At 50.9% G+C, this 115,343-nt stretch carries 107 protein-coding genes, 1 tRNA gene, 3 pseudogenes and 2 riboswitches (1 of these 113 cut by a window edge); of the genes and pseudogenes, 88 read left to right on the top strand and 23 right to left on the bottom strand.

Annotated features, from left to right (window positions below; all coding sequences use genetic code 11):
• Positions 1 to 55 precede the first annotated feature (55 nt).
• The 3 genes from CBW42_RS11700 to CBW42_RS11690 all read right to left on the bottom strand — a co-directional run bounded on the left by CBW42_RS11700 (position 56) and on the right by CBW42_RS11690 (position 2,972).
• A complete protein-coding gene (locus tag CBW42_RS11700; protein WP_087021716.1) occupies positions 56 to 814 on the bottom strand; it encodes an EFR1 family ferrodoxin in 759 nt (252 codons plus the stop codon).
• Positions 815 to 914: 100 nt separating this feature from the next.
• Complete coding sequence (locus tag CBW42_RS15260) at positions 915 to 1,724, bottom strand: (deoxy)nucleoside triphosphate pyrophosphohydrolase (RefSeq protein ID WP_087021715.1); 810 nt, start codon at positions 1,722 to 1,724, stop codon at positions 915 to 917.
• Between the two features lie 3 nt (positions 1,725 to 1,727).
• Positions 1,728 to 2,972: an NYN domain-containing protein gene (locus CBW42_RS11690; protein ID WP_242969871.1), complete on the bottom strand. Its 1,245-nt coding sequence runs from the start codon at positions 2,970 to 2,972 to the stop codon at positions 1,728 to 1,730.
• A gap of 577 nt (positions 2,973 to 3,549) precedes the next feature.
• Between CBW42_RS11690 and CBW42_RS11685 the strand changes: the two genes are divergently transcribed.
• From CBW42_RS11685 to mnmA, 4 genes are all read left to right on the top strand, one after another.
• Complete coding sequence (locus CBW42_RS11685; RefSeq protein ID WP_087021713.1) at positions 3,550 to 4,473, top strand: calcium/sodium antiporter; 924 nt, start codon at positions 3,550 to 3,552, stop codon at positions 4,471 to 4,473.
• A gap of 257 nt (positions 4,474 to 4,730) precedes the next feature.
• On the top strand, positions 4,731 to 6,212 hold the full coding sequence (gene abc-f, locus CBW42_RS11680; RefSeq protein ID WP_087021712.1) for a ribosomal protection-like ABC-F family protein: 1,482 nt from the start codon (positions 4,731 to 4,733) through the stop codon (positions 6,210 to 6,212).
• Between the two features lie 166 nt (positions 6,213 to 6,378).
• The gene (gene nadA, locus CBW42_RS11675; RefSeq protein WP_087021711.1) at positions 6,379 to 7,290 is read left to right on the top strand and encodes a quinolinate synthase NadA; all 912 of its coding nucleotides are present in this window, start codon (positions 6,379 to 6,381) and stop codon (positions 7,288 to 7,290) included.
• A gap of 70 nt (positions 7,291 to 7,360) precedes the next feature.
• On the top strand, positions 7,361 to 8,434 hold the full coding sequence (gene mnmA, locus CBW42_RS11670) for a tRNA 2-thiouridine(34) synthase MnmA (protein WP_242969870.1): 1,074 nt from the start codon (positions 7,361 to 7,363) through the stop codon (positions 8,432 to 8,434).
• A gap of 107 nt (positions 8,435 to 8,541) precedes the next feature.
• On the opposite strand, the gene CBW42_RS11665 is transcribed toward mnmA, so the two are convergent.
• Positions 8,542 to 8,787, bottom strand: coding sequence for a heavy-metal-associated domain-containing protein (locus tag CBW42_RS11665; protein ID WP_087021710.1), 246 nt, complete (start codon positions 8,785 to 8,787; stop codon positions 8,542 to 8,544).
• 151 nt (positions 8,788 to 8,938) lie between these two features.
• Here CBW42_RS11665 and CBW42_RS11660 point away from each other — a divergent pair, with 151 nt between their 5' ends.
• From CBW42_RS11660 to CBW42_RS11650, 3 genes are read left to right on the top strand one after another with little or no spacing between them, the layout of a single operon-like run.
• Positions 8,939 to 10,057 (top strand): YibE/F family protein, encoded by a 1,119-nt coding sequence (locus CBW42_RS11660; RefSeq protein WP_087021708.1) that lies wholly within the window; start codon positions 8,939 to 8,941, stop codon positions 10,055 to 10,057.
• Positions 10,050 to 10,832, top strand: a complete 783-nt coding sequence (locus CBW42_RS11655) for a YibE/F family protein (RefSeq protein ID WP_087021705.1) — start codon at positions 10,050 to 10,052, stop codon at positions 10,830 to 10,832. Before CBW42_RS11660 ends, CBW42_RS11655 begins: the two co-directional genes overlap by 8 nt.
• Positions 10,810 to 11,511, top strand: coding sequence for a M48 family metallopeptidase (locus CBW42_RS11650; protein WP_087021702.1), 702 nt, complete (start codon positions 10,810 to 10,812; stop codon positions 11,509 to 11,511). Before CBW42_RS11655 ends, CBW42_RS11650 begins: the two co-directional genes overlap by 23 nt.
• A 58-nt stretch (positions 11,512 to 11,569) precedes the next feature.
• Here the strand turns inward: CBW42_RS11650 and CBW42_RS11645 are convergent.
• Positions 11,570 to 12,726, bottom strand: a protein-coding gene (locus CBW42_RS11645; RefSeq protein WP_087021700.1) for an IS3 family transposase whose coding sequence is annotated in 2 segments (ribosomal slippage) — positions 11,570 to 12,462 and positions 12,462 to 12,726 — 1,158 coding nt in all. Because the reading frame shifts where the segments join, the coding sequence is not laid out codon by codon here.
• A 111-nt stretch (positions 12,727 to 12,837) separates the two neighbouring features.
• Here CBW42_RS11645 and CBW42_RS11640 point away from each other — a divergent pair.
• Positions 12,838 to 13,161 (top strand): annotated as a pseudogene (locus CBW42_RS11640) (transposase); the annotation flags it as partial.
• A gap of 101 nt (positions 13,162 to 13,262) precedes the next feature.
• Here the strand turns inward: CBW42_RS11640 and CBW42_RS11635 are convergent.
• Entirely contained in the window at positions 13,263 to 13,874 is a 612-nt protein-coding gene (locus tag CBW42_RS11635) for a cytidylate kinase-like family protein (protein WP_087021694.1), read from the bottom strand.
• A gap of 183 nt (positions 13,875 to 14,057) precedes the next feature.
• Here CBW42_RS11635 and CBW42_RS11630 point away from each other — a divergent pair, with 183 nt between their 5' ends.
• From CBW42_RS11630 to CBW42_RS11600, 7 genes are all read left to right on the top strand, one after another.
• The gene (locus tag CBW42_RS11630) at positions 14,058 to 15,005 is read left to right on the top strand and encodes an AraC family transcriptional regulator (protein WP_087021691.1); all 948 of its coding nucleotides are present in this window, start codon (positions 14,058 to 14,060) and stop codon (positions 15,003 to 15,005) included.
• A gap of 192 nt (positions 15,006 to 15,197) precedes the next feature.
• Entirely contained in the window at positions 15,198 to 16,139 is a 942-nt protein-coding gene (locus CBW42_RS11625; RefSeq protein WP_165761167.1) for an AraC family transcriptional regulator, read from the top strand.
• Positions 16,140 to 16,490: 351 nt separating this feature from the next.
• Positions 16,491 to 18,152, top strand: coding sequence for a solute:sodium symporter family transporter (locus CBW42_RS11620; protein WP_087021686.1), 1,662 nt, complete (start codon positions 16,491 to 16,493; stop codon positions 18,150 to 18,152).
• A gap of 409 nt (positions 18,153 to 18,561) precedes the next feature.
• Positions 18,562 to 19,719, top strand: a complete 1,158-nt coding sequence (locus CBW42_RS11615; protein ID WP_087021683.1) for a Gfo/Idh/MocA family protein — start codon at positions 18,562 to 18,564, stop codon at positions 19,717 to 19,719.
• Between the two features lie 93 nt (positions 19,720 to 19,812).
• Complete coding sequence (locus tag CBW42_RS11610) at positions 19,813 to 20,811, top strand: sugar phosphate isomerase/epimerase family protein (protein ID WP_242969869.1); 999 nt, start codon at positions 19,813 to 19,815, stop codon at positions 20,809 to 20,811.
• A gap of 62 nt (positions 20,812 to 20,873) precedes the next feature.
• Positions 20,874 to 21,809: a sugar phosphate isomerase/epimerase family protein gene (locus CBW42_RS11605; RefSeq protein WP_087021680.1), complete on the top strand. Its 936-nt coding sequence runs from the start codon at positions 20,874 to 20,876 to the stop codon at positions 21,807 to 21,809.
• A gap of 337 nt (positions 21,810 to 22,146) precedes the next feature.
• Positions 22,147 to 23,187, top strand: coding sequence for a sugar ABC transporter substrate-binding protein (locus CBW42_RS11600; protein WP_165761166.1), 1,041 nt, complete (start codon positions 22,147 to 22,149; stop codon positions 23,185 to 23,187).
• Positions 23,188 to 23,336: 149 nt separating this feature from the next.
• Here the strand turns inward: CBW42_RS11600 and CBW42_RS11595 are convergent, their stop codons facing one another.
• A complete protein-coding gene (locus tag CBW42_RS11595) occupies positions 23,337 to 24,206 on the bottom strand; it encodes an alpha/beta hydrolase (protein WP_087021674.1) in 870 nt (289 codons plus the stop codon).
• Between the two features lie 253 nt (positions 24,207 to 24,459).
• Here CBW42_RS11595 and CBW42_RS11590 point away from each other — a divergent pair, with 253 nt between their 5' ends.
• Positions 24,460 to 25,956 (top strand): DUF1846 domain-containing protein, encoded by a 1,497-nt coding sequence (locus tag CBW42_RS11590; protein WP_087021671.1) that lies wholly within the window; start codon positions 24,460 to 24,462, stop codon positions 25,954 to 25,956.
• A gap of 81 nt (positions 25,957 to 26,037) precedes the next feature.
• Here the strand turns inward: CBW42_RS11590 and CBW42_RS11585 are convergent, their stop codons facing one another.
• The gene (locus tag CBW42_RS11585; RefSeq protein ID WP_087021668.1) at positions 26,038 to 27,699 is read right to left on the bottom strand and encodes a Na+/H+ antiporter NhaC family protein; all 1,662 of its coding nucleotides are present in this window, start codon (positions 27,697 to 27,699) and stop codon (positions 26,038 to 26,040) included.
• Between the two features lie 310 nt (positions 27,700 to 28,009).
• Here CBW42_RS11585 and CBW42_RS11580 point away from each other — a divergent pair, with 310 nt between their 5' ends.
• The 6 genes from CBW42_RS11580 (at position 28,010) to uvrA (ending at position 37,468) form a co-directional block, all read left to right on the top strand.
• Positions 28,010 to 29,254, top strand: coding sequence for an IS110 family RNA-guided transposase (locus CBW42_RS11580; protein WP_087021665.1), 1,245 nt, complete (start codon positions 28,010 to 28,012; stop codon positions 29,252 to 29,254).
• Positions 29,255 to 29,738: 484 nt separating this feature from the next.
• A complete protein-coding gene (locus CBW42_RS11575) occupies positions 29,739 to 30,362 on the top strand; it encodes a GNAT family N-acetyltransferase (protein WP_087021663.1) in 624 nt (207 codons plus the stop codon).
• A complete protein-coding gene (gene pdxR, locus CBW42_RS11570; RefSeq protein ID WP_165761165.1) occupies positions 30,355 to 31,704 on the top strand; it encodes a MocR-like pyridoxine biosynthesis transcription factor PdxR in 1,350 nt (449 codons plus the stop codon). Before CBW42_RS11575 ends, pdxR begins: the two co-directional genes overlap by 8 nt.
• 51 nt (positions 31,705 to 31,755) lie before the next feature.
• Positions 31,756 to 32,436 carry a JAB domain-containing protein gene (locus tag CBW42_RS11565; RefSeq protein ID WP_087021657.1) on the top strand — a complete coding sequence of 227 codons (681 nt, stop codon included), beginning with the start codon at positions 31,756 to 31,758 and terminating at the stop codon, positions 32,434 to 32,436.
• Positions 32,437 to 32,511: 75 nt separating this feature from the next.
• Positions 32,512 to 34,476, top strand: a complete 1,965-nt coding sequence (uvrB, locus tag CBW42_RS11560; protein ID WP_087021654.1) for an excinuclease ABC subunit UvrB — start codon at positions 32,512 to 32,514, stop codon at positions 34,474 to 34,476.
• Between the two features lie 172 nt (positions 34,477 to 34,648).
• Positions 34,649 to 37,468, top strand: a complete 2,820-nt coding sequence (gene uvrA / locus CBW42_RS11555; protein WP_087021651.1) for an excinuclease ABC subunit UvrA — start codon at positions 34,649 to 34,651, stop codon at positions 37,466 to 37,468.
• 135 nt (positions 37,469 to 37,603) lie between these two features.
• Here uvrA and CBW42_RS11550 read toward each other — a convergent pair whose 3' ends face one another.
• On the bottom strand, positions 37,604 to 38,626 hold the full coding sequence (locus tag CBW42_RS11550; protein ID WP_087021648.1) for a tyrosine recombinase XerC: 1,023 nt from the start codon (positions 38,624 to 38,626) through the stop codon (positions 37,604 to 37,606).
• 409 nt (positions 38,627 to 39,035) lie between these two features.
• Here CBW42_RS11550 and nusB point away from each other — a divergent pair, with 409 nt between their 5' ends.
• From nusB to CBW42_RS11445, 23 genes and pseudogenes are all read left to right on the top strand, one after another.
• Positions 39,036 to 39,485 (top strand): transcription antitermination factor NusB, encoded by a 450-nt coding sequence (gene nusB / locus CBW42_RS11545; protein ID WP_165761164.1) that lies wholly within the window; start codon positions 39,036 to 39,038, stop codon positions 39,483 to 39,485.
• Complete coding sequence (locus CBW42_RS11540; protein WP_087021642.1) at positions 39,485 to 40,423, top strand: tRNA (adenosine(37)-N6)-threonylcarbamoyltransferase complex transferase subunit TsaD; 939 nt, start codon at positions 39,485 to 39,487, stop codon at positions 40,421 to 40,423. Before nusB ends, CBW42_RS11540 begins: the two co-directional genes overlap by 1 nt.
• Entirely contained in the window at positions 40,420 to 41,628 is a 1,209-nt protein-coding gene (xseA, locus tag CBW42_RS11535; RefSeq protein WP_087021639.1) for an exodeoxyribonuclease VII large subunit, read from the top strand. The genes CBW42_RS11540 and xseA overlap by 4 nt, the downstream gene beginning before the upstream one ends.
• Before the next feature lie 10 nt (positions 41,629 to 41,638).
• Positions 41,639 to 41,869: an exodeoxyribonuclease VII small subunit gene (gene xseB / locus CBW42_RS11530; RefSeq protein WP_330395860.1), complete on the top strand. Its 231-nt coding sequence runs from the start codon at positions 41,639 to 41,641 to the stop codon at positions 41,867 to 41,869.
• A gap of 3 nt (positions 41,870 to 41,872) precedes the next feature.
• The gene (locus tag CBW42_RS11525) at positions 41,873 to 42,763 is read left to right on the top strand and encodes a polyprenyl synthetase family protein (protein ID WP_087021633.1); all 891 of its coding nucleotides are present in this window, start codon (positions 41,873 to 41,875) and stop codon (positions 42,761 to 42,763) included.
• Positions 42,764 to 43,834: 1,071 nt separating this feature from the next.
• Positions 43,835 to 44,209: a hypothetical protein gene (locus CBW42_RS14735; protein ID WP_165761163.1), complete on the top strand. Its 375-nt coding sequence runs from the start codon at positions 43,835 to 43,837 to the stop codon at positions 44,207 to 44,209.
• Positions 44,148 to 44,852, top strand: a complete 705-nt coding sequence (locus CBW42_RS11520; RefSeq protein WP_165761162.1) for a sugar ABC transporter substrate-binding protein — start codon at positions 44,148 to 44,150, stop codon at positions 44,850 to 44,852. The genes CBW42_RS14735 and CBW42_RS11520 overlap by 62 nt, the downstream gene beginning before the upstream one ends.
• On the top strand, positions 44,849 to 46,066 hold the full coding sequence (locus CBW42_RS11515; RefSeq protein ID WP_087021628.1) for a histidine kinase: 1,218 nt from the start codon (positions 44,849 to 44,851) through the stop codon (positions 46,064 to 46,066). Before CBW42_RS11520 ends, CBW42_RS11515 begins: the two co-directional genes overlap by 4 nt.
• Positions 46,020 to 46,358 carry a sensor histidine kinase gene (locus tag CBW42_RS11510; protein WP_165761161.1) on the top strand — a complete coding sequence of 113 codons (339 nt, stop codon included), beginning with the start codon at positions 46,020 to 46,022 and terminating at the stop codon, positions 46,356 to 46,358. The genes CBW42_RS11515 and CBW42_RS11510 overlap by 47 nt, the downstream gene beginning before the upstream one ends.
• Positions 46,333 to 46,710 (top strand): response regulator, encoded by a 378-nt coding sequence (locus tag CBW42_RS11505; RefSeq protein ID WP_087021622.1) that lies wholly within the window; start codon positions 46,333 to 46,335, stop codon positions 46,708 to 46,710. The genes CBW42_RS11510 and CBW42_RS11505 overlap by 26 nt, the downstream gene beginning before the upstream one ends.
• The gene (locus CBW42_RS11500) at positions 46,685 to 47,242 is read left to right on the top strand and encodes a hypothetical protein (RefSeq protein ID WP_087021618.1); all 558 of its coding nucleotides are present in this window, start codon (positions 46,685 to 46,687) and stop codon (positions 47,240 to 47,242) included. The genes CBW42_RS11505 and CBW42_RS11500 overlap by 26 nt, the downstream gene beginning before the upstream one ends.
• Positions 47,243 to 47,365: 123 nt before the next feature.
• A complete protein-coding gene (locus tag CBW42_RS11495; RefSeq protein WP_165761160.1) occupies positions 47,366 to 47,905 on the top strand; it encodes a helix-turn-helix transcriptional regulator in 540 nt (179 codons plus the stop codon).
• 27 nt (positions 47,906 to 47,932) lie between these two features.
• The gene (locus tag CBW42_RS11490; RefSeq protein ID WP_087021613.1) at positions 47,933 to 48,382 is read left to right on the top strand and encodes a substrate-binding domain-containing protein; all 450 of its coding nucleotides are present in this window, start codon (positions 47,933 to 47,935) and stop codon (positions 48,380 to 48,382) included.
• A gap of 200 nt (positions 48,383 to 48,582) precedes the next feature.
• The gene (locus tag CBW42_RS11485; protein ID WP_087021610.1) at positions 48,583 to 49,728 is read left to right on the top strand and encodes a substrate-binding domain-containing protein; all 1,146 of its coding nucleotides are present in this window, start codon (positions 48,583 to 48,585) and stop codon (positions 49,726 to 49,728) included.
• A 130-nt stretch (positions 49,729 to 49,858) separates the two neighbouring features.
• The gene (locus CBW42_RS11480) at positions 49,859 to 51,376 is read left to right on the top strand and encodes a sugar ABC transporter ATP-binding protein (protein WP_087021607.1); all 1,518 of its coding nucleotides are present in this window, start codon (positions 49,859 to 49,861) and stop codon (positions 51,374 to 51,376) included.
• Between the two features lie 18 nt (positions 51,377 to 51,394).
• Positions 51,395 to 51,820 (top strand): annotated as a pseudogene (locus CBW42_RS15030) (ABC transporter permease subunit); the annotation flags it as partial.
• Positions 51,821 to 51,883: 63 nt separating this feature from the next.
• The gene (locus CBW42_RS11475; RefSeq protein ID WP_242969872.1) at positions 51,884 to 53,356 is read left to right on the top strand and encodes an L-fucose/L-arabinose isomerase family protein; all 1,473 of its coding nucleotides are present in this window, start codon (positions 51,884 to 51,886) and stop codon (positions 53,354 to 53,356) included.
• 97 nt (positions 53,357 to 53,453) lie between these two features.
• Entirely contained in the window at positions 53,454 to 53,714 is a 261-nt protein-coding gene (locus tag CBW42_RS11470; protein WP_087021604.1) for a hypothetical protein, read from the top strand.
• A complete protein-coding gene (locus tag CBW42_RS11465) occupies positions 53,711 to 54,589 on the top strand; it encodes an aldose epimerase family protein (protein ID WP_087021601.1) in 879 nt (292 codons plus the stop codon). Before CBW42_RS11470 ends, CBW42_RS11465 begins: the two co-directional genes overlap by 4 nt.
• A gap of 429 nt (positions 54,590 to 55,018) precedes the next feature.
• Positions 55,019 to 55,234, top strand: coding sequence for a sodium/proton-translocating pyrophosphatase (locus CBW42_RS11460; RefSeq protein ID WP_087021599.1), 216 nt, complete (start codon positions 55,019 to 55,021; stop codon positions 55,232 to 55,234).
• 29 nt (positions 55,235 to 55,263) lie between these two features.
• Positions 55,264 to 55,746 (top strand): sodium/proton-translocating pyrophosphatase, encoded by a 483-nt coding sequence (locus CBW42_RS11455; protein ID WP_242969867.1) that lies wholly within the window; start codon positions 55,264 to 55,266, stop codon positions 55,744 to 55,746.
• A gap of 60 nt (positions 55,747 to 55,806) precedes the next feature.
• Positions 55,807 to 56,580, top strand: a complete 774-nt coding sequence (gene udp / locus CBW42_RS11450) for a uridine phosphorylase (RefSeq protein WP_407922970.1) — start codon at positions 55,807 to 55,809, stop codon at positions 56,578 to 56,580.
• A gap of 105 nt (positions 56,581 to 56,685) precedes the next feature.
• Positions 56,686 to 57,966, top strand: coding sequence for an amidohydrolase family protein (locus CBW42_RS11445; RefSeq protein ID WP_087021587.1), 1,281 nt, complete (start codon positions 56,686 to 56,688; stop codon positions 57,964 to 57,966).
• Between the two features lie 110 nt (positions 57,967 to 58,076).
• On the opposite strand, the gene CBW42_RS11440 is transcribed toward CBW42_RS11445, so the two are convergent.
• The 5 genes from CBW42_RS11440 to CBW42_RS11420 all read right to left on the bottom strand — a co-directional run bounded on the left by CBW42_RS11440 (position 58,077) and on the right by CBW42_RS11420 (position 63,381).
• A complete protein-coding gene (locus CBW42_RS11440; protein ID WP_087021585.1) occupies positions 58,077 to 59,204 on the bottom strand; it encodes an ABC transporter ATP-binding protein in 1,128 nt (375 codons plus the stop codon).
• Between the two features lie 7 nt (positions 59,205 to 59,211).
• Positions 59,212 to 60,231 (bottom strand): FecCD family ABC transporter permease, encoded by a 1,020-nt coding sequence (locus CBW42_RS11435; RefSeq protein WP_087021582.1) that lies wholly within the window; start codon positions 60,229 to 60,231, stop codon positions 59,212 to 59,214.
• 13 nt (positions 60,232 to 60,244) lie between these two features.
• Positions 60,245 to 61,270: an ABC transporter substrate-binding protein gene (locus CBW42_RS11430; protein WP_242969866.1), complete on the bottom strand. Its 1,026-nt coding sequence runs from the start codon at positions 61,268 to 61,270 to the stop codon at positions 60,245 to 60,247.
• A 131-nt stretch (positions 61,271 to 61,401) separates the two neighbouring features.
• The gene (locus CBW42_RS11425) at positions 61,402 to 62,301 is read right to left on the bottom strand and encodes a hypothetical protein (RefSeq protein ID WP_087021576.1); all 900 of its coding nucleotides are present in this window, start codon (positions 62,299 to 62,301) and stop codon (positions 61,402 to 61,404) included.
• 69 nt (positions 62,302 to 62,370) lie between these two features.
• The gene (locus tag CBW42_RS11420) at positions 62,371 to 63,381 is read right to left on the bottom strand and encodes a sirohydrochlorin cobaltochelatase (protein ID WP_087021573.1); all 1,011 of its coding nucleotides are present in this window, start codon (positions 63,379 to 63,381) and stop codon (positions 62,371 to 62,373) included.
• A 192-nt stretch (positions 63,382 to 63,573) separates the two neighbouring features.
• Positions 63,574 to 63,775: riboswitch (cobalamin riboswitch) on the bottom strand.
• A 317-nt stretch (positions 63,776 to 64,092) separates the two neighbouring features.
• On the opposite strand from CBW42_RS11420, the gene CBW42_RS11415 reads away from it, so the two are divergent.
• The 32 genes and pseudogenes from CBW42_RS11415 (at position 64,093) to CBW42_RS11260 (ending at position 97,043) form a co-directional block, all read left to right on the top strand.
• Positions 64,093 to 64,671, top strand: a complete 579-nt coding sequence (locus CBW42_RS11415; RefSeq protein ID WP_242969865.1) for a hypothetical protein — start codon at positions 64,093 to 64,095, stop codon at positions 64,669 to 64,671.
• A gap of 37 nt (positions 64,672 to 64,708) precedes the next feature.
• Complete coding sequence (gene dxs, locus CBW42_RS11410; protein ID WP_087021570.1) at positions 64,709 to 66,613, top strand: 1-deoxy-D-xylulose-5-phosphate synthase; 1,905 nt, start codon at positions 64,709 to 64,711, stop codon at positions 66,611 to 66,613.
• Complete coding sequence (locus tag CBW42_RS11405; RefSeq protein WP_087021567.1) at positions 66,582 to 67,388, top strand: TlyA family RNA methyltransferase; 807 nt, start codon at positions 66,582 to 66,584, stop codon at positions 67,386 to 67,388. The genes dxs and CBW42_RS11405 overlap by 32 nt, the downstream gene beginning before the upstream one ends.
• Entirely contained in the window at positions 67,378 to 68,271 is an 894-nt protein-coding gene (locus tag CBW42_RS11400) for an NAD(+)/NADH kinase (RefSeq protein WP_165761158.1), read from the top strand. The genes CBW42_RS11405 and CBW42_RS11400 overlap by 11 nt, the downstream gene beginning before the upstream one ends.
• A 19-nt stretch (positions 68,272 to 68,290) precedes the next feature.
• Positions 68,291 to 68,743, top strand: a complete 453-nt coding sequence (gene argR, locus CBW42_RS11395; RefSeq protein ID WP_087021562.1) for an arginine repressor — start codon at positions 68,291 to 68,293, stop codon at positions 68,741 to 68,743.
• A gap of 23 nt (positions 68,744 to 68,766) precedes the next feature.
• Entirely contained in the window at positions 68,767 to 70,452 is a 1,686-nt protein-coding gene (recN, locus tag CBW42_RS11390; protein ID WP_087021559.1) for a DNA repair protein RecN, read from the top strand.
• A 60-nt stretch (positions 70,453 to 70,512) separates the two neighbouring features.
• On the top strand, positions 70,513 to 71,742 hold the full coding sequence (tyrS, locus tag CBW42_RS11385; protein WP_087021556.1) for a tyrosine--tRNA ligase: 1,230 nt from the start codon (positions 70,513 to 70,515) through the stop codon (positions 71,740 to 71,742).
• A 155-nt stretch (positions 71,743 to 71,897) separates the two neighbouring features.
• On the top strand, positions 71,898 to 72,632 hold the full coding sequence (locus CBW42_RS11380; RefSeq protein ID WP_087021553.1) for a WecB/TagA/CpsF family glycosyltransferase: 735 nt from the start codon (positions 71,898 to 71,900) through the stop codon (positions 72,630 to 72,632).
• Positions 72,629 to 73,405: an FAD-dependent thymidylate synthase gene (gene thyX, locus CBW42_RS11375; RefSeq protein WP_087021550.1), complete on the top strand. Its 777-nt coding sequence runs from the start codon at positions 72,629 to 72,631 to the stop codon at positions 73,403 to 73,405. Before CBW42_RS11380 ends, thyX begins: the two co-directional genes overlap by 4 nt.
• Positions 73,402 to 74,061, top strand: coding sequence for a dTMP kinase (locus CBW42_RS11370; protein WP_087021547.1), 660 nt, complete (start codon positions 73,402 to 73,404; stop codon positions 74,059 to 74,061). The genes thyX and CBW42_RS11370 overlap by 4 nt, the downstream gene beginning before the upstream one ends.
• Positions 74,062 to 74,081: 20 nt before the next feature.
• Positions 74,082 to 74,987 (top strand): DUF2156 domain-containing protein, encoded by a 906-nt coding sequence (locus CBW42_RS11365; protein WP_087021544.1) that lies wholly within the window; start codon positions 74,082 to 74,084, stop codon positions 74,985 to 74,987.
• The gene (locus tag CBW42_RS11360) at positions 74,984 to 75,802 is read left to right on the top strand and encodes a GNAT family N-acetyltransferase (protein ID WP_087021542.1); all 819 of its coding nucleotides are present in this window, start codon (positions 74,984 to 74,986) and stop codon (positions 75,800 to 75,802) included. Before CBW42_RS11365 ends, CBW42_RS11360 begins: the two co-directional genes overlap by 4 nt.
• Before the next feature lie 193 nt (positions 75,803 to 75,995).
• A complete protein-coding gene (locus CBW42_RS11355; protein ID WP_087021539.1) occupies positions 75,996 to 76,535 on the top strand; it encodes a DJ-1/PfpI family protein in 540 nt (179 codons plus the stop codon).
• Positions 76,513 to 77,091, top strand: a complete 579-nt coding sequence (locus CBW42_RS11350) for a 5-formyltetrahydrofolate cyclo-ligase (RefSeq protein WP_087021536.1) — start codon at positions 76,513 to 76,515, stop codon at positions 77,089 to 77,091. The genes CBW42_RS11355 and CBW42_RS11350 overlap by 23 nt, the downstream gene beginning before the upstream one ends.
• Positions 77,081 to 77,971 carry a CPBP family intramembrane glutamic endopeptidase gene (locus tag CBW42_RS11345; protein WP_087021534.1) on the top strand — a complete coding sequence of 297 codons (891 nt, stop codon included), beginning with the start codon at positions 77,081 to 77,083 and terminating at the stop codon, positions 77,969 to 77,971. Before CBW42_RS11350 ends, CBW42_RS11345 begins: the two co-directional genes overlap by 11 nt.
• A gap of 54 nt (positions 77,972 to 78,025) precedes the next feature.
• A complete protein-coding gene (gene mltG, locus CBW42_RS11340) occupies positions 78,026 to 79,147 on the top strand; it encodes an endolytic transglycosylase MltG (protein ID WP_087021531.1) in 1,122 nt (373 codons plus the stop codon).
• Positions 79,148 to 79,160: 13 nt separating this feature from the next.
• A complete protein-coding gene (locus CBW42_RS11335; protein WP_087021528.1) occupies positions 79,161 to 80,405 on the top strand; it encodes a peptidase U32 family protein in 1,245 nt (414 codons plus the stop codon).
• A gap of 309 nt (positions 80,406 to 80,714) precedes the next feature.
• A complete protein-coding gene (gene alaS, locus CBW42_RS11330; protein WP_087021525.1) occupies positions 80,715 to 83,357 on the top strand; it encodes an alanine--tRNA ligase in 2,643 nt (880 codons plus the stop codon).
• A gap of 37 nt (positions 83,358 to 83,394) precedes the next feature.
• Positions 83,395 to 83,733 (top strand): histidine triad nucleotide-binding protein, encoded by a 339-nt coding sequence (locus tag CBW42_RS11325; protein ID WP_087021522.1) that lies wholly within the window; start codon positions 83,395 to 83,397, stop codon positions 83,731 to 83,733.
• Between the two features lie 90 nt (positions 83,734 to 83,823).
• Positions 83,824 to 86,046: a ComEC/Rec2 family competence protein gene (locus CBW42_RS11320; RefSeq protein ID WP_087021519.1), complete on the top strand. Its 2,223-nt coding sequence runs from the start codon at positions 83,824 to 83,826 to the stop codon at positions 86,044 to 86,046.
• A gap of 24 nt (positions 86,047 to 86,070) precedes the next feature.
• Positions 86,071 to 87,129 carry a DNA polymerase III subunit delta gene (gene holA / locus CBW42_RS11315; protein ID WP_087021517.1) on the top strand — a complete coding sequence of 353 codons (1,059 nt, stop codon included), beginning with the start codon at positions 86,071 to 86,073 and terminating at the stop codon, positions 87,127 to 87,129.
• Entirely contained in the window at positions 87,126 to 87,716 is a 591-nt protein-coding gene (locus CBW42_RS11310; RefSeq protein WP_087021514.1) for a toprim domain-containing protein, read from the top strand. Before holA ends, CBW42_RS11310 begins: the two co-directional genes overlap by 4 nt.
• Before the next feature lie 118 nt (positions 87,717 to 87,834).
• Complete coding sequence (locus tag CBW42_RS11305; RefSeq protein WP_087021511.1) at positions 87,835 to 88,113, top strand: hypothetical protein; 279 nt, start codon at positions 87,835 to 87,837, stop codon at positions 88,111 to 88,113.
• A gap of 37 nt (positions 88,114 to 88,150) precedes the next feature.
• Positions 88,151 to 88,705 (top strand): hypothetical protein, encoded by a 555-nt coding sequence (locus CBW42_RS11300; RefSeq protein ID WP_087021508.1) that lies wholly within the window; start codon positions 88,151 to 88,153, stop codon positions 88,703 to 88,705.
• Positions 88,706 to 89,007: 302 nt separating this feature from the next.
• Positions 89,008 to 90,021 (top strand): LacI family DNA-binding transcriptional regulator, encoded by a 1,014-nt coding sequence (locus CBW42_RS11295; protein ID WP_242969864.1) that lies wholly within the window; start codon positions 89,008 to 89,010, stop codon positions 90,019 to 90,021.
• A 394-nt stretch (positions 90,022 to 90,415) separates the two neighbouring features.
• Positions 90,416 to 90,547 (top strand): annotated as a pseudogene (locus CBW42_RS15425) (LacI family DNA-binding transcriptional regulator); the annotation flags it as partial.
• Positions 90,548 to 90,679: 132 nt separating this feature from the next.
• Positions 90,680 to 91,444, top strand: a complete 765-nt coding sequence (locus tag CBW42_RS11285; RefSeq protein WP_242969863.1) for a substrate-binding domain-containing protein — start codon at positions 90,680 to 90,682, stop codon at positions 91,442 to 91,444.
• Between the two features lie 71 nt (positions 91,445 to 91,515).
• A complete protein-coding gene (gene iolG / locus CBW42_RS11280; RefSeq protein ID WP_087021499.1) occupies positions 91,516 to 92,526 on the top strand; it encodes an inositol 2-dehydrogenase in 1,011 nt (336 codons plus the stop codon).
• A gap of 1 nt (position 92,527) precedes the next feature.
• Entirely contained in the window at positions 92,528 to 93,316 is a 789-nt protein-coding gene (locus CBW42_RS11275) for a TIM barrel protein (protein WP_087020295.1), read from the top strand.
• A gap of 86 nt (positions 93,317 to 93,402) precedes the next feature.
• Positions 93,403 to 94,422 carry a sugar ABC transporter substrate-binding protein gene (locus CBW42_RS11270; protein WP_087021496.1) on the top strand — a complete coding sequence of 340 codons (1,020 nt, stop codon included), beginning with the start codon at positions 93,403 to 93,405 and terminating at the stop codon, positions 94,420 to 94,422.
• A 136-nt stretch (positions 94,423 to 94,558) separates the two neighbouring features.
• Positions 94,559 to 96,064 (top strand): sugar ABC transporter ATP-binding protein, encoded by a 1,506-nt coding sequence (locus CBW42_RS11265; RefSeq protein ID WP_087021493.1) that lies wholly within the window; start codon positions 94,559 to 94,561, stop codon positions 96,062 to 96,064.
• A complete protein-coding gene (locus CBW42_RS11260) occupies positions 96,057 to 97,043 on the top strand; it encodes an ABC transporter permease (RefSeq protein WP_087021491.1) in 987 nt (328 codons plus the stop codon). Before CBW42_RS11265 ends, CBW42_RS11260 begins: the two co-directional genes overlap by 8 nt.
• A 278-nt stretch (positions 97,044 to 97,321) precedes the next feature.
• On the opposite strand, the gene nspC is transcribed toward CBW42_RS11260, so the two are convergent.
• Genes nspC through CBW42_RS11235 form a run of 5 tightly spaced genes read right to left on the bottom strand, consistent with a single transcriptional unit; the run spans position 97,322 to position 103,009 of the window.
• A complete protein-coding gene (gene nspC / locus CBW42_RS11255; RefSeq protein WP_087021488.1) occupies positions 97,322 to 98,524 on the bottom strand; it encodes a carboxynorspermidine decarboxylase in 1,203 nt (400 codons plus the stop codon).
• A complete protein-coding gene (locus CBW42_RS11250; protein WP_087021485.1) occupies positions 98,524 to 99,783 on the bottom strand; it encodes a saccharopine dehydrogenase family protein in 1,260 nt (419 codons plus the stop codon). Before CBW42_RS11250 ends, nspC begins: the two co-directional genes overlap by 1 nt.
• A 33-nt stretch (positions 99,784 to 99,816) precedes the next feature.
• Complete coding sequence (speB, locus tag CBW42_RS11245) at positions 99,817 to 100,686, bottom strand: agmatinase (protein WP_087021482.1); 870 nt, start codon at positions 100,684 to 100,686, stop codon at positions 99,817 to 99,819.
• On the bottom strand, positions 100,686 to 101,537 hold the full coding sequence (gene speE / locus CBW42_RS11240) for a polyamine aminopropyltransferase (RefSeq protein ID WP_087021479.1): 852 nt from the start codon (positions 101,535 to 101,537) through the stop codon (positions 100,686 to 100,688). The genes speB and speE overlap by 1 nt, the downstream gene beginning before the upstream one ends.
• Positions 101,538 to 101,548: 11 nt before the next feature.
• Positions 101,549 to 103,009, bottom strand: a complete 1,461-nt coding sequence (locus tag CBW42_RS11235; protein WP_087021474.1) for an aminotransferase class I/II-fold pyridoxal phosphate-dependent enzyme — start codon at positions 103,007 to 103,009, stop codon at positions 101,549 to 101,551.
• Between the two features lie 660 nt (positions 103,010 to 103,669).
• Here CBW42_RS11235 and CBW42_RS11230 point away from each other — a divergent pair.
• From CBW42_RS11230 to CBW42_RS15175, 5 genes are all read left to right on the top strand, one after another.
• Positions 103,670 to 105,070, top strand: a complete 1,401-nt coding sequence (locus CBW42_RS11230; RefSeq protein WP_087021471.1) for an alanine/glycine:cation symporter family protein — start codon at positions 103,670 to 103,672, stop codon at positions 105,068 to 105,070.
• Positions 105,071 to 105,246: 176 nt separating this feature from the next.
• Entirely contained in the window at positions 105,247 to 105,849 is a 603-nt protein-coding gene (locus CBW42_RS11225) for a helix-turn-helix domain-containing protein (RefSeq protein ID WP_087021467.1), read from the top strand.
• Between the two features lie 15 nt (positions 105,850 to 105,864).
• Positions 105,865 to 106,473: a GNAT family N-acetyltransferase gene (locus tag CBW42_RS11220; RefSeq protein ID WP_087021464.1), complete on the top strand. Its 609-nt coding sequence runs from the start codon at positions 105,865 to 105,867 to the stop codon at positions 106,471 to 106,473.
• A 73-nt stretch (positions 106,474 to 106,546) separates the two neighbouring features.
• Positions 106,547 to 106,630: riboswitch (NiCo riboswitch) on the top strand.
• 97 nt (positions 106,631 to 106,727) lie between these two features.
• Positions 106,728 to 107,687: a cation diffusion facilitator family transporter gene (locus CBW42_RS11215; protein WP_087021462.1), complete on the top strand. Its 960-nt coding sequence runs from the start codon at positions 106,728 to 106,730 to the stop codon at positions 107,685 to 107,687.
• 189 nt (positions 107,688 to 107,876) lie between these two features.
• Positions 107,877 to 108,005: a hypothetical protein gene (locus CBW42_RS15175; RefSeq protein WP_273348988.1), complete on the top strand. Its 129-nt coding sequence runs from the start codon at positions 107,877 to 107,879 to the stop codon at positions 108,003 to 108,005.
• A gap of 119 nt (positions 108,006 to 108,124) precedes the next feature.
• Here the strand turns inward: CBW42_RS15175 and CBW42_RS11210 are convergent.
• The 4 genes from CBW42_RS11210 to CBW42_RS11195 all read right to left on the bottom strand — a co-directional run bounded on the left by CBW42_RS11210 (position 108,125) and on the right by CBW42_RS11195 (position 110,050).
• Positions 108,125 to 108,211, bottom strand: a tRNA-Leu gene (locus CBW42_RS11210).
• Positions 108,212 to 108,318: 107 nt separating this feature from the next.
• Complete coding sequence (locus CBW42_RS11205; protein WP_087021459.1) at positions 108,319 to 108,651, bottom strand: hypothetical protein; 333 nt, start codon at positions 108,649 to 108,651, stop codon at positions 108,319 to 108,321.
• On the bottom strand, positions 108,648 to 109,352 hold the full coding sequence (locus CBW42_RS11200) for a 3'-5' exonuclease (RefSeq protein ID WP_087021456.1): 705 nt from the start codon (positions 109,350 to 109,352) through the stop codon (positions 108,648 to 108,650). The genes CBW42_RS11205 and CBW42_RS11200 overlap by 4 nt, the downstream gene beginning before the upstream one ends.
• Complete coding sequence (locus tag CBW42_RS11195; protein ID WP_165761157.1) at positions 109,349 to 110,050, bottom strand: DUF2461 domain-containing protein; 702 nt, start codon at positions 110,048 to 110,050, stop codon at positions 109,349 to 109,351. The genes CBW42_RS11200 and CBW42_RS11195 overlap by 4 nt, the downstream gene beginning before the upstream one ends.
• 474 nt (positions 110,051 to 110,524) lie before the next feature.
• Here CBW42_RS11195 and CBW42_RS11190 point away from each other — a divergent pair, with 474 nt between their 5' ends.
• The 6 genes from CBW42_RS11190 to CBW42_RS11170 all read left to right on the top strand — a co-directional run.
• Positions 110,525 to 111,364, top strand: a complete 840-nt coding sequence (locus tag CBW42_RS11190; protein ID WP_087021450.1) for a helix-turn-helix domain-containing protein — start codon at positions 110,525 to 110,527, stop codon at positions 111,362 to 111,364.
• A gap of 309 nt (positions 111,365 to 111,673) precedes the next feature.
• Positions 111,674 to 112,684, top strand: a complete 1,011-nt coding sequence (locus tag CBW42_RS11185; protein ID WP_087021789.1) for a sugar ABC transporter substrate-binding protein — start codon at positions 111,674 to 111,676, stop codon at positions 112,682 to 112,684.
• A gap of 184 nt (positions 112,685 to 112,868) precedes the next feature.
• Positions 112,869 to 113,408: an ATP-binding cassette domain-containing protein gene (locus CBW42_RS11180; RefSeq protein ID WP_087021448.1), complete on the top strand. Its 540-nt coding sequence runs from the start codon at positions 112,869 to 112,871 to the stop codon at positions 113,406 to 113,408.
• A 70-nt stretch (positions 113,409 to 113,478) separates the two neighbouring features.
• Positions 113,479 to 113,955, top strand: coding sequence for a transposase (locus CBW42_RS15025; RefSeq protein WP_242969862.1), 477 nt, complete (start codon positions 113,479 to 113,481; stop codon positions 113,953 to 113,955).
• Positions 113,888 to 114,544: an IS3 family transposase gene (locus CBW42_RS15020; protein ID WP_242969861.1), complete on the top strand. Its 657-nt coding sequence runs from the start codon at positions 113,888 to 113,890 to the stop codon at positions 114,542 to 114,544. The genes CBW42_RS15025 and CBW42_RS15020 overlap by 68 nt, the downstream gene beginning before the upstream one ends.
• Positions 114,545 to 115,099: 555 nt before the next feature.
• Positions 115,100 to 115,343, top strand: the beginning of a protein-coding gene (locus CBW42_RS11170) for an IS256 family transposase (RefSeq protein WP_087021444.1). The gene runs 977 nt beyond the window's last position; 244 of the gene's 1,221 nt are visible here — the first part of the coding sequence; it begins with the start codon at positions 115,100 to 115,102; the stop codon falls past the right edge of the window.

The raw sequence follows: 115,343 nt of genomic DNA, 5'->3' as shown, positions 1-115,343 counted from the left end.
AAAAACGATAAAAAGATCCGGGCTGTCAGCGGCGAAGCCGACGGCCCGGATTTTGTTATGTATGCGGGTTGAGATACTGCCCGTGTTTTTGCGTGTTTTTTCCGTACTGGATCGCAAAGTGTGGACAGCGGTGCAGGCAGCCGAGGCACATGGCACACCTGTCTGTTGTCCAGACCGGCGTTCCGTTTTCGAGTCGGATTGCGTCTGCCGGACAGTTCTGTTCGCACAGGCCACAACCAATACAGGACGATTCTACGGTAAAATGGCTGGTTTTTCGCATATAATCGTAGTATTTTTCAAAAATTGGAATGAGAAACCGCGGTACTCTGGATTTTAAATAATTTCCACCGGTATAATGCCGGGCTCTCTGGATGATGCGGTCAATCTGTGGCTCTGCGCGGTCATTGATCTGCTGCACCTTTTCTTTGTCTGACAGGTCAAACATCGGTGTCCAGGTATCCGGCATCTTCACGCCGAAACGGGCGTCAAATTTTCGACCCGTGCGCGCGTACAGCTGCTGGTTTGCTGTATAGCCGATGGTACCCGGTGTCGTACCAAACGTCGCAACAAAGTAAAAATATGCACTTCCGTTTGTATGCAGCTCCATGCGCTGCATAAATTCCTGGGCTACAGACGGAAGTCCCCATGCATATGTGGGAAATACAAATCCAACCCGTTCGTCTGTCTGGATTTCAAATGAAAGCCTGCCATTTTTCAGACAGTCGACAATGGAAACGATTTCACTGTCCAGTGCACGTGCGAGTCGATTTGCGACATATTTTGAGTTTCCGGTTGCCGAAAAATAAAAGATCACGTAAATTCCCTTCCTTCGTTCAGCGAGTGATAGCCGGACATTCGCTGTCTGCAAAAATCATACACCATGCGCTGCTGTTTTGTAAAGACAGGAAGTTGCTTTACAGATATTCCTGTCGGATCCGTTCCAATATGGCGACATCTGCCGGGCAGAATGGATACCGGTCGATTTCCTGCGGCGTGATCCACTGAAGCGCGTTGTGTTCCAGCAGCTGCGGTGTGCCTGCGGCAATGCGCGCATGGAACAGCGTCAGGTGTACCGTGAGGTCGGGATACTGATGTGTGACGTCCATAAAGACATCGCCGACGGAAACGGTGATGCCGAGTTCTTCGCGGCATTCGCGCACCAGTGCCTGCTGCCCGGTTTCACCAGGCTCGATCTTTCCGCCGACAAATTCCCACAGCAGACCGCGCGCCTTGTGCGGCGGGCGCTGGCAGATCAGGAACCGATCTGCATCCCAGAGGAGCGCCGCGACCACTTCAGTCGTTTTCAGAATCTGAATGGCCTGCCGGTATGTTTCGACTCGTTGTCGATCCTGCCCGGTGATGTGTTCGAGCCGAGACAGATCACTGTTGTGTGCGAGATCAGCAAGCTTTACAGCGACTGCAATGGGATTGTCACGCAGCGTGCGAATGTAGTCCAGATAGGCAACAGAAGGGTCGTGCGTCAGCTGGCGCACGGCTTCAATGGCTTCCGGCAGGAAGCCGTTTTCCCTCAGGTCATCCAGCGTGAGCGGGGTATCCTCCACGGTGTCATGCAGCAGAGCGGCCACTGTGGACACCTCATCGGTCATCTGTTCCGCGACATGGAGAACATGGTGGATATAGGGCAGGCCACTCCGATCTGTTTGTTCATGATGTGCGGTATAGGCGAGCTTCATCGCCCGTCTGGTTTGTTCTGTGTAAATCATGGCTTATTTCCCTTTGATCTGAATGGAAACCATTCCGTCGTTGTCGATGGCGAGGGAAAGAGATTTGATATATTTTTCATAGAACTGGTGCTTTTCCGTTTCCGACATGACAGCACGGGTGGAGCGGTACATTTCGTCCATCATCTGGTTGACATTCAGGTCGATATGTGCGGCAAGGTAGCATTTCATTTCGGTCAGCAGAGCGGTCAGCTTGATATCCTTGCCCATGCCGGAATAGAAATCGTCGATATAACAGTAGAAAATGCCGTTTTCATCCAGCGCTTCTTTGAGCTTTTCACTGCACTTTTCATGTTCCACCATGACGAGATAGCGCGCTTCCGGTAAGGTGGAAATCAGACTCCAGTAATCTGAATCGCTTGCGACCAACACAAATGAGTCGACATGGTTGGCATAAAACTCACGGCAGACGCCGACGGTCAGATGCGTATCGACCAGCGATTTGTCATCCTTGAGGCGCTTAACCTCAATGCGTTCAATCGGGATTTCTGTGTGTTCTGCGAGCACCTGCCAGGCAGTGGAGGTATGCACATCGTCAAACAGCATGATTTTGCTGATCTTATCGCGCAGCTCATCTTCCAGATTGTTCAGTGTTGCACACAGATCATATGGATCTGAATTTTCGCAGTCGACAGCAATGACTGTGTTCTGACTTTCCTCAAGAAAACGGAAAATATTGGTTTTAACTGAATGATCGACGTTGGAAACACGGTTGAAATCGGTGAATTCGTCTTCGTGCCATTTGTACAGCAGCGATGTGAATTTTTTGTCGTTAAACAGGATATTACCATCACCCGGAAAGAACACCCAGTTGAGATAGACCTGATACGGATAATTGCCTTTTTCAGCGTAATACAGGTCGGAAGCTGCCTTCGTCCCGTCTTCTTTCAGTCCATTGGGCATGATAAAAATATCGCGCACATAATTCCAGTCGAGCCAGAGCGGAAATAGATTTTTACAGTTATTGATTCGATCAGAAATATTTTTATTGATGTCTACAATATATTGCGCGAGCCGTGCGTTTTTCTTTAAAATATGGATGCCGCAGGCGCTCAGCTCGGTCAGACAGGACATGGGAATGTATTCATCCAGCGAAGTCAACAGGCGGAAATTATGGTACATTTCGTGATTGATCTTTTTAAAATTGCGGATAATTGCTGTGCGCAGCATGCATAAATTACGAATAATACAGGCGTTTTTATTATATTTCAGTTTGTCATATATTTCCAATTGCGGCGGCTCATGCTCATTTTCAAAGGTATGCTGCGGGACGCCAATTAAAAAAGCTATGGTAGAAATGAGTGTATAGGTATTGGTTGTGCTTTTTGTACAGAAATAAGTTGGTCTTTCCTCTTCAGGATGGATTGGAACGGGTGTCGTGGTCATTGATTTCATCCTTTCTGTTTTTCGGTATCCATAGTAGTTCTATTGTATCGTGGCCAGAGAAAAATTTCAATCATATTTGAACGAATAGCACGATTTTCCACGTCTCAAGGGGGGATCAAACCCCTTCACACAGCGCGGACAGACGAGATAATCCGAAGAAACGGATTGTTTGCCTGACTGTGTCAGATTGATATCTTTTCCGGTTCTTTTTGTTCTCTGCCGTTGACAAGCCGACAAAATCTGATTATAATAACGTAAAAAGGGAGTAGCTGGCGTCCGGTGCGGACGTTTACTTTTCGTCAATACGGTCTTTTGAGGCCCGGAGAGTGACTAAACGGCGAGACTTTTGTTGTATTCACAGCAGAGGTCTCGATTTTTTTATCCTCTGCTGCCATCTGCTATCTGGAAGGAGAAAAGAAATATGTTAAATTTTGTGCTGCTCGTTGTCGGATTTGTTATGCTGGTAAAGGGCGCTGACTGGTTTGTAGAGGGTGCTGCATCGCTTGCGGCAAAATTCGGTATTCCACAGCTCGTTATCGGTCTTACTATTGTGGCGATGGGAACCAGCATGCCGGAAGCTGCGGTCAGTATTACGGCTGCTCTGAAGGGCAATGCGGGTATTACAGTCGGCAATGTCGTCGGCAGTAATATCATGAATGTACTGGTCATTCTCGGCGTTACGGCGGTGATTACCAATGTCGCAATTCAGAAATCGACGCTCAAGGTTGAAATCCCGTATATGTTGTTTGTCACGGTTGTGATGATTGCCATGGGCTTAACCGGCAATGAGATCACATTGATTGAGGGCGTAATGCTGTGGGTGCTGTTTCTCATTTATCTGGCATATCTGTTCTATCTGTCTAAGAAGGGCGTGGCAGAGGATGAGCCTGCACATGCGCCGATGCGCATCGCAAAATGTCTGCTTTTTATTGTTGTTGGCGGTGTGATTGTTGTGCTGGGCAGTGATTTTGCTGTCGATGGCGCCACCGGCATTGCACGTATGATCGGTTTGAGCGAACGCTTTATCGGTTTGACCATTGTCGCCCTTGGAACTTCGCTGCCGGAGCTGGTCACCTCGGTGACGGCGGCACGCCGAGGCAATGCGGGCATCGCAATCGGCAACATTGTCGGCAGCAACCTCTTCAATATGCTGTTTGTCATTGGCACTACTGCACTGATTACACCGGTTGTATTTGCGTCTGCGTTTGTCATTGATGCGCTTGTGGCAATTGCAGCCGGCGTTCTGCTGTGGCTGGGAACCTTCCGCACCAAAGAGCTGCGCAGGCCGGTCGGTGTCCTCATGCTGCTGGGCTATGCCGCATATTTCGTGTATCTGCTGGCATGACGGCTTGACAGGAGAAAACCGATCTGTTACAATCAGAACCGATAAAATCTGGATGGGAGTGAATACCATTGCGTCATTTTTCCTGCTAATGAAAATACGGCACTGTGAACCGACAGGGTTTGTCTCTGCCGGGTGTGTTTGTCGTGCCGCTGCGGGAATGTGACAGCTTGTATTTGCTCTGCTTGATGGCATACGTGCGTTTGGGCTACAGGATACCATTCCTGTAGCCCATTTTTGATGTATGGAGGAAGAAATACATGTCATTGATTCAAACAGATCATCTTACCTTTACACATGAAGGAAATGCAGAGCCTGTTTTTGATGGATTGAGCATGCAGCTAGATACTGATTGGAAAACAGGTGTGATCGGAAGAAACGGGCGCGGAAAGACGACCTTTCTGCGTCTGCTGCACGGGGATTTTGCATACAGCGGTGGTATCTATATGAATGTCGCGTGCGATTATTTTCCATTTCCGGTAGACAATCCAGGGAGACCGACTGCGCAGCTGATACAGACATTCGTTCCGGCGGGAGAGGAATGGCAGTTGGAGCGTGAACTCAATTTGCTTGAGGTATCTCCGGATGTACTGGAACGCCCGTTTGCCGCACTGTCTGGCGGCGAACAGACAAAGGTTTTGCTTGCGGCACTGTTCCTGCGCGAGGATCATTTTCTGCTGATTGATGAGCCGACCAACCATCTGGACCGCCATGCCCGTGAGGTTGTCAGCCGATATTTGCGGCGCAAGCACGGTTTCCTGCTGGTTTCACATGACCGCGCGTTTCTGGATGGATGTGTCGACCATATTCTGTCATTTGAGCGCACCGGAGTGAAAATTCAGCGCGGAAATTATTCGTCATGGAATGAAAATCGGCAAAGGCAGGAACAGTTTGAGCGCTCGCAGGACAGAAAACTGCGGAAGGATATCAGTCGGCTGGAAGCTGCCGCCGCGCGCACCTCGAACTGGTCGGACAAAATGGAAAAAACCAAGCGTGGCACGCGCAATTCCGGTTTGCGGCCGGATACCGGATATATCGGGCACAGATCGGCCAAAATGATGAAACGCTCCAAAGCAATTGAGGCGCGGCAGCAGGCAGCGATTGATGAAAAATCCCAGCTGCTGCACAATATGGAACAGGCGCCCCCGCTCCGGCTGTCGCCGTTGCGGTATTGTGTGGAAACGCTTGCGGAGCTGAAACAGGTGAGCATTCGATACGACGGTCGGGATATCTGTTGTCCGGTCGACCTCACCATTTCGCGCGGCGACTGCGTCGCGCTGGTCGGAAAAAATGGTGCCGGGAAGAGCAGTCTGCTGAAGCTGCTGTGTGGTGCGCCGGTTGATTATTCCGGCAGGCTGTACATCGGCAGCGGGCTGCGCATTTCTTATGTTCCGCAGGATACCTCGTTCCTGACCGGCGGGCTGGAGTCGTTTGCCTGTCAGCGCGGCATTGACCGCAGCCTGTTTTATACCATTCTGCGCAAGCTGGATTTTTCCCGTACCCTGTTTGAACAAGATATGCGCACTTACAGTGCGGGTCAGAAGAAGAAGGTTCTGCTTGCTGCCAGCTTGTGTGAGCAGGCACATCTGTATTTATGGGATGAACCGCTCAATTATATTGATATCGATTCCCGCATTCAGATCGAAGAGCTGTTGAAACAATATCGCCCGACGATGCTGCTTGTCGAGCATGACCGCGCCTTTTGCGATGCGGTCGCTGCACGGACTGTCGAGCTGGTGTGAAAAATGACCTCCCACCGCGAGTGGGAGGTCGGTTTTTGATAAAATTATGTCGGAGCGCTTGACAGGAGACCGCAAACATGGTATTCTTTTGGCTGATAAACATATTAAACCGATAGGAATAATAAATTCTTTGAATTTATCTGTACAGCAGGAGTATGACACAATTATGATTAGAGAAATTCAGGACGAGATTCTGCGCTTAAAGAAGGAGCAGGACGTTTGTATTCTGGCACACAGCTATCAGGCGAGAGAAATTGCGGAGGTCGCCGACTTCGTCGGCGATTCTTATCAGCTGAGCGTCAAGGCAACCACTGCACCGCAGAAAACCGTTATTATGTGCGGCGTGCGCTTTATGGCGGAGACGGTAAAAATCCTTTCACCGGAGAAGACCGTTTATCTTGCCAATCCCATCGCCGGATGTCCGATGGCGGAGCAGATGGATCGCGATTTGATCTCCATGTGGAAACGCGCCAATCCGGATTACACGGTGGTCGCGTACATCAATACCACCGCAGAACTGAAGACCATCTGTGATGTCTGTGTGACTTCGTCTTCTGCGGTCAAGATTGTCAAAAAGCTCGAGAGTGATAAAATTGTCTTTATCCCGGACTGCAATCTCGGTCAGTATGTCGCGGATCAGGTGCCGGAAAAGGAAATCAAGCTGTTGCAGGGTGGCTGCCCGATTCATGCCGCAGTCACGGCGAAGGATGTTGAGAAGGCGCGTGCGCAGCACCCGGATGCGCTGCTGCTTGTCCACCCGGAATGTGTCCCGGCTGTTGTGAATCAGGCGGATTTCGTCGGTTCGACCTCTGCTATTATGGAATATGCAAAGGCATCCGATGCGAAGGAATTCATTATTGGCACGGAGATTAGCATCGCTGAGCATTTGCAGTATGACTGTCCGAAAAAGGAATTCTATCCGTTGAGCAAAAAACTCATCTGTCCCAATATGAAGTCCACCACGCTGGTCGATGTACTGCATGTGCTTCAGGGTCGCGCAGGTGAGGAAATCCGGATGGACGAGGAAACCCGTCTTGCGGCAAAGCGCTGCATCGATGAAATGATTCGTCTCGGCTAAATTTGAAAGATATGCGACAGCTCTGCTTTTTTGACAAAGGCAGGGCTGTTTCTCTGAGGGAGTGTGCAAATTGAAGGAAAAAATACTCGCTGCCATGAGCGGCGGTGTGGATAGCTCGGCAAGCGCGCTGTTGCTGCTGGAACAGGGCTATGATGTCGCGGGTGTGACAATGGCGCTGTACGATCAGGGCGATTTGGGAAAATCCACGCGCTCATGCTGTTCTGCGGACGATATTTCGGACGCGCGCAGCGTGTGCAGCCGACTGGGCATTGAGCACTATGTATTCAATATGGGAGATACGTTCCACCGGCAGGTCATTGATCGGTTCATTGCGGGATATGCCTGTGGCCAGACGCCAAATCCGTGCATCGACTGCAATCGATATGTCAAATTCGATGCGCTTCTGCGCCGTGCGGGGGATGTTGGCTGTTGGCGCATTGCAACCGGGCATTATGCGCGCATCGAATACGATCACGCATGCGAACGCATCCTGCTCAAAACGGCATGCGACCAGCATAAGGATCAGAGCTATGTGCTGTACAGTATGACACAGCAGCAGCTGGCGCGCGTCAAATTTCCGCTGGGTGAACTGACGAAGCAGCAGACACGCGCGCTGGCAGAACGCGCCTCGCTGCGCAATGCCGACAAGCCGGACAGTCAGGATATCTGCTTTGTGCCGGATGGCGATTATGCTGCATTTATTCAGCGTACGACAGGAAATCCCCCTGAGCCGGGTGCGTTTCTCGATGCGGAGGGGAACTGCATCGGTACGCACCGCGGGCTGGTGCATTATACGGTCGGACAGCGCAAGGGACTGGGCTTTGCCTTTCCTGAGCCACATTATGTCTGCGCCAAGGATGCGGCACACAATACTGTGACCATCGGCACAAAGGAGGCACTGTTTTCCCGCCGCCTGACAGCGGAGGATTGCAACTGGATTGCTGTGGAGCAGTTGACCAGACCAATGCGTGTACAGGCAAAAATTCGCTATGGTCAGGAGGGACAGCCTGCCATGCTGTTCCCGAGTGAGACTGGACGGGTTATAGTAGAATTTGACCAGCCACAGCGTGCCATTTCGCCGGGACAGGCGACTGTATGGTATGACGGCGATGTTGTCATCGGCGGCGGAACAATTGCATTTTAACGCGAAAGAGAAAGAAACTGTCCCCTGTGCCGGGCGCATGCGGCAACAGGGGACAGCTGGTTCAGCCGGGCAATGACTCGGCTTTCTTTTTGCCGTCTGTCCTGCCCTTATTGCATCGAATGGTATTCGATGCGTGCACCGGTGACATGCATTCCCATATTGGTCAGACAGTCGCGCAGCTTCTGTGGGGTTACGCCGGTGTCATCGAAATCAATCGTAACCACATTGCGGTCGAGACCGACGGCAACAGAAAGAACACCATCGCATGTCCGGTCGATCTCCTGCCGGATGCGCTTCAGGTCATGCATTCCGTTCAGGGAGGAAACGGAGAAATAGGCACTGTTTTTTGACATCTGAAATCACCTCACGGAAAGTATGAACGGCAGGATATTGTTTTATACCGGCAGGACATGCCTTGACATTTGATAGGGAAGACCATAGAATAAAAACAGATTAACACTGATTTGAGGAGGAATTGTTACGAAAATTCCGGGCAGCCGGGCGTTGGCGCGGCCAAATGCGTCGGCTTCGCAGCGCAGACAGGCGATCCTGCTGACAATCCTTTTTCTGTGCGCTGTGGCCGGCTATGTTGTTGTCGATCACGACGATGCATGGTATACCAGTACCATTGCGGTCATTACAGAAATCCAGACCGAACACACCGAGACACAGAGCGGCGTGAGCATCGGAAATGAAAACTATTATGTACAGACGATTGCCGCGCGGCTCACAAATGGCACACGGGCAGGGGAAACCATCCGGCTGTCTAACCAGTACACCGATTCCGGCGTGCGTGATGAATGCTATCGGGTTGGCGATAAACTGTTTGTCGAACCGGGCGGCAATGGGGAAATCGGAAAAATCATTGGTCAGAAGCGTGACACGCTGATTTATCTGCTTGCGGCGGCATTGCTGCTCGGCATGCTTGCGGTCGCGGGTGCCTCCGGTCTGCTCGCAACCCTGTCTTTGCTGTTTAATATCGCGCTGCTGACCATCGCGTTGCGCTGCTATCTGGATGGCTGGAATATTTTTGCACTGACAGGCGTCCTCATTTTGTTGTTCACCATACTTTCCCTGCTTATCGCAAACGGCTGGAACCGGCGCTCAGTGCTCGCCATTGCGGTCACGCTGCTGTCGATTGCTGCCACAGCAGGGATTTTTCTGGTTGTTCGCGCCTACACACCTGCACTGCAATATCAGATGCTGGAATATGCTGTTGTACCGGATGACCTGAGCGCGCTGTTCTTCTGCGAAATCATGGTCGGTGGTTTGGGCGCGGTCATGGATGTCGCCATTTCGCTGATTTCCACAGCAGATGAGCTGTTGATGCACAATCCGGATCTTTCCTATGAACAGCTGCGCGATTCGGTGCGTGCGGTATCCGACGATATCATGGGCACGATGGTCAATGTCCTGTTTTTCACCTATATTTGTGGTGGACTGCCGGAAATGCTGCTTATGCTGCGCAACAATCTGACCGTATCTTTCGTCTGGGAATATGTGCTGTCATTTGAGCTGGTGCGTTTTCTGGTCGGTTCCATCGGTCTGGTGCTTGCTGTGCCGATTTCCCAGCTGGTGCTGAAGCTCTGGACAAATCGACGGAAGGGGGCGCAGCATGGTTAAGATATTGGGCATTATCCTGTTGGCGCTTATGTTTCTCATTGGGCATGACCGCGGTTTGCAGGCATTTTTGACCATTCTGATGAATATGGCTGTCTTAGCGGGAGTTGTCCTCGCTATTGTATATGGTGCGAATCCATTGGCGGTCAGTGCGGCGGCGGGTATTCTGCTGACTGTTCTGATTTTGTTCTATCAAAATGGGAACAATCTGAAAACGCGTGTCTCGTTTCTGGTCATTCTCGTAGTTTTGCTGGTGACATTTGTCACTGGCTTGCTGCTGTGCCGCGCAGGACATGCGGGCGGCTACAGCGAAGTGAAGATTAACCTCGATGACGGCCTGTTCCTTGACGGAAATGTCAGCCTGTCCATGTATCAGGTTGAAATTGGCGTGATCCTGCTCGGACTGCTGGGCGCGGTAAAGGATGCCGCTGTCGCGGTGACGTCGGCCGTCTATGAGGTGCATCGAAACAATCCGACGTTGCTGTCGTCACAGCTGTTTGCCTCCGGGCTCAACATCGGCAGGGAAATCCTATCCACTACAATCAATACGTTGTTTTTCTCCTGTGTGGGAGAATCGCTGCTGTTGTTTCACATCGTGTGCTACTGGGGCTATTCTTTCGGGTATTTTCTCAACTCCAAGGCGTTGTATCAGGTTTTCCTGTTTTCCGGTGTGGCAGGACTGGGCTGCATTGCGGCAATTCCGCTTGCAGCGTTTGCCATGACGGTGGAACTCAAACGGAAGGAAGGCAGGTTGGATGACAAAGCAAATGGAAATTGACGGGATTTCCGTCACGGTTGTCCGCAAGAACATCAAATCATTGAACCTGTATGTCAAGGCGCCGGACGGGCGCGTGCATCTGTCTGTTCCGGCACATACCAGTGACCGGGCGGTGCGCGTATTTGTACACGCACACATGGATTGGATTGTCAGACAACAACGCCTTGTGCGTGCGCGGCATGTCCCGCGCCGGTATGAGACCGGCGAACAGATATTTGTATTCGGGGAGCCCTGCTCACTGGAGGTGCACGAGACGGAAACACGACGGGATTGCGGTGTGCGGCGAACAGGGAATTGCCTTGTGCTGACGGCATCCGTCAAAAGCACCTGTGAACAGCGCGAACAGCTGGTTTGGCGCTGGCAGCGGGAACAATTGCGCGAGGTGGCGGGCGATTTGCTCGCACACTGGGCGCCGGTGATGCACGTACAGGTGAGAGAATGGCACATCAAACGTATGAAAACCAGATGGGGCACCTGTAATTACAGCGCGCACCGCATCTGGCTGAATCTCGCGTTGGCAGAGCGGCCGCTGGAATGCGTGGAATATGTCGTGGTGCATGAGCTGTGCCATCTGCTGGAGGCGAGCCACAGTGAACGGTTTTGGAAGCTCATGACGAAATTCCTACCGGACTGGCCGGAGCGCCGGGCGCGCCTAAATCAAAAAGAAAAAGCAGAATGACGTGTGTTGTGGTCAAGCTTTTTTGTAACACTTTGACCTGATTTTTACTGCATAGGTTTTACGCCCCGTAGCGTGCCTCGAAAGGCGTTTTGTAATTATTATAAGAATGCGGTCGTTCATGGTTATAATGGACATACGCAAATTCTTCGATGGATGTATATAATTCTTTCTCAGAATGATAGTAATGATGATTTATCAATTCATTCTTGAGAGTGTTGTAATATCGCTCCATAGGGGCATTATCGTATGGATATCCAGCCTTGCTCATACTTTGCGTTATACCAACTGATTCGCAGTATTCTGTGAATTCCTTTGAGGTATACTGGCTTCCCTGATCCGAGTGAAGAATCAGGCAGCTGGGATCTAAGCCCGGCTGGGAATCAATTGCTTTCTGCAGGGTCCTTTTTGCAAGCTCTGCGGTTATGTGTTTGTCGGTAATGCTGGCAATAACGCTTCTGTCATATAGATCAATAATCGTGCAATTATAACGTTTGCTGCCATTCGTTAAAAATAAACAGGTAAAATCAGTGCACCATTTCTGGTTAATGGATTCTGCCTTAAAATCCTGATGGAGCTTATTCTCAAACACTTTATGAGGTGCACCGTATTCATAGTCCGGCTTGCGTTTCCTTACAATTGAGAATAACTGAAGCTCTGTATTCATGTATTTATGGACAGTTATGCGACTGATGTTATATCCTCTGCGAAGGAGATAAGCATGCATGGTTCTGTAACCATCTGTGCCGTTGTGAGAGTGGTATATATTCACAATTTCACGCTTGATTTTGTCCTTATGCTTATGATAATCACATTTTCTGTTTTTCAGAAAATTATAATAAGCATTTGGTAAGATATTCAGTCTTTTCAACAACCAACGGACACCATATTTGTGCCCATACTGCTGAATAAATCGATAAGCCGCTAATCGATTTCCTTCGCAAAGAATGCCGCCGTTTTTTTTAGGAAGTCATTTTCCTTCTGAAGTTCTGCCAACTGCTTTTTCAATTGCAGATTCTCCTTCATGTAATCATAATCAGCTTTGGCTTCTCCATTTGTTTGGCATTCTTTGCGGAACTGCTTGATCCAGATAGATATACTTGCCTTGGATACACCATATTCGGCAGCAAGCCCTTTGAGGGTTCTTCCCTCCTCAAGATGAAGACGAACTATCTTCTTCTTGAATTCTGGTTCATAGTGTTTACTCATTTGTGACATACCTCGTTTCCTCCTAAGATTATATCCTATTAGGTCGAGGTGTTACAACTATATTATATCACAACACCTTCTGCAAAGAATGTAATGGATGCTTTAGAAAAATGCATAGAAATCACTTCTGATTGTCCGTACAGAAGAACCTTTCATTCTGATCAAGGTTGGGCTTACCAGATGAAGGCATATTCACACAGATTAAAATCAGAACGAATATTTCAGAGTATGTCTAGAAAAGGAAATTGTCTTGATAACTCTGTAATGGAAAACTTCTTTGGATTGCTTAAACAAGAGATATACTATGGTGTTGTTTACTATAGCTTTGATGAATTAAAATTTGAAATAGAACGATTTATAAAATATTACAATGAGCGAAGAATCAAAGAAAAGTTAGGATGGAGGAGTCCTGTCCAATATAGGCTCCATCTTTTAGCTGCATAAAAAACGAGACGGCCAAAGCCGTCTCGAAAAAAGTCTAACTTTGAGGGGTCACCTCAACGGTTTTATTTCGCCATCATTCCGCTTTTTAGATACATATGAAGCTATCTGTCCTGTACGGCACGGACAAAAGAAAGCATCTGCTGCACGGTTCCTTCGGTGCCCAACAGGCTGCTGTCAATCGAGAGGTGATAGGTTTGTGCCTCTGCCCATTTGTTGTCTGTGCGTTCTGTATAATAGGATGCACGCTTTTTGTCCATCTGCTGTGTCAGGCTCTTTGCCTTGGATTCACTCAGATGATATTGCTGCGCCACACGCACTGCCCGCCACTGTAGCGGTGCATGAATGAAAAAGCTGATGCGTCCAGGGTCATCGACAAAAACTGCATCAGCGGCGCGCCCAATAAACACGCACGGTCCTTCCTTTGCCAGATTGCGCATGGTTTCCTCTTCCGCAAGGCCGACCTGCTGTTCAAATGACAACCCATGCTGTCCGAGTGGATACATATTTGCTGCGATAGAAAACAGCAGGCTGTTGGTAGGGGAGGGGCGTTCTTCGCTCATAATGCGTGCATAAATGCCATAATCCCTCATGGCCTGTGCAATTGCGTCTTTGTCGAACAGTGGCAGCTCCAGCTCTTTGGCCAGCAGTCCACCGATTTCACGTCCACCGCTTCCAAATTGTCGGCTGATGGTGATAAGCATTCGATTCTTCATAGCAGCACCTTCTTTCTTTTTTATTATACTATAAAATGTGCTACACTGGCGTTAGATTTAACATTTATTCCTTTCTTATTCAGATTCAGGCAGTAGGCTCCGGCGATGGACAAAAGATGCGGTGCGGTGTTATAATAGATGGCATAATTTGAAGCGGCCTGTTGTTTAAATTGGAGTGGAACTATGAAAAAAGAATCGGCGGAATATCCTTATTTTGACATGTATTCCAGGGATGGCTCAAATATTGCGTTTGAATGCTGGACAGACTGCCGGTCTGTGGGCATGCATCAGCATGGATATTATGAGCTGCTCTTTGTCGGACGCGGCTCGTGCCGCCACATGTACAACGGGACAGAGACGTTGCTGATTCAGGGCGACGCAGTCATTGTGACGGAGCACCAGCCACATGGATTCTCACTGCATGGGGAGACTGTGATTTATAACTGTCAATTCCAGCTGGATGCACTGGAAGCGAAGGTTGCAGAAGAGCTGCGGGCGGGCGAACCATTTTTACATGTGCCGGATCTTTCTCTCCATGAAGATGTCCGCACCTGGCAGGATCGACTGAACGAACGGGAAAGATTTTATCAGGACAGCCAGCTTCATGTCGGCTATGAGCTGAACAACAGCAAGCAGGGCGTGATTCACCTGAGTCCGATGGAATTTTCCTTTGTCAATCTGGTTTTACAGCATGGCATTGAGGAGCAGGAAAATCCTGACGGACTGGGTGTGCTGATGAAGCAGAAATATCTGGAGGTTATTTTGCTCGAGCTGAAAAAAGCAATGGCGCGTCAGAATGAGAAATATCATGTGTGCTCGAAGTCCAATCAAAAGGCAATCGCAGAGGTTCTGATGTACATGGAGGAGCATCTGGATGAAGCACTGGATTTCAATGAGGTCGCGCAGAACTATTGTTTCAGCCCGAATCATTTCCGGAAAATATTCAAGGAAATCACAGGGTTGTCACCGGTTTCCTATCTCAACCGCCTGCGCATCCTGCGCGCCTGCGAATACATGCAGAAGGATAAAATGACCATCCGCGAGGCGGCGGAGCAGGTCGGGATTTACGATTTTAATTACTTTTCCCGACTGTTTAAAAAGATCATGGGATGCTCACCGAGCAGGATATAATACGACCGTAGCCGGAGGACGAAACCGCCTCCGGCATTTTTTGTGCCTGAAAGTGTAAAAAAATACGCAAATATCATAATTCTGTGCTAAAAGCGGAATGTTTTGTTCTCGATGATACAATGAAAACCACGCTATAATAGAAAAAAGATGTATAGACCATCGGATCATAGAACCGAAATGGATGGAAAGAAAATGGATAAAAGCGTATATCCGTATTTCGACATGTATTCCAGAGACGGCTCCAATATTTCATTCGAGCGCTGGACAGACTCCCGTTCTGTCGATATGCACCGGCATGAATATTATGAGCTTTTATTCGTCGGACAGGGTTCATGCCGACATATGTACAACAGCACAGAGACGTTATTGATACAGGGTGATGTCGTGATTGTCGCGGCGCACCGCGTACATGGCTTTTCCCTGAGTGGGCAGACGTTAATTTACAACTGTCAGTTTCTGCTGGAATCGCTGGATGAACGTGTGGTACACGCATTGCGGGGGTATGAGGCATTTGCAGAGGACACCGGATTGGAAGAAGACGCAAATTCCTGCGAGGAAAAGACACTTCTGACCGAACGGGAGACATACTACCATCATGGACAACTGCGCATTGGCTATGAGCTGAACAGCAGCAAACAGGGAGTTGTGCATCTGAACCCGATGGAGATCCCATTTGTCAAGTCGGTTTTGCAGCATGGCGTCGACGCACAGGAATCCACGGAGCACATCAGTCTGCTGATGAAACAGAAATATCTGGAGGTTTTCCTGCTGGAGGTGACGAAGGCGATGGGACGCCAGAACCAGATGTATGCGGTGTGCTCGAAGTCCAACCAGAAAGCTGTGGCAGATGTTCTGATGCTGATTGAAGAGCATCTGGACGAAACGTTGGATTTCAATGAAATCGCACGGGAGTATTCCTTCAGCCCCAACTATTTCCGAAAGATCTTCAAGGACATCACGGGATTTTCTCCGATCACCTATGTCAACCGCCTGCGCATTGTCCGTGCCTGTGAGTACATACAGAGGGATAACATGCCGATCCGCGAAGCGGCGGAACGCGTCGGCATCTATGACCTCAACTATTTTTCGCGGCTGTTCAAAAAGATCATGGGCTGCGCGCCGAGCAAAATGTAACCCCATCGAATGTAACCTGCCGGGAGGAAAAAACCTCTCGGCAGGTTTTTTGTGCTAGGATTCATAATATCAGCATGGTTTTGTGCGAAATCCGAATAGATGGGCGGAGATGCGGTTGATTTTAGCAATATATACAAAATAATTGCTGTAAAAACGTCGTTTTGACAAAAAAGGCGAGGATCTGAAATTTGTGCTAAATTTAAGATATTCTGTTCTCGATGTTACAAAACAAAATGAATATAATAAACTCACAAAGCAAACGAACCGGCCGAATGCATGCGCTTTGCAATATCATTCGCGTGCCTGTGCCATACAGGGCATGCGATATACTGATGAAAAAGGAGAGATACCATGAGCTTTTTCAATTCCATGATCTGGGTTGTCATTACCTTCCTGTTTTTCACCGCTTTGGTTGCCGTTATTTCAGCAGTCAAAACACGCGGAGATCAGCTGGATACCAATGACGGCTACTTCCTTGCAGGACGCGGCCTTCCGGGTTTGGTCATTGCCGGATCACTGTTGTTAACCAACCTGTCAGCAGAACAGCTAGTCGGCACCAATGGCCAGGGATGGGCGACCAATATGAGCCCGATGGCATTCGAGGTCGGTTCTCTGTTCACGCTGCTCGCACTGGCATACTTTTTCCTGCCGACGTATCTGAAATACGGCGTTACGACCATGCCGGAGCTGATGGAGGCCCGATTTGATCGAACCACCCGGTTGATTTTCTCGGTACTTACCGTTATTATGTACTCCATTCTGAATCTGCCGGTTATCCTGTATTCCGGTGCAGTAGCCTTTGAGAGAATCTTCGACTTTTCCGGTGCGCTCAACATCAGCCGGTTTGCATCGGTTGCTATCCTCTGCGTTATCATTGGTGTCATCGGTGCCTGCTATGCAATTTTCGGAGGTCTGAAGGCAGTTGCCGTATCCGACACCATCAACGGCATTGGCCTGCTGATTGGCGGTCTGTTGGTTCCGTTCCTCGGACTGGCCATGCTGGCCAAAGAGACCGGCGGAAGCGGTATTATCGATGGATTTATGTATATGGTTCATACCGAACCGGCCAAGCTGAATGCCTGGGCATCCTGGGATGCGTCGCAGCCGGCTCTCCCGTGGCCGCTGATCTTCACCGGCATGTTCTTCTATAACCTGTTTGCATGGTGCACCCATCAGTCGTTCGTACAGCGTACACTGGCAGCTAAGTCTCTGGCAGAAGGCCAGAAGGGAGCGATTTACTGTGGATTCCTGAAGTCCATCGGTTTCTTCTATTTGGTTCTGCCGGGCGTTATCGCATACTTCCTGCCGTCCATTCAGGACACGATTGCAGCGGCAGGCAGCAATGCCATCGACGTCGCATATCCGGCATTGATCGCTGCGGTGATCCCGAAGCCGATTCTGGGATTTTTCGCTGCTGTCCTGTTCGGTGCGATCCTGTCCTCGTTTAACTCGGTACTGAACTCTGCGTCCACCATGTTCGCTCTGGATATCGTCAAGGCGGTTGTCAAGCCGGATCAGCCGGAGGTGTATTATGTCAAAATCGCCAAGCGCTTTGGCACGCTGGTCGCAGTCGTCTCGATTGCAATTTCCCCGTTTGTTGCTTATGCAAATGGTATTACTACCTTCCTGAACTCCATGATGCAGTTCCTCGGCCTGCCGATTCTGACCACCATCATGGGTGCCGTCTTCTTCAAGCGTGTACCCAACTGGACACCGAAGGTTGTCACTGTATTCCATCTTGTAGTTTATGCGATCTTCCTGATTGTCGCCCCGACCTATCCGACCAATGGAGAGCCGATCCATTACCTGTATGCAATGGCTGTCCTGTTTGTCCTTGAGGTTGCATTCTATGCAATTTTGAATCATACGAGCAAGAAAGAAGAGTGGAATCCGCCTGCAACCGGAACCGTTGACATGACGCCGTGGAAATACCGCCACATTGTCTGCCTTGCCGGTATCGTGCTTGCCATCGCGTTGTATATCTTCTTCTCGCCGATTGGCATTGCAGCATAACTGCGCTTATATCATTACAACTTCTCCATAGCGGCGGAGATGATATACTCTCCCTCTCCGCCCAAAAGAAAAGCTGCCATCAGACGCTCCAATCTGGTGGCAGCTTTTTGTGCTATTTTGAGTGATATCTGGAGAACTCAAACGAAATTCGTGCTATATCAGACAGTTCAAAAATAGGAATTGTATAAAATACACATAAAAACACGGGTAAATATGGTATCAATAGCAGAGTGCATAAATAATTCGTGGAAATAACAGCAGATTGCCGAAAGAAAGGAATATCGTTATTTCGTGCTAAAATTGAATTTTTCTGTTCTCGATGTTGCACGGCATTCTGAATATAATAGACTCAACAAAGGAAAAACACCTACAGCGACACAATAAAATATTTAAGATAGGAGAATTTATCATGATTAACGGTGAAAAAATTGTAGATCAGCCGATTCGCTGGGCAATGATTGGCGGCGGCAGAGGAAGCCAGATCGGTTATATCCATCGCTCCGCAGCACTGCGCGATGCAAACTTTGAACTGGTTGCGGGTGCGTTCGACGTCGACCCGGAGCGCGGCAAGGACTTCGGTATCAACTGCCATGTCGATCCGGATCGCTGCTATCCGGATTACAAGACCCTGATTGAGGAAGAAGCAAAGCGTCCGGACGGCGTCCAGGCTGTTTCGATTGCCACCCCGAATTTCACACATTTTGAAATCGCAAAGGCTGCGCTGGAGGCCGGTCTGCATGTTTACTGTGAGAAGCCGCTGTGCTTCACGACGGAAGAGGCAGAGGAACTGGAAGCTCTGGTAAAAAAGACCGGCAAGGTTATGTTCATCTCTTATGGCTACTGCGGCCATCAGATGATTGAGCAGGCGCGTCAGATGATTGCACGCGGCGACCTCGGCAAAATCCGCATCGTAAACATGCAGTTTGCACACGGCGCACACAACGTAGCAGTTGAAAAGAAGTCCGGTTCGACCGCATGGCGCGTTGATCCGAAGAAGGCAGGTCCGGCTTACGTCCTCGGCGATGTCGGCACCCATATGGTTTACCTGTCTGAGGCAATGATGCCGGATATGAACATCAAGCGCCTGATGTGCTCCAAGCAGTCGTTCGTAGAGGGCCGCCAGTTGGAGGACAATGCGATGACCATTATGGAATATGACAACGGCGCTGTCGGTTACATCTGGTCGAGCTGTGTCAACGCGGGTTCTGAGTTCGGTGCACGCTTCCGTATCGTCGGTGAAAAGGCTTCGATTGCATGGGATGTTGAGCATCCGAATCAGCTGGCATATGAAGTACAGGGCAAGCCGCAGAGTGTCATGCAGCGCGGCGCAGGCTATCTGTATCCGGAAGCTGTCGCAGATGACCGCATCGGCGGCGGACATCCGGAAGGTCTGTTCGAGTCCTGGAGCAATCTGTATACCCGTTTCGCAAAAGCAATCGATAAAAACGAGAAGGGCGAAGAAATCGACTTCTGGTATCCGGACATCCATGCAGGCGTTCTGGGTGTCAAGTGGGTCGAGAAATGCGCACAGTCCGGCGATCAGGGCGGCGCATGGATTGATTTTTAACATTCCAAGTATATCAACAAGCAAGAAAATTCCTCCGTCAACGCGGACTGCGTTGACGGAGAGAGCCAAATAGAGGAGTCAAGGAGAATTCTTATGAGCATCAATCCGAAAGATTTTGATATGCCGGTTGCATCGTTTAACCCGAACCCGATGAAACTTGGCCTGTTTACCGACGGCCTGCCAGACATGCCGTTTGAACAGGTACTCGACACAGCCTGTGAGATGGGCATCGAGGTGCTGGAGCTCGGTACCGGCGGCTATTCCTGCGCACCGCATCTGGACATGGAGAAGCTGCTGCACAGTGCAGAGGCACGCAAAGAGTATTTAAATGCCATCGAGAGCCGCGGCCTGAAAATTGCAGCATTGAACTGCTCTGCAAACGCAATCGGCCCGGGTGAGCGGTGGGCAAGCCATGCGCCGGATGTCATGAACACATTCCGACTGGCAGAACTGCTGGGTGTTGAGCATGTCGTTTCACAGTCCGGCCTTCCGGCAGGCAGCCCGAATGATGAAACCCTGAACTGGGTACTGCACACATACCCGCCGGAAATGATGGATGTACTGAAATACCAGTGGGATGTCACGATCGATTTCTGGAGCAAGGCTGCCGATCTGGCTAAGAAATGCGGCGTCAAGACCATTGCGCTGGAAAACCACCCGATGAACATGGTATTCAATGTCAGCACACTGATGCATCTGAGAAACGCAGTCGGCGATATTATCGGACTGAACCTCGACCCGAGCCATCTGTTCTTTATGGGCGGCGACCCGATGATGATTGCACGCAAGCTGTGTGAAGAGAAGGCAATCTATCACGTACATGGAAAGGACACCCGCCTGAATGACCACATCAAGGGTCTGGAGTGCTTCGAGCTTGGCGCATACAACGGCCCGGCGGTTGACCGCGTCTGGAATTATGTCGCTGTCGGCTATGGCCACGACCACCTGTGGTGGAAGGAATTCTTCGCAACGCTGGCAATGGGCGATTACCATGGTCCGGTTTGCATCGAGGTAGAAGACCCGTCGATGCCGAACAATCTGGTTGCAATCCAGAAGTCTGCGAAGTTCCTGAAGGAAACTATGCTTTCCTGATACACAGCAACGACAACCGATATGAGAATATAATGTGAATTCTGATTTGAGGAGGAAAAACCATGAAAATCGCATTTGACGGAAGCGCGTTCTGGGAAACCGGAATGACCTACGAGGAGCAGTACGACACTGTAGCGAGAGCCGGATATGAGTACATCAATCCGTACAACGCGGATTTCCCGGGCTTCTGGAAGCGCCCGAAGGCAACGAACGATGAGGTTAAGTGGCATAAGAAGGCGATTGCCGATGCAGGACTGAAGATTGCATCTCTGACCACTGGCTTCCGCTGGGCTGATCCGGATGAATTTGTCCGCGAATATGCCATTGACTGCTGGAAACGAATGATTGAAATCGCAGAAATTCTGGACGTCAAGGTATTCAACACCGAGCTTGGCCCTGGACGCGACAACCCGGAGCTGCGCGAAGCAAAGCTGATGCGTTCGCTGGATGTACTGGTACCGCTGCTCGAGAGCAAGGGCATGCGTCTGGACGTTCAGGCACATCCGGACGATTTCTATGAGCACAACAACGATGCCTATGACATTATCCGTTACTATGACAGCCCGGCACTGGCTTATCTGTATTCCATCCCGCATACCTTCCACTATGACGGCGGTAAGGGCGACATTGAGAAGAACCTGAAGTACACCCGGAAGCATCTGAAGCATGTCCTGTTTGCAGATACCTACGATTATACCAAGCTGTTCCGCTACAACGTCAACCCGTCTCCGCTGTATGCAAACGACTCCGTCCGCTGCCATGCGCACATCGGCCATCTGGGCGAAGGCGACGTCGATTTTGACCGTATCTTCAAGACGCTGCGCGAGATGGGCTTTAATGAGCAGGATGATACCATTGCGACCTTCAACCCGTTGGGCTTCCCGGAGAGAGCCATTGAAGATGGTGCGTATACGCGCAAGATGATTGAAGATAATCTGGTCAATGTACCGAGCATCACTGAGCCGGAACCGGAATCCTATGGGTTCTTCGCACGCTAATCACACAGTACCCGTTCAAAATATTCGTTATATTCGTTTTCTTCCTCCCGTCTCATGCTTCCTGCATGAGGCAGGAGAGGAAATAAAATCAATATTGGCTATTTGCCTTGCATGTGGCATGTAGCATAGATCATTTTCAGTTCCTTTTTACTCTCTTCCTTTTTTATTTGCAATTGCGGAAATGAAACTGCGCTCGACAGTTCTTTTTTGCCCGGACGATAATCGAACGCAATGCAGCGATGGGAGGCTGCATTGCGTTCAGGAGGTTATCTGTATTTGTTTTGAAAATATGTTATTTTAGAACAATGACACCGAGAGAAATATGGAGGTAACACAAATGAAAAATAAACGGCTTCTGGCACTGCTTGCAGCAGGTGTGATGACGGTAGGGTGTCTGGCAGGCTGCGGCGGCAGCGCAGAAACAGCAGACAACGGTTCCGCGGCATCGAACGGCGGCTCCGGCAGCACGGGAAATATGACCCTGATTATGGCACAGCGCGATGACTTCCTGTCTACCCTTGAATCGGCCGCTACCAAAGCTGGTGAGGAAAGAGGCTACAAGATCGTAGCGCAGGACGCGCAGAACGATGCGCAGAAGCAGATTCAGTTCGTTGAAACCGCAAAGAACGGTGGAGATTCGGCCTGCATTGTCAATCCGGTCGATTCCGACGCTGCACAGTCGGTTGTAGATGCAGCAGACGGCATGCCGCTGGTATTCGTCAACCGTGGTCCTTCGGATTATCACGTGCTGGATGCAGAAAATGTTGCATTTGTCGGTTCCAATGAAACCGATGCCGGTAAGTATCAGGCGGATGCACTGGCCGAGTACTTTAAGGCACAGGGCAAGACTGAGATTAAGTATGTTCTGCTTCAGGGTACACTCGGACAGGTCTCGCAGATCAAGCGTTGTGCCGGTGTTCTGGACGGCCTGAAGGAGAATGGTATTACCGCAACGCCGGTTGTTGAGCTGGCGGCGGAATATGACCGCGCAAAGGCAATCGACAAGATCAGCCCGGTTCTGACTTCGGGTCAGGAGTTTGACTGCATCATTTCCAACAACGACTCGATGGCATGCGGTGCTGTTGAGGCCTGTGAAGCGGCGAATGTTGATCCGTCTACTATCCCGATCGTCGGTGTCGATTGCACCAAGGATGGTGCGCAGATGGTTCAGGAGGGCAAGATGCTGATGACTGTCTTCCAGAATCCGGAGGGTCAGGGTGTTGGCGCTGTTGAAGCGGCGATCAATCTGATTAACGGAAACCCCGCGAATGAGAACACGCAGTTTGTCAAGGATGAAAGCGGCGAATCCTACAGTGATTCCATCGTTTGGATCCCGTTTGAGCCGGTAAACAAGGACAACGTAGCGGATTATATGTAAGCCGAATGGTTCCTTGGTAGAGGATCGAAAAAGAATAAATGAGACTGCCGCCCAGCTGAGTTTTTCGCCGGGCGGCATTTTTCTGCTCGTAGACAGCTATCACGGTTTCGACAATGGTCTGGTTTCCGCTTTGCTATGCGTATCAATATTTATGCGTTGTCTAGCGTCTGCCGCGCGTCTGAGTCATCCGGCAGCGCAATGCCCAGTTCCCGTATTGCATCCATGATATGGCTGGTGGAATAATCGCGCATTTCAGGCTCCCCGAAGACGGAGAACAGCCATTCGACGCTCAGTTCCAGCCATTTCTCGACATGCGGGCTGACAACCTGACTGGAACCGTCCGCACTGGCTGCATTGGCCAGACTGTAGCCGTGAGGCCCTCTGCCGAAGATATGGCATTCCATCGGCACGTTGTAGCGTTCATAGGCCATGGCGAGTTCCAGCGACATGCGGCGCGTCATGGCATCGTCCCATGTTGTAAACAGGAAGACCGGCGGAGAATCCGGTGTAACCTGTGTCTGGAGGCTGATCCAGGGGGCATTGTCATCCTGTTCATCGAACAGGGTGCGGATCAAGGCGCTTTCAGAACTGCTGAAATCGATTGCAGGATAGCCCAGGATCACGCCGTTTGGGCGTTCCTGCCCAAGCAGGCCGCCGGCAAGCGCAAGATGCCCGCCCGCGGAAAAACCACAGGTGAGGATTTTTTGCGGATCAATGTGCCATTCGGCGGCATGACTGCGCAGGAGCGCAATTGCCCAGTCCAGTTCTGTGAGCGGGGCAAAGCCTGCGGTATCCCAGCCGAGGGAATAGTTCAAAACAAAGGCGTGAATTCCTCTGGCAGCATAGGCCATGGCAACTGGTTCCGCTTCGCGCGGGGACAGGTATACATAACCGCCGCCCGGACAGATCATGACAGCGGGACGAGCCGTATCCTGCCCGAGGCGCAGGCCGGAGTCCAACAGATAACAGTCGAGAAAAACCTTTGGCTTTCCCGGAAATGGAATTCGCTCACAGTGCATGCATATCACGCTCCTTTTTGTTTCAGTTTAGCACGTAAAGCGGCGTGCGGCAAGCGACAGAATGGACTGTTTGGTACAAAGGATGTGAAATGGGAAAATTTTGCTGCTTCGGGTGAAAAATAAGCAGGAAGGCGTGAATCTCCCCGACTTTTGTGGTATACTGACCTTGATTCTATTTTTGGAAGCGCCCGGCAGAGCTGCCCGGCGGATGAAAACGCACACAAACAGAAAACACGGATAATAAGGGGAGGAGATTCTCGTTACGATCGGATTTGATAACGAAAAATATCTGAAGCTACAGTCCCAGCATATCCGGGACAGAATTGCACAGTTTGGAAACAAGCTGTATCTGGAATTCGGCGGCAAGCTGTTCGACGACTACCATGCATCGCGCGTTCTGCCCGGCTTCCAGCCGGATTCCAAGCTGCAAATGCTGCTGCAATTGAAGGATCAGGCGGAAATTGTCATTGTCATCAGTGCGGAAGATATTGAGGAAAACAAGGTGCGAGGCGATTATGGGATTACCTATGATCTCGACGTACTGCGGCTGATTGATGTGTTTCAGGAAGCCGGACTTTTTGTGGGAAGCGTCTGCCTGACCAAGTTTGCGGGACAGGCTTCCGCCGAGCTGTTCCAGAAGCGGCTCGAGAGCATGGGGATTCGCTCTTACCGCCACTATAAAATTCCGGGCTATCCCGGCGATGTAAATCGAATTGTCAGCGATGAGGGCTATGGGAAGAATGAGTACATCGAGACCGAACGCCCGCTGGTCGTCATTACGGCACCTGGCCCGGGCAGCGGCAAGATGGCAACCTGCCTTTCCCAGCTGTACCATGAACACAAGCGCGGCATTCAGGCCGGTTATGCAAAATTTGAGACATTCCCGATCTGGAATATCCCGCTCAAGCACCCGGTCAATCTGGCCTATGAAGCGGCGACAGCTGACCTGAACGATGTCAATATGATTGACCCGTTCCATCTGGAAGCATACGGTGTCACAACGGTTAATTACAATCGTGATATTGAAATTTTCCCGGTGGTCAATGCCATGTTTGAGCTGATTTCAGGCAAAAGCCCGTATCGCTCGCCCACCGATATGGGCGTCAACATGGCGGGAAAATGTATCATTGATGACGATGCCTGTCGCTGGGCGTCCAGACAGGAAATTATACGCAGGTATTACAACTGCCTGTGTGAGCACAAGAAAAACGGCGCCTCCCGCGACGACCGCTTTAAGCTGGAGCTGCTGATGAAACAGGCTGGTGTCAGCATCAAGGATCGTTTTGTCGTCGATGCGGCACTGAAAAAGGAAGCGGAGACAAATGGACAGCCTGCGGCAGCCATTGAGTTGGAGGATGGTACCATTGTCACAGGACGCACAAGTGACCTGCTCGGCGCATCTGCTGCGGCACTGCTCAATGCACTCAAGAAGCTGGCAGGCATTGACCACGGCAAAAAGCTGGTTTCTCCTGATGCAATTGAGCCGATTCAGCGCTTGAAAACCGACTATCTCGGCAGCCGCAACCCAAGACTGCATACGGATGAAATCTTGATTGCACTCTCTTCCTCAGCGGCGCACAACCCTGTTGCCAGACTGGCGATGGAGCAGCTGCCGAAGCTGCGGGGTTGTCAGGCACATTCGACCGTTCTGCTTTCCTCGGTGGATGAGCAGGTGTTTAAAAAGCTGGGCATTCTGCTGACCTGCGAGCCGAAATACGAGCAGGAAGACAGAAAGTATCACAAGCGGTAAGAATAAGCTGTGAACAGAAAAAGGACGACACTGACAGCGCCAGTGATCGTCCTTTTTATATGCTTGAGAGGTAACTTTGTGTTACTCAGCCGCGTCTTTGGTATGAATTTTACGCATCAGGAACAGAACAGCAATCATGAGCACCAATGTGATGGGAGTCGCAGCCAGAGCCAGAGAGTCCTCTGAATAGTAGCCCAGAATGCCCGCGATGATGTAGCCAACGAAGGAGACCGCGGCAGCCGTCATGACATACGGCAACTGGGTTGACACATGGTTGACATGATCGCAGTGCGCACCGGCTGAGGCCATGATGGTGGTGTCGGAAATCGGGGAGCAGTGGTCACCGCATACAGCGCCGGAGAGGCAGGCTGCAATGGAGATAACCAGCATCTCATAGGTGTCTCCGTTGCCAAAGACGTTGCACACAATCGGGATCAGAATTGCAAAGGTTCCCCAGCTTGTACCGGTGGAGAACGCCAGAAACAGCGCAACGACGAAGATAATTGCCGGCAGGAACATGTTCAGAGCACCGGCAGAAGCGGACACCAGGTCGTGTACATAGTACTTTGCACCCAACAGACCGGTCATGCCGGACAGCGTCCATGCCATGGTCAGAATCAGGATGGGCGCTACCATCGCTTTAAAGCCTTCGGGGATACAGCTGGTAAATTCCTGGAAGGTCATCACGCCGCGAACCATGTAGAAGCAGAATGTAATAATCAATGTGACCATGCTGCCGAGAACCAGACCCATAGAGGCATCCGCATTTGCAAATGCGTTTACAAAGCTCTCGCCCGAGAAGAATCCGCCGGTGTAGATCATGCCGACAATACAGCTGGCGATCAGGACAGCAATCGGGAAAACCAGATCGAAGACCTTGCCCTTTGGATTGGTGGGTTCCTCGTCGGCGTTGCCATAAGGCCGGGATTCTGTGGTAAAGAGGTCTCCGTTTAATGCATTTTTCTCGTGCAGGTACATCGGGCCGTAATCCAGCTTGGAAACGATGACGATTACGACCATGAGCAGAGTTGCCAGTGCATAGAAATTGTACGGAATTGTGTGCAGGAACATGGAAAAGCCGTTGATGTCGGAGCCTTCCGGTACAGAAGAGGTGACAGCGGCAGCCCAGCTGGAAACCGGCGCGATGATGCACACAGGTGCGGCCGTGGCATCAATGAGATACGCCAGCTTCGCACGGGAGACCTGATAGCGGTCAGTGACCGGGCGCATGACAGAACCAACAGTCAGGCAGTTAAAATAATCATCGACAAAGATCAGTACGCCAAGAACCATTGTGGCAAGCTGTGCGCCGACACGGGTTTTGATATGGGTGGAAGCCCATTGGCCAAAGGCCGCAGAGCCGCCTACCAGATTCATCAGCGCGACCATAATGCCCAGGATAACCAGGAACACCAGAATACCGACATTCCAACTGTCAGCCAGTTTGTAGATCATGCCGCCGTCTTCATTGAAGAGCATGGTGTTGAGCATCAGCTCCAGATTGCCGTTGGCATACAGCAGGGCACCTGCGACAATGCCGACAAACAGGGAGGAATAGACCTCCTTGGTAATCAGTGCCAGTGCAATTGCGATGATCGGCGGCAACAGCGCACCCGGCGTGGAATAGACTGCCGGAACATAGTTCTCTGGGTCGATGGTGCCGGGGGTATTGATGGTAAAGCCAATCAGCAGTGCTGCAATTCCGACGGCAACAACCAGAAACAGGATGTTTTTCTTTTTCATATGTATGACCATTCCTTTCCGCTGCGCTCCAAGGCACCAAAGGGTATGAAACGCGGTGGCTCTAACGCAGCAATGAAATAATTTGTTAGAATAGACTTGAGGGAACATGCACACTACAGAGCACGTGGAGGTGAGTAGGCTCAGCTTCTGCTGGACTGAATATGTATGTGTGCCGGACGTTCTTTCAAGCACCAATGAGTAGGGTTTTGCACCCTGTAACCTTATCTTTGGAGAGACGGACTACTTCAATCTTTCAGCGAGCGTCCAGTCCCTGCCTGTTCCCTCAATTATCATTTCGAGGGGATGTGTTATGCTCAAAATCGTTTATCCAATCTGCTGCGGGATGGATGTCCACAAATCTTTTGTAGTTGCTTGTATCGCCGCTACCAATGGCCACGGAGTGACAACCTACAAGAGCAAGCGGTTTTCCACCTTTACCGGAGATTTGCGCCGGTGCGCGGCTTGGTTGATTGAAAACAACTGCAAAGATGTGTGCATGGAATCCACCGGGAAGTATTGGATTCCCATTTACAACATTCTGGAACCCACCTGCCGCATTGTTCTCGCTCACCCCAAGTATGTGAAAGCGATACGTGGCAAGAAAACAGATAAGCGGGACGCCAAGTGGATTGCCGACATCTTTAAGCACGACCTTGTCGCCGGGAGTTTTATCCCTCCGGCGGATATTCGTCAGCTTCGGGACTTGGTTCGTTACCGCTGGAAACTCACCAACTTCACAACTGGCGAGAAAAACCGGGCGCAAAACTGCCTTACTGTCTCTAACATCAAACTGGACGATGTGTTTTCGGATGTGTTTGGCAAAGCTGCCTCCGCAATCACGACCCGGATTCTGGAAAACCCAACGGAGAAAATCACGGATGTTTCCGGTTTCCGTACCAAAGGCATGAAAGCAACCAACGAACAGGTGCTTGCCGCTGTGGACGGGGAGATGTGTGCAGAACAGGCTGAAAAGCTCCGCATCATCCGTTCCCACATGAACAGCCTTGAACTTTGTAAACTGAATCTGGAGTCCTTGATTCTGGCCACTTCTGAGAAGTATCTTTCTCAACTCAACCTTATTATCACGGCGCCGGGTATCCAATCCTTTGCCGCGATTGGCATCCTCTCTGAAATTGGAGTAGATATGTCAGTGTTCCCCACCTCGAAGCATCTTTGCTCCTGGGCAGGGCTTACGCCGCAGAATAACGAGAGCGCCGGGAAGAAGAAAACTACCAGAATCAGCCGCGCCGGTGCCTACATCAAGCCCCTGCTTGTTCAGTGCGCCCTCAATGCAATTCGCGCAAAACAATTTCCAGAAGTCCGCAACCGCTATCTCGCTCTCAAAAAACGCAGAGGCCACAAGAAAGCGATTATTGCCATTGCCAGAATGCTGCTTACTGCCATTTACAACATGCTCAAGAAAAATGAGCCGTATAATCCTGAACTCTATCGTAAGGCTAATCTGTCTCCCGCTCACCGAGAGGTTTCTGTGAAAGAAGCCGTCTTCATCCTCCAACGACAAGGTTATCTGGTGACTGCTCCACCTACCGCTTAGACATTAAGCATAATTTCGATTTTTGCCCGCTTTCAGGGGGCTTGGTTTTGTGCGCTCTTTTTCGGAATGGTACTCAAATCACAATGTTTCAACCTTCTCCTCTCTCAAAATTCAAAGCTGCCTGAAAAAGAACAAAGCATGAGCACAAAAAGCACCCATGCTTTCCAATACGATCAGGCATTGCTCCATGTATTATGGAGACAGATCGGTACACCTCTGTATCTATATACTATAGCACGGTTCGACAGGATCGGTCAAGATGAAACAAACTTTTAACAGTTGCAGTCTTTGCAGGTGTCACGCATCATTGCAACACCTGTATCGCCCGTGACAAATTCTCATCCGTTGATATTCACAACCGGATTCTGCTATGATATACTAAATGTGTATTACATTTGTGTATTCTCCCGCATGGCGGGAACAAATGCGCATCAAAAATGCCATTTGATGCGATACTATTTCTGGAAGTAAGGAAGTTTCGGTATTGAATCAAATCATTATCCGTCCCGCGACAGAGGCAGATGCCGGGGAAATGCTGGGATTGTACGCACCGTATGTCATTCATACAACGGTGACAAGTGAATACGAGCCGCCGAGTCTGGAAGAGTTTCTCGGCCGCATTCGCACGTATACAGCGAAGACGCCGTGGCTGTGCTGTGAAATGGACGGACAGATCGTCGGCTATGGCTATGCATCTCCGCACCGCAAGCGTGCTGCGTATCAGTGGTCATGCGAGACCTCGATTTATACGCGCATGGGATGCCATCGCCGCGGCATTGCGTCCGCACTGTACACTGCGCTGTTTGAAATCCTGGCATATCAGGGCTATTACAGCATCTATGTCGGTATCACCTGCCCCAACCCGCGCAGCATGGCGTTTCATATGTCAATGGGGTTTGAGCGCATGGGAGCTTATCACAACAGCATGTATAAATTCGGACAATGGCGGGACGTCATCTGGATGGGGAAATCGCTGCGGCACCATGATGGTGCACCGCAGCCCACAATCCCATATCCGGAAATTCGGGACAGCGCATTCTGCCGCGAGGTACTTGCGCATGCGGCGGAGCTGGTGCATGAACCGCGAGGGGAGCAGCCTCATGAGTGAACCGCTTTACCTCCGGCTGTATCACCAGATTCGGGACGAAATTGAGGCCGGGCGGCTCGCACCCGGGACACGGCTGCCATCTATCCGGCAGATGACGCACGATTCTGCGGTCAGCCGCACGACGGTGGAAACTGCCTATGAACACCTGTGTGCGGATGGCATTGTCAACTGCATTCCGCAGAGCGGATATTATGTCAACGATATTCCACATCGCCCGCCTGTCTGCCAGGACATTGAGCCGGAGCCGCAGCCGGAGCAGTGCCGGTATGACTTTTCTGGTCACCGCATGGACCCGGAGCTGTTTGACTTCGATATCTGGCGCAAGCTGTCGCGTTCGGTCATGATGGACAGCGACCCGTTTCTCGGCTACGGTGAAAATCAGGGAGAACGCGCGCTGCGTGAGCAGATTGCGCGGTATCTGTCCGCCGGGCGCGGTGTGTATACGACAGCGGAGCATGTCGTCATCAGCGCGGGCATCCAGAGTTTGCTCGGTATTCTGTGCGAAATGTTTGACAAGAGCTGCCAGCGCATTGCGTTTGAAGATCCCGGTTTCCGAAAAGGTTTTCGTGTGTTTGCCGACCATGGCTATGATACTGTGTTTATCCGCGGCGGCGCATCCGGCATTGACTTGGGCGAGCTGCGGCAGTCAGAGGCAAATATGCTGTATATTTCTCCATCACATTCGTTTCCTTCCGGTGCGAGTCTGACCCATCAGAAACGGGTGCAGCTGCTGCGATGGGCACAGCAGAACAGCGCCGTCATCTTCGAGGATGATTATGACGGCGAGTTGCGCTATACAGGAAAGCCGCTCGCAACGCTTTCTGCGCTGGATTCGGGCGGCAATGTTATTTATCTGGGCGCATTTTCCAAGCTGCTGCCGCCGTCCATCCGCATCAGCTATGCAGTGCTTCCGCCCCGGCTGCTGCCGCTGTACCGTGCCGTGGCTCAGCATTACAATCAGACATCGAGCACCATGGAACAGCTGACCATGGCGCGGTTTATCGAACAGGGACGGCTGGAAAAGCAGGTGCGCCGCCTGCGCCGCATTTATGCACACAAAAATGCGCGCATTGCCGAAGCCTTTGCCGAGCATTTCGGTGCGCGCGCCGCAGTGCGACCGAATGACACCGGCTTACATGTCATTGTTTCGCTGGCGGGGCATGGGAATGCGGAGGAAATGTGCGAACAGGCCAGACAGGTCGGCGTCCGCATTGTGCCGATGTCTTCGTATCAGCTCGGGCGGCAGCGCATGCATGCCGCAGTATTTTACCTGTCCAGCGCAGGTATTTCCGAGGAGGATATCGAACCGGCGATTGCGCAGCTGCGCACAGTTTGGATTTGATGGTGTTTACAGAGCGGACAGAGATTCCATACGCAGAGAGGAGCTGTTATCATGGCAGGAGAAATACATCAGAATCATCGCGCACGCATGCGCAAACGGTTTCTGGAACATGGATTGGACAATTTTGCCGATCATGAAATACTGGAGCTTCTGCTGTTCTATGCCATTCCGCGTGGGGATGTCAATCCGCTGGCACACCGTTTGATTGAGGAGTTCGGCTCACTGGCAGGCGTGCTGGAGGCGTCACCTGTCGATATTCAAAAGGTAGAGGGGGCAGGGGCGTCTGTCGCTGCACTGCTTCATCTGATGCCGCCGCTGTTCAAGCGTTATCAGATGGCCAAGCTGAAGGGCAAACAGTACAACAATACGGAAAAGCTGTCCGAGCTGCTCATGAGCTATTATGCCGACAAGCCCAGAGAAGCGGCCATTGCCGTCCTGCTCGACAACAACTGTCGCCTGATCCGCATTTGTGAAATCGGGCAGGGAAGTGCCTGCGCCGTAAAAATCAGCGATCGCGAGCTGTTAAAGGCAGTTTTGAAGTACAACGCCGCCAATGTCGTGCTTGCGCACAATCATCCCCGCGGGGAATGTCTGCCATCCCGCGCCGATATCAACGAGACCGCCCGCCTGCGGGCGCTGCTTCAGCAGGTCGAGGTTCATCTGGCCGATCATATTATCGTCACAGAAAACCACTGGATTTCTCTTTCCAGCAGCCAGGATATCATGTACTGAATCGAAAATCGAACATTTGTTCTTGCATTCGGACAGAGCCTGCATTATAATAGAGCACACAGGAGGCGCGTGTACATGCCGAAATTTGAAATTGTATCGGAATATCAGCCTGCCGGCGATCAGCCGCAGGCCATTGAAAAGCTGGCACAGGGGGTAAAACTGGGCTTTGAGGAGCAGACACTGCTCGGTGTCACCGGTTCAGGCAAGACCTTCACCATGGCCAATATCATTCAGGCAGTGCAGAAGCCAACGCTGGTGCTGGCACATAATAAAACACTGGCGGCACAGCTGTGCTCGGAGCTGCGCGAATTTTTTCCCAACAACGCGGTAGAATTCTTTGTATCCTACTATGATTACTACCAGCCGGAGGCGTATATTGCCTCGACGGATACCTATATTGAGAAGGATTCCGCCATTAACGAGGAGATCGAACGCCTGCGTCATTCTGCTACCTCATCGCTGTTTGAACGGGAAGATGTCATTATCGTCGCGTCGGTCTCGTGCATCTACTCCCTCGGCGATCCGATTGACTATAAAAATATGGTCATCTCGCTGCGCCCCGGTATGGAGATTCCGCGCGATACGCTGACCCGACGCCTGACTGAAATCCAGTATGAGCGCAATGACATCGCGTTTGAACGCAATCGGTTCCGGGTACGCGGCGATACAGTGGAAATCTGGCCGGTATATACCGATTCGTTTGCTTATCGCGTAGAGTTTTTCGGCGACGAGATCGACCGCATCAGTGAGGTCAATCCACTGACGGGCGCACGCATGCGCGATGTACAGCACGCCGCGATTTATCCGGCGTCACATTATGTCGCCTCCAAGGAGAAAATGGAGGCTGCGCTGAAGGAAATTGAGCGTGAAATGAATGAGCGCGTCAAATGGTTCGAGGACAACGGCAAGCTGGTCGAAGCACAGCGCATCAGACAGCGCACACGCTATGATATGGAAATGATGCAGGAAATCGGGTTTTGCAGCGGTATTGAGAACTATTCGCGTGTGATTTCCGGGCGCGCGCCGGGTTCAGCGCCGTTTACGCTGTTGGACTATTTCCCGAAGGATTTTTTGATGATTATCGACGAATCGCATGTCACGCTGCCGCAGGTGCGTGCGATGTACCACGGCGACTATGCCCGCAAAAAGAGCCTGATTGACAACGGATTCCGCTTGCCGTCTGCGCTGGACAACCGTCCGCTCAATTTTGAAGAATTTCAGTCGCGTATCCATCAGGTCATTTACGTCAGCGCGACACCGTCGGATTTTGAGAAGAGCCGTTCCAGCCAGATTGTCGAGCAGCTGATCCGCCCGACCGGACTGCTCGATCCGAAGATCGATGTCCGCCCGATTGAAGGACAAATTGATGATCTGATCGGGGAGATCAACACCCGCGCCGCGCAGAAGGAGCGCGTGCTGGTCACCACACTGACAAAGAAAATGGCGGAGGATTTGACCGCATATCTGGAAAATGCGGGCATTCGTGTGCGCTATCTGCACCACGATGTCAAAACCATTGAGCGCATGGAGCTGATCCGCGACCTGCGCCTGGGTCTGTTCGATGTACTGGTCGGCATTAACCTGCTGCGCGAAGGCCTTGACCTGCCAGAGGTATCGCTTGTTGCGATTTTGGATGCGGATAAAGAGGGCTTTCTGCGTTCAGAGACCTCTCTGGTGCAGACCATTGGCCGCGCGGCGCGAAACGCCAACGGCGAAGTTATTTTGTATGCAGATACCATTACGCCGTCCATGGCGAATGCCATTCGTGAGACAGAACGCCGCCGCACCATTCAGCAGCAGTTCAATCAGGAACACGGCATTGTGCCCAAGACGATTGTCAAACAGGTGCATGATGTCATTGAGATTTCCGCTCCAGCGACGGAGGTCGGCGCCGTGCTCAGCCAGAACAAGCTGAACAAGACCCAGCGGCTGCAAAAAATTGCTGTGCTGCGCAGGGAAATGAAGGAGGCCGCCAAGATGCTGGAATTTGAGCTGGCAGCTGAACTGCGCGATCAGATTCGCGCACTGGAGCAGGACTAGGGCGTATCTGAAAAGTTGAAAATACGGACTGCTTCTTTGTTAAAAACACCTGAAATCCGAAAGGGTTCCAGCGTGCTGTTGCCTTGAACCAGTCTCGCCTTTGCGAAATATTCGTCATTTTCTTGGTTTTCAGATAGCGCCTAATCGGAAAGAATTGGGAGTAGGCAAAGAAATGCAGGAATATATACATGTAAAAGGAGCCCGCGAGCACAACCTCAAAAATGTGGAGGTGTGGATTCCGCGCGATAAGCTGGTTGTTCTGACCGGACTGTCCGGCAGCGGAAAGTCCTCGCTGGCTTTTGATACCATCTATGCGGAGGGACAGCGACGTTATGTCGAATCGCTGTCATCCTATGCGCGTCAGTTTCTCGGCCAGATGGACAAGCCGGATGTGGATTTTATTGAAGGCCTGTCGCCGGCGATTTCCATCGATCAGAAGACCACGAGCCGTAATCCGCGTTCCACGGTTGGCACGGTTACAGAAATCTATGACTATTTGCGCCTGCTGTGGGCACGTGTCGGCACACCACACTGTCCGAAGTGCGGAAAGGAAATCAAGCAGCAGACCATCGACCAGATTGTTGACCAGCTTATGGCGCTCCCCGAGCGCACCAAGGTGCAGATTCTCGCGCCTGTTGTACGTCAGCGGAAAGGCGAGCATGTCAAGGTGCTTGCCGATGCCCGCAAGAGCGGTTATGTACGTGCGCATGTCGACGGCAATCTATACGATTTGTCTGAAGAGATCAAACTGGAGAAAAACAAGAAGCATAGCATTGAAATTGTGGTTGACCGCCTTGTCATCAAGCCGGAGATACGCAGCCGCATGAATGACTCAGTCGAAACGGCATCTGCGCTGGCGGGTGGGTTGGTGCTGGCGGATATCGTCGGCGGCGAAACCCTCTCATTCTCGCAGAACTATGCATGTGATGACTGCGGGATTTCCATTGAAGAGTTGACACCGCGCATGTTTTCGTTTAACAATCCGTATGGTGCCTGCCCGACCTGCACCGGTCTCGGTGTACAGCTGAAAATCGACCCTGACCGCATCATTCCGAACAAAAAGCTCTCTATTCGCAAAGGCGCGATTCAAGCGAGCGGATGGACGAATTGTGACGACGGAACGATTGCAAAGATGTATTATGATGCCCTTGGCAAGCGATACCACTTTACACTGGATACGCCGATTGAAAAGATGAGTGCAGAGGCGGTACATGCCATTTTGTACGGAACCGGCGAGGAAAAACTGCTGCTGCGCACGGCGCATTATTCCGGCAAAAAAATGGAGCAGCCATTTGAAGGTGTCATCCGCAATCTGGAGCGTCGCCACCGTGAGACCAATTCTGAATGGGCGCGCGCGGAAATTGAAGACAGCATGAGTGAGATTCCGTGCCCGGATTGTGCCGGACGCCGTCTGAAAAAGGAAATTCTTGCCGTTACGGTCGGCGGATTGAATATCATGGAATTCTGTGAAAAGTCTGTCTCGCAGGAGCTGGACTTTCTCGACCACCTGACGCTGACCGAACAGCAGATGCGCATTGCGGAACGCATTCTGAAGGAAGCGCGCGAGCGCCTCGGCTTTCTCAACAACGTCGGCCTGAATTATCTGACACTTGCGCGCGCCTCTGCCACGCTGTCCGGCGGCGAGAGCCAGCGCATCCGCCTTGCAACCCAGATCGGCTCATACCTGATGGGAGTGCTGTATATTCTCGACGAGCCGTCCATCGGCCTGCACCAGCGCGACAACGATAAACTGCTTGCCACGCTCAAACGTTTGCGCGATCTCGGCAATACGCTGATTGTCGTTGAACACGATGAAGATACCATGTATGCGGCAGATCATATCATTGACGTAGGGCCCGCAGCGGGAACCGGCGGCGGCAATATTGTCTACTCGGGTGATATTGACGGATTATTGAAATGCGAAGAATCCATAACCGGACAGTATTTGAGCGGAAAACGCAAAATTGACGTGCCAGATACGCGAAGAACAGGGAATGGAAAGTTTATCACCTTTACAGATTGCTGCGTCAACAATCTGAAAAATCAGACGTTTACGATCCCGCTCGGCGAGCTGACCTGCGTTACCGGTGTGTCGGGAAGCGGCAAATCTTCATTCGTCAACGAGATCCTGTATAAAAAGCTGGCAGCTGATCTCAATGGCGCGAAAACCCGGCCGGGCTCGTTTGGTGAAGTTATCGGCATGGAACATCTGGATAAGGTGATTGATATTGACCAGTCCCCCATTGGACGTACGCCGCGCTCCAATCCGGCCACGTATACCGGACTGTTCAATGACATCCGCGCGCTGTTTGCACAGACACAGGATGCGAAAATGCGCGGCTATGGGCCGGGACGATTTTCGTTCAACGTAAAAGGCGGACGCTGTGAGGCATGCACCGGCGACGGCCTGCTGAAAATTGAAATGCATTTCCTGCCCGATCTGTATGTTCCGTGTGAGGTGTGCAAGGGAAAACGCTATAATAAGGAGACCCTGGAGGTGCGCTACAAGGGAAAGAGCATCGCAGATGTGCTTGATATGACAGTAGACGAAGCGGTGGTTTTCTTTGAAAATGTGCCGAAGATTTACCGCCGATTGCTGACACTTCAGGACGTTGGTCTGGGATATGTCAAGCTCGGACAGTCGTCAACCACGTTATCCGGCGGTGAAAGCCAGCGTGTCAAGCTAGCGACTGAGCTTTCCAAGCGCGCCACTGGACGCACGATGTATATTCTCGATGAGCCGACGACGGGCCTGCATGTCGCGGATGTACACCGCCTGGTCGATGTGCTGCAAAAGCTGGTCGATGCAGGCAACACGGTAATTGTCATTGAACACAATCTCGATGTCATCAAGGTTGCTGACCATATCATTGATCTTGGCCCGGAGGGCGGTGATGGCGGCGGCACAATCGTCTGCACCGGTACGCCGGAAGAAATTGTGCGTTGTGAGACGTCATATACCGGACAGTATCTTGCGAAGTATTTGAAATAACGGATGTGATTACAGCGGAGCAAGCACTTGCTCCGCTCAGCCTGTCGAAGAACCTGGCTCTCGCTTAATGCGCAGCCGGGTTCTTCGACAGGCTCAGGTGCCGCATATGTGGCACCTTTTGTTATATCTGAGCGGTTATTCATCGTCTTCTGACGATTTTTTTTTATGTTTATAACTGGAGAGAGGGTTTTTACTAGCAGCGTCCTTCATGTTTGCATCGTTAATATGGGTATAAATCATCGTAGTATTGACATTTTCGTGTCCCAAAACATCCTGTAAAGTTCGGATATCTACACCGTTTTTGTACATCAGTGTTGCAGCGGTATGGCGCAGCTTATGCGCGGAGAATTTGGACGGATCAAGTCCGGCTTGTGCGATGTATTTCTTGACCAGGTGCTCCACGGTTGTCTTGCGTATCCGGTTTTTTTGTCGGCTGACAAACAGCGCACCTGCGGAATCGGAATCCTTGTTTGGCTCAACCCGGTGGGGGAGATAGGCGTTGATGGCGTCTACGCAGGCTTCGTTCAGGTACAGCATGCGTTCTTTGTTTCCCTTGCCGAGCACACGGATCTGATTTTCTTTGATATCAGACACATTCAACCCGCACAGCTCGGATACACGCAGACCGCAGTTGAGGAACAACATCAGGATACAGTAATCGCGCTCTTTATAGGGGCCATCGACCGATTCAAGCAGAGCAATGCTCTCGTCAACGGTCAGGTATTTCGGAAGGGACCGCCGCACAGACGGATACTCGAGGTTCTGAATGGGATTGTGTGACAACAAATGTGCCTTGTCGGTGAGGTATTTGAAAAAAGAACGAAGAGCAGAGACTTTGCGTGCACGGGAGGTGGACAACAGTCCGACATCGCTGTGGTCGGAATTGTTGTGTTTCAGACGATCCTGTGCAGTATACATCAGAAACGCATACGCATCTGAAAGAGTGATTGTTCGTATGAATTCAATATCAATATCTGTGATCGGAATTTCGTCGAACGGGATATCATCAGCCAGACCGCGCTGTTGCTTGATAAATCGGAAAAACATGCGCAGATCCAGATAGTACTCGTGTGCAGTCTTTTGTGATTTTCCTTTTACAGTATAAAGGTACGCCAGAAAATCATTTAAAATCTGAGGCGACTGCTTGTCAGTTTTCATAAATGTGTTCACGCTCCATTCTCTCATGACATTTTATATCATGCGATAGGGGAAAATCAAGTGTATGGATAGGGAAGTGACAGCTAACCGGTTTATCGGCATATTTCGCGGCAGAAAATGGTCTTTTTCTCACTTTGTTACACGATTGTATCGCATACTACGGTGCGTTATGCAAATCCATTTGCCAAATGCGCTGTCATGTGATAGAATTATTCTGTAAAATTGCGGGCTTTTGATTAGGGTGTATCTGACAAGTTGAAAATGTTGATTATTTCTGCAAATTCAGATAGCGCCTAAAATAATAACAGAAAAAGCTCATACAGCGATTTGCAAGAATGCAATCAATGATAAAACGAAATGAATGTGCCGATATGCCGTGAGACGGCAGGCGCAATACGGAGGTACTTCTGTGGGAAGAAAAGAAGCAAGAGAAATTGCACTTCATCTGATTTTTGAACTGAGCTTCAAGCAGTTCAGTGACGAGGAACTGCTGTCTGACCGTCTGGAAAAGTCGGTTATGGATTCGTTGGCGGGCGATATTGCATTGTATGCAGGAGAACTGCCGGAAGATCAGAAGGTATATATTCGCAATACCGTTATGGGTGTCTGCGCACATTGTACAGAGCTGGACGCAGTTGTCGAGGAGCATTCCACTAACTGGAATACGAACCGCCTGTCCCATATGACGATGTCGCTGCTGCGGCTTGCTCTGTATGAGATGCAGTACGTCGAGGATGTTCCGGTTGGAACTGCAATTGACGAAGCAGTGGAGCTGGCGAAAAAATATGAATCCGAGGAAGTTCCGGGGTACATCAATGGCGTACTCGGCGCTGCTGCACGCGAGCTGGCGGCAGACTGATGGCACGTTTTCTTGGTATTGACACTTCCAATTACCGCACTTCTGCGGCACTGTTTGACAGTGAAAGCCGCGCATGGCACAATGCCGGACGGCTGTTGGAGGTGCCGGAGGGTCGTATCGGACTGCGGCAAAGTGATGCGCTGTTTCAGCATGTACAGCATCTGCCGGAACGGATTCTCGAACTGGAAAAGGGCTTCGGCACACAGATCGCGGCAATTGCGGCAAGTACCCGGCCACGTGCAGTTGAGGGGTCTTATATGCCGTGTTTTCTTGCCGGAGCAGGTGTTGCACGCAGTATGGCACATGCACAGGGAATCCCATTCTATGAGGTTTCACATCAACAGGGGCATTTAGCGGCAGCAGCATTCTCTGCAAACGCCCTGCATTTGCTGCGTGAGCCGTTTCTGGCATGGCATTTGTCCGGCGGCACGACCGAGTTGTTATATGTCAAACCGGATGCACCGCTATTTTCGGCGGAAATCATTGGTGGCACGGATGATCTGGCAGCAGGCCAGTTGATTGACCGTGCCGGAAATCTGCTGGGGCTTCCATTTCCGGCAGGAGCACAGCTGGAACAGCTGGCAAATGATTGTACGGAGCCGGAAAAGCCGTTCCGTCCGAAGGTAGCAGGCTGTCGGTTTTCACTGTCCGGCGCACAGAATAAAATTGAAAAGCTGTATCAGACAGGCGCGCCGCGTGAAACCGTTGCGCGCTATACAATTGATATTGTTGGCAGTGCTGTGATGGATGCAACGCGGCAGGCTGTGGAAGAATTTCATTTGCCCGTGCTGTGTGCGGGCGGCGTGATGTCCAACCGTCGGCTTCAACAGCGCATGCGCGATGCATTTGATGCACAGTTTGCCGAACCGACACTGTCGGGCGATAATGCAGTAGGTGTTGCGGTCCTGGCGGCATTGCTGAGTGGGGAGCTGTTATGAAGCAACAGACAGTTTATACGGTTTCACAGGTCAATCATGCGATAAAACAGATGCTGGAAGAGCATGAGCCGTTTCGCAATTTGTATGTACAGGGCGAGATTTCCAATTATAAGGCACATTCCTCCGGACACAGATATCTGACCCTCAAGGATAAAGATGGTGTGCTTTCTGCGGTGATGTTCCGTTCAGATGCTGCACGACTGCGTTTCCGACCGGAAAATGGTATGAAGGTCATTGCGCGCGGACGCATCAGTTGTTATCCAAAATATGGACAGTATCAGATGTATATTGCGGATATGATGCCGGATGGTATTGGCGCACTTACCATTGCCTTTGAACAGCTCAAGCAGAAATTATATGCCGAAGGACTGTTTGATGAGGCGCGCAAAAAGCCGATTCCGCGTCTGTCACAGAAAATTGCTGTTGTCACTTCACCGACCGGTGCGGCAGTGCGCGATATGCTTCGCATTCTCAGACGTCGGTATCCGTTGGCGCAGGTGCAGATTTATCCGGTTCTTGTGCAGGGCGAAGGGGCAGCGGCTCAAATTGCAGATGCCATTGCAGCAGTAAACCGGCGCGGGGAAGCGGATGTGATTATTACCGGACGCGGCGGCGGTTCGTTGGAAGACCTGTGGGCATTTAACGAAGAAATTGTGGCGCGTGCCATTGCGGCATCAGAAATTCCGGTGATTTCTGCCGTAGGGCATGAACCGGATGTTACGATATCAGATTTTGCCGCCGATGTTCGCGCTTCCACGCCGTCCAATGCGGCAGAAATCTGTGTGCCGGATGTCGCAGAGCTCCGGCGTTTTCTCCGCACGGCGGACAGCATCCTGCGCAGCGATATAGAAGCGGTTTTGCAGGGCAAGCGTGCACAGTTGGATGCACTGGACAAGCGCAGAAAGCTGCGAACTCCGATCGGATATATTCAGGACAAACGCTTTGAACTGGAGCATGTAGCTGGACAGATGACTGCTGCCATGCAGCAAATTCTTGCGGCGAGAAGACAGGAATTTGTACGGCAGGCGGCATATCTCGACGCGTACAGTCCGCTCAAGGTTCTGGCACGTGGTTATTCTGTCGTAACGAAGGATGGCACAGTTGTCGCAAGCAGTGCCAAATTGCGCCGTGAGGACGAAATCTTTGTCCGGTTTGCCAAAGGCGGCGCGGTGTGCACGGTGAAACAAGTCAAGCGAAAATGCTGAGGAAATAGATATGGAAGACATGACATTTGAACAGGCGATGAAACGTCTGGAGGAAATTGTAGCCCAGCTGGAAGCCGGAGAGGTGCCGCTGGATAAGAGCATGGCGCTATTTGAAGAGGGAACGAAACTCTCTGCTTATCTGTCTGGCCTGCTTGACCGCGCCGAACAGAAGGTAACGATGGTGACAACGCAAAATGGCGAAGAAGTTGAGCTGCCATTTGATACGCAGGAAGGAGAATGACAGATGACACTGAATGAACAGCTTGCAGCCTACAGTGCAATGGTGGAAAAAAAGCTGATGGAATATTTGCAGCCGCAGGAAGATAAAGGTCAGAGTGTAATTTTTGAGGCATGCCAGTATTCTGCAATGGCAGGAGGCAAGCGCCTGCGTCCTGCACTGGTGCTGGAGTTCTGCCGACTGAGTGGTGGAAAGATCGAAGCGGCGCTGCCGTTTGCGTGTGCACTGGAAATGATTCACACATATTCTCTTATTCACGACGATCTGCCGTGCATGGATGATGATGACCTGCGCCGCGGCAAGCCAACCAATCATAAAGTGTATGGCGAAGCGATGGCAGTGCTTGCCGGCGACGGCCTGCTCAATCTGGCATTCGAGACCGCGTCTGACCCGGCAAACACCGCGCTGGTCAGCGCTGAAATACAGCTGAAAGCTGTCCGCGCGTTGTCACGCGCCTCTGGTATGGAAGGCATGATCGGCGGTCAGGTTTTGGACATGAAGGCTGAAGAAGAACAGATTTCGCTTGACCAGCTCAAAACCCTTCAGGAACTCAAGACAGGCGCACTGATTTGTGTTGCAGCACAGCTTGGCTGTCTGATTGGCGGTGCAAGTGAAGAACAGACGGCAGCAGCGCTGGAATACGCACGCTGCATCGGACTTGCGTTTCAGGTTCAGGATGACATTCTGGATATCGAGGGCGATGAGGAAGCACTGGGCAAGCCAATCGGCTCGGATGCTGAAAACGGCAAGAGTACATATCCGTCGCTGCTCGGCGTAGAACGCTGTCATGAGCTCGTGCGTGAGCTGTCGGAGCAGGCCATTCAGGCATTGACGCCGTTTGCAGATACCGGCATGCTGCCGGCACTCGCACGTACACTGGCCGAGCGCAAGTATTAAATCAATCTAGAATAAATTGTAAACAAATGGAGCGACAACTTGCAAATTTCTAAACAATATGGTAAATTATGAAGCGGTGGCGCAGTATTCTAGTCAGTTCTTTACGTTCCTAAGACGGGCCTAAAAATCCGTAGACGGGCATATCGATGAAGTCCCTGGTGTTTGCTTCTTACGCCCAGTTTGGGGTGGATGCTGGGGGTTAAGGTTTCAGGGCGTCTTTCAATGGCATGAAATCACGACCCTGTTACCGTGGAGACCTGTTGCTGTGGAGCACCTATACATCTTCAGATTGATGGATGCTCTACGGGGCAGGAGAAGAACCTGCAATGCGGTGCAAAGTACCTTTACGGTCCAACGACGCTGTGTGCAGTGTAGCCTGCCTTGAGTGGGCATGGTGAATCGGGTGTCCGCAGGTTGTTGTCACGGCCATGGCATAATCTGTATTGACCTGTGAAACCATGTTTGCAAAAGAGGCTAAGAACGTGGGGAGCTGTCGCGGAAAACGCCTAGACTGTCGTAACTGGGCAGGCAGAGGATTGCAGTACGGACTAAGTGGCAATTCGGTCCCGGAATCGGTGACGACCCGGCACAGACCATAATGGGAAACCGCCAGCTGGCAACGGCTGGTCGCCTGCGGGGAAATCCAACCGAACCTCAAGCCGTAAGATTTACTCTGTCTGCTGCCACCCTTGATGAAAAAGTAATACGGCACCATTTCGCTGTTTTTGAAGTGTCCCTGTCAAGGAGACTGAGTAAAAAACAAAAATATCTGGTTACATAATCCCGCCTTGCTGTGCAGCAGGGCGGGATTTTTATGCTGTTTTATTTGTAAATCTGCGGAGCTTCTGTCAGCGCATAAATCGGAATTTGAATCAAAGTTCAAATTGTATATGGATACCCGCTGTGTGAAGAGGGACAGCAAATAAATCACAGTAAAAATCAAAGGAATCAAAGACAATATGTATTTTCTTTGGTATATTATAGATACTGTGTGAGATAAACAGACGAACGATTCAGGAAAGTTGGCACGGTCGCCTGAGGGAATCCTGTGTGGTTGGGAGAAGGAATATAATGAAAAAGAAGATGAAATTTCCTGCTCTGTCGGGAACCCAACTGGGGATGATACTGACCGGCAGCCTGTGTCTGCTCATTGTCGGTATGATTCTGGTGATACAGAGCCGTCTGGAACGTCAGATTTCGACAGATACAGAACAGACCATATATTATGACAGGCATTATGCGATGCTGCTGGAAGATAACGAAGATCCGTTCTGGGCATCCGTCTACGACAGTGCGAAACAGACAGGAGAGGAGGAAAATGTCTGTGTGGAGCTGGTTGGAGAGAGCCTGCCGTTATCACTTGATCTGGCGGACAAGCTGTCCCTTGTCATTCATTCCCGCGGATGGCATTATCATCCGCTCGGACGCATCGCAGGAGGTAAATGATCTGATTGCAGAGGCAAAGGAGCAGGATATTCCCGTTGTTTCTGTGATAGATGATTACAGCGGACAGACACAGGATTATGTCGGCGTCAGCAGCTATGATGTTGGACAGGCGTATGGACAGCTTGTACTCGACTTGCAAAAGACAGACGAAGTGCAGAAAGTCACAATCTTGCAGACGGCGGAGGATTCAGAAAACACCATTCGGAGTGTAGAAGCCAGCCTGTTGGAAGTGCTGCCGGATGAGATTGCTCTTGACAGAAAAATAATCGAGGGCAGCGATACATTTTCGATTGAGGAGAACATACAGGATTTTATCCTGTCGGAAGATGCGCCGGATGTACTGATTTGTATGAGCACCGTTTCTGCAATCTGCGCCTATCATATAGTCGTGGATTGCAATCGGGTCGGTGACATTCAGCTGCTGGTGAATTACGCGACTGGCGAAATACTCGATGCAATTGAAAAGGGCGGTATCTTTGCATCCGTATCATTAGATACGCAAAAGCTGGGCAGCAGCTGCGTGCAATGCCTGGATGATCTTGTGTGCGAGGGGAAAAAGAGCAGCTACCGTTCGATTCCACTGAAAGTGATTACCATTGACAATGTGGCGGAGTACCGCAGCACCCTGGAGGGAACGCAATGAAAAAGCGGATTAGATCGCACCTGCAATATTGTTCTCTGAGAAAAAAGATTGGATTCGTGTTCGGCATGACAATGATGCTTGTATGCCTGGTCAATCTGGTTACTTATATGAATCTGAATCGGCTTGAAAAAACGGTCAATTCTGTCTATGACAACAATCGGAATCTACAGCAGATTCTGACAACCATGGAGGAAATCCAGTCCAATGTCTATGCATATCTGAATACCAGAGGAACGGATGATCTGGAAGGCTATTATCGAGCCAGTGCGGATTTTCGGGAATATATGGAAGCGTTTAACGACCAGCCGACCAATGATTTCATTCAGCTGCGGGAGAAAAATATCCGTTCACAGGGAGAAACCTGGCTCGGCTTTACAGAACAGGCGATCAATGCCAAACGTGGACGGGACATCGCGGGCTATGGTCGGGCATATCAGCAGGCGGAAGAGGTGTACCAGTATTTACAGATAGAACTGGAAAGCCTGAGTACAGAGCTGTTTTCCAGAAGAACAGAACAGTATCAGATGCTTTCACAGTCTCATCAGCGCATTTTGGTGCTGAGCATTTGTGAAAGTCTGATGGTGCTGCTTTTCAACCTGTTGGCGCTGCTGTGTTGCCTCGATCACTTTACACAGCCGCTGGATGCGCTGGCGGGGCATGCAGAACAGGTTGGTAAGGGAGAACTTGACCTGCCGCCGCTCACGGTACAGAGTCATGATGAGGTAGGCATTGTGAGCGATGCATTCAATCGAATGGTGCAGAGCTTGCAGAAATACATTGTCCTGCTTCGGCAGCAAATGGAGGCGGAAAGCCGGCTGAAGGAGGAAAATCTGTTGATGGAAGTGCATCTGAAGGATGCACAGATGGGTGCGTTACAGGCACGCATCAATCCGCATTTCCTCTACAATACCATGAACGCAGGCGCACAGCTTGCCATGATGGAGGATGCAGACCGGACGTATGCATTTTTGGAAAATGTCACAGATTTCTTCCGATACAACACCAAAAACAACGGCAAAGAGACCTGGCTGGAAGAGGAAATCACACAGGCGGAAAGCTATATCTATATTATGAATACGCGATATGCCGGCGAGATTGATTACCAGTCCTGCTATCCGGAGCGCCTGCCGCGCGTCCGCATTCCGGGCATGGTGTTTGCAGCCGCTGATGGAGAATGCAATCGAACATGGCATACGCGGGCTGGAAGGATATAAGCGGCTGCGACTTTCTGTCAGAGAAGAGGAGGATCGAATCATTGTCGAGGTGGAAGACAACGGCGTCGGAATGTCCGCAGAAAAGATCGAACGCCTGATGCAGGAAACAGAACAGTTCCATCCGGTCGGTGAAAGGGGAATTGGTTTGCACAATGTAATCAATCGCTTGCGCCTGTATTATGGGACGGAAGATGCGGTCATGATTTACAGTGAGGGAAAAAATAAGGGAACACGGATTCAAATCAGGATTCCGAGGGAGGTACAGGATGTATCGGATCATGCTGGCAGATGATGAAGGGTTGGAACTGACTGCACTGAAATATATGATAGAACGAAAATTCGGCAGCCAGTGCGAAATACAGACGGCACGGAGCGGACGGGCTGCGATTGAACTGGCGGACAGCTTCCGGCCGGATATTGCGATCATGGATATTCAGATGCCGGGTATTAACGGGATTTATGCAATGCAGGAAATCTTACCCAATCACCCGGATATGCAGTTTATCGTCCTGTCCGCGTATGATAACTTTGACTATGCACAAAAATCAATCAAGCTCGGCGTGCAGGAATATCTGACCAAACCGGTAAAAAAGGATCTTTTGCTCAAGACGCTGGAAGATGTCACGGAAGAGCCGCAGCAATGATCTGCAACTGCGCGAAAAGTTGGAAACCGCACTGCCGATGCTGGAGCATGGCTTTATCTATTCCGTCATCATGGGGCAGGATACAGCGGGACTGATGGAACAGTATCGGGAACTGCTGGGGATTCATCAGAAATATGGCTGTTTTCTGGTGCTGGCGGCACAGCCCCCGAAGAAGGATGCGGACAGTATCCAGTGGAACCTCAATCTGAACCGCATGTATGAGAGAATACGCGAATTGACGCATGAGATTTTCTCCGCTATCTGCGGCCCTTTGATGGGGGATAAAGTGTTGTGCGTGGTGATGTGCGACACGCAGGAGGACGAATATACAACACGCCTGCATATGATGGAGCAGGCAAAGGAGTTGAACCGAAGGCTGACTACAGCCGTCGGACAGCAGTTCCAGATTGGAATCGGCTCAGTTGTTCCGGTCAAAGAGCTGGCACGGTCACATAAGCAGGCAATCAATGCACTCCGGCAGAACAAAGGTGAGGTGTGTCATTTCAATGATCTGCCGCTGCAAAAAAGCTGAGAGAAAGGGTATCCGGTTGATCTGGAATATCAGCTATATGAAGAAGTCAGGTGCGGGGACGAAAATGCAGTTCAGACCGCAGAACAATTTTTTGACTGGATGCTGATGATCCATGGAGAAAATGTGACGGATATCAAGCTGAAAACACTGGAACTGGTGCTGCAGTGTGAGAATCGTGCGTTCCACACGGGCGGCCGAGAATACCGCTTTCTGGAACGGCATGGCTATCTGGAACAGATCAATAAAACCAGCGAGATGAAGGAGCTGAAGAAATGGTTTCAGGATAGAATCCGCAATGCGCTGGAAAGTATACATCTGACAAAGGAACACCAGACGATTGACATGGTAAAACGGGCGGAGCAGTATATTCAGCAGCATTATACGGAGGAGCTCACACTCAACCGAGTGTCTGAGATCATCCATGTCAGCCCGCCATACATCAGCAAACTGTTTAAGGAAAAGCTGGGCATGACATTTTTGGAATATCTGACGCGGCTCCGTATGGAGAAAGCAAAGCAGATGCTGCGGGAGACACAGGAGAGTATTCGCAAGATTGGCTGTGATGTGGGGTATCAGGATCTGAAGTATTTTAGCCGGGCCTTTAAGAAATATGAGGACGTCACACCGAGGGAATATCGAGATAATGGGAGCAATATGGAATGAAAAAATACTGGCGGCAAGTCTGCTGCTCTGTCTGCTGCGGAATATGCCTATGACATCGTCAGCGAGGAATTGCAGAAAGGCAATAAAATTGACGGCGTCATGTGCGGCAACGACGATCTGGCCGGTCAGGCGTTCCAGGCGCTGTCGGAATACCAGAAAGCAGGACAGGTGGTGCTGGTAGGACAGGATGCAGAGCTGTCAGCATGCCAGCGGATTGCAGAGGGAACCCAGACGATGACCGTCTATAAGCCATTTATCGAACTGGCAAGTCTGGCGGCGGAATATGCGGTGCAGTTGAGCCGGGGAGAGACACCGCAAACAGAGGACACCGTATACAATGGAAGTATCTTCGTTCCGTGCTGCATGCTTGAGCCGACCGCGGTCACAGCAGATAATCTGGACGAAGTTATCATCCAGAGCGGCTTCCATTCGCGTGCACAGGTGTACCGCAATACTCCAGATACGGACAACAAATAGCTGTACGATTTTAAAGAGACCTTCGGGTCTCTTTCTTTTTGTGCTAGTCATTGTAACATATGCATTTTGCTGAATAGAATCATCCAAAAAACGGCTTGATTTGTCTATTTTGTTTGGCGCATAGTTGGCGTATCATAAATACAACAAGGAAATCCTGAAAAAAAGACAGGATTCTACAAGCGGAAATGGAGGTATCCATTATGAAAAAGAGATTGATGGCTATGCTGATGGCAGCGGTTATGGCGGTCAGCCTGACTGCCTGTGGCGGAGGCGGAAGCTCAGCGGGCAGCGACAGCAGCGGCGGAGACGGCAAGGCAAAAATCGGCCTGTCCATGCCGACGCAGTCGTTGGAGAGATGGAACCGTGACGGCGCATATCTGGAAGAGCAGTTCCAGAATGCCGGCTACGACACCATTCTGACCTACTCGGACAACGATTCCGGTAAGCAGGTCAATGACATTCAGAATATGCTTGCTGATGGCGCCGATCTGCTGGTCATCGCAGCGATTGACGGCGAGGCGCTGAACACCGCGTTGGACGAAGCGGCAGAGGCAGGCGTTCCGGTCATTGCCTATGACCGCCTGATTAAGAATGATGCGGTTTCCTATTACGTATCCTTCGACAACTACACCGTAGGTACCCTTCAGGGCCAGTTTGTCATTGACAAGCTCGATCTGGACAACACCGACAAGACCTACAATATGGAATTTACTGCGGGCGATCCGGCAGATAACAATGCGGGCTATTTCTTCAATGGCGCATTTGATACGCTGAAGCCGTACATTGATTCCGGCAAGCTGAATGTTGTTTCCGGCCAGAAGGATTTCAACACGGTTGCTACCGAGCAGTGGAACACCGACGTCGCACTGGAGCGCGCACAGAATATTCTTGGTTCCTACTACGCAGACGGTACACAGCTGAATGTATGGCTGTGTTCCAATGACTCCACCGCACTGGGCGTTGCACAGGCTATTGAGTCCGACTACAAGGGCAACAACGATATCATCATCACCGGGCAGGACGGTGACGAAGCAAACCTGAAGAACATCGTCGACGGCAAGCAGACTATGACGGTATATAAGAACGTATCCAATGAATGCATTGCCACGCTGGATCTGGTAAACGGCATTCTGGATGACAAGACAATCGATCAGGACTTCATCGATAAGGCTGGCTGGGAGTTTGACTGCGTATATGATACCACCTCCTACCAGACCTCCGATGGAAATAACTGCAACTCCCTGCTTCTGGTTCCGGCAGTTATCACCAAGGACAACTTGCAAGATCTGGTCGACACGGGTCTGTACACCATGGGAGACGACGGGTATCTGTCTGTAGCACAGTAAGAAACCGTTTGTTATTATCATTCACCTCTGAGCTTGCGGCAGACGGGGCAATGCCCTGTCTGCCGGCTCGAAAAGCGGCGATGGAGATACAGGAAGGAGGAGACCTGTTTGGGCAGACATCATTCTGGAAATGAAATCCATTACAAAGGAATTTCCGGGTGTCAAGGCACTGGATAATGTCAATCTGGTTGTCAAACGTGGCGAAATTCATGCGCTGATTGGAGAGAACGGCGCAGGCAAATCCATCCTGATGAACGTCTTGTCCGGTATTTATCCGGCAGATTCCTATACGGGTGAGATTTATTATAATGGGGAGCTGTGCCAGTTCAAAACGCTGAAGGACAGCGAAGCGAAGGGCATTGTTATTATTCATCAGGAGCTGGCTTTGATCCCGCTGCTGACAATTGGAGAAAATATGTTCCTCGGCAATGAAATTAAGACGAAATCAGGTTTCATTGACTGGGATAAAACGTATCATGAAGCAGAAAAACACATGGCGCAGGTAGGTCTGTATGAATCGGCACAGACGCTCATCAAGGACATCGGCACCGGCAAGCAGCAACTGGTTGAAATTGCAAAGGCATTTTCCAAAAATGTCAAGCTGCTGATCCTGGATGAGCCGACCTCTTCACTGAACGATGAGGACGCAAAGATGCTGTTGGATCTGCTGATCGCCTTTAAAAAAGAGGGACTCACCTCGATTATTATCACACACAAGCTCAACGAGATCATCTATTGTGCGGACAAGGTTACGATCATCCGCGATGGCGCCACCATCGAAACGCTGGTCAAGGGCGTAGATGAACTGAGCGAAGAGCGCATCATCAAGGGAATGGTCGGCCGCGCTATGGAAGACCGTTACCCGAAGCGCGAACCGTGCATCCATCCGGAGGTTCTTCTGGAGGTAAAGGATTGGACCGTGCACCATCCGCTGTATCCGGAGCGCATTGTCGACGACCATATTTCCTTCAAGGTACATAAGGGAGAAGTGGTCGGCTTTTCCGGCCTACAGGGCGCAGGACGTACTGAGCTGGCAATGTCCATCTTTGGACGAAGCTACGGACAGAATATCAGCGGCGAGCTGTATCTGAACGGCAAAAAGGTACATCTGAAGAATCCCAAGGACGCAATTGAACATCATATGGCATATGTGACTGAGGACCGAAAGGTCAACGGTCTGGTTCTGGATGAGAGTATCCGGTTTAACACGACCCTGGCAGCCATGCAGAAGATTTGCAGCGGCGGCGTGATTGACAAGGACAAGGAAGTTCAGGTCACAGAGGATATGACTCGGGCAATGGGAACCAAGACCCCGTCCATTGAGCAAAAGGTCAGCCATCTGTCCGGCGGCAATCAACAGAAGGCTCTGCTCGGCAAATGGATGTTTACCGAACCGGATGTGCTCATTCTGGATGAGCCAACCCGAGGCATCGATGTCGGCGCAAAATATAATATTTACTGTCTTGTCAATAAAATGGTGGCGAGTGGAAAGTCCGTTATTATGATCTCCTCGGAGATGCCGGAACTTCTGGGCATGTGTGATCGAATCTATGTCATGAACGAAGGCAAGATGCTGGCTGAACTGGATGCGAAAACTGCAACACAGGAGAGCATCATGAGCTATATCATCCGTTCCACCGTAAAATAATGCAAAGGAGCGTGCAAAATGAAAAAGGAAACCAAGTTTAATCTTGTGGCGTTTATGACCAAGTATTCAATGGTCATTGCCCTTGCAGTCGTTTTTGTCCTGTTTTATTTCCTGACAAACGGAAGACTGCTGTATCCGCAGAATATGTCCAACCTGATGCTGCAAAACGGCTATGTTCTGGTTATGGCTTGCGGCATGCTGCTCTGCATCCTGACAGGCGGCAACATTGACCTTTCTGTTGGCTCTGTTATCTGTCTGGTCGGCGGTGTCGCAGTCGTTATGATTACCAATAAGGGTATGAATCCAATCCTGACCATCGTTATCTGCCTGCTGATCGGCCTGATTGCCGGTGTATGGCAGGGCTTCTGGATTGGTTATGTACGCATTCCGCCGTTCATCACTACACTGGCCGGCATGTTCATATTCCGCGGTATTGGCCGCCTTGTTCTGGACAGCAAGACAGTTTCCGTACAGAATAAGACCTTCCTGAACATTTTTACAGCATATATCAAGATTCCAGGTCTAAAGCTGGGCATCATTGCAGTTTCCCGTGACTGCTTTCCGATTGCACTTTCCACGCAGCGCCGCGAGAACATTGTAAAGGCATATGGCGAAGAAATTTATAATTGTACCGTAACCGTAGAGAATGAGTTGGATATGCTCAAGGCAGTTGCAGATGTAAAGAAAGTCGGCTGCAATGCGCTGGTTGTCTTCCTGGGGAATTTCGGTCCGGAGACCCCGGAAACACAGATTGCACAGAACTTTGACGGTCCATGCATGTTTGTCGCAGCTGCCGAAGGCGACGGCGATATGATTGACGGACGCGGCGATGCGTATTGCGGTATGTTGAACTGCTCATATAATCTGGGCATGCGGCATCTGAAGGGTTATATCCCGGAATATCCGGTGGGAACAGCTGAGGAAGTCGCACAGATGATCCGGGAATTTGTCCCGGTTGCCCGCGCCATTATCGGCATTTCCAGTCTGAAGATTATCACCTTCGGCCCGCGCCCCCAGGACTTCTTCGCCTGCAATGCACCAATCAAGGGACTGTATGAGCTGGGTGTTGAAGTAGAAGAAAATTCCGAACTTGATCTGCTCGTTTCGTACAAGGAGCATGCGGACGATTTGCGTATTCCGGCAGTCTGTGAGGATATGGCGAAGGAAATGGGCGAGGGGGTCTATTATCCTGAACTGAGTGCCCGCATGGCACAGTTTGAGCTGACGCTGCTCGACTGGGCAGAAAACCACAAGGGCAGCAAGAAATACGTTGCATTTGCCGACAAGTGCTGGCCGGCATTCCCGAGCCAGTTCGGTTTTGAACCATGTTATGTTAATTCCCGTCTGGTTTCCCGCGGAATTCCGGTCTCTTGCGAGGTAGATATCTATGGCGCGCTGTCCGAGTATATCGGTATGTGTGTATCGGGTGATACCGTTACGCTGCTGGATATCAACAATTCAGTACCGAAGTACATCTATGACGAAGATATCAAGGGCAAGTATGCATGCGATCTGACGGATACCTTTATGGGATTCCATTGCGGCAACACGCCGAGCTGCAAGATGTGCGCAAGCCGTGCTGTGAAATACCAGTTGATCCAGCACCGTCTTCTCGAGCCGGAAGGCTCAGAGCCGGATTTCACCCGCGGTACGCTGGAGGGCGATATCGCTGCCAGCCCGATTACGTTCTATCGTTTGCAGTGTGATTCCGACGGCGTCCTGCGTTCGTATATTGCAGAGGGCGAGGTACTTGACGTACCGACCCGCTCCTTCGGCGGAATCGGCATCTTTGCCATTCCGGAAATGGGCCGTTTCTACCGCCATGTGCTTATTCAGAAGCGTTATCCGCATCATGGTGCAGTTGCCTTCGCGCATGTCGGCAAGGCGCTGTTTGAAGTGATGAAATATCTCGGCGTACAGGATATTGCATACAATCAGCCAAAGAACTTGCCGTATCCGACGGAAAATCCATTCTCCTGATGTTCCCTTTCCTTACTTCCTTTTTGTTTCCCATACCTGCCCAGTGCGGTATGGGAAACAAAGATACCAAAGCTGCTGCATAAGGATTGTGATTGAAATGATGAAAAAAGAGCACAGAAAACATCCCCTGACGCAGATGAATCTGTTGCTGCGCACCGTGATCGGTGGATATCTGTTGTATCTGGTTTATCTGCTTCGGAATGAATTCGGAACGCTTCCGTTTACCATCGCAATGGCAGTATTCCTGATAGCAGCAGTGATACTGATTGTCGATTCTGTCAAACGAATCCTGACCGGACAATATGACATTCCCGGCGCACAGGATGAGGAAGGGACGGATGAACAGGAGGAAGTATGATTACAAAAGACTTTTTTGGAACAACCTGCGGAGGAGATCCTGTTACGCGATATACGCTGACCAACCGGAATGGTATGACTGTATGTGCGCTGGATTACGGCTGTGTCATTCAGTCGATTGTGATACCGGACCGGGATGGAAGCGCAGTGGATGTTGTACTGGGATATGACACGCTGGAAGGCTATGAGCAGGGAAGTGTGTTCCATGGCGCATTTGTCGGACGGTATGCCAACCGCATTGCGGCAAGCCAGTTCCCTTTGAACGGAAAAACCTATCTGCTGCATCCAAATGAAGGAAAAAATCATCTTCACGGCGTCTATCCCACGAGTATGTTTCAGGCTGAGACCACGGAAAACAGTATTGTATTCCGCAGAATAAGCCCAGACGGGGAAGAAGGCTATCCAGGTAACGTAGAGCTGGCAATCACGTATACACTGACGGAAAACAACGAACTGGTTTTGGATTATCAGGCAGTGTCGGATGCAGATACGGTCATCAACCTGACCAATCACAGCTATTTCAATCTGGATGGTCATGGTGCCGGTTCTGTCGCAGAGCAAATGCTGTGTATAGGCGCATCCCGATTCACTGTTGTGAAGCCGGACAGCATTCCGACAGGAGAGCTGCGGCCGGTAGCGCATACGCCGTTTGATTTTCGCACTGCGAAGCCAATTTACAATGCCAATTTTGTGCAGGAAGATACGGCACTGTGCAAAGCGAAAAACGGCGCAGTATATACAAAGCGCGGCGCGTTTTGTCTGGAAACCCAGCATTTCCCGGATTCCCCGAATCATCCTGATTTTCCCTCTGCGATTCTGCGGAGGAATGAACAGTATCATGAAACTACAATTTACCGGTTCAGCATTCAAGGCTGATTCTATATAGCTCCTGTATTGCTTCCGTACAAACAAGTTCATTACACAGCGGCCCCGCAACAAAAAATAAAACATTACTGGAACAACGACAACATGTGGAACCGCTGTGTAGAAATAAAAAACAAAAGGGCATAAATCAATACGGACAGCTGCTTTCATAGTCGGTGCAGCCTCTGTTATTCGTCACTTTCTCGATCAAATACCAGAGTCGATGTACTTTTTGTTTTTTTATCGGTGTAAGGCAGGTAGAGCGCATCGGTTCTTTCCATTTTATAAGTGATGCTCCGGTCGTCTTTCATGGACTGCCAGGAATGAGGGGGATCAAAATCTACCTTTTATAAATGAGTGGATGAAATCTTCTCCCTATGATATAATGCTCTTAGGATATTTTTTTGTAACAGTACGCTGCTGTTTTAAGGAGGGCTATGTATGAATGGTGTTTTGATTCTTGTCCTGTTTGCGTCGGTTCTTTCTCTGGCGTATGCCGTGTTCAACTTCTTTGACGTAAAGAAAATGGACGAAGGCACGGAGCAGATGTCTGAGATTGCGTCTGCAATCCGCGTGGGTGCGAATGCGTTTATTCACTATGAATATCGTATCTTATTTTCGGTGGCGCCCTCCCATTTATTTTTTCCGGTATCCTGATCGAAGCAGTTGCCAAGGCTGCCCGCAAGATGGTCGATGAGGTGCGACGCCAGTTCCGCGAAACGCCCGGCATTCTGGCTGGCACGGCCAAGCCGGATTATAAAACATGTATTGAAATTTCTTCCAGAGGTGCCATCGGTGAGATGAAGATTCCGGCTCTGCTGGCGGTTATCGTTCCAGTCCTTTGTGGCTTTGTATTTGGCCCGGAATTTGTCGGCGGTATATTGATTGGATCTACAATTTGTGCTATCATGCTGGCTATTTTTACCGGAAATGCAGGTGGCGCATGGGACAATGCCAAAAAGTATATTGAAACAGGTGCCATTGAGGGACACAGCAAGGGCTCTGAGGCTCATAAAGCAGCCGTTGTCGGTGATACCGTAGGTGGTCCGTTAAAAGACACCGTCGGGCCGTGTCTCGATATCTTTATTAAAATTATGGCAAATATTTCTCTGGTCACCGTATCAATCTTCAGCCAGTACAATCTATGGAGCTGGATCAGCAGCATGTAAAACAGGTAGATTTATTTGAATTGCTTTTTTGGGACACGTTTAGCAGGAGGACATACCATGATTGATTATACAGAAGGTGCCGGTTATCAGTATCATATCGGATTAAAGCCGGAGCAGGTCGGGAAGTATGTGATCCTGACCGGTGATCCAAAGCGTTGTAAAAATATTGCAGCCTATTTCGATCATGCTGTTTTGGAGGCTGACAGCCGTGAATTTGTCACGTATACGGGTGAATGGAATGGGACACGGATAAGTGTGACCTCTACCGGGATCGGAGGTCCCTCGGCAGCCATTGCACTGGAGGAACTGGTGCATTGCGGTGCGCATACCTTTATCCGTGTCGGAACGAGTGGCGGTATGCAGCCGGAAATCATGGGTGGAGATTTGGTCATTGCGAGTGGTGCAGTCCGAATGGAAGGCACAAGCAAAGAGTACGCGCCGATTGAGTTTCCGGCAGTTGCTGATGTAACCGTCGTTCAGGCGCTTGCAGAAGCTGCCAATGAGTTGGATGCAACGCATCATATTGGTGTGGTTCAGTGCAAGGACTCCTTTTACGGTCAGCATGAACCGGAAGCCAAACCGGTGGGCTATGAGTTGATGAACAAATGGGATGCATGGATTCGCTGCGGATGCCTTGCCTCTGAGATGGAGTCTGCTGCCTTGTTTGTTGTGGCAAGCTGCCTGCGTGTGCGGATCGGTACAGTTTTGCTGGTGCTTGCCAATCAGGAGCGTGCGAAGCGCGGGCTCAGCAACCATCAGGTGCATGATACGGATCTGGCAGTGAGAACAGCTGTCAGGGCAATAAAAAAGCTGATCGGGCAGGAAAAACAGTAACAATTTTGACGCCAGCTGCATAAAAGTGAAATCATCCGGCAAGGCTGGTAAAAGCGTTTCCACAGCAACGGCAGGGTATGGATAGGAAGAGGAGGCCGAATTACAGTGTCATTACAACAAGACAGTTTTGCATTAAAAGGTAATATCTGTTACAGTATCAATCCCCGGGAAGTGTATTGTGGTGAAAACTGTTATGTGGTCTGCGCAGAAGGACGATCTGCCGGTGTATTTCGTGAACTGCCAGAGCAGTTTTCCAAGCTCCACGTATATGATTGCGGCGATTGTGTAATCATTCCCGGACTGACAGATTTGCATACTCATGCACCACAGTTTGCCAACCGCGGAATGGCAATGGATTTGCAGCTGCTGGACTGGCTGAACACATATACCTTTCCGGAGGAAACAAAATTCGCAGATCTGGAATATGCCCGGCGCGCGTATGGAATGTTTGTCCATGAACTGAAGCAGGGAGCAACAACACGTGCCTGCATCTTCGCAACAGTTCATGTTCCGGCTACTGTTTGGCTGATGGACGAATTGGAGCGCAGTGGATTGTGCACATATGTCGGCAAAGTGAATATGGATCGCAACAGTCCGAAGGAACTTGTGGAACGTACAGCAGATTCGATTGCAGACACGACAGCATGGCTGAGACAGATTGACGGGCGTTACAGCAGAACAAGCCCTATGCTGACTCCACGGTTTATTCCAAGCTGTACCGATGAACTGTTACGGGAGCTGGGGCATATGGCACAGCAATATCAGCTTCCGGTGCAGTCACATTTGTCGGAAAATCCGGCAGAGGTGGCATGGGTAAAAGAGCTTTGCCCCTGGGCAAAAACCTACGGACATGCCTATGACAAATGGGGCCTTTTTGGAAGCACGCCAACCATTATGGCACATTGTGTCTGGTGTCCCGATGCTGAAATGGAACTGATGAAAAAGAACGGCGTTACGATTGCGCACAGCCCATCTTCCAATAGAAATCTTTCTTCGGGAATTGCGCCGGCAAAGGACTGCCTGGATGCCGGACTGAAAATCGGTCTGGCAACCGATTTGTCCGCCGGAGAATCGTCATCCATTTTGAAAGTGATGTCGGATGCGATTGCAGTTTCCAAATTGCGCTGGCGCTATATAGAGGAACAGACACCACCGTTAACGATGGAAGAGGCTTTCTATATGGGTACGATTGGAGGCGGCAGTTTCTTTGGCAAGGTCGGCAGCTTGGAAGCTGGCTATGAATTTGATGCTGTTGTGATAGATGACCATGAATTGATACATCCACAGGAGCTGACCCTTCATCAGAGGCTGGAACGAATCATTCATTTATCTGCACACTGTCACGTTGTGAAAAAATATGTGCGTGGAAGAGAAATTTTTCTGTGAAGTATGCGCTTTCAGACCTTTTTCTATCGGCGCATGACATATCAGGTAAAAATACACGACAATGAGAAAAACCACGATCCACTCTCCGCCATGGAGAATGGATCGTGGTTTTATATGCAATTCTGTTCACAAAATTCCGCAGCTGACAGCAGGCAGCCGCGCTGTTTGGCCAGTTCCATCAGCTGCCCATTTCTGCGGTTCATGGTTCCGGTCTGTTCCAGACAGCAGATAACGGTACTGCACTGGCGTATACTTTCTTCCGCCCGATGGAATGTGGCTTCACTGATTGGCTCAAATGCTTGCTCTTCGATGATTTGTGCTGCCAGTGCCTGCGCAATTGGATAATCCAGATCATTGGTGTGCAGGATACCGGCTACAAACGGGATGCCACGCCGCTGGAGCCTGCGGTAAATGGGGATGCCTGTACCGCCGCCGCCGATGACAAAAACCTTTGGCTCTCCCTGCGGTGCATCCAGCTCCAGAGACCCATAAAATTCATTATAACTGCCGCGGTTTACACGATACAGATCGCGGATATAGGTACCGGTAAAGATATCTTCCGGTGGTCCATAGCGGTCAATGTGGTCGTCTTTGATGCAAACGACGAAATCGGAAATCTTTTGTGCCAGATCCAGTTCATGCAGTGACAGGATGACAGCAAGATTTTTCTGCCGCACCAGGTCTTTTAAAATGGAAAGCAACTCCAGCTTGTGCCGGATATCCAGAAATGAGGTCGGTTCGTCCAACACCAGAATATCCGGCTCCTGACAGATTGCACGTGCCAGCATGACACGCTGCCGCTGTCCGTCGCTGATACAATTGAAATTCCGGTCGGCAAGTTCGGTCACATGCACCAGTTCCATTGCTTCTGCAACCTGTTTGTGGTCGTAGTCTGACAAAATACCCAGACGTCCGGTATAGGGAAAACGTCCGGATTCCACGACTTCCTCGCACCGCATCAGCTCCGGCTCAACCCAACCGGTCATCATGATTGACACCGTTCGCGCGAGTTCCTGCTCCTTTATCTGGTGGAGTGGTTTGTCTCCGATCCACACCGTTCCCGCAACCGGTTCCAGTTGGCGGGTAATGCTTTTCAAAATTGTGGATTTTCCGGCGCCATTCGGCCCGATCAGTGTCAGAATCTGTCCCGGGCATACGGAGATATCGATGCCGTGAATCAGTGGCTTTTTGTTATATCCGACAGTCAGCTGCTTTGTGTGAAGAATGGCTTCTTTCATATTTCCGTCACCCCTTCTGCGTTTTGCCGCCACGGTGCAGCATCATCCAGATGACAATCGGAGCACCGAAGACGGCAGTTACTGAACTGATGCTGAGCTCTGTGGGCGCAAACGTCGTTCGGGCAAGCAGGTCACAGAACAGGCAGAACACGGCACCGCCCAAAAAGCTCGCCGGAATAATCAGAATTGGTTTTGCTGTGCGGAACAGGCTCTTTACCAGATGGGGCACAGCAATTCCGACAAAGGAGATCGGTCCGGCAAATGCCGTGACGCAGGCGGACAGGATGCTGGACAACAGAATCAGTTCGATACGGAACCGTCGGATATTTACCCCGATATTCTGCGCGTACATTTCTCCGAGCTGATATGCGCCCATCGGTTTGGAAAGCAGGAAGGTGAGAAGCAGGGAGATAAATACGACCACTGTCATTGTCCGCAGATTGCTCCAGTTCATGCCGGAAAAGCTGCCCATCGACCAGTTGTGCAGATTGACAATATTGGAATCATCGGCAAAGGTAACGACAAAATCCGTGACGGCGGAACAAATATAGCCGATCATCACGCCGCTGATAACCAGCAGGGACATTTTCTTTACCTGATTGGAAATCAGGAGTATGAATCCCATCGAGATCATCGAACCGACAAAGGCGGCAACAATCAATGCAGCTGAGTTCAGGACAATCCCTTGTCCCAGAGCAAAAATCATGACCAGTGCAACAACGAGCTTGGCCCCGGAGGAAATACCCAGAACAAACGGGCCTGCAATTGGATTGGCAAAAAAGGTCTGCAACAGAAAGCCGGAAACAGACAGTGCACCGCCCAAAATAGCTGCCGCCAGCATACGGGGCAGGCGGATCTCCCAGATAATTGCCGTATGGTCTGTCTGTTCTCCCGACAGAATGTGTAGCACTTGTCCGGCGGACAAGTGGACGCTGCCCGCATTGAGGTTCAACAGAAACAGAAGCAGCAGGAGCGCGGCCAGTACAATATATCCGGCCAGATACCGCAGACAACGGGTTTGTTTCATTGTGCACCTCCTGTCACTTCAAACGGTGTAAAAAAGTAAGTTGGTCGACAGCGTCTGCCTCACCGGTAAGAATGGCATGCAAATCGGATACCATATCAGCAGCTCCGGTGGTCTGCTGGAACATATTCTGTTCTGTGCACCATACATTGTGCTGTTGAACAGCTTTGAAATCCGCCAGCAGTTCACTCTTTTGCAGCAGTTGCTCAATGGTATCCAGTTCCCCATCAATGGTACTGTTATAAATAAGGTAGTCGGCATCGCGCGCAGCGTCGTAAAATGCCTCCATCTGCATATTCATCGTGGACAGCGCATTTTCGTCCACATTCAAATCCTCCGCGGAGAGAATATAGGTTCCGCCCGCCAGTTCGATCATTTTGGAAATATAATCTCCGGGCTTGCGTACATTGACATATCCACTGGAGCTGATATAAAAGAATGCTACGGTTTTACCAGTACTGTCACCGGTCAGGATATTGTCCAGTTGGGAAACTTTTTCATCGAAAAATGCCTCCGCTTCGTCGACTTTGCCGAGAAGCAGGCCATACAACTTGATCCATTCCATGCGTCCCAATGGGTGGGATTCATAGCTCGAACGCTCCACCATGACCGGAATGCCCAGACTTTCCAGCTGTTCCTGGGTTTCCGGGTTGTGATAAATCATGGTGGATTCAATTGCCAGCCCACAGTTTTCCGATAACACGGTTTCATAGTCCGGTGTATTGTATTTTCCAACATACAGAATTTTCTCCTGCTGGATTGCCTGTTGAACTTCGGGCAGGCACCAGTCTGCCAGCTTGGTACTCGTCATACGGACGCTGTCTAACGACTGCAATCCGCTGAACAGATCCATGGCAGAGGATGCCGCTACGTACAGGTTTTCCAGCGGCTGTTGCAGGATAGTAATGTCGCTGTCCACACCGTCGGGAACTGTTCCATTCTCCGGAACGAGCAGATACCGGTCGGAATCTCCGATGGTAATGAGGGAATAGCCGCCGGCATAATACTCCACCTGAAACTGGCTGGCATATTCCAAGTGCATGCTGCCAGTGGGCTTCCGGTCTGCCCGGTTATTTGCAGAATCCGATGCTGCGGAGCCGCAGCCGGACAGGAGAGGAAGACAGAAAAAGAAAAGCAGAACAGCTGCCAACCGCCGCTGTTTTCTATGCTGCATCATTTTTTCTGAAGGGTTGAGGAATCGAAGTACAGCGTGTATTCGATTTCATGCGGCGTGCTCATGGCGGTCGTATCTGCGGAAACCGGCATCTTGTAATCAAATCCGGTCACAGGAATCTCGAACGTAGAATTGCCTTCTGTATTCAGACAATTGAATTGAGTTCCATCCACTTTCATATAATCATAATTGGCACTGCTCCAGATGATTTTAGCCGTCACATTTCCATCTGCGACGGTCAGTGTTGCCGGAGATTCCACGCTTGCACGGCCAGAGCCGCCTTCCAGCGAGACATCAATCGAATAGGTGCCGTCTTCCAGATTCAGGCTTTCCGGTGTCGTTATCGCGTTGTTGGAAAGGGCATCGGCAGGGAGGGAGTCTGCACGGAAGACCAGTGTCCGGTCATACCACTTTTCCTTGTTTTTGCTGAATGCTGCACAGTCAATGCCCGCATCCAGTGCTTCTACCGGAACGGTGAAGGTGTGTTCTCCTTTTTCGTTTTCCTCAAAGGGGATATAGCTGCTTTGCTGCGCCTGTGCGGCTTCTTCTCCGGTGCCCATGAAGACATACAGGTAACCGGTGCCTCCCATCGTCATGACAGCAGTCATGTTGCCGTTCTGGACAGTTAACTCACAGCTGGTGATATTGAACATAGAGGAGCTGGAGTCCACTGTGACCTGATATACGCCGTCTTTTACATCGCTGCCGGGAACAGGCTCCATATCGTCCTCCACAACCTGCTCCGGTTTTACCATTTCCGATGCGGAGGCAACCTGGCTGCTGGCAGAGCCTGTATCGGCAGAGCCGGAGGTGTCAGCACTGGAATCTGCGCCACAGCCGGACAGAAGGGACAGCACCAGTGTCAGTGCAGCCATAACAGAAAGAAATTTCTTTTTCATTTTGTTCTTACCTTTCAAAAGGGACGGCTCGAAATGCTCCGAACCGTCCCATACGATTGTGATTTCGACTTACTGATTCAGAGAATCAATGGCCTCCTGTGCATGGTCGATGTAAATCTGACGGATTTCCTCGTTTTCGCCCAGACCGTGAAGCACGCATTCAACCTCATAGCCTGCGTCTTCAAATATGGTTTTCCACGAACCCTCTTCATCGCCTGCCATATCGTTGTTGGCATGATCGCCGGCTACGACCATCAGCGGCTGCAATACAACACGCTTGTAATTGCCTGCTTTTACAGCTGCCAGTACATCGTCCAGAGAAGGCGTTGCTTCGACAGTGCCGACAAAGTAATTCTTATAGCCATCGGCCGTCAGCTTGTCCTGCATCTTCTGATAGACCTGATTGGATTCCGCTTCTGTGCCGTGACCCATAAAGCAGATTGCGGTTTCGCCGTCGTCATACTCCTTCGTCCATTCTGTGATTGCCTTTTCTACTCTTGCAAAGTCGTCATCACTCGTCAGGAGCGGCTTGCCAAATGCAACCTTGTCAAATGCATCCGAATATTCAGCGACCTTGTCCACCAGCTCCTGATATTCCAGACCGTCCATCAGATGGGTAGGCTGTACGACCAGGTTTTTGACACCGTTATCCACGGCGCGGTTCAGTGCCGCATCAACATCGTCAATCAGGATGCCATCGCGCCTTTGAACATGGTTGATAACAATGTTTGCGGTAAAGCCTCTTCTGACAGAATAATCCGGGAAAGCTGCTTCCAGATCATTCTCGATTGCACCGATGGTCAGGCGACGGCTGTCGTTGAAGCTGGTGCCGAAGCTGAGGACAAGAAGCTCGTTTTCACCGATGTCATCCTGATTGCGGACATTGTCCAGCGAAGCATCACCGGTATTGTAGTTCTCCTCATCTTCTTCACTGACTGCGGTAGCAGCAGAACCGGTATCAGCAGAAGCATTTGCCGAGCCGGTGTCGGCTGTGCTGCCCGAGCTGGACGAGGAGCATCCGGCCAGCAGCATTGTGATTGTTACCGAAAGGGTAAGCAGTAAAGCGGTCAATTTCTTCATTCTATGACCCTCCTTTTAAAGTTTCCAAACAATTGGATACAATAAAAGTACAGAAACTACATACCCCTCTACCGGCGGGAGAAAAGAAAAAGCTCTTTCCCTTAAGCCAGGTAAAGAGCAATACGATTAAACCACTGCCATATGCAGCGGCAAAACGGTACGATCAATACCTCGTGATCTGGAATATACCATTCCTGTACCAAATAACCGGCAGGTTTCCTGACTCAGGGATCATCGTACAAAGCAGCCTTCCCAACAATGTTGTCAGTGGCTGTGCCGAAGCACATTTGCTTTATCCTTTCCCATTACAGTGACGAGATCGCACAGGATTTACACCTGTTTCCCTTTTACCCTCTGGCACAAAACCAGAGGCACCGATTATTTTGATTCAATTGTTTTGGTTCACGTCCGGAACTGCCCCAGACGATTATAGTGTGTATTATAACATGGAGGGACACGGAATGCAATGTGTGTCTTGCCGGGGTGCGCGGATGGAATCGCAAATTGATTGCTTTTCCACACTTCGCCATGTGCGCGGGAACAGGGCGACGGGACGGATGCCGGGCTTCATGGGGAGCGGGGAATGGTCGGTTGACAAAATTTTTGTTTATGGTATGATATAAACATCTTAATGTGCCCGAAAGCCGTTAAGATTGCCTCTTCTTTCTCAGGAGGGCAACAAAATTGAACGATAAATGGAGGTCAGGTCACTTGGACAGTGATTCCGGCAAACCGAAGAAAAAAACAAAAAACAAACAGAGTGGCGGCGTGAATGTCCGATGGATTGTGACCATCAGTGTGGTCAGCTTCTTTATGTCGGTCACCATGTCGTATCTTTCGCAGCGTGCGCTGGAGAATGTGGGCAATATTGTGGCATTTGTCATTCTGCTCGCATTCATCGGCTTCGGCATCATCTTTGACATCATCGGCGTGGCGTCCACGGCCTCGTCGGAAAAGCGTTTTCACTCGATGGCGGCGCGGAAGGTGCCGGGCGCGAAGCAGGCGATTTGGATCGTACGCAATGCGGAAAAGGTCGGCAGCTTCTGCAATGACGTTGTTGGCGATATTTCCGGCATTATTTCGGGCGCAACGAGCGCAGTCATTATTACACATCTGACGAATAACGCGGCAGACCTGCGGTCGGTTCTGCTTTCGCTTGCGATCACAGGCTGTGTCGCTTCGCTGACAATTGGCGGCAAGGCAGTCGGAAAAACATTGGGTATTTCACGCAGTGAGGATATTGTTTTTCTCGTCGGCCGCCTGCTGGCCTTTTTTTCGTGGAAAAAATAAGCAGGCATTTGCCTGATATGGATTGGATTCAGGGATAATGGAAAATCAAAATCATATACGGTACGGTCTGCTGGACCGCGAAGATCTCTGCTCAGCGATCAAAACGATGTCGAAGGAGAATCTGGATGAGCTGTGCGCGGAAATCCGGCAGTTCCTGCTCGAGCATGTCTCCCAAACAGGAGGGCATCTTGCGTCCAATCTGGGCGTTGTCGAGCTTACTGTTGCATTGCACCGCTGTTTTGACACAGCGGAAGACCGGCTGATTTTCGATGTCGGCCACCAGTGCTATACCCATAAATTGTTGACCGGACGGCGTGCGGGGTTTGATGCGCTGCGCCAGTTCGGCGGTATGTCCGGCTTTCTGAAGCCAGAGGAATCGCCGCACGACCCCTGCATCACCGGACATGCATCCGGTTCTGTATCGGTTGCGCTGGGCATGGCGCACGCCCGCACACTACAGCACAGAGACTATTCTGTTGTCGCTGTCATCGGTGATGGCGCACTGACCGGCGGCATGGCATATGAGGCGCTCAACTCTGCCGGCGGCAGTGGGGAGCCGTTGATCGTCGTGCTCAACGACAACAATATGTCGATTGACAAAAATGTCGGCGCAATGAGCCGGCATCTGAGCCGGTTGCGTGTCCGTCCCCATTATCTTCAGATGAAGAAGGATGTCAAGACGGCGCTCGGCCACATTCCGGGCGGCGAAGGCGCAGTGAATCTGATTTCCAGATCCAAGCGTGCTGTAAAATCCGTCGTGCTGCCCAGCCCAATGTTTGAGGAAATGGGGTTTACCTATCTCGGGCCGGTTGACGGCCATGATGTGTTGGCGATGTGCCAGCTGTTCCAGTCCGCGAGGGAAATGAACAAGCCGGTGCTCATCCATGTGATGACACGCAAGGGCAAGGGATATTCCTATGCCGAGCAGAAGCCGGAGAAATACCACGGTGTCTCCAAATTTGACGTTGAAACCGGTCTGCCGCTGAAAAAATCCGCGCCGAACTTTTCGGCGGTCTTTGGGGCGGAACTGGTGAAGCTCGCGCAGGAGAATCCAAAAATTTGTGCAGTGACGGCGGCAATGCCATCCGGCACGGGACTGTCGGCGTTTTCCAAGCGATATCCCGACCGCTTTTTTGATGTCGGCATAGCAGAAGAACATGCCGTAGCAATGTCCGCTGGCATGGCAAAGCAGGGGATGCGCCCGGTCTGCGCGCTGTATTCGACATTTTTGCAGCGTTCCTATGACCAGCTCATTCACGACGTTGCGATCGACCATATTCCGTTGGTGCTGGCCATTGACCGTGCAGGTATCGTTGGAGAGGACGGCGCGACGCACAACGGCGTATTTGATGTTGGCTTTCTCCGTCAGATTCCCGGCATGACATTGCTTGCACCGGCGAGCTTTGCTGAGCTGCGCAGTATGCTGCGCAGTGCTGTGGCGCATCTGTCCGGCCCGATCGCGCTGCGTTATCCGCGCGGCGGCGAGGGGGCATATACGGAGGATCACAGCGAAGGCCCGGATGCCTGCCTGCGTGAGGGAACAGATATTGTGCTGGTGTCATACGGCACGATGATTAACCAAACGCTCGAAGCAGCTGAGATTTTGAACAAAAATAACGTGATTTCTGCTGTTGTAAAGTTGAACGACTTAACAGCTGATTTTTCTGCGGGACTGCTTCAGCGCATTGCAGACTGCGGCCGTGTTGCCGTTGTCGAGGATGTTGTCCATGCGGGCGGCATGGGACAGGCGCTGGCAGAAACACTGGCGCGGAGTGGTATTGCGACGCGCTGGATCCGATTATGCAACACCGGTGATACCTTTGCCCCACAGGGCGCCGTAAGCCGGATTTATGAATATTACCACCTGGACGGCAACGGGATTGCCGCGACATGTCTGGAGGCCATGCAACATGAAAAAGAGACTGGACGTCCTTCTGTTTGAGAAGGGCATGGTGCCATCCCGCGAGCGGGCAAAAGCCATTATTATGAGCGGGATTGTCTATGTCAACAACCAGAAAGCGGACAAGGCAGGCATGAGTATCCCAGAGGATGCCGAGATCGAAATCCGCGGAAAGACAAACTCGTTTGTCAGCCGGGGCGGCCTGAAAATTGAAAAAGCACTCAATTATTTTGAAATTGACCCGTCCGGCCTGTGTGTTATGGATATCGGCGCATCGACCGGCGGATTTACCGATTGTCTGCTGACCCGCGGCGCACGGAAGGTTTTTTCCATTGATGTCGGCTATGGTCAGCTCGCCTGGAAGCTGCGGCAGGATCCACGCGTCGTGTGCATGGAGCGCACCAACATCCGGCATGTGACGCCGGAAATGCTGGACGGAGAGGTGCCGGAGCTTGCGGTTATAGATGTTTCGTTTATCTCGCTGCGGCTGGTTTTGCCGGTTGTGGCAAATCTGCTGAACGAGCATGGTCGTATCGCCTGCCTGATTAAGCCGCAGTTTGAAGCGGGTAAAGGCAAGGTCGGCAAAAAGGGAGTCGTGCGTGAGCCGGAAATTCATCAGGAGGTGCTCGAGACGTTTATCGAAAATGCACACGAGGCAGGCTTTCACGTCTATCAGCTGACCTTCTCGCCCATCAAAGGCCCGGAGGGCAACATCGAATTTCTCGGCTATCTCGGCAAGGACGGCGAAGACGGGGAACTTGACCCGGCTTCGCTGGTTGCCGAAGCACATGGAGCACTTGCAAAGCATGACGAATAAGCAGAAAAAATGCGGCACGATCCGAAAGGTGCTGCTTTGGCCCAATACAGGAAAAAAGGGTATGGCGTTCGCCGTCCGACAGGCCGCGGAGGTCATCCGCGAATTCGGAGCACAGGTCATTCTGACCGATCTTGCACTGACAATCGGCATTAAGCCAGACGGGTTTCTTGTGTATTCGGTGCAAAAGGCAATGATTGAGGCGGACTTTATCGTTGTACTTGGTGGTGACGGCACGATTCTCGCCATGGCACAGCAGGCGGCACCGTACCATGTGCCGATTCTTGGCGTCAATCTCGGACATGTCGGCTTTATGAGTGAGCTGGAATTTCCGGAACTGCGCCTCATCGGACGCGTATTCAACGGAGAATACACCATTGACGAACGCATGATGCTGGATGTCGAGGTTCTGCGCGGAGAAGAAATTGTATACCGCACGATGGCGCTCAACGAGGCGATTATCAAGACCGGCTCGATTTTCCGCATCAGCCTGCTGGATATTCTGTGTGACCGTGAGCCGGTCTGTTCGCTGCACGGAGACGGCGTCATTATTTCCACACCGACTGGCAGCACGGCCTATTCGCTTGCGGCAGGCGGCCCGGTCATCGAACCGTCTGCGGAGAATATTTCCGTCGTCCCGATTTGTCCGCACGGTGTACAGCCGCGGTCGTATCTGTTTTCCCCGCACCGTGAAATCTGTATACAGCCGCGTTTCTTTAATGATGCGACCATTTTTGTATCCAGTGACGGGCGAAGGGGTTTTGAACTGACGGATGGCGACCATGTTTTTGTGCGCAAAGCACCGTTTTGCACCCGGCTGCTCCGTGTAAAGGGCAACAGCTTTTATTCTCTGCTGAATGAAAAACTGACGATTGGCCGCAATTGAGCGGGAGAAAGGACATTTTATGAAATTCCAGCGCCAGGCAAAAATTCTCGAGCTCATTGAGCACAATGAAATTGAAACGCAGGAAGAGCTGTCCATGCGCCTGCGCGATCTCGGATATGACACAACACAGGCGACAGTTTCCCGTGATATCAAGGATCTGCGCCTGATTAAAATTCTATCTCCGTCCGGCAAATACCGCTATGCGACGTCAACACAGGAGGCAGAGAACAGCTTTGTCAGCAGACTGCAAAATATTTTCCGCGAGTGCGTCACAGGTGTGGATGCCGCACAGAATATCGTCGTCATTAAGACGCTTCCGGCGCTCGCATCTGCGGCAGCCATGGCGATTGACGCGATGCGCGTGCCGAAGGTTGTCGGCACGATCAGTGGCGATGACACAGTATTTATTGTCATGCGCGACAACGAAAGCGCGCTTGATTTTTGTGAAGATACCAAAAATATGCTGAAATAAATAGAATTTAAAGGAGAACAGACATGTTAAGCCTGCTTCATATTGAAAATATCGCTGTCATTGAGCAGGCGGATATTGTCCTTCAGCCGGGCTTTACCGTCCTGACCGGTGAGACCGGCGCGGGCAAATCGATTATCATCGATTCCATTGGCGCAATTATGGGACAGCGCACGAGCCGTGAGCTGATCCGAAACGGCGAAAAGAAAGGCTTTGTCAGCGCGGTGTTTGAACAGGTCTCCCCGGAGCTGGAAAAACAGCTCCAGGAGCTGGGTCTGGACACCGGTGAGGACGGTACTGTCCGCATTCAGCGCGAGCTGTCTGCGGAGGGCAGAAGCGTGTGCCGCGTCAATATGCGGCCAGTGCCTGCGTCTGTACTCAAGACAATCAGCCCGTATTTGATCAATATCCACGGCCAGCACGACGGTCAGAAGCTGATGCAGGAGGAATATCATATCGATTTTCTCGACAGCTTCTGCGATACCGAGCCGCTGCTGGAGCAATACCGCCCGCTGTATACGCGCCTGTTTTCACTGCGAAGCAAAATCCGTGAGCTGGAAAAAAGCGAGCAGCAGCGCGCCCAACGCATTGATATGCTGCGCTATCAGTTTGATGAAATCGCCGCGGCGAATCTCAAGCCGGGCGAGGAAGAGGAGCTGAACGAGCGCAGGCAGTTTTTTGACAACGCCGGAAAGCTGGCATATGCGCTGCAAAATGCGTCTATGATGCTCGCCGGCGATGAGGATACCGATGGCGCATGCGACCTGCTCGCACAGACTTCGGAAGAGTTGACGGATATCTCAACCCTGTCGACGGAGCTGAACAACGCGGCGAAAAAAGCCGAAGAGCTGCGCTATCTCGCGGAGGATCTGCGTGAAACGGTGTCTGATCTGGCTTCGCGCGTCGATTTTTCTGAGCAGGAACGCGACGCAGTAGAGGAACGGCTGGATGTCATTTACCGTCTGCGCCGAAAATATGGTGCGACGGTTGAGGAAGTTCTGGCTTACTGTGACAGCGCGGCTTCTGAGTTGGAGGAGCTGGAGAATGCGGACGACCGCAAGGAGCAGCTTGTCACGGAATACCGCGAAACACTGTCAGCAGCGCGCGAAATTGCTGGAGAGCTGTCGCGCCTGCGGCGCGACGCAGCCATTGAGCTGGAAGCAAAAATCATTGAACAGCTCGAAGACTTGGACATGGCCAAGGTGCGCCTGTCCATCTCCGTGTCTCCGCAGACCAAGCTCAACCCACGCGGTGCGGACGAGGTCCGCTTCCTGATTTCCACCAATCCAGGCGAACCGGTTAAGCCGCTCAGCCGGATTGCATCCGGCGGCGAATTGTCTCGCATCATGCTTGCGATAAAAAATGTGTTGACGCAGTCGGAAGATGTGGGTACACTTATCTTTGACGAAATTGACACTGGTGTGAGCGGACGGGCGGCACAGAAAATCGCTGTTAAGCTCGGAGAAATCTCCCGCAGTAAGCAGACACTGTGCGTTACGCACCTGCCGCAGCTGGCAGCAATGGGCGACCATCACCTGCTCATCCAGAAATCGGTTTCGGATGAGCGCACCTATACCGATGTGCGCCCACTGGAAGGGGAAGCGCGCGCGCAGGAACTGGCGCGCATGATTTCCGGTGACGCGATTACTGAGCTTTCTCTGCGCAATGCGGAGGAGCTTCTCACGCGCGCGGCGAAAAGCAAGACAATGTGAGCAATTGGCCTGTCTTTCGGCTGTGCCAAATGACGATAAATAGAAAGGGTTTCAACAACGATGTCACAAGTATATGAAGAATTACAGGCACGCGGCCTGATCGCCCAGTGCACCAACGAAGAAAAAGTACGCGATCTGCTGGATAATCATCAGACTACGTTCTACATCGGCTTCGACGCAACGGCAGATTCGCTGCACGTCGGTCATTTTCTCCAGTTGGTTGTCATGGCGCGTTTGCAGCAGGCCGGTCATCGCCCGATTGCGCTGATCGGCGGCGGTACTACAATGATCGGTGACCCGACGGGCAAGACCGACATGCGCAAGATGCTGACCAAGGAAGAGATCAACCACAATGCGGAGTGCTTCCGGCAGCAGATGCGCCGCCTCGTCGATTTCAACGACGGCAAGGCAACGATGCTCAACAATGCCGACTGGATTCTCAAGTTCAACTATATGGACTTCCTGCGTGAGGTCGGCGTACACTTCTCTGTCAACCGTATGCTGACGGCTGAGTGCTTCAAGACCCGTCTGGAAAAAGGTCTGAGCTTCATCGAGTTCAACTATATGCTGCTTCAGAGCTATGACTTCCTGCACCTGTACCGCACAGAGGACTGCCACCTTGAATTGGGCGGTGACGATCAGTGGTCGAACATTATCAATGGCGCTGACCTCATCCGCCGCGTCGAAGGCAAGGACGATGCCTATGGTCTGACCTTCACCCTGCTGACCACTTCGGAAGGCAAGAAGATGGGCAAGACCGAGAAGGGTGCTGTCTGGCTCGACCCGGAAAAGACTTCCCCGTACGACTTCTTCCAGTACTGGAGAAACATCAACGACGCAGATGTCATCCGCGTCATGAAGATGCTGACCTTTATGCCGCTCGACGAAATCGCCGAGTACGAAAAGCTGGAGGGCGCAGGTCTCAACCGTGCCAAGGAAAAACTGGCTTACGAGATTACTGCCATGGTTCACGGCAAGGAAGAAGCCGAGAAGGCACTGGCGGCGGCGAGAGCAGTTTTTGCCGGCGGCGCATCTGCGGCTGATATGCCAACCACGCAGCTGTCTGCGGATGACCTGACCGATGGACAGATCGGTGCACTCGATCTGCTGGTCAAGACCGGTCTGGTCAAGTCCAAGAGTGAGGCACGCCAGGTTGTCAAGCAGGGCGGCCTGACCATCAACGATGCAAAGGTAACCGACATGTTCGCCATGTACGGTGCGGATGCATTCGGCGAGGACGGCATGATTATCCGCAAGGGTAAGAAGACATTCCACAAGGTTACGCTGTAACAGCAATTCAAACTTCCCTTTTTCCGTGTGAAAAAGGGAAGTTTTTTGTGCAGTTGTGCATAGGAACGAAACAAATCCATGGTTGAACCGATATGGCAATGATGGTATAATAAACAAATGGTAATTGAAAAAACGCCATAGAGGAGGAACAATCGTTGAACAGAGTTTCCATTCTCGGCGTACAGTTTGACGCGGTCACACAGTCCGAAGCGGTTACGCGCGCGATGGCGCGCATCCGCGAAGGAAAGAAGGGCTACGTTGTCACGCCGAATTCTGAAATTGTATATATGGCCCGCTCGGACGAACATCTGAAGAAGCTGCTCAATGCGGCGGCACTTGTCCTTCCGGACGGCATCGGCGTGATTCACGCGGCAAAAATTCTCAAAAAGCCGCTGACCGAAAAGGTCGCAGGAATTGAGTTCGCCACTTCATTGATGGAGGCGATGGCAAAGGAAGGGCGCAGCATCTTCCTGTTCGGCGCAAAACCGGGCATCGCGGAAAAAGCAGCGGAAAATCTCAAGCAGAAGTATCCGGGTCTGATTGTCACAGGCTGCCGTGATGGCTATTTTAAGGATGACGCTGAGGCTGTGCGCGACATCAACGCTGCCGGGCATTCGGATGTCATTCTGGTGTGTCTCGGCGCACCGAAGCAGGAAATTTTTATGGAGCAGCATTTGGACGAGCTGAACGGCACCATGCTGTGCGGCCTGGGCGGTTCGCTGGATGTCTATGCTGGCGTTGTTGAACGCGCACCGGACTTTTACGTCAGGCATGGACTGGAGTGGTTTTATCGTCTCAAAAAGGAGCCGTGGCGCGCAAAGCGCATGACAGCGCTGCCGAAATTCCTGTTGACAGTTATGAAATCTAAAGTAACGGGAGAAGACAAATGAACGTAAAGCTGATTGCATATACCCCCATGCCGGAGCAGTTGATCTCTGCGGCGGCGAAAACCTGTTATTCCGCCGCGACAGTTGACACTCTGCTGGACGGACTGGACGAAGAAAAGACACAATCGTATCTGACTATGCTGACTGAGATTGGGCATGAAAGCCCGATTGAACATGCATCGTTTACGTTTGCCATTGAGGGCATTTCCCGTTCGCTGCTGGCGCAGATTACGCGGCACCGCATGGCTTCTTTCAGTGTACAGTCGCAGCGTTATGTGCGCGAGCATGCGTTTGAATTTGTCATCCCACATGAAATCGAGGCCATTCCCGAAGCAAAGGAAGCGTTTCTGAAGGCAATGGAGGACGATCAGAAGACCTATGAAAATCTGACGGCCATTTTGCAGGAGCGCCACATGCAGACGTTCCTTGCAGAGGGTTGCTCCGAAAAGGAAGCACGCCGCAAAGCCGAAAAAAAGGCGATCGAGGACGCACGCTATGTGCTGCCGAATGCGTGTGCGACCAAGATGGTCATGACGGCAAATGCCCGTTCACTGTATAATTTCTTCCGCTTGCGCTGCTGCAACCGCGCACAGTGGGAAATCCGTGAGCTGGCAGAAGAGATGTACCGTCAGGTTTATGCCGTTGCACCGACCCTGTTCCACAAGGCGGGCCCGTCCTGCACCTGCGGCACCTGCTCGGAAGGCAAGATGAGCTGCGGGAAGGCGCAGGAGGTGCGTGAAAAGTATGAGCGCATCCGTGCGGAGGCCGGAAAATGAGTGGAAAACTGTTGGTGCTCGAGGGCACGGATGCATCCGGCAAATCGACGCAGTTTGAACGGCTGTGCGCGTTTTTAGATGAGCGCGGTATTTCCTACCGCCGCCTTGTGTTTCCGCGCTATCAGGAGGAATCGTCCGCACTCATCCGCATGTATCTGGGCGGACAGTTCGGTGAGCATCCGGATGATGTCAGCGCCTATACGGCATCTACCTTTTTTGCGGTCGATCGGTATGCATCCTATCAGACCGAATGGAAAGACTATTATGAAAACGGCGGGCTGGTGCTCGCCGACCGTTATACTACATCCAATGCGGTGCATCAGGCATCCAAGCTGGAAGAGGAGGAGCAAAAGGCATTCCTCGACTGGCTGTTCGATTTTGAGTATCGTATTATGGGCATTCCTGCGCCCGACGATGTGTATTTTCTCGATATGCCCACCGAAGCGGTGCACGACCTGCTCGAACATCGTCAGGGCAAAACACAGGATATTCATGAACAGGATATGGAATATCTCAAACACTGTTACCAGACTGCATCGAAGCTGGCTGATACATTCGGCTGGCACCGCATCCGCTGCACGCAGGACGGACGTATCCGCACGATTGAGGACATCTCGGCGGAGCTCACGGCGGCGGTGCTTCGCGCAATACCCTAAAAGGAGACTCGCATTTTTTTATGCTACCATTTAAACCAGTTACGTTAGAGGATAAGGCAAACGCAGACATCTGCACCGCAAAGCACAATTACCGGATCTGTGAACACTGTTTTGCGGATCTGTTTATCTGGAAGGATCATTATGACACCCAGATATGCTTTGTGAATGGATATATGTTCATAAAAATGGCAACCTTCCCGGATAAGATTCCGATGTATCTCGCGCCGATCGGCGCGGGTGACCTGAAAGCGGCTATGCTGGCGCTGGAGGACGATGCACGTGAGCGCGGCATCCCGTTTGCCATGTGCGGCATCCCGGAGCCGCTGCTTGAGCAGATAGAAACCGTTCTTCCGGGACGATATACCTTTACCGATGGCGTGGACTCTGCGGACTATATCTATTCCGCCGAAAAGCTCATGACGCTTTCCGGCAAAAAATTGCAGTCCAAACGCAATTTTGTCAACCGTTTTAAGAAAAACTATGAAGGCCGCTGGTCGTATGAGGAACTGACCGACGAGAATCGCCAGGAGGCATATGATTTCCACCTGCACTGGTGCAGCACTGGGGACAACTGTCCGAACGGCATGATGTATTCCGGTGAAACCTGTGCGGTTACCCTTGCGCTGAACAATCGAGAAGCGCTTGGCATGAAGGGCGGCATCCTGCGATTGGACGGCAATGTCATCGCGTTTACGATGGGCTGCCCGGTCAGCCCTGACACTTATGTGATTCAGCTGGAAAAGGCAGAAGCATCGATTGCAGGCGCATATCCGATGATTAACCAGCAGTTCGCACAGCACAACTGTGCGGAATATACCTACATCAACCGCGAGGATGACCTCGGCATGGAAGGACTGCGCAAGGCAAAGCAGTCCTATCATCCGGTGATGATGGGCAAGAAATTCCTGGCGGTGAAGAACGCATGATCCGGTTTGCAGATAACCGCGATTTTGACGCGGTGCGCACGCTCTGGAAGCGCTGCTTTCCGGGCGATGAAGCGTTTACGCAATGGTTTTTTGAAAATCAATACAATCCGGCGGTTACACTGCTGGATGAGGAGGACGGCAGGCTTTGCTCCATGGTGCAAATGCTGCCGTATCAGCTGCGCGATGCGCGCGGTGTGCGCCCGGTCACTTATATCTATGGCGCATGCACTGCGCCGGAATGCCGGCGGCAGCACCGCATGGATCGTCTGCTCACACACTCGTTTGAGCTTGACCGGCAGGCGGGACGTGCGGCTTCCATCCTGATCCCACAGGAGGAATGGCTGTTTGGATTTTACGATCAGTTTGGCTATCGGACAGCATTTTTTGTCGATACAAACACAGCTTCCCGTTCCGATGTGCCGGAGGGAGCGTTCCTGCTCCGCCACCTGACAGAAGATGATATTCCGGCGATACAGGCACTGTATCCCGCGGAGGGCATGTGCCTGCTGCGGTCTCCGGACGACTGGCGCGCGCAGCTTGCACTGTTCCGTGCGCTTGGAGCCGGTGCCTTTGGGCTGGAACGCGGAGGCTTGCTGACGGCATATGCGTTTGTCTGGCAGGACGGCGCGGACAAGCTGTGGGCACAGGAAGCCTGTGGAGCAGATGTTCCCGTGCTGACACAGGCGATATTGCACGCCTGCGGCTGCTCGGAAATGCGTGTGACCACGCCAGGAACTTCGCAGAAGCTGGGATGTATTCGCTACCACGATGATACACCGGTGCAAAACGGTTATTTCAACCTGCTGTTCAACTAGGACGTATCTGAAAACCAAGAAAATGGCGAATATTTCGCAAAGGGAGGTCGATTCAAGACAAAAGCACGCAGAAATCCTTTCGGATTTCAAGTGTTTTAACGATGAAGCGATCCGCATCTGTAGAAATAGTCCAAAGTTTGGACTTTTCAGATAGCCCCGAAGATGTGTTTTATAACGAAGGAGGACGCTGATTATGGTATATATCTTTCATGTAGACGGCTATGAAGACACCGAGATGATTGCGCCGCTCGACATGCTGACCCGTGCGGGCATTCCGGTAACGCGCGTCGGCGTGACTGGCAAGACAATCACGAGCAAGATGGGCATGACCATCGAGGCGGATATTCTGCCCGAACAGCTCGACCTGTCCGACTGCGAAATGATTTTCCTGCCGGGCGGCCCGGGGACGAAAAACTATTATGACAAGCCGGTTATCGACAAGGCAATTGCGTATTGTGTCGCGCATGATTGCTATATCGCTGCCATCTGTGCGGCACCGTCTGTGCTGGCGGCGAAAGGCGTGCTCGAGGGCAAAAATGCGGTGTGCCATTTCAGCGTAAACGACAAAATGGCAGGCGCAACTGTGCGCGATGAGCTGGTCTGTGTCGATGGGAAGATCATCACCGGCTGTGGTGCGGCGGCTTCGATTGAGCTCGGTCTGACCATGGTTGAGCTGTTGCGCGGAAAAGAAGCCGCTGATCGAGTGCGTCATGGCATTGGATACCATGGATAAGGCTTCTCTGCGGCGTGAGCTGCTCCGGCAGCGCAAACAGACCGCACCGGCAGAAAAAGCTGCCATCGACCGCGCCATCACAGAAAAAGTGCTGCAAAGCGAGCTGTACCGGCGCAGCCGGACGCTGTTTGTCTATTATTCGACTGCGGACGAAATTGACACGCATGCAATTATTGCGGATGCATTGCGGTGCGGTAAGCGCGTCTGTCTGCCAAAATGCCTGCCGGGACATATCATGCAGCCCCGCATCATTACATCGGAACGCGACCTGACCGAAGAGACCTTCGGTATCCCGGAGCCGGGTGCACACTGCACGGCGGTGCTGCCGAATGAAATTGATTTGTGCCTTGTCCCTGCGCTGGCATGCGATCAAACCGGCGCTCGGCTGGGCTATGGCGGCGGCTTTTACGACCGCTTTCTGCCGCAGACGTCTGCAAATTGTATTGCGCTGTGCGCGCAGGCACGTCTGCTTGGACATGTGCCTGCTGAGCCGCACGACATCCGCTGCGGCTGTATCATAACCGAACAGGAGGTGGTGCTGGTTCATGAAGGATAAAAGTACCATGCTGCCGGGTCTGATGCTGTTTGCCTGTTTTATCATCCTGACAGTATGCAGCCTGGGGTTTGATTTTGCATTTTCTTCCGTCCCGGCGCTGGGCGTGATCGTCGTCGAGCTGTTGGCATTTGTCCCGCCGGCATACTGCATGTACAAGGCACAGGATGAGACATTCACGCTGAATTTTCGATGGAAGCGCCGACAGAATGCAGTGGTCTATTTCGGATTTACAGTAAAATTTGCACTTGCCGTATCATTTCTGTCCTTTCTGGCAAATCTTGTTGTATATGTCATCTGCGGTGCGACCGATATGGATCTCAGCAGCATGATTACAACCAGCGGCGTTGGGAATCAGTACGGCTTTCTGAGCTTTTTGGGCATCGTTATTCTGTCGCCCATTGCTGAGGAGATTTTTGTGCGCGGTGCGCTGTTTTCCGCATTTGAGCGCGAAGCCGGAACGGCTGTGAGCATTCTGCTCTGCGGTGTCTGCTTCGCCATGCTGCACGGCTCGCTACTGAATTTCATCGGCCCGCTGATTGCAGGCTGCGCCTACGCGTTTCTGGTCTATTCATTCGATTCGATCTGGCCGGCAGTTCTGGCGCATGTCATCAACAACTGCTATTATTATGTCATCAATTATTTGATTCATCTGTACAGTTCCTTTGGAATCTGGAAATACTTTACACACATCAATGTGATCCTGTTCCTGCTGACGCTTTATCTGACGCTGCGCTCGCTGGAAACACAGGTTCAGCTGCACACGCTGCGGCCGTTTACGCCATCTGGTCGACCTGTCAGTGAGGTCCTGCGGGACTGTCTGATTAACCCTGGATTTTTTATTTTTATCTCCAGCTTTGTTGTCAGCATCGCGCTCAAATAAGAAGAAAAGCCCCGTCCTTCTGCCGCTTCCGGCAGAGGGAGAAAGGATACGGATATGAAGTTGTTTGGAAACAAAAATAATACAAAAAACGAGTCACAAACCAAAAAACGAACCAAAAAAAAGCGCTCTACGCGCCACAACAGTCTGTTGTATCTGATCGGTATCCTGCTGGTTTCCGCAGTTTTGGCGACAACCGGAATTCTGCTCGGCAATGACCTGTTTGCTTTGGCAAAGGAGGACCGTGAGATCACGGTCACAATTCCGGAGGATGCCACGGTTGGACAGGTTTCCAAGCTGCTGGATAAGAGCGGTGTCGTCAATTACGGCTCATTCTTCCGGCTGTTTACCACCATCATTTATCGGGATGTCACATTCCGCCCGGGCATGTGGACGCTCAATTCCAATATGGATTACCGCCACATTGTCAATGAAATCCGCCTGACCAACCGGAGCACACAGACAGTTACGATCCCGGAAGGCTATACGATTGAACAGATTATCGATACGCTGGTGGAAAATGGTCTGAGCTCGAAGGATGAACTGACCAGTGTGCTTCAGGACGGCGAATTCAACTATGATTTCCTGCCGGACGATCTGGGCAATGAGACCAACCGTCTCGAGGGCTATCTGTTCCCGGATACCTATGAGTTCTATCTGAGCGATGACGCAGATACCATCATCAATAAAATGCTTGGAAATTTCCAGAATAAGCTGAACGACGATTCGGAGGGCGACAGTCTGGCGGAACTGTGCGAAGCCAAAGGCATGTCCGTTGCGGATATGGTCAACATCGCCTCCATGATTGAAAAAGAAGCTGTCAATGCTGACGATATGTATCAGGTTTCCGGCGTTATCGCCAACCGTCTGAACCATTCGTCCGAATATCCGTACCTCAACATTGACGCGACCATTCAATACGCGGTCGGCCATCTCGAACTGACGGATGAGGATATGAAGACCGACAGCCCGTACAATACCTATACCAGCAAGGGCCTGCCGCCCGGGCCGATCTGCAATCCGGGTCTTGACGCGATGAAGGCAGCAGTCAGCCCGGCACAGCATGATTATTATTACTATGTTGCAAATGCGGATGGCTCAGCGCATATTTATGCGAAAACGCAGGAGGAACAGACCGCCAATATCAAGAAGGTACAGGCGGAAAAGAACGCAAATTAACAAGAGGATTTTTATGAACAAACCTGAAATTCTGTCCCCGGCAGGGGATATGGAACGGCTGAAATACGCGATTGCATACGGTGCGGATGCCGTTTATCTGGCAGGAAAACACTTTGGCATGCGCGCGGCATCCGACAATTTTACCGACGATGAGCTGCGCGAGGGCATCTCCTATGCGCATGCGCGCGGCGTCAAGGTCTATGTTACGGTCAATATTTCACCGCGCTCAAACGAATTCGCTGAGCTGGAAACCTATCTGCAAAAGCTGTATGAATACGGCGCAGATGCGGCGATTGTCTCTGACCTCGGCGTGATCCGCGTGGCAAAACGCGTGGTGCCGCAGCTGCCGCTGCATATCAGCACCCAGACGAGCATCCTCAACTATGAGGCCGCACAATTTTGGGTTGAGATGGGCGCGGAGCGCATTGTGCTCGCGCGTGAGTTGACGTTGGAGGAAATCAGAACCATCCGCGACCACATCCCGCCGGAGGTCGAAATCGAGTGCTTTGTCCACGGAGCGATGTGCATTTCGTATTCCGGGCGCTGCCTGATTTCCAACTACACGACCGGGCGCGATGCCAACCACGGCGCTTGTGCACAGTCCTGCCGCTGGAAGTATGCCTTGATGGAGGAGAAGCGGCCGGGACAGTATTTTCCGGTGGATGAGGACGAGCGCGGCACGTATCTGTACAATTCCAAGGATATGTGCATGATTGACCATATTCCGGAGCTGATCGCTGCGGGAATTACCTCATTCAAAATCGAAGGCCGTGCAAAGACTGCCTATTATACGGCGGGCATTACTGCCGCATACCGCCGCGCTGTTGATGCTTATCTGGCGAATCCAACACCGGACTTCAAGGTTCCGGATGATATCCGCGAGGAAATCGGAAAGATCAGCCACCGCGAATACTTTACCGGATTTTACTTCGGGCGCGACCCGAAGGGACAGTATTACCCAGACGTCATGTACATACGCGACTGGGAAATCGCTGCACTGTTTGAGTCGTGTGATGCAGACGGCAACGCCGTATTCGTACTCAAAAACCGCTTTTTCAGCGGCGATACGCTTGAGCTGATGCAGCCGGGCAAGCCGGTTTATTCCTTCCGCGTGGAGGAAATGCGCAACGATGACGGGGAAATTCTGGATGCCGCGCGTTCTGCCATGATGCGTATTCATATGAAATTCCCGTTCCACGTCTCGGATTTCGCAATCCTGCGCAAGGAAAAAGCGGCAAATCCAGTCAAAAACGGTTGACAAATTCACACAAACGTGTATAATGAAAGCGTTATACAGCTAGTTTGGCAATGACGGAACGAGACAGCGCATACCGCCTTGCAGAGAGCGGGGGACGGTGGAAGCCCCGCAGCGCAGGAGCCTGTCAGCCATTTCTGAGCCATCCGGGAAAGAACCGGATCGTCTGCCCGCGTTAAGGGCGCACTGAGATGCCGGATTTCCGGCAAATTAGGGTGGTACCGCGAGCAAAGCCTTCGCCCCTATACCGGGCGAGGGCTTTTTTGTGTCTGTAAAACAATAAATTTATATCAATAGTTGGAGGCAATTTTCATGCAGTACATGGGTTTAAACGAAATCCGTGAAAAGTTTCTCGCATTCTTTGAGTCCAAGGATCACCTGAGACTGCCGAGCTTTTCTCTGATTCCGCAGGGTGACAAGTCGCTGCTGCTCATCAATTCCGGTATGGCACCGCTCAAGCCGTACTTTACCGGAGAACAGGAGCCGCCGCGCCGCCGCGTCACGACCTGTCAGAAATGTATCCGCACCGGCGACATCGAGAATGTCGGCAAGACCGCGCGTCATGGCACATTCTTTGAAATGCTGGGTAACTTCTCCTTCGGCGATTACTTTAAGAAAGAAGCCATCGCCTGGAGCTGGGAATTCCTGACTGAGGTCATGGGTCTCGACCCGAACCGCCTGTATCCGTCCATCTATGAGGATGATGACGAGGCATTTGAAATCTGGAACAAGCAGATCGGCATTCCGGCAGAGCGCATTTTCCGCTTCGGCAAGGAAGACAACTTCTGGGAGCATGGCTCCGGTCCGTGCGGCCCGTGCTCCGAGATTTACTACGATCGCGGCGAGAAGTACGGCTGCGGCAAGCCGGGCTGTACGGTCGGCTGCGATTGTGACCGCTATATGGAGGTCTGGAACAACGTATTCTCCCAGTTCAACAACGACGGTCACGGCAACTATACTGAACTGGTTCAGAAGAACATCGATACCGGTATGGGTCTGGAGCGTCTGGCTGTTGTCATGCAGGACGTCGATTCTCTGTTTGATGTCGACACCGTCCGCAACATCACCGACCATGTTTCCCGCATTTCCGGCAAGACCTACGGAGAGTCGTACAAAACGGACGTTTCGCTGCGCGTCATCACCGACCACATCCGTTCGACCGTCATGATGATTTGCGACGGTGTTATTCCGTCCAACGAAGGCCGCGGCTACGTCCTGCGCCGTCTGCTGCGCCGTGCGGCACGTCATGGCAAGCTGCTCGGCATCGACAAGCCGTTCCTGTATCAGGTATGTGATACCGTCATTCAGGAGAGCGGCGGTGCGTATCCGGCACTGATCGAAAAGCAGGAGTATATCCGCAAGGTAATTCAGGTCGAAGAGGAACGCTTTGATGCAACGGTTGACGCGGGTCTGAGCATTCTCAATGACATGATCGAGGCTGCAAAGAAGGAAGGCAAAACCGAGCTTCCGGCTGCTGACGCCTTCAAGCTGCACGACACCTACGGCTTCCCGATTGACCTGACCATCGAAATCCTCGAGGAGCAGGGCATGACCACCGACCGCGACGGCTTTGATGCGCTGATTCAGGAACAGAAGGAGCGTTCCCGTGAGGACCGCAAGCGCATGGGCGACCTCGGCTGGGCATCGGAAGACCTCGGTCTGGACAAATCGCTGAGCACCGAATTCTGTGGTTATGATAATCTGGAAGCAACTGCCAATGTCCTCGCAATTGTCTCGGAAGGCGAGAGCACTGATGCAGTCCGTGCAGGTGCCAAGCTGACGCTCGTACTCGACCGCACGCCGTTCTATGCGGAAATGGGCGGCCAGGTACCGGATCACGGTATCATTTCGCACGGCGACTGTGAGATTGAAATTGATAACGTACAGAAGAGCGGCGACGGACGCATGTACCTGCATTCTGGCGTCGTCAAGAGCGGTGTTGTCAGCCGCGGTGATACTGTCACCTGTAAGGTAGACAAGGAGCGCCGTCAGGCGATCTGCCGTTCGCACACTGCAACCCACCTGTTGCAGCAGGCACTGCGCGAGGTACTGGGCAGCCATGTCGAGCAGGCTGGTTCCTACACCGATGCCGACCATGTCCGCTTTGACTTCACGCACTTTGCTGCCATGACGCCGGAGGAGATTGTAAAGGTTGAGAGCATTGTCAACAATGCAATCCTGGAAGGCATGGAGGTTCGCACGGACGAAATGCCGATCGATGAGGCAAAGAAACTGGGCGCTATGGCGCTGTTCGGTGAAAAATACGGCGATATCGTCCGTGTTGTCCGCGCAGGTGATTTCTCCATCGAATTCTGCGGCGGCACACATCTGGACAATACTGCAAAGGCTGGCATGTTCAAGATCGTCGGCGAGGCTTCTGTTGCGGCAGGCGTCCGTCGTATCGAGGCACTGACCGGCCGTGCATTCCTTGAGATGTTCGAGAAGCGTCAGGAGACACTGGCTGAGATTGCATCTGAGCTGAAGACGACCCCGAACGATGTTGTCGTCCGTGCGGGTCAGATGGTCGACGAAATGCGAGATCTGCGCCGCAATATCGAATCGCTCAACGGAAAGCTGGCTGAAATGAAGCTGGTCGAGCTGTTTAACCTGTCGCGTGACGTTCATGGCGTCAATGTTCTGGCTGCCAAGCTGGACGATGAGTCTCCGGAGATCATGCGCACACTGGGCGACCTGATTAAGGAGCGTGCGCCGAAGATGGTTGCTGTTCTTGCGGTTGTCACCGGCGAGAGCAAGGTACAGCTGCTCTGTGTCTGCGGCAAGGAAGCATTGGCGGCAGGTGCACATGCGGGCAAGATCGTCAAGGAAGTTGCCAAGCTCTGCGGCGGTGGCGGCGGCGGCCGTCCGGATTCCGCATCCGCAGGCGGCAAGAATCCGGCAAAGCTGGAGGAAGCCCTCGAAGCAGTCAACAACATTGTCGATGCAATGCTGAAATAAATCTCACAGTTCGATTCATCTGGAAGGAGGATGTTCGATGGAAGATTGTCTGTTCTGTAAAATTATTGCAGGGGAAATCCCCTCCAAAAAGGTGTATGAGGATGATGATGTCTATGCATTTTATGACATCGACCCGCAGGCGCCGACACATTTCCTCGTGATTCCGAAGCAGCACATTCCGTCTGCGGCGGCAGTCACGCCGGAAAACAGCATGGTTGTGGCAAAGTGCTTTGAAGCCATTGCCAAAATCGCAAAGGAGATGGGCATGGAGAGCTTCCGTGTTGTCTCCAACATCGGTGAGCAGGCACAGCAGAGCGTGTTCCACCTGCATTTTCATGTGCTGTCCGGCCGTGATATGACATGGCCGCCCGGTTGATCTGCTGATATCGGAACATAGGCATTGTGAGGTGGCGCTGCTGTGCGGTGCCACCTTTCGCATCCTGTTCACAGATAGGGGGAGATTGCCATGCAGCGTCCGCTGATCTGGTTTTCTGTGGCGTTTGCTGTCGGCTGTGGGATTGCCCTGTTTGGCGTATCGATTCCGCTTGCGGCGGCTGTGCTCATGCTGGCTGCGTCTATTATCATCGGCAGGTTGGTTTCACCGACGATTCCGGTGTGTGTACTGCTGGCAGGACTGACCTGCGGCCTGGCATATACAGATGCGTATCACAGGTATATCACCGATCCGGTTTCCGGGCTGGAAGGGCTCTCACAACACATGACTGTCACTGCGGCAGATTATGCCGTGCAGTATGAAGACAGCCAGCGCCTCGAAGTGCGGGTTGACGGCAGCGACGTCGGGCTGAAAACCGGTTTCCGCACGCTGGCATATTTGCCGCTGACCGAGGAAGAAATCAAACCGGGCGATACGATTACCGGTAAATTTGAATTTTATATCTCTGGATTGCGGGAGGGCTTCGACCGCGAGAGCTATTACCGCTCACAGGGCTATTTTGTGCTGGCATCGGTGAATAAAAATGCGGAAATTACTGTCACACAGCCGGAATACCGTCCGCTCTCGTATTATCCCAAATTGTTCGCGCAGAAGCTGCGCGACGTATTTGCGCAGTATGGCACGGAACGACAGATATCTTTTTGGAATGCACTGGCGACCGGTGACCGATCCGATCTGACAACCGCAGACAGAGATCACCTTCGCAAGGCGGGGCTTTCGCATGTCATCGCACTGTCCGGCATGCATGTCGGCTTTTTGATTTCGCTGTTGCTGCTTGTATTCGGCAGGAAACTCGGCACAGCGCTCGGCATTCCCGCACTGCTTGCATTTTATCTGATGGTCGGCTGGTCACCGTCGGTTGTGCGCGCCTGTGTGATGTATGGGATTTTGCTGTTGTCCTTCTGGGTCAGACGGCAGAGCGACAGCATGAACTCGCTGTTCGCGGCGTTGCTGTTGATTCTGGTCATTTTGCCCGATTCGCTGACCTCTGTCAGTTTACAGCTCTCCTTTGCCGCAACATTTGGCATTCTGTGCTTTGCGTCGCGCATCCAATATCTGCTGGCGCTGCCGAAGCGCGTGCGGAATCCGGTCAAGCGTCTGTACCGGGTGTTGTCAGGTACAGTGGCCTGCACGGTCAGTTCGACCGCGATAACCGCGCCGATTTTGCTGTATCACTTTAGCTATCTGTCGGTATTTTCCGTGCTGTCCAATCTGCTTGCACTGTGGGCGGTGTCGTTGGTATTTCCGTTGCTGTTTATCGGCGGAGTTTCCGGATTGTTCGTGCCCACAGCAGCGGCAGTGCTGCTGACGCCCGCAGGCTGGCTGACCGATTATATTTTGTGGGTCAGTGACTGGATAGCAGGACTTCCATATGGACTTCTGTACTGCGAAAATCATGTCGATTTTGCCTTTGCCATTGTACTGAGCGCACTTGCCGCGCTGTTGCTGTGGAAGGGCAGCCGCCGCGTGCTTGCGGCAGGCATACCGCTGCTTGTACTGCTTGTCGTCGGAATCAGTGTCTGGCGCGGTACAGCGGTACAGAATGACCTGCATATTTCTGTGTTACCAGAGGGCAGCGGGCAGGCGATTGTCATTTCCTGCGGGGAACAGGCGGCGCTTATCGATTGCAGTGGTTCTGGCTATCACAATGCGGCGGAGGATGTCGCGGCATACCTCGACTGGTATGGCATCGATTCGCTCGATCTGGTCATTCTAACCTCGGTCGATCTCGGACATGCGCGCAATGTGTGCGAGCTGTTCCGGGAAATACCGGTAGAGCGTGTGCTTCTGCCACAGAAAAACCGGGAAAATAAGACCCCTTATCCCGAAGTCATCCAGACGATGGAAACACTGGGCATTTCCTATGAAATGCTGGCTCCGGAAACGGAGACCGCGGTGGGCAATGACTCACTCGGATTGTCCGTGCTCGGCACAGTCGAGCGCAAGCTGGTTGTACGCATCCAATCGGAAGATCAGGACATTGTGACGGTACATGCCCTGACACAGAATATGCTGCTGGAGCTGACCGATCAAACGCCGTTGCCCTGCGATACACTGCTGGTATCCGGTGGATTTTCCGAAAACACTGAGAAAATGCAGGAACTGCTGCGCCGTATTGCTCCCTCACAGATCGTGCTGGAAAGCGGCTGGGAGAGCGGCACAGATTACGGTGGGATTCCGATTGTCAACCCATATTACACAGGACAGATTGACTGGAAGACCGAACGGGATTAAGATAGACTGGAAGGGAGGCGTAGTATGCCGAAGAAACCGACAAAAGCTGACGGTGTGCAGCAGTTGAAAACTGACCTGAAAAATCACACCATCGGCTCGCTGTACCTGATCGGCGGGGAAGAGAGTTATCTCAAGGAGCATTATCTCGCTGCATTGGAAAAGGAGGTTGTTGATGAGACCTTCCGCGATTTTAATTACGATGTGTTTGAAGGAGCATCCCTGACTGTCGAGCGGCTGACAGAGGCTGTGGACAGCTATCCCGCAATGGCAGAGCGGCGCATGGTTGTTGTCAGGGATCTGGATGTATACAAGGCTCCTGCCGCAATGAAAGAGGAATTGCCCGGCATTCTGTCCGATTTGCCGGCATATGTATGCCTCGTTTTTTATTACGATACGGTTGCGTTGAAGCCAGATAAGCGCACCAAGCTGCACAGTATTATTACAAAAAACGGCTGTATTGCGGATTTTTCACACTTGGAACGGCATGACTTGATTCCCTGGGTTAAGCGGCATGCGAAGGATGCCGGCAAGGTGATCGACACCGATACGTGCGATTATCTGCTGTTCCTGTGCGGCACTTCGATGACCAATCTGACATTGGAAATCGAAAAAGCATGTGCGCACAGCGCGACAGATACTGTGAAACGCAGCGACATTGATGCCGTCTGCACAAAAGTGTTGGATGCAGTTACATTTGATCTGACCGATGCCATTACCGCACAGCGGTTTGACCGCGCGCTGGGATTGGTCAACGATCTGATTGCGCAGAAAAATGAGCCGATTGTGCTGCTCGCAGCGATTGCGCGCCATATCCAACGCCTGTATGCCGCAAAGCTCGCCATGCAGGCGCATAAAAGCGATAAAGAACTGATGGAACTGCTCGGCAGCAAATCGACATACTATGCGCGCAAAATGCGCGATTCCGCCGCGCGCCTGGACACGAAATGGCTGCGGCGAACACTGTTGCTGTGCGGCGAGAGCGATGTAGCGATGAAATCCGCCGGGGCGGACAGACAAAAGGTTCTGGAATTGATGCTGCTTCAGATGGCGGCGAACTTTGGAGAAAAGGCGGTGCGGAGATGATTCACATCCGCGAAGCGATTGTCGTAGAGGGCCGCTATGACGTCAACAAAATCAGGCAGCTGGTCGATACCGTTGTCATCGAGACCGGTGGCTTTGCGATTTTTAACAACAAAGAAAAGCTGGCGCTTATCCGCCGCATTGCGGCAGAGCGCGGCATTCTCGTGCTGACCGACAGCGACGGAGCAGGTTTTGTCATCCGAAATTATCTGCGCGGTGCCATTCCAAAGGGACAGGTGAGACACGCCTATATCCCACAGATCGCCGGCAAGGAACGACGCAAAGCACATGGCTCCAAGGAAGGAACGCTGGGTGTCGAGGGTGTACCGGATGCTGTTATTTTGCAGGCGCTCAAAAAAGCGGGTGTGACGTGTCTGCCGGAGGCGGATCACAACCCCAAAATCACAAAGGCAGATTTTTATGCGTGGGGCCTGTCCGGCGTACCGGGCAGCGATGCAAAGCGCAAAAAGCTGCTGCGCGCGCTCGACCTGCCGCAGCACATGACGGCGAACGCACTGCTCGAATTTATTAACGCCATTGCAGATTACGATGAGGTCAGACGTTTGATCGAGGGGCTGGCCGAATCATAATCCGCACACACAGCAGGCAGATTGCGCGATTTTCTACTTGACAACAGAAACGCTGTGTATGTATGATAAAAGAAATCTGTGTTGTTTCAGAACAAACAGGATCAGGAGGATGGAATCAATGAAACGTGGATATCACAGCACGCAGAGCAAATATTTTAACACGGTGCCCCGGTCGGAGTTTTTGGGACTGGCACTTGGCTTTGCGATTGGTATGTTTTTAACCGGCCTGTTCCGTATGGACAGCTCTGCACTGGAAATTGTCGGAGCAGTAATCGGTTTTGCAGTCGGCTATTGGATTGACGGAAAATATTTTGCGGAAAAGGATATTCCGGCAGAGCAGATTGAAGCGGAACAGGCGGAAGAAGCTGAAAAAGCTGACGACGCGGAGCAGTCCTGACGCTGCAGAAAATAAATCTGGGAAGGGAGTTCAGGCCGTGAGTGATTTTAGCCAAAGAGCCGAGCAGTTTCTCCGGCAGGCGGAGCAGCAGTATCAGCCGCCGTTTGAAACGCAATATGATGTGACGTGCTGTGGAAAGGTGTTTCCGATGGTCACAGGATATGAAAAGCGAGATCCCCGCTATTTGTTCGGAATCAAGTCTAATATTTCCAGAGAAAGTCTGTGCGGCGAATTGTGCTTTTTTGACTGCTGTGAGCAGCTGACAGAGGCATTGTTCGCGCAGTATCTGGAACTGTTTCGCAAAATTCAGGACGAACGGGTACCGTCCGGTGACCCGTCCCATGACTATACGCTGATTAGCTTTGTGCTTTGCACGGATGTCGTTGACCCGCGGATACAGCGCAAAATCAAGCGGAGTGAAGACTATCGCCAATACAAAAAAGGCGAATATGGCTGGAGTGCGCTGCGTATCTGTGTTGCTGACTTGTCGAAGCACACCTACTATTGCAATTCGATGGGCAAAGCAATTGTCGAATGCCTGACGCGTAATTCCGAACCGCAGCGGGAGAAAAAACGCTTCGGGCTGTTCTGAGTCCGTTTTTACTGTAGAGAAATGAAGAAGCTGACAACGGGATTGTCCCACTATTTTACAAAGGGGACAATCTTTTTATCCGCACACTGTTTAAATATGTGACAGACCTTTCCTGCTAAGCTGTTAATTTTTTACAACTTGAGAAATTATGCTGGGGAATTGTGAAAAGTTGCTAATATTCTCATTGCATATTGACAAATACTAGGAATTGTGTTAAAAAATAAATTGTGTAAAAAAGCACAAACTGAGGTGATTTCTGTGCCGAGAAAAGTGACGATCAATATGGTTGCAAAACAGGCGGGGTGTCGCGCGGCACGGTCGACCGTGTGCTCAATCAGCGTCCACATGTCAAGCCGGAGCTGCACGAGCGCATTGTCAAAGCAATGAAGGAGCTGGGTTATGTCCCCCCACGTGAAGATCAGGCAAAGGCACTTGGGCTCGCAGTACCATCTTTGCAGCCATCCGTGCTCGGTGTACTGCTGTCCAATGAGAAGGGACATTTTCGGAATGAAATTATGCGCGGTATCCGGGATGTGAAGGCGCTGCTCGCAGATTATTCCATTGAAGTTCTGGTTGAAGAGTGTGAAACCAATCTCCCCAGCGAAACGCTCGAACGTATAGACCATCTGATTGAGCAGGGTGCATGCGGGATAGCGATCTGCGCCATAGATCATAGCAAAATAGCGGAGAAAATCGACGAATTATACGATAAAAATATCCCTGTTGTGACATTCAATTCGGATATTTCCAATTGCAAGCGGCTGTGCTTTGTCGGCGAGGATGTTGTGAGTGGAGGCCGCGTTGCAGGCGAGCTGGTCTCCAAATACATCGGTCCTGACGATGCTTTCCTGGTCGCAATCGGAAATCCGGAATTTAATGGCCATCGACTTCGCTTGCAGGGCTTCTGCGAACGAATTTATGAAAAAGGCTTCAGCGGTGGACAGATTGAGCTGATTGAAACATACAATGATTACTCGCTCACTTACCGCAAGGTAAAGGAAGTGCTGGAGCGTGTACCGAATATCCGTGCGATTTATATGGCAAACCACAGCGTGACCGGTTGTGTGGATGCCATTCATGAGGTCGGACGCACGGGTGAGATCTTTGTGGTCAGCCACGACTTAACGGACTCCACCAAGCGACTTCTGAAAAGCGGCGATATCGATTTTGCCATTGCACAGGATATTTACCATCAAGGCTATCGTCCGCTCTGGGTTTTACGGAACTATGTGCAGAAGCATATAGAACGGTCTGATGAAACGGACAAAACATCAATTGACATTATTTGCTCGGAAAATCTGAGCACATTCACGTAAAGTCAACCACCATTCCAACAAAGATAGAATCTGAATGGACAGGAACCGACAGACAGGTTTCTGTCTTTTTTTGCGCAAAATTGTGCGATGCACTTCTGCGTACATGTGCACGCAACGACTTTTTTTCGGAATAATAGGGTGTCATGTGCAAAATACACAAAAAACAGAGGAAAAAATGTATAGACAAGTCCGGCTCTTGCAAGGAAAGGTACGCAAAATTGAAAAAATGATGGAAAAAGGAAAGCACAAAAAAGCACAAAATTTGCACAATTTATGATTTATCCTAAATTTAGCAACTTTTATGCCGATAAATAACGTTGACTTCGACAAAAATGTGTGATATAAAATAATTGTGCTTAATAACACAATAAAAACAAGGAGCACGGGTGAACGAATGGGACGTGTCACAATTCAAATGATTGCAGAAAACTCCGGCGTTTCACGCGGGACTGTCGATCGTGTGTTGCACAATCGGCCAAACGTGAAGCCTGAAGTTCGAGAGCATGTGCTGAAAACAGCCAAAAGACTGGGATATATTTCCTCACCCAAATTCGAGCATACGCTTGTAAAACGGATTGGCGTCCTGTTTCCCGGCAGCGGATGGTTTGACGCAAATCTGAGACGGGAATGGCTGCGGGGTGTCAATGATGCCAGGCATATGATCGAACCGCTCGGGTTTACTGTAGATGTGGTTGAGTGTGAAACCGATCTGCCGAATGAGTTTGTCGACCGAATAACTGAAATGCGAAAGCAGGGGATTGGCGGCATTGCTCTCTGCGTCAAGAACAGTCCCGTGATTCAGCGTCTGATTCTGGAATTGACATATGCTGATATTCCGGTTGTCACATACAACAGTGATATTCCGAACAGTGGACGTACTTGTTTCATCGGACAAGATCCCTATCAAAGCGGAAGGGTCGCCGCAGACCTGATCGTTAAAATGCTAAAGGAACAGGATGAGGTTCTTGTGGTCGTTGGAAACCTCGAAATCGATGGCCACAGGCAGCGCGTGCAGGGCTTTTGCGATAAATGCCGGGAAGTCGGCATTTCGTCCTATCGAATCACCATTATTGAGAGCTTCAACGAATATTTGCTTACATACGAAAAGGTCAGTGAGATTCTGGAGAAGCAGCCGAGGTTGTCCGCCATCTATATGGCGAATGAAAATGTCGTCGCGTGCACCGAGGCGGTCGCCGCCAGCGAACGCATGGACAGGATCATGATTGTGGGCAATGATCTCACCGCTGAGACCAAGCGTCTGCTGGCAGAAGATCGCATTGATTTCATTATTAAACAAGATATCTACTGGCAGGGTTACCAGCCGGTCATTCTGTTAAAAAATCTGATTTTATCACCGGAAACACCGGTAGAGCCGATTTCCTTCACGGAAATCAGTGTTGTAAATTCAGAAAACATGGGATGATATCCGTCCCTTGTCTGTTTTATTTCATTAGCCATAATTTATAATTATGATAAATTTGGAAAAGGAGAGTTATTATGAAAGTAGGAATTATTGGTGCGGGACGCATCGGCAAGGTTCATGCAAAGAACATTTCCATGTTTGTCCCGGAGATGGAGATCAAGACCATCGCGGATCCGTTTGCGAACGATGCAACTCGTGAGTTTGCGGCACAGTGCCACATCCCAAACGTTTCCACCGATCCGGCAGATATCCTGAACGATCCGGAGATTGAAGCAGTTCTGATCTGCTCCTCCACGGATACGCACTCTCATTTCATCATCGAAGCGGCGAAGGCAAAGAAGCATATCTTCTGTGAGAAGCCGATTGATTATGATCTGAACAAGGTTCACGAAGCAATCAATGCGGCAAAGGAAGCCGGCGTCAAGCTCCAGATCGGATTCTGCCGCCGCTTCGACCACAACCACCGTGCCGTATACGATATGGTTCAGAGCGGCAAGGTTGGCAAGGTCAACATCATTAAGGTGTCCTCCCGTGACCCGGAGCCCCCTCCGGTATCCTATGTCAAGGTTTCCGGCGGTATCTTTTATGACATGATGATCCACGACTTCGATATGGTTCGCTTCCTCGCGGGCTCTGAGGTAACGGAAGTCAGCGCATACGGTTCGGTTCTGGTTGATCCGGGCATTGGCGAGGCAGGCGACGTAGATACCGCAGTTGTCACCCTCAAGTTTGAGAACGGCGCAATCGGCATCATCGATAACTCCCGCAAGGCAGTTTATGGTTATGACCAGCGCGTTGAGGTCTTCGGTTCCGAGGGCTGCGCACAGGATGAAAACGATATCCCGTCCACCGCTGTTCTGTCCACTGCGGATGGCACAACCTATGGTACCGCATACAAGGTTATGTGGGATCGTTACACCGGTGCATTTGTCTCTGAGATGAAGGCATTTGCAGATGCTGTAATCAACGACACAGAGACCCCGGTAACCGGCGAAGACGGTCTGTATCCGGTTCTGATGGCTGCTGCTGCAACCAAGTCCCTGAAGGAAGGCCGTCCGGTCAAGATCTCGGAGGTAGAGTAACATGGCACTGAGAAAATGCGCGTGCATTGACACCCTGTATACCGAGCTGCCGTGGCTGGAACGCTTCCAGGCGGCAAAAGATGACGGCTTTGAAGCCGTAGAGTTCTGGGACTGGCGCATTCGTGATCTGGATGCGACCCGCGAAGCGGCGGAAAAGGCTGGCATTGCGATTTCCGGTTTCAACGGCGACGCAGATTACTCGCTCGTCGATCCGACGCACAAGGAAAAGTACATTGATTATTTGAAACAGTCGATTGCGGCGGCAAAGAAGGTCGGCGCTTCCAGCGTGACCATTCATTCCAACGCACTGGGCGACGGCGGCATTGTCGTTGACCACTATGACAACCTGTCACACACTGTCAAGCTGTGTTCGATGTACGACATGCTGCTGGAATGTGCCAAAATTGCAGAGGAAGAGGAAATGAACCTCAATCTGGAAGCACTGAACATCACAACCGACCATGTCGGCAATTTCCTCGAAACCACCCAGATGGGTGCAGAAATCTGCCGCCTGATTGGTTCCCCGCGCCTCAAGCTGTTGTACGATGTCTATCACATGCAGATCAACGAAGGCTGTATCTGTGACACCATCAGCAAGTACAGCGATCAGTTTGGCCACATTCATGTGGCAGATGCGCCGGGCCGCCACGAGCCGGGCACGGGCGAGATCAACTATACCAAGGTGATCCGTCATCTGGAGGCCTGCGGTTATACCGGCCGCGTCGGCTATGAGCTGTTCCCGTCCACCGACACAAAGACCGCTGTTAAGGCAATCATGGAGAACTGCTGAATTTATCTATCGTGAAACATCGGGAGGACCTTTCTTCCGATGTTTCTGAATAGAACAAAAGAAAAGGAGTAAAGGAGAAACAAGGTATGTTGAAAAAAAGATTGATGGCCATGTTGATGGCAGGCGTAATGGCAACGACATTGACCGCATGCGGCGGCAGTTCCTCTGGCGGAGACAGCTCTGCGAGTAGTTCGGGCAGCACAGGAGCTGACAACGGCGACATCAAGATCAGCTTCATCATGAAAACTCTGGCTTCCGAGCACTGGCAGTTTATGAAAGCTGGTGCAGAAGCAGCTTCGGAAGATCTGGGCGTTACTGTCGATATCAAGGGACCTCCGTCTGAGACCTCTTACGACGAGCAGCAGAACCAGATCGAGACTGACCTCGCGGCTGACTACGATGCGTACTGCATCGCTCCGTTACAGTCTGACCTGGTTGCAAACCTGATTTCTGGTCAGACCACCCCGATTATTGCAGTCGATACCAACATTGATGCACCGGAAGTTATTTCTTTCGTAGGTACTGGTAACGAGGCAGCTGCTAAGGCCGGCGCAGAGGCTGCTGTAAAGCTCGCCAAGGAAGCTGGTTGGGCGGAAGTCAACTGCATCGAAATTGCAGGCGTTCAGGGTGACGCAACCAATACTGCTCGTATGACTGGTTATCAGAAGGGCATCGAGGAGAGCGGCGGCACATTCCTGGCGGACGAGACTCAGTATGCAGATGCAGTCGCTGACAAAGCTGTTAACGCTATGGAAGCTATCATGCAGACCCATCCGGAAGGCGTTGCAATCATTTGCGCAAATAACGACGACATGGCGGTTGCAGCAGCTCGTACTGCTCAGGAATCCGGCAATGAAAACTACAAGAACACCATCTTCCTCGGCTTTGACGGACAGATCACGGCTTGTGAATCCATTCTGAACGGCCAGCTGACCCTGACTGCTGCACAGCAGGCATATGACATGGGCTATCTGGCAGTTGAGACTGCACTGAAGGCAGCTAAGGGTGAAGAGGTCGACGAAGTTGTCGATTCCGGTACTGAAATCGTTACCAAGGATAATGCACAGGAGCGCATTGACAGACTGAATGGTTACCTCGGAAAGTAATATGTTTGATGTACAGGATCTGCGGCGGCAGCGCCACAGATCTTGTACATAGGAAAATGAATATGGAACAGGTGGAGATTATATCACCTGTTCCATTTCATGCAACCGATTTAACGGAGAAAAGGGTGAACTGTCAATGAGTGAATATATCGTAGAGCTGCGGGATTGTACCAAAACATTCCCGGGTGTTGTGGCTCTCGACAAGATGCAGCTTGCGGTCAAGCCTGGCGAAATCCTCGGTCTGATCGGTGAGAACGGCGCAGGCAAGTCTACATTGATTAAAGTGCTTACCGGTGTCCATCAGCCGGATGAGGGCGAAATTTATGTCAATGGCGAGCGGAAAACCTTCCGCAATCCGAATGAATCCGCAGCGGCAGGCATTGCCTGTGTCTATCAGGAGCTGAACATTGAGAAACTGCTCAGCATTACCGATAATATTTTTATCAATAAGTGGATCAAGGGCAAAAACGGACTGCTGGATTACAAGACAATGAACAAAAAGGCAAAGGAAGTCATGGCTTCCCTCGGACAGGATGTTGATCCGGAGAAGCCGGCTGGAACCTTTGGCATGGGCGTTCAGCAGATGATCGAAATCGCAAAAGCGGTTCTGATCGACGCAAAAATGATTATTATGGATGAGCCGACCTCCTCGCTCGGCGAAAAAGAGGTTGCTCAGCTTATGAAAACCTGCCGCGAGCTCCGCGACCGCGGCATTGGTATTGTATTTGTATCTCACAAGCTGGAAGAGCTGTTTGAGCTGTGTGACCGCGTCACAGTTATCCGTGACGGCCAGTATATCGACACGCGCGATATCAAGGACTGGACAAATGATTCTCTGATTTCCGCAATGGTCGGCCGTACACTGGACAATCTGTTCCCGAAGGAATTCGGCAAAAAGGGCGATGTCGCCCTCAAGGTCGAAGGCCTGGAGGAAGGCGGCGTACTGTTTGGCGTCGACTTTGAAGCGTACAGCGGTCAGATTCTGGGCTTTGCCGGACTGGTTGGTGCAGGCCGAACGGAGACTATGCGTGCAATTTTCGGCGCTGATCCGATTGACGGCGGCAAGATTTATATCCACGGCAAAGAGGTTCATATCAAGAGCCCGCGTCAGGCCATCAAAGAGGGCATTGCATTCCTCACTGAAGACCGAAAGGGACAGGGCCTTGTATTGGCGCAGACCATCCGCACCAATCTGATTCTTGCGAACATGAAGGGTTTCCAGTCCGGATTGTTCCTCGATGAGAAAAAGATTGAGGAGCGGGGCGAAGAGAACATCAATTCGCTCCGTATCAAGACACCGTCCATCGATGAAATCGTAGGACAGCTGTCCGGCGGCAATCAGCAAAAGGTCGTCATCGGCAAATGGGTCAATACGGATGCGGATATCTACATCTTCGATGAGCCAACCCGTGGCATCGATGTCGGCGCAAAGATCGAGGTTTACAATGTCATGAACCGCCTTGTCAAGGAAGGTAAGTGCGTCATCATGGTTTCGTCTGAAATGCCGGAGATTCTCGGTATGTCCGACCGCGTTGTTGTCATGCGCGGCGGCAGGGTCATGGCGACCGTAGACCGCGACAGCAAACACTTTAACCAGGAAAGCCTGATGAAGGCAGCATGGGGAGGTACGTTAGATGAATAAGAAAAAGAAATCCAATGGCAGTTCCATTCTTGGAACACTGGCGGCGCTGATTATTCTGTGCGTCGTACTTACGATTTGCAGCAATAAATTCCTTACTTACAGCAACATCATGTCTGTCCTGAAGCAGACTACATTTACAGCACTGCTGGCAAGCGGCATGCTGCTCTGCCTGATTACCGCAGGTATCGACCTTTCGGTCGGCGCGAACGCGACCTTCTGTGCCTGCGTCATGGGCATGATGGTCAAGGCTGGTATCACCAATCCGGTTCTTTTGCTGGTTGTCGCACTGGTTGTCGGCACGCTTATCGGTCTGATTAACGGCCTGCTGCTGACCCGCCTGCATCTGCCGCATCCGTTCGTATCTACCCTCGGCATGAAGAACTTCCTGTGGGGTGCTTCGCTGCTGGTTACCGGTTCTCAGATGATTTCCGGTTTCCCGAAGGGAGTTACAGCTCTCGGTTCCGCAACCATCGGCGGTTTCCCGGTCAGCTTTATTGTCCTGATCGTGATCTATATCATCATGCATATTATGTTGACCCGCACTGCACTGGGCCGTTCCATTTACTGCGCAGGCGGCAACATGGAAGCAACCCGTCTGTCGGGCATCAACTCCGCGAATGTTCTGACATTCTGCTACGTGGTATCCGGCTTCATGGCGGCACTGGCAGGCATCGTATCTGTTGGCCGTTCCGGCATCTGCAACGGCGCAAATGCAATCCAGCCGTATGACACCGACGCAATTGCAGCCTGTGTTATCGGCGGTGCATCGTTCATGGGCGGCAAGGGCACCATGGCCGGCACGCTGATCGGCGCTCTGGTCATCGCAGTTCTGCGCAACGGCTTCACGCTGCTGGCAATTGACTCTTCGATTCAGAACATGGTTCTCGGTCTGGTTATCATCGGCGCGGTTCTGCTCGATGTCACCCGTGAGTCCATGGCAGCAAAGGCTCGCCGCAAGGAAGCTGCTGCCAAGGCATAAGTTTTGATTTTCAGTTTCTTCTCTTCATTTACTTTTATTCACGAGTGGACCTGCTGTAAAGCAGGTCCACTTGCCATCAAATATCTGAAGCATCCTGCAACAGAATGGATCTCTTCGGACATGCTTCCACAGTCACAGCAGGTTCCATGACTTGCTGTGACTCTCTCAAAAACCCCAATCAGAGCCTGCTGCCTCAATGGACAGCAGGCTTCTGATTTTCTCAGAAAAAGAAGAAAAGCGCCGGATCAGATCACTCTCCAATCCAGCGCATTTTCAGGTTAGCCCAGACGCCTTTTGAAATCATCATATCCGAAGGATACAAGCTGTTTGAGCGTTCGGTCAGCACGCAGCAGCCAGATATCGGGCAGCGGCATGCCATTAAAAGTGTTATTTTTGCATGTAGTATAAATTGCCATATCTCCGAAAACCAGGCGGTCGCCTTCGCGAAGCGGTGCGGGAAAGCTATAGTCGCCAATGATATCTCCCGCCAGACAGGTGGGACCGCCAAGGCGGTAGGTATGCGCGTGAACACCTGCGTCGCCCGCACCATAGAGCGGCGGTCGATAAGGCATTTCAATGACATCCGGCGTGTGGCAGGCAGCTGACATGTCGAGAATCGCCGGATAAGTGGTACCGTTTTGCAGGACATCGAGAACCTCTGTGACCAGATATCCGGCATTGAGTGCACACGCTTCTCCTGGCTCAAGATAAACCGTGACACCATAGCGGTCACGCGTTCGTACAATCAGCCGTTCCAGACGGCGGATATCGTAATCACGGCGTGTAATATGATGACCGCCGCCGAAATTGATCCAGCTCATATGTGACAAAATATCGCCGAATTTCTGTTCAACAGCATCCAGCGTTGTCTCCAGCGCGTCGGCGTTCTGCTCGCACAGGGTATGAAAATGCAGCCCGTCCAACAGACCAAATAATTCCGGTGTTATCGCGGCATCCCATTGAGCGCGTGTGGTGCCCAGTCTGCTGCCCGGCGCACAGGGATCATAAATTTCATGCCCATCCTGTGTGGAGCATTCCGGATTGATACGCAAACCGATGCTTTTCCCTGCATCCTTTGCACGTGCACCGAATTTTTTCAGCTGGCGCGGAGAGTTGAATACAATATGGTCGGCGTATTGCAGCAGTTCTGGAAATTCGCGCTCGCGGTATGCTCCGCAGAAAACATGTACCTCGCCTTGAGGCATTTCCTCTTTGCCGAGGCGTGCTTCATATAACCCGCTTGCCTCTGTACCACACAGGTACGGCGCAAGTACGGGGTACAGTGGGAAGTTGGAAAACGCCTTTTGAGCGAGCAGGATGCGGCATCCGGTGCGCTGTTGTACACCACGCAGAATCTTACCATTTTGCAGCAACTGTGCTTCGTCCAACACATAGCACGGAGTTGGCAGATCGGCGAACAGCTGTGTGACATCCAAACCGGACAGTCCGGCGAATGGTGGACGTATATCTTTGTTCTGCATCAGTCAACCAGCACCGGCGCATGGCTTTCACTGCGCGGCAGTCCATATTTATCCAGCGCATCCAGATACGGATCCGGATCGAATTCTTCGACCGTGTAAACGCCGGGTTTGTTCCATTTGCCGGTCAGCAGCATGAGCGCACCACACATTGCGGGAACGCCGGTGGTGTACGAAACCGCCTGTGAACCGACTTCTTTGTAGCAGGCTTCGTGGTCACAGATGTTATAGATATAGTAGGTCTTATCCTTGCCATCTTTTTTGCCGGTAAAGATACAGCCGATGTTGGTCTTGCCCTTGGTGCGCGGGCCAAGCGTCGCCGGATCAGGGAGCAGTGCTTTAAGGAACTGAATCGGGACGATTTCTTTGCCTTCAAATAGAATCGGTGTAGTCGACAGCATGCCGACATTTTCCAGACAGCGCATGTGGTCGAGGTAGCTTTGACCGAAGGTCATGAAGAAGCGAATGCGCCGGACACCCGGAATGTTCTGTGCCAGTGATTCGATTTCCTCGTGGTGCAGCAGATACATGTCCTTGTGTCCAACCTGATCAAAATCATATTCGCGCTTGATGCTCATCGCAGGAATCTCTACCCAATGACCATTCTCCCAGTAACTGCCCGGCGCAGATACCTCACGCAGGTTGATCTCCGGGTTGAAATTGGTGGCGAAGGGATAGCTGTGATCGCCGCCGTTGCAGTCGAGAATGTCGATGGTGTCAATCTGGTCAAATTCGTGCTTTGCTGCGTAAGCGCAATATGCCTGCGTGACACCGGGGTCAAAGCCGCTGCCGAGCAGGGCAGTGAGTCCGGCCTGTTCAAACTTTTCGCGGTATGCCCACTGCCAGCTATAGTCAAAATACGCGGAGAAGCCTTCTTTTTCACAGCGAGCTTCATAAATCCTGCGCCATGCCGGATCATCAGTGTCCTCCGGCTCATAATTGGCGGTATCCATATAATTCACTCCACACGCAAGGCATGCATCCATGATGGTCAGATCCTGATAGGGCAGGGCGATGTTCATAACGAGCTCTGGCTGATAAGAGCGAATCAGTGCAATGACCTCGTCCGTGTTATCCGCGTTGACCTGTGCAGTGGTAATCTTCGTGGAGGTTGTAGGAGCCAGCTTTGCCGCCAGCTTATCGCACTTGGATTTGGTGCGGCTGGCGATGCAGATTTCGGTAAACACATCGCTTACCTGACAGCACTTGTGAATGGCGACGGATGCAACGCCGCCGCAGCCGATGATAAGAACCTTGCTCATGATTGATCTCCTTTTTGGCAGAATATGGGGTGGTTAGTTGCTTCGATTGCGTGCAAGGGCGAGCATCAGCTCGCGCAGAACTTTGCATGCGAGTGCGGTGGAAGCGCCGGATGCATCGAGCATCGGCGCAAGTTCATTGATGTCAGCTGCAACAACATGGGTGCGGCTGACCTGTTGAATGGCGTGCAACAGGGAAGGGAAATCCACACCGCCCGCCTCCGGCGTACCAGTACCGGGGAAGCAGGACGGGTCGAGACAGTCGAGATCGATGGTGAAATACACCGGTGTGTCTGCTGCGATTAGCGGCTGAAGGACATCCTCCAACCCGTCAAAGGAAAATTTGTGCATATCTGTATGAATATCGGCAAACTGGAATTCCTCCCGGTCACCGCTGCGAATGCAGAACTGGTGAATGCGCCCGTCACCCATCAGATCGTAACAGCGGTGCAGGACACAGGCGTGGCTGAGCTGCACGCCGAGATAGTCCTCGCGCAGATCTGCGTGCGCGTCAAAATGGATGATATGCAGATTGGGAAAGTGGTTCAGCGCCGCACGCACGGCACCGAGTGTGACCAGATGCTCTCCGCCCATCAGCAGCGGCAGCTTTCCGTCCGAAAGAATCACCTCTGCCCGCTCCTGAATGGCTTCCAGTGCCAGCTCGCTGCTGCCAAAGCACAGCTCGAGATCGCCGCTGTCAAAAATCGCATAATCAGTCAGGTCAGCATCCTGATAGGGGCTGTAGGTTTCGAGACCAAAGCTTTCATGCCGCATTGCGGATGGGCCGAAGCGTGCACCCGGACGATAACTGGTGGTGGAATCAAACGGCGCGCCAAACAGCACGAGATCGGCAGATGTATAATCCGCATCACAGCCGAGAAAGGTCTCTATGTTGGGCGAAAGCATCACTCCACCTCCTCAAGCATGCGTTCCAGAAAAGCAGGAAGATAAAACGCGCCGATGTGCAGACGAGTTGTATAATAGCGCGTGCGCAGGTGATGTGCATTCCACGCAGCACTATCCAGATCGTCAATCGGATGAAATTTTTTGCTGGCGAAGCCGAACAGCCAGTAACCTGCGGCGTACGTCGGGATATGTGCCTGATAGACACGGCTGATGGGGAAGGTGCTTGCAATGCGCTTATGACTGCGCTGCATGGCGTGCGCATCCTCGGCATAAAATGGGCTGCCCTGCTGGTTGACCATAATGCCGTCCTTTTTCAACGCTTTGTAACAGTTTCCGTAAAATTCTCGCGTAAATAAGCCTTCGGACGGGCCGAATGGGTCGTTGGAATCGACGATGATGAGATCATATTCCTCCTCACAGCGTCGAATAAATTTCAGGCCGTTTTCAAAATAGATGTGCACGCGTTCGTCGTCCAGGCGGCACGCATTGTCCGTCAGGTACTGGCGGCACGCCTCTACAACCAGTTCATCCATTTCTACGAGATCAATGCGTCTGATTTGCTCATAGCGCGTCAGCTCGCGCACGACACCGCCATCCCCTGCGCCGATAACCAGCACTTTGGTGATATCCGGATGTACTGCCATGGGGACATGGACGATCATTTCGTCGTAAATAAATTCGTCGCGCTCGGTCAGCATAATATTGCCGTCCAGCGCCAGCACACGCCCAAATTCGGGTGTGTCAAACACATCAATGCGCTGATAATCACTCTGTTTGGAATACAGTTGACGGTTGACACGCAGACTGAGCTTGACGTCCTCGGTGTGATTTTCACTGAACCATAATTCCATTGTCCGCCTCCTTACTGCAATACATTGAGCTGTTCGATGTTCGGGTCTTCCGGGCCGGTCATGCTACAGCCCTTTGCCTTGGCATATTCAATATAATTTAAAATTTCGCGTGTGATTTTTTCACCTGGTGCCAGAATCGGGATGCCGGGCGGATAGCACATGACAAATTCACTGCAAATACGTCCTTCGGTTTCGCGCAGCGGCAGGCTGACTTTTTCGGCATAAAAAGCCTCCTGCGGGGTGGCGACAACTTCCGGGTCGATATACTCCTGGCTGAGCATGCCGCTCGGGTCGCGCTGAAAACGACGTCGAATCTCTGCCAGTGCACTGACCAGACGTTCGACCTCCTGTACGCGGTCTCCGATAGACAGGTAGGCCAGAATGTTGCCGATGTCACCGAATTCGATCTGAATATCGTAGTCATCGCGGAGAATATCATACACCTCAATACCCGCCAGACCAATATCACGCGTGTGAATGCTGAGCTTGGTTGGGTCAAACGCATAGATTGCGTCGCCGTCCACCAGTTCCTGACCAAATGCATCATACCCGCCGATCAGATTGATTTCACTGCGCGCATATTCGGCCAGCAGGCGCACCTGCTCGAAGACCTTCCGGCCGCGCAGCGCCAGATTCCGGCGGGAGATATCCAGGCTGGACATGAGCAGGTAACTGCCGGACGTCGTTTGAGCCAGATTGATGATCTGTCGGACATACCCGGCATGGACATTGGGGCCGGTCAGCAGAAAACTGGACTGGGTCAGGCTGCCGCCGCTCTTGTGCATGGACACAGCAGCCATATCTGCCCCCGCTGCCATAGCGGAAACCGGAAAATTCTCGCCAAAATAGAAATGTGTACCGTGTGCTTCATCGACAAGGCAGAGCATGCCCGCTGCATGTACCATACGGACGATCTCACGAAGGTCAGAACAGATACCGTAATAGGTCGGATTGTTGACCAGAACGGCAACTGCACGCGGATGCTCTGCAATTGCTTTGGCGACTTGCTCGCGCTTCATGCCGAGTGAGATGCCGAGCCGTGTGTCGACCTCCGGGTTGATATAGACGGGAACTGCACCGCAAAGCACCAGCGCATTGATGACGCTGCGGTGTACATTGCGGGGAAGAATGATCTCATCGCCGCGCTTGCAGGCAGTGAGCACCATGCTTTGTACTGCGCTGGTCGTGCCGCCCACCATCAAAAAAGCCTGTGCTGCACCGAATGCATCGGCGGCCAGTTGCTCCGCTTCACGGATGACGGAAACCGGATGGCACAGATTATCCAACGGTTTCATGCTGTTTACATCCACACCAACGCACTGATGCCCAAGAAATGCCGTCAGTTCGGGATTGCCGCGACCGCGTTTGTGCCCCGGAACATCAAAGGGAACCACCCGAATGCGGCGGAACTGTTCCAGCGCTTCATGAATCGGCGCACGATTCTGATCGAGTGCATATGTCGAATTCCCCATTCTCTCACCTCATTTTTTCAAAAAAAATAAAACGCAGGACCTGCGCCATACTTTGAGCGCTGTCTTGCGTTTCCATTGTGCTGACAAAATGAGAACCTGCTGTGCTACGTCCGGTTGACCTGCCATGCGGGCACAGGGCAACAGAAGGGAGGTTCTTTTTGAAATTACATTGGATATTGTCAGAGTCTATATAGCAATCATACTTTTACTACTCGTATTGACCGTTTCACAAGCAGCACCCCGTGGGCGCTATTCGGTTTATAAGAAACCAACTGGTTGTTAAGCAACCAACTTATAAAATTTGAGCTTTTAACTCAATCAATAGGCAACAATGTTGCCAGTCGGCAGTGGACCCGGCTGTCCGTATGGCCTTGACTTCATCTGTGAAGTGGTCCAAGAATAATTGCTTTAGAAAGACTCTGTCAATCTATCTTTCCAAAACTGGAATCATTGTAGCATGTCACAGAAATCCTGTCAAGAAATTTCTCTGAGATCAATTCCAGACATGCCTTGAGAAAGGGCTGAAAGTATTTTCCATGATTAAATTGATTATTTTTTGATTATAAGATATAATTCTTTATATGTCGTTTTTGTCGGGCACCTTGTGTTCCCGTCGAAATCAGATAAAATATAAAGAAATTTTTCAGATAGGAGAGAGAAATGCTTCAGATCATTGAACAAATCAACACATATGTGAACAATTTTATCTGGGGAATTCCGGCCATGATTTGTATCATTGGCGTGGGATTATATCTGAGTATTCGGACCCGGTTTATACAGATTCGCAAATTTCCACTTGCGGTAAAAACGGTTCTGGGCAGGCTTTTCCGGAAGGATGAAGCCGGGGACGGCTCCATGACACCGTTCCAGGCGGTCTGCACAGCGCTGGCGGGAACAGTAGGAACCGGAAACATTGCCGGTGTTGCCGGAGCCATCGCAATCGGCGGTCCCGGCGCAGTCTTCTGGATGTGGTGTTCTGCATTCCTCGGCATGTGCACCAAATTCGCAGAAGTCACGCTCGCCGTCCATTTCCGCGAACGCAATTCAGACGGTGACTGGGTCGGCGGCCCGATGTATTACATCAAAAACGGCCTGAGCAAGCACTGGCATTGGCTCGCCGCCGCCTTTTCACTGTTTGGCGTGCTCACGGTATTCGGCACAGGCAATGCGACGCAGGTCAATACCATTATTACATCCATCGATTCTGCACTTTTTAGCTATGGTGTGTTGTCGGAATCTTTTGCAGGCACGTTTAATCTGATTGTCGGTATTGTTATTGCAGGTCTGGTTGCATTGATCCTGCTGGGTGGAATTAAACGCATCGGAACTGTCACGGAAAAGCTGGTTCCGTTTATGGCGCTGCTTTATATCATCCTCGCATGTGGTGTCGTTGCCATCAACTATCGGCGTATTCCTGAGGTGTTTTATTCTATTGTTTATGGCGCATTCTCCCCGCGCTCCATCACAGGTGGTGCGGTAGGCACGTTTTTCATGAGCATGAAAAAGGGCGTTTCCAGAGGCATTTTCTCCAATGAGGCGGGACTCGGCACGGGTTCCATTGCACACGCCTGTGCCGATACAAGTGATGCGGTCAAGCAGGGTCTTTTCGGTATTTTTGAGGTATTTACTGACACCATCGTCATCTGTACGCTGACTGCACTGGTTATCCTGTGCAGCGGTATTCCGGTGAGCTACGGTGAGGCCGTCGGTGCAGAATTGACGATTCAGGGCTTTGTTTCGATATATGGCAACTGGGTTACTATTTTTACTGCAATTGCCATGTGCAGCTTTGCATTTTCCACAATTCTCGGCTGGGGTCTGTATGGCTCGCGCTGCATCGAATTTCTGTTCCATTCCAATAAGGTAATCAAGCCGTTCATGGTTGTATATTCACTGGTTTCCATCATCGGCGCTACCATCGATCTTGGCCTTCTGTGGGATATCGCAGAAACGTTTAACGGACTGATGGCCATTCCCAACCTGATTGCGCTGTTCCTTCTGTCCGGAACAGTCGTTCAACTGGTCAGGGAATATTTTGCGAAAAAACAGAGCAAATCCTGATTTTTCGCAGTACACAAGTACATAGAACTGTGATAATCCTCTGCCGGTTTTTCCGGCAGGGGATTTTTTATTGTCATGACCTGCTTTTTCTTATATGGAGTGAATCTGCTTGACAGGTAAACGATGGTTTACTATAATATAGGTAAACGAATGTTTACTTCACAGATAGGAGCATTATGAGCAATACAAAGGAGAACATCCTGCTGACAGCCCTCCGGCTGTTTGCCAGAGATGGATATGAAGCGGTTTCGGTCAGTCAGATTGCCGGTGCGCTTGGAATGACGAAAGGCGCCTTGTATAAGCATTATAAAAACAAACGGGATATTTTTGACAGTATCCTTGTGCGTATGGAGCAGATGGATGCTGAACACGCCCGCCGGTACGAAGTTCCGGAGGGAACGTTGGAACAATCAGCAGAGGATTATCAGAACACATCAATCGAACAGATCATTGTATTCAGCAAAGCACAGTTTCAGTATTGGACAGAGGAGGAGTTTTCGTCCTGCTTCCGAAAAATGCTGACATTGGAACAGTACCGGAATGAGGAAATGGGCGCATTGTATCAGCAGTATCTCGGATTAGGGCCGCTTCAATATGTGACAGATCTGTTCACAAGCCTGAACATTCCGGATGCACGCGAACAGGCCGTTGCGTTTTATGCTCCTATGTATTTGCTGTACAGCTGTTATGACGGCACAACGGACAAAACCGCAGTTGCAGCCTTGCTGGACAGTCATTTTGAAAAAATGCGAAGCAGGCTTACGAAACAATACCAATAGAAAGTGGTGAAAGATATGACCATACGAAAAGAACAGCCAAACGACTATTTTACAGTGGAAAATCTGACGCGCGAAGCCTTCTGGAATGTGTACCGTCCCGGTTGCATGGAGCATTATGTGCTGCATATGCTGCGGACGGATCCCTCTTTTGTGTCAGAGCTGGATTATGTGATAGAAGAAGAAGGGAAAATCATTGCGCATATTGCATATGCTGAGGGCGTGCTCAGAACAGAAGCTGGCACACAGAGACTGCTGCTGTTCGGCCCAGTCAGTGTTTTACCGGAGCAGCAGGGCAGGGGATACGGTGCACAACTGATTTCATTCACGTTAGAAAAAGCAAAAGAGCTGGGCTATCCTGCGGTTGTCATCACGGGGAATCCGGACTACTACAGCCGATTTGGGTTTGAAAGTGCTTCAAAATATGGTATTTTTTACGAAGGTATGGATCCAACGGAAGAAGCTCCGTTTTTTATGGTGAAGTTTCTACAGGATGCTGCTGCCGGAACTATCCGGGGCGTTTATTCCGACCCGCCCTGTTATTTTACAGCGCCTGATCTTGTCGAAGCGTTTGATCGCCAATTCCCTCCCAAAAAGAAGGAAAAACATCCAGGACAGCTTGAATAAATACAGGCATACCCTCTTGCGCATGTACTGACTTTGTGGTATTATACAAATACTCTTTGCACTGCATACCTCTACAGTACAAACTGAACAGGCCGGAGCGACGCGCTCGGAGCCGGGTCACACATGTGACAGTGGAAGGATCACCCACGGGACAGTAAGTTACATTACTGGTTTCGTGGGTGTTTTTTATTGTTGGAACCTCCGCGAAGCAGATGTCATAGAGTTGTCACACATTTATTTTGGAGGTAACTGATATGAAAAATCATCCGAAAACCTGCTCTCCTGCGGAATTTGAGCGGGTTGCTACAAAAGTATCCATGGTCAGTATCGTGGGCAATCTGATCCTTTCCGTCTTCAAGGCATTGGCCGGTGTGATTGCACATTCTGGCGCCATGATCAGCGATGCGGTGCATTCCGCATCCGATGTATTCAGCAGTATCATTGTCATCATTGGCGTAAGAATCTCCGCCAAAGCGTCGGATGACGAGCATCCATATGGTCATGAACGATTTGAATGCGTGGCTGCGATTGTCCTTTCCGTGGTGCTTTTTCTCACAGGACTGATGATTGGCATTGGTGCTGTCCGCAATATTGCCGGAGGTGACTATCAAAATCTGACGGTACCCGGCGTGTTATCTTTGGCCGCCGCATTTATTTCCATTATCGTCAAAGAAGCCATGTACTGGTACACCCGCTCTTATGCCGAACGCTATGATTCCAGTGCACTGATGGCAGATGCCTGGCACCATCGCAGCGATGCACTTTCCTCTGTCGGTGCACTGATCGGTATTGCCGCGGCCAGAATGGGCTTTCCGGTGATGGATGCGGTTGCAAGTCTCGTAATTTGTTTTTTTATCGCCAAAGCCGCCTATGATATTTTTAAGGACGCGATTGACAAAATGGTCGATCACTCTTGTGAAAAAGAAACCGAAGCAGCTTTGCTCGACTGTGCGAGCAGTCAGCAGGGCGTACTCGGAGTTGATGTGCTGCACACCCGCGTGTTCGGCAATAAAATCTATGTGGATATTGAAATTTCAGCGGACAGCAGTTTGTCTCTTGCGGAAGGTCACCAGATTGCAGAGCAGGTGCATACTGCAATCGAGCAGCAATTCCCCAAGGTAAAACATATTATGGTTCATGTCAATCCCTCGGAGGTCTCCGTTGCGGCAGCCTTACCTGAGCAGTCAGAAAAAACAGCGACAAAAAACAGCTGATTTATATTTTATGCGCTGAAATTTTTAAATCATAAATATCAGATGTTGACAATCGCTGCTGCCGGATTTATAGTATAGAAAAGTTCAAATGATCCCGTTTTATCAGAGCCAGACGCTTAGACGCAGAGCCTGTCCTTCCAGATGGAAGGCGGTTCTGCGTTTTTATTGCAGAAACAGGAGGAATGAGTTATGTCAGTTATTATAGCTTTCATGATGTATGCCGTTATCATCGCGATTGTGGCAGCTGTGGCATACCTTGTCATTAAAAAAGCAGTCAAGGATGCCCTGTGTGAGTATGACCGGGAGAAGCACAATTGAAACACGCATCCCGCTTGGGCTTGCCATTCAAGCGGGATGCACCAGGGCAGACTCTGAATCTAAAGACGAAAAGCGGTTGATACCACGGAATAACCTGTGATATCAACCGCTTTATTTTATGGTGCCGGTGACCGGACTCGAACCGGTACGCTGTCGCCAGCGGTGGATTTTGAGTCCACTACGTCTACCAATTCCATCACACCGGCATGGTAATGCAACAAAAATATTATACATAACTTTATCCGTTGTTGCAAGTACTTTTTGAAAAAAATCCGCCTGAATGTTAATTCAGGCGGATTGCATGATCTCACAGTTAAAACTCACCGTTTGATTCATCCCATTCACCGAGCAGCTGGAATGCTTTGTAAACAAACAGACAGACCGAGAGGAGGAATGCAATCAGTACGAATTTACGGTGTTTTTTGAAGAAATCGGAAAAAGTTGCGCCGAGCAGGACGCCGAATGAAACCAGCATTAACTGAAGAATCTGAATCTCTGAGAGCATGTATTTGCGCAGAAGGGAAGTGATACGCTGGCTTGCGGCAGTATAGCCTGCCCGAACGAGATCACCTGCATTTTCAAGGCGTGCAGCGGCAAGGTCACGGTAATCTCCGGCTTTTTTGAAAAACGTACAACAGTTTGTCATGATGGTTTTTCTCCTTTCTCTTTCGTGTCCGCGGCAGAATGGCGGCGGGCAAAATATTTGCGGCGGCTTGCCTGTTTTTTCTTATCAGAAATCATTTTTCGGCGAACCTCTTCCGAGGTGGAACAGGACTGCCGACCCTTTGGGGAAACATGTCCGACACGCATTTCCAGTGCATCCAGCAAGTCCGCGGTATCGATACAGTGCTGGCTTTTGAGCGCTTCGGCGAAAATCAAGCCGCAGGCGCGTGCATCGGACAACGCTTCATGGTGGTTCAGGACAATATTGAGATCATTGCAAACAGTATCCAGCTTATGGTTTTCCATCTCCGGCCACAGCAGCTGAGAGATCTTAACCGTGCAGACATAATCAAAGGTGGGAATCGCAATTCCATAATACTCCAGCAGGCGGCACAGAACGACGGTATCAAACGCAGCATTGTGACAGACGATCAACTGACCATCAATGCTGTCCCGAATCTGTTCCCAGACCTTGTCAAAGGTCGGTGCATCCTTCACCATAGTTGCCTTGATTCCGTGAATACGGACGTTGTACCAGTTGAATTTTCCATATTCCTCAGGCGGGCGGATGAGCGTATAGGTCTCACGAACGGGAACGCCGTCCTCGAATTCGACAATACCGATGGAACATGCGCTGAGCATGGATGCATTTGCTGTTTCAAAATCGATTGCAGTGAATTTCACAAGTGGTCCTCCAATGACTGACGGCGAACGCGCTCTTCTGCAATGCGAAGAAATTGGTAAAATGGTGCGATTCGCTTGAGATTTGCTATCATTATATCATAGAATGTGCCGTCAAACAAGGTGGTATAGTCCTCACAGGAAAAACTGGCGCCGATATTCTTTCGATTGAGCCAGTGCCGATCCTCTTCCGGCGCATCGGGATAGGGCGGGCGCTTATACGGATCGCCGTATAGGCTGAAATCCGGCGCCTGTTCCAGTGCGCGTCTGGCTTCCAGATAATGCTTGTCGTGATGCAGGATCATCTGGCGATATTCCTCGCGCACAGCGGATGGAATATCATAATAGCCTACACCATACCCCCAGCTTTCCTGTTCAATCTCAAAATAATAGCACAGTGAGCTGCCAAGGCGTTTTTTCGGGTGACGAAACACAATCCAGATATGATCGCGGTACAGATCCTTGTTTTTTGTGAAACGTGTATCACGGCGGACACGGGCAACCGATTTGGATGGGATGGTTACAAACTGCGGATCAATTTCCAACATATGAGGGCTCATTTCCTCAACCAGTGCATAAAACGGCTCCGTCACCAGTTTCTTATAGACATCCTTATGCTCATCATACCAGCTCTTGCTGTTGCGCAGATGGTTTTCTGCGAGGAAATCCAGCATATCCGGCGTAAATTGATTAAAAATCATACAGAGACTCCTTCTTTCTGGCATTGGTTTCTATTGTATCGCACATTGCCGTGTCTTTCAAATCCAATTTAACATGATTATTTATGTATAAATCTGGCGCACTGCGTGCAATGACTTATTTTGCTTGGCAGAGTATCATAAAAATCACAGAGTTCCTCCCGTTTTTCTGTCAATAATAACGATTCATTTAGGAATCCTGCTGTCCAGGCAGCAAGATTTATAATGTGAAGCGCAATAATTGCAATGGAAAACGGAAATTAGACCTGATATCATGAAAAAAAGGAAATTAAAGCCCTGATTTATACGAAATACGATGCAAATGTGTAATTTTTTGAAGAAATGTACACCTGAATCGCTGCTGTTCGGATTCTCCGGGCACATGAAAGAATCGCTTTTGCTTTATTCAGGAATTGCACAGGTGGATCATTGCAACGATTTTGTTATTGGTTGCAACAGAACGGAGGACGAGAAGATATGCTGTTGCCGCATGAAAAGGGGCTGGAACCGATGTCAGAGCTCTATGAAGCCACACCATCTGATCGCGCTGCAAGATTGCTGTATTTTTTACAGCGTTCAGGATATTTTTACTGCGATACAGATTATTATATAGAGCACACAGGACAGGATGGTTACCTGCTGTTCTATGTGACGAAAGGGAAGATGTGCGTATTTGCACACGGTGAAAAAGCAATCATTCATGCCGGTGAATGCGGTTTCATCAACTGTAATGAAGCGCACAGTTATCGCGCAGTTGAATCGTTGGAGTATATGTGGATCTACTTCAACGGTGCCAATACAAAGATGTTCTGGAAGGAAATTTTCAAAGAACATGGGCTTGTCATTCCGGCAGAGTATTCTGCATACATCCGCGACCAGATGCAGCAATTTCTGCATCTGCTGCGCACAGCAGGTTGTATGGAAGAAACAACGGCTTCCCGTATGCTGTATGATATCATATACAGCATGCTGGATGACGGAGCGGCCGACAAATCCGATGATCCACTGATTGCCAGCGTACAACAATATCTGGAGCTTCACTTTTCGGAGGATGTATCAACTGCTATGCTGGCAAAAAGATTCCATTTGAGTGTATCGCAGTTTAACAGAAAATTCCGAGCAGGCACAGGACAGTCGCCTCATGAATATCTGGTAAATCTGCGTATCAGTCAGGCAAAAAAGTTGCTGAAAGAAACAGAACTGTCTGTTACAGAGATTGCAGGAGCAGTCGGTTATGCATATGATACGAGCTTTGCCGCTGCATTTCGCAGCAAGGTAGGAATGTCGCCCAGACAATTTCGCAATTTTTTAGTTTAAAAAGAGCAATTTGCAACAGTTCTTGCGCGGTTTGATTCGGTTAATTATGCAATGGTTTTGTATAATAAGCACAATAAATGATGCAAAAATCAACGATCAAATCGTGAAAATTGCCCCATATCTGTACATGCAGCAAAAGAAAATGCAGGTTCAGGACAATAACATCGATCTTCTTTCCCATATCCCAAACGGTATGAGAAACAAAACCGTGCAGCATCACGGCTGTGCATTTCTACGTATCGGCTGAGATGTAGGATAAAAGATAAATACATCAGAAAGAGAGAAACACAGGAGGAAAGTACAATGAAAATGAAGAAACGACTTTTATCGATTGCGCTTGCAGGCGTAATGACGGCAGGTTGTCTGACAGGCTGCGGTTCCTCTGGCGGAGATACGGCAGCGGGCGGAGACAGCGGCTCCGGCAGCTCGTCCGGCGGAGATTACAAAATCAGTGTGATTTTGAAGACCACTTCCGCGGAATATTGGCAGTACGTCAAGGCCGGTGCTGAGGCTTATGGCGAAGAAAACGGTGTTTCGATTGAAGTAAAGGGCCCGACTTCTGAAACTGCTTATGATGAGCAGCAGAACATGATTGAAACCGACCTGAATTCCGGTGCATATGACGCACTGGTCATCGCTCCACTTCAGGGCGATCAGATAGCAACCCTGATTAAGGGAACAGAGATGCCGATCCTGGCGGTCGATACCAACATTGATGCACCGGAGGTTCTTTCCTTCATCGGTACCGGCAATGAGGAAGCAGCTGCACTGGGCGGTAAGACCGCTGTCGAAGCTGCAAAGGAAGCTGGCTGGGAGGAAATCAAGGCGATTGAAATTTGTGGTGTTCAGGGTGACTCTACCAACACTGCACGTTATGAAGGCTACAAAAAGGGCATCAATGAAGCAGGCGGCGAGTTCCTGGAGAGTGAAACTCAGTATGCAGATGCAGTAGCAGATAAGGCAGTTACCTGTATGGAAGCTATCATGCAGACTCATCCGGAAGGCGTTGCAATCATCTGTGCAAACAACGACGATATGGCAATGGCAGCTGCACGTGCAGCAAAGGGAAATAAGGCGTATGAAAATACGATCTTCCTCGGCTTCAATGGTGACCGCGCAGCGTGTGAAGCAATTCTGGCCGGCAACGAGACAATGTCCGTTGTTCAGGATGCTTACGGTATGGGCTACAAGGCAGCAGAAGCAGCAGTTGCAGCACTGAACGGCGAAGAGCTGGATGAGTTCATCGACTCCGGTACAGGCGTTGTTACCAAGGAAAATGTTCAGGAACGTCTGGACGAGCTGGATAAGTATCTGAAATAAGGGAATCCCGAAAGAGCAAAATCCATGAACAATACAATGCCCTTATCGGTAGAAAACACCGATAAGGGCATTCTTCATCTGGACAGGTGTACCGTACCGTATTTTGTGCCGAGAACAAAATATCAGAGGACTATACCGCGCACCTGTTGGAAAACTCTCTCTCGGAGAAAAGGGTGAACTGTTAATGAGTGAGTATATCGTAGAACTGCGGGATTGTACCAAAACATTCCCGGGTGTTGTGGCTCTCGACAAGATGCAGCTTGCGGTCAAGCCTGGCGAAATCCTCGGTCTGATCGGTGAGAACGGCGCAGGTAAGTCTACATTGATTAAAGTGCTTACCGGTGTCCATCAGCCGGATGAGGGCGAAATTTATGTCAATGGCGAGCGGAAAACCTTCCGCAATCCGAATGAATCCGCAGCGGCAGGCATTGCCTGCGTCTATCAGGAGCTGAACATTGAGAAACTGCTCAGCATTACCGATAATATTTTTATCAATAAGTGGATCAAGGGCAAAAACGGACTGCTGGATTACAAGACAATGAACAAAAAGGCAAAGGAAGTCATGGCTTCCCTCGGACAGGATGTTGATCCGGAGAAGCCGGCTGGAACCTTTGGCATGGGCGTTCAGCAGATGATCGAAATCGCAAAAGCGGTTCTGATCGACGCAAAAATGATTATTATGGATGAGCCGACCTCCTCGCTCTATAATGGTATCATAAATTAAGACACTTTTTCGGACAGATTTTAATGAATCTGATATACTTAAACCAGTATGTAAGAAAGGAGCCATTATCATGTCCAGACAAAGAAGAAGTTTTAGTGCCAAATTCAAATCAAACCTTGTAATTGAGCTGCTTAAGGGTGAGAAAGATCTCAATACCCTGGCAGCTGAAAATAGCATCCAACCAAAACTGCTCCGTAACTGGAAAAAGGAGTTCCTGAACAATGCTTCGGTTGTGTTCGACGACAAGCGCGAGGAAAACCTCAAAGAAAAGCTTGCCGAAGAGCGAAAAGAGAAAGCGGAGTATGCCAAAAAGGTTGGTCAGTTAACCATGCAGGTTGACTGGCTCAAAAAAAATCTGAAGAAATTTGTGGACCTGACTACGAGAGTAAGTTTAGTCCAAAACCTTTTGACGACTAAGGAAATTCCGGCTTCCGTTGGTGCCAGGTTGCTTGACATCAACCGTTTGGGGCGCAAGACAAATGTCTGCACAGTTAAAAGCCCGTGGTTACCAGGTTGGGCGCCGCAAGGCAAGACGCTACATGAATGAGATGGATATTTACCCGATCTATCCAAAGATGAATCTTTCCAAGCGAATGCAGCAGGCGAAAGTATGTCCATATCTTCTTCGTAATGCGGTCATAGACAAGCCAAATCAAGCATGGTCTATTGACATTATATATATCCCGATCAAGCGCGGATTTCTGTATCTGACAGCCGTGATCGACTGGTACAGCCGTTGTATTGTCGGCTGGGAAGTGGATGACACACTTGATACCAGAATGGTTATCAGTGCCCTGAAAAAAGCTTTCAAAGTGGCAAAACCTCAAATCCTGAATTCAGATCAGGGTTGTCAGTTTACAAGTCAGCAATACATTGACTTTGTAAAGGAAAACGGCATCCGTCAGAGTATGGATGGAAAAAGTCGCTGGGCAGACAACATCATGATTGAACGCTGGTTCCGCAGCTTCAAGTATGAGGAAGCCTATCTGACACAGTACAACAACATCAGGAAAGCAAGAGCTGCTATCGGACAGTATATCCACATCTACAACTTTGAGCGGCGCCATTCTGCACTTGATTACCAAACACCGGCTGAATGCTACTATCCGGCAATGTTGATGCCATATGTAGCTTAGCATATATTGAATCTGGGGAGTGCTCCACTGTTCTCCACATGTTCCTTGTAACTTGTCCACTATATCAGTTCATTATAAAAATCTTAGATTTTTGTCTTGACAACTGAGCCACTATAAGGTGTACGTAGTAATAACACGAGTGGCTGCACAGATGTTTATCAGGAAAAAAGACGCGGCTATTGGGTAGCGTATATTGATTTTCAAAAGCATCGCTACTCACTTGGCGTGTATTCTGATAAAGAGGATGCAATACATGCGAGGAAGGAAGCAGAACGCAGATTACATGATCCAAAGATTAAAGAAAATTTAGACCTATTAACAGAAGAATCCAAAAAGAAATTTCTATGTTATTTGAAAGGTAAACAGTAAATAACGGATATATTTAAATCAGAAATATACTAATTTTTACATATCGGGATATTGTCTTCCTCTGCTTTGATGCTATGTCAAGAGAGACCTCAGAAAATTCTGTCTAATCGACAAAGTATAACCGTATAGATACTGAAGATAAAGTCAAGAATGATCATAAACATTCAGGACAAAGGAGCCAGTATTATGCAGTCAGCACCACAGGAATTATTGAAGCAGTACGTTCAGAGCCAGCACTTTAGCAGCACCGCTGAGATTATGGATGCCATGAAGGAGATGTTCCGGGATATCATCCAGCAGGTGATGAAAGTGGAGATGGACGAGGAGCTGGGCCGGGAACGCTGCCAGCGGGCAACGGCCTCTGAAAACACACCACCCAATTACCGCAACGGCTACTCTCAGAAAACCGTCAAGACCCAGTTAGGCGAGA

It is taken from the genome of Butyricicoccus porcorum (assembly GCF_002157465.1).
Classification (GTDB): domain Bacteria; phylum Bacillota; class Clostridia; order Oscillospirales; family Butyricicoccaceae; genus Butyricicoccus_A; species Butyricicoccus_A porcorum.
The sequence above is the reverse complement of the archived record's forward strand: the minus strand, read 5'-3'. Positions and strand labels throughout refer to the sequence as shown.

Bases quoted from the DNA above. Each gene is read 5' to 3' on its own strand.
- CBW42_RS15260 (WP_087021715.1), bottom strand. From the start codon at position 1,724: ATGATTTACACAGAACAAACCAGACGGGCGATGAAGCTCGCCTATACC.
- CBW42_RS11685 (WP_087021713.1), top strand. From the start codon at position 3,550: ATGTTAAATTTTGTGCTGCTCGTTGTCGGATTTGTTATGCTGGTAAAG.
- abc-f (WP_087021712.1), top strand. From the start codon at position 4,731: ATGTCATTGATTCAAACAGATCATCTTACCTTTACACATGAAGGAAAT.
- nadA (WP_087021711.1), top strand. From the start codon at position 6,379: ATGATTAGAGAAATTCAGGACGAGATTCTGCGCTTAAAGAAGGAGCAG.
- CBW42_RS11665 (WP_087021710.1), bottom strand. From the start codon at position 8,787: ATGTCAAAAAACAGTGCCTATTTCTCCGTTTCCTCCCTGAACGGAATG.
- CBW42_RS11655 (WP_087021705.1), top strand. From the start codon at position 10,050: ATGGTTAAGATATTGGGCATTATCCTGTTGGCGCTTATGTTTCTCATT.
- CBW42_RS11650 (WP_087021702.1), top strand. From the start codon at position 10,810: ATGACAAAGCAAATGGAAATTGACGGGATTTCCGTCACGGTTGTCCGC.
- CBW42_RS11635 (WP_087021694.1), bottom strand. From the start codon at position 13,874: ATGAAGAATCGAATGCTTATCACCATCAGCCGACAATTTGGAAGCGGT.
- CBW42_RS11630 (WP_087021691.1), top strand. From the start codon at position 14,058: ATGAAAAAAGAATCGGCGGAATATCCTTATTTTGACATGTATTCCAGG.
- CBW42_RS11625 (WP_165761167.1), top strand. From the start codon at position 15,198: ATGGATAAAAGCGTATATCCGTATTTCGACATGTATTCCAGAGACGGC.
- CBW42_RS11620 (WP_087021686.1), top strand. From the start codon at position 16,491: ATGAGCTTTTTCAATTCCATGATCTGGGTTGTCATTACCTTCCTGTTT.
- CBW42_RS11615 (WP_087021683.1), top strand. From the start codon at position 18,562: ATGATTAACGGTGAAAAAATTGTAGATCAGCCGATTCGCTGGGCAATG.
- CBW42_RS11610 (WP_242969869.1), top strand. From the start codon at position 19,813: ATGAGCATCAATCCGAAAGATTTTGATATGCCGGTTGCATCGTTTAAC.
- CBW42_RS11605 (WP_087021680.1), top strand. From the start codon at position 20,874: ATGAAAATCGCATTTGACGGAAGCGCGTTCTGGGAAACCGGAATGACC.
- CBW42_RS11600 (WP_165761166.1), top strand. From the start codon at position 22,147: ATGAAAAATAAACGGCTTCTGGCACTGCTTGCAGCAGGTGTGATGACG.
- CBW42_RS11595 (WP_087021674.1), bottom strand. From the start codon at position 24,206: ATGCACTGTGAGCGAATTCCATTTCCGGGAAAGCCAAAGGTTTTTCTC.
- CBW42_RS11585 (WP_087021668.1), bottom strand. From the start codon at position 27,699: ATGAAAAAGAAAAACATCCTGTTTCTGGTTGTTGCCGTCGGAATTGCA.
- CBW42_RS11580 (WP_087021665.1), top strand. From the start codon at position 28,010: ATGCTCAAAATCGTTTATCCAATCTGCTGCGGGATGGATGTCCACAAA.
- pdxR (WP_165761165.1), top strand. From the start codon at position 30,355: ATGAGTGAACCGCTTTACCTCCGGCTGTATCACCAGATTCGGGACGAA.
- CBW42_RS11565 (WP_087021657.1), top strand. From the start codon at position 31,756: ATGGCAGGAGAAATACATCAGAATCATCGCGCACGCATGCGCAAACGG.
- uvrB (WP_087021654.1), top strand. From the start codon at position 32,512: ATGCCGAAATTTGAAATTGTATCGGAATATCAGCCTGCCGGCGATCAG.
- uvrA (WP_087021651.1), top strand. From the start codon at position 34,649: ATGCAGGAATATATACATGTAAAAGGAGCCCGCGAGCACAACCTCAAA.
- CBW42_RS11550 (WP_087021648.1), bottom strand. From the start codon at position 38,626: ATGAAAACTGACAAGCAGTCGCCTCAGATTTTAAATGATTTTCTGGCG.
- CBW42_RS11540 (WP_087021642.1), top strand. From the start codon at position 39,485: ATGGCACGTTTTCTTGGTATTGACACTTCCAATTACCGCACTTCTGCG.
- xseA (WP_087021639.1), top strand. From the start codon at position 40,420: ATGAAGCAACAGACAGTTTATACGGTTTCACAGGTCAATCATGCGATA.
- xseB (WP_330395860.1), top strand. From the start codon at position 41,639: ATGGAAGACATGACATTTGAACAGGCGATGAAACGTCTGGAGGAAATT.
- CBW42_RS11525 (WP_087021633.1), top strand. From the start codon at position 41,873: ATGACACTGAATGAACAGCTTGCAGCCTACAGTGCAATGGTGGAAAAA.
- CBW42_RS14735 (WP_165761163.1), top strand. From the start codon at position 43,835: ATGAAAAAGAAGATGAAATTTCCTGCTCTGTCGGGAACCCAACTGGGG.
- CBW42_RS11515 (WP_087021628.1), top strand. From the start codon at position 44,849: ATGAAAAAGCGGATTAGATCGCACCTGCAATATTGTTCTCTGAGAAAA.
- CBW42_RS11510 (WP_165761161.1), top strand. From the start codon at position 46,020: ATGGAGAATGCAATCGAACATGGCATACGCGGGCTGGAAGGATATAAG.
- CBW42_RS11505 (WP_087021622.1), top strand. From the start codon at position 46,333: ATGTATCGGATCATGCTGGCAGATGATGAAGGGTTGGAACTGACTGCA.
- CBW42_RS11500 (WP_087021618.1), top strand. From the start codon at position 46,685: ATGTCACGGAAGAGCCGCAGCAATGATCTGCAACTGCGCGAAAAGTTG.
- CBW42_RS11485 (WP_087021610.1), top strand. From the start codon at position 48,583: ATGAAAAAGAGATTGATGGCTATGCTGATGGCAGCGGTTATGGCGGTC.
- CBW42_RS11480 (WP_087021607.1), top strand. From the start codon at position 49,859: ATGAAATCCATTACAAAGGAATTTCCGGGTGTCAAGGCACTGGATAAT.
- CBW42_RS11470 (WP_087021604.1), top strand. From the start codon at position 53,454: ATGATGAAAAAAGAGCACAGAAAACATCCCCTGACGCAGATGAATCTG.
- CBW42_RS11465 (WP_087021601.1), top strand. From the start codon at position 53,711: ATGATTACAAAAGACTTTTTTGGAACAACCTGCGGAGGAGATCCTGTT.
- CBW42_RS11460 (WP_087021599.1), top strand. From the start codon at position 55,019: ATGAATGGTGTTTTGATTCTTGTCCTGTTTGCGTCGGTTCTTTCTCTG.
- CBW42_RS11455 (WP_242969867.1), top strand. From the start codon at position 55,264: ATGGTCGATGAGGTGCGACGCCAGTTCCGCGAAACGCCCGGCATTCTG.
- CBW42_RS11440 (WP_087021585.1), bottom strand. From the start codon at position 59,204: ATGAAAGAAGCCATTCTTCACACAAAGCAGCTGACTGTCGGATATAAC.
- CBW42_RS11435 (WP_087021582.1), bottom strand. From the start codon at position 60,231: ATGAAACAAACCCGTTGTCTGCGGTATCTGGCCGGATATATTGTACTG.
- CBW42_RS11430 (WP_242969866.1), bottom strand. From the start codon at position 61,270: ATGCACTTGGAATATGCCAGCCAGTTTCAGGTGGAGTATTATGCCGGC.
- CBW42_RS11425 (WP_087021576.1), bottom strand. From the start codon at position 62,301: ATGAAAAAGAAATTTCTTTCTGTTATGGCTGCACTGACACTGGTGCTG.
- CBW42_RS11420 (WP_087021573.1), bottom strand. From the start codon at position 63,381: ATGAAGAAATTGACCGCTTTACTGCTTACCCTTTCGGTAACAATCACA.
- dxs (WP_087021570.1), top strand. From the start codon at position 64,709: ATGGAAAATCAAAATCATATACGGTACGGTCTGCTGGACCGCGAAGAT.
- CBW42_RS11405 (WP_087021567.1), top strand. From the start codon at position 66,582: ATGAAAAAGAGACTGGACGTCCTTCTGTTTGAGAAGGGCATGGTGCCA.
- CBW42_RS11400 (WP_165761158.1), top strand. From the start codon at position 67,378: ATGACGAATAAGCAGAAAAAATGCGGCACGATCCGAAAGGTGCTGCTT.
- argR (WP_087021562.1), top strand. From the start codon at position 68,291: ATGAAATTCCAGCGCCAGGCAAAAATTCTCGAGCTCATTGAGCACAAT.
- recN (WP_087021559.1), top strand. From the start codon at position 68,767: ATGTTAAGCCTGCTTCATATTGAAAATATCGCTGTCATTGAGCAGGCG.
- tyrS (WP_087021556.1), top strand. From the start codon at position 70,513: ATGTCACAAGTATATGAAGAATTACAGGCACGCGGCCTGATCGCCCAG.
- thyX (WP_087021550.1), top strand. From the start codon at position 72,629: ATGAACGTAAAGCTGATTGCATATACCCCCATGCCGGAGCAGTTGATC.
- CBW42_RS11370 (WP_087021547.1), top strand. From the start codon at position 73,402: ATGAGTGGAAAACTGTTGGTGCTCGAGGGCACGGATGCATCCGGCAAA.
- CBW42_RS11365 (WP_087021544.1), top strand. From the start codon at position 74,082: ATGCTACCATTTAAACCAGTTACGTTAGAGGATAAGGCAAACGCAGAC.
- CBW42_RS11360 (WP_087021542.1), top strand. From the start codon at position 74,984: ATGATCCGGTTTGCAGATAACCGCGATTTTGACGCGGTGCGCACGCTC.
- CBW42_RS11355 (WP_087021539.1), top strand. From the start codon at position 75,996: ATGGTATATATCTTTCATGTAGACGGCTATGAAGACACCGAGATGATT.
- CBW42_RS11350 (WP_087021536.1), top strand. From the start codon at position 76,513: ATGGCATTGGATACCATGGATAAGGCTTCTCTGCGGCGTGAGCTGCTC.
- CBW42_RS11345 (WP_087021534.1), top strand. From the start codon at position 77,081: ATGAAGGATAAAAGTACCATGCTGCCGGGTCTGATGCTGTTTGCCTGT.
- mltG (WP_087021531.1), top strand. From the start codon at position 78,026: ATGAAGTTGTTTGGAAACAAAAATAATACAAAAAACGAGTCACAAACC.
- CBW42_RS11335 (WP_087021528.1), top strand. From the start codon at position 79,161: ATGAACAAACCTGAAATTCTGTCCCCGGCAGGGGATATGGAACGGCTG.
- alaS (WP_087021525.1), top strand. From the start codon at position 80,715: ATGCAGTACATGGGTTTAAACGAAATCCGTGAAAAGTTTCTCGCATTC.
- CBW42_RS11325 (WP_087021522.1), top strand. From the start codon at position 83,395: ATGGAAGATTGTCTGTTCTGTAAAATTATTGCAGGGGAAATCCCCTCC.
- CBW42_RS11320 (WP_087021519.1), top strand. From the start codon at position 83,824: ATGCAGCGTCCGCTGATCTGGTTTTCTGTGGCGTTTGCTGTCGGCTGT.
- holA (WP_087021517.1), top strand. From the start codon at position 86,071: ATGCCGAAGAAACCGACAAAAGCTGACGGTGTGCAGCAGTTGAAAACT.
- CBW42_RS11310 (WP_087021514.1), top strand. From the start codon at position 87,126: ATGATTCACATCCGCGAAGCGATTGTCGTAGAGGGCCGCTATGACGTC.
- CBW42_RS11305 (WP_087021511.1), top strand. From the start codon at position 87,835: ATGAAACGTGGATATCACAGCACGCAGAGCAAATATTTTAACACGGTG.
- CBW42_RS11285 (WP_242969863.1), top strand. From the start codon at position 90,680: ATGATCGAACCGCTCGGGTTTACTGTAGATGTGGTTGAGTGTGAAACC.
- CBW42_RS11275 (WP_087020295.1), top strand. From the start codon at position 92,528: ATGGCACTGAGAAAATGCGCGTGCATTGACACCCTGTATACCGAGCTG.
- CBW42_RS11270 (WP_087021496.1), top strand. From the start codon at position 93,403: ATGTTGAAAAAAAGATTGATGGCCATGTTGATGGCAGGCGTAATGGCA.
- CBW42_RS11265 (WP_087021493.1), top strand. From the start codon at position 94,559: ATGAGTGAATATATCGTAGAGCTGCGGGATTGTACCAAAACATTCCCG.
- CBW42_RS11260 (WP_087021491.1), top strand. From the start codon at position 96,057: ATGAATAAGAAAAAGAAATCCAATGGCAGTTCCATTCTTGGAACACTG.
- nspC (WP_087021488.1), bottom strand. From the start codon at position 98,524: ATGCAGAACAAAGATATACGTCCACCATTCGCCGGACTGTCCGGTTTG.
- CBW42_RS11250 (WP_087021485.1), bottom strand. From the start codon at position 99,783: ATGAGCAAGGTTCTTATCATCGGCTGCGGCGGCGTTGCATCCGTCGCC.
- speB (WP_087021482.1), bottom strand. From the start codon at position 100,686: ATGCTTTCGCCCAACATAGAGACCTTTCTCGGCTGTGATGCGGATTAT.
- speE (WP_087021479.1), bottom strand. From the start codon at position 101,537: ATGGAATTATGGTTCAGTGAAAATCACACCGAGGACGTCAAGCTCAGT.
- CBW42_RS11235 (WP_087021474.1), bottom strand. From the start codon at position 103,009: ATGGGGAATTCGACATATGCACTCGATCAGAATCGTGCGCCGATTCAT.
- CBW42_RS11230 (WP_087021471.1), top strand. From the start codon at position 103,670: ATGCTTCAGATCATTGAACAAATCAACACATATGTGAACAATTTTATC.
- CBW42_RS11225 (WP_087021467.1), top strand. From the start codon at position 105,247: ATGAGCAATACAAAGGAGAACATCCTGCTGACAGCCCTCCGGCTGTTT.
- CBW42_RS11220 (WP_087021464.1), top strand. From the start codon at position 105,865: ATGACCATACGAAAAGAACAGCCAAACGACTATTTTACAGTGGAAAAT.
- CBW42_RS11215 (WP_087021462.1), top strand. From the start codon at position 106,728: ATGAAAAATCATCCGAAAACCTGCTCTCCTGCGGAATTTGAGCGGGTT.
- CBW42_RS15175 (WP_273348988.1), top strand. From the start codon at position 107,877: ATGTCAGTTATTATAGCTTTCATGATGTATGCCGTTATCATCGCGATT.
- CBW42_RS11205 (WP_087021459.1), bottom strand. From the start codon at position 108,651: ATGACAAACTGTTGTACGTTTTTCAAAAAAGCCGGAGATTACCGTGAC.
- CBW42_RS11195 (WP_165761157.1), bottom strand. From the start codon at position 110,050: ATGATTTTTAATCAATTTACGCCGGATATGCTGGATTTCCTCGCAGAA.
- CBW42_RS11190 (WP_087021450.1), top strand. From the start codon at position 110,525: ATGCTGTTGCCGCATGAAAAGGGGCTGGAACCGATGTCAGAGCTCTAT.
- CBW42_RS11185 (WP_087021789.1), top strand. From the start codon at position 111,674: ATGAAGAAACGACTTTTATCGATTGCGCTTGCAGGCGTAATGACGGCA.
- CBW42_RS11180 (WP_087021448.1), top strand. From the start codon at position 112,869: ATGAGTGAGTATATCGTAGAACTGCGGGATTGTACCAAAACATTCCCG.
- CBW42_RS15025 (WP_242969862.1), top strand. From the start codon at position 113,479: ATGTCCAGACAAAGAAGAAGTTTTAGTGCCAAATTCAAATCAAACCTT.
- CBW42_RS15020 (WP_242969861.1), top strand. From the start codon at position 113,888: ATGTCTGCACAGTTAAAAGCCCGTGGTTACCAGGTTGGGCGCCGCAAG.